The sequence below is a fragment of the Nocardioides sp. LHG3406-4 genome (genome assembly GCF_049897745.1).
In the GTDB taxonomy this organism is placed as follows: Bacteria; Actinomycetota; Actinomycetes; order Propionibacteriales; family Nocardioidaceae; genus Nocardioides.
Map to the genome: position 1 here is coordinate 1,011,154 of NZ_JAFCWV010000001.1, position 112,972 is coordinate 1,124,125.

A 112,972-nucleotide genomic window follows, 5' to 3' on the forward strand; every position below is an offset into this window, starting at 1 on the left:
GCTTCCCCATCAGCCCCGGACTGGAGCAGGTGTGGGCATACACGCCGAGCGTGGACAACATGCGCCGACTCATCGACCTCTTCGTCTACGACAAGACCCTCATCACCGACGAACTCGTGCAGCGGCGGTTCCAAGCCAGCGCGGTGCCATCCGCTCACGACCGGTACGCCGCATCCTTCCCATCCCCTCGACAGCGTTACCTCGACGAGGCCGCGTTGGATGAGGCAGCGCTGGCGACGATCGACCATCCGGTCCTCCTTATCCACGGACGTGAGGACCGCGTGATCCCGTGGAGGGAGACGAGCGGTCGGCTGGTCGAACTCCTCCCCGACGCCGAGTTCCACCTGTTTCCGCGGTGCGGCCACTGGACCCAGATCGAGCGCGATCGCGACTTCGAGTGGTCCGTCGGCCGCTTTCTCTCCTTGTGAGCGCGCCAGTGCGGGGCCTCATCGACTGGCATGCCCACATGCTGTCCTCCTCGTCCGCCAGACCGGCGGGCGCAAGCGACTATCCGCACGTCCGCCCGGCCCCCGGGCAGCCTGCTGAATTGGAGATGTGGGCTGGCGAACGCCGGTACCGAACAATCCGTCCACCGGCGGTCGACTGGCGGGCCAGGATCACCGAGATGGACCGCATGGGCGTCGCGCGGCAGGTCCTCTCGGCACCTCCCCTTCTCCAGGCTTACTCGAACGCGCCCGAGCACGTCGCCGAGTTGGCTCGCGACAGCAACGCCCACCTGATCGATGTCTGCCGGCAAGCGCCTGATCGGTTCGCCATGTTAGGCATGCTCCCTCTGGGGGACCCCCGGGCGACGGATGCGGAACTGGAGCGGCTGCACGGCGACGAGTCGTGCGTCGGCGTCTCCCTGCCTGCCTACACCTACGACCGCGTCATCGCGGACCGGGAGCGGACCCAGGCCTGGCGAGGCATTGCCGACCTCGGTGTCGTGCTCGTTCACCCGGCGGACACGGCTCTGTGCGAGGCGGACCGATCGATCGGAGCGGTGTTCGGTGCGGCGATGGTGATCACGACCGCCCGGACGGCCGTCCACATGATCACCTCGGGCCTCCTTGACCGCGTGCCGGACCTGCAGGTGCTCTTGGCGCACGCTGGAGGTTGCTTTCCGTCCCTCCTCGGGAGACTGGAGTATGGCTTCTCCGCGCTCGGCCGCAATGGCAACTTGTTGGCGTCGCCCAAGGCGCAGGTGCGGCGGTCGTTCTGGGCCGACTCGGTCGCCTACGACGACCTCACCGTGCAGCACGCTGCGGACGTCTTCGGGCACGATCGCATCGTCTATGGGAGCGATTACCCCTTCGACGCCGTCGTCACCCCTCGTGATCTCGACCTGCGCGGCGGCGAGCGCTCGGTGCCCTGGCTCGACACAGTCCGCGGCAACGGGGAAGCCCTGTGGAGCCAGGTCCGCCGGGCCCGAAAGCCGCCTACAGGGTGTCTGCCCGCGAGCGGCTGACAGCCTCGTACCGTTCAGCGGGACAGGACTCTGGTGACACGCGATGCGCCGGTGTGATGATCTGCAAAACCCAAGCGATGGGCTACCGGAACTCGAGGCCGAGCCGGCCTGTGTCAATGAGTCAGCCACAACACACGGGGCGCCGCCGACGACGCATCGAGATCCCGGGAGTGTGAGTGTCACAAGCGAATGCAGTCCAGCCGAGAGCCAGTGGCGGGCCTCCCGAGGACCTAGGCCCGGCCCGGGTGCGGCGCGCCCGGCTGCCGCGGGCGGCGCTGATGCCGCTCATCCCACCGCTCGTCCTCGTCATCGCCTGGTGGATATCCGGCACGATGTTCGGCGGACTCCGCGGGCGGATCCTTACGCCACCGGACCAGATCGCCGAAGCGTTCCGGGACCTACTAAGCGACGAGACGCTGTGGTCGAACCTCGCTGTGACCATGAAGGAGTTCTTCATAGCGTTCGTCGCGGCGTACGGCATCGGACTCGTCGCGGGACTCATCGTCGGGATGTCCCGGTTCGCGACAGCCGTGTTCGAGCCCTTCGTCTTCGGCATCTACGCGATCCCCAAGATCACCATCCTGCCCATCCTGCTGGTGATCTTGGGGCTCAACTCCACGATGGTCGTGGTCTTCGCGGCACTCCACGGTGTGCTGCCAGTCTTCTTGGCCACCGTCAACGCACTCAAGAATGTGCGGCCGCTGTATGTCGAGGTCGGTCGCTGCCTCGGGGGGTCCCGCCTGCAGATCTACCGCAAGGTCGTCCTGCGATCGATCACGCTGCCAGTCATCTCGGCCGCCCGCATCTGCTTCACCCTGTGCTTCCTTGTCGTCATCACGGCCGAGATCATCCTTGGAGGGGCCGGCATGGGCCACCTAGTGATGGCCTACTACCACGCGTTCGACTATCCCCGCATGTACGCCTCGATCCTCTTCACGGTCGTGGTCTGCGGGGTGGCGTACCTGCTCGCAGCCACAGCCGAACGTCGACTCGCTTCAGCCGAACAGCAAAGGTAGGTGTGCGTGACCAACGACATCGTCATCGACTCCGTGTCACAGCGGTACGTCAACATTGAAACCGGCAGGGAGACCGTCGCCCTCGACGCGATTTCGGTAGAGCTCCGCGCGCGGAGCTTCACATCGATCATCGGTCCAAGCGGATGCGGGAAGTCGACGCTCCTGCGGATCCTGGCCGGTCTGCTGCACCCCACCCACGGCCACGTCTCGACCGACGGTGAAGTGATCACTGGACCGAGCCCCGAAATCGGCTTCGTGTTCCAGGAGCCGTCGCTGTATCCCTGGCGCGACATCATCTCCAACGTCGCGTTCGGTCTCGAGCTCCAGGGCGTGGCTCGAAAGGAACGACTCGCGACGGCGGCGGAGTTCATCGAGCTCGTAGGACTGAAAGGGTGGGAACGTGCCTATCCGCGGGAGCTCTCGGGCGGAATGCAACAGCGCGCCGCGATCGCTCGCGCCCTGGCCATGAGGCCCCCCATTCTCCTGTTGGACGAGCCCTTCGGAGCTTTGGACGAGCAGACGCGACTCATCCTTGGCAGCGAGCTGCTCCGCATCTGGGAGGCCACTTCAGCCACCGTCGTGCTGGTCACGCACTCGATCCAGGAGGCCGTGCTCCTCTCCGACCAAGTGGTGCTTATGTCTGGCCGGCCCGGCCGGATCAAGAACATCTACGACGTTCCTCTGACACGTCCGCGCGACGACCGTACGATCGCCGATGCGGCGTTCCAGCAACTGCACTCGGAACTGTGGGGCAGCCTGCGCGACGACGCCTACGCTGCCGACCGCGCCCTGACGAAGGCCTAAGCCGAACGGTGGCCACGATAGAGTCCCCCCGGCGCCTGCACGCCTGCCGCTTGCTGGTCGCGATCGGCCTGGTCGCACTGTGGTTCTTCGGAGCACACCAGCTCGGACCCATGACGATGCCGAGTCCAACGGTCGTGCTGGGCGAGATCGTGCCGATGCTGCAGTCCGAAGTCTTCGTGAGCGACCTGCGCACGACGATGTCGCAGATTCTCATCGCGCTTGTGCTCGCCTTGGTGCTGGGCACCGGCTGCGGCGTCCTCGGGTGGCGGTTCCGCTCGTTCCGGAGCGCGGTCTTTCCTTGGTTGTCGATGCTCAACACCGTTCCGCCTGTGCTGCTGTATCCCGTGGCGATCATCTTCTTCGGGCTCGGCACCGGCAGCACCGTCCTCCTGTCCATCTTCTTGGGCGGGATGGTCATGACGGAGAGCACGTACGCGGGTCTGCGGAGCGTCGAACGCGTCCACCTCGAGGTGGCCTCGATCTTCCGCGCCTCGCGAGTCGCGACGTTCAGAAAGGTGCTGCTCCCCGGCGCGCTCGACATCATTGCCACCGGCCTCCGCGTCGGGTTCACACTGGTCTTCATCGTCGTGATCGCGACGGGCTACATCCTGTCCGGTGTGGGGCTCGGCTACCGCCTCCGCTTCTACTACGAATCGTTCGCGATGTCCCAGCTGTATGCCCTCGTGATCCTGATCATCGCCCTCTCGCTGGCCTGTCAGGTCGTCCTGATGGCAGCCCTTCGCCTTGTGCGGTCCTCCGATCGCGCTACCAGCAAGGGACTTGGCCCGGCGAGCCAAGACGTCCCGAACGGGGTACGTCAAGCGCCCGTGTAGACGCGGGTGCGAGGTCAAGACCAATACGGAGGGCAATGGATATCAACGCAGCTGCCACGCAGCTGGAGCGCGCTGAACTCTACGGCGTGGGGATCGAGCCGCTTTCCGCGCACCCGGATGGGGTCTCGCGCGAGGCCGCCTGGCAGATCGCCCGGGAGCGGGACGACCGAAGGTGGCGTGCGGGCATGTCCCTGTCCGGCTACAAGCTCGGGTGGACGTCAGAGGCGATGCGTCAAGCCTTCGGCATCCAGGAACCCAACTACGGGACGCTGTGGACTCCCATGCTGATCCGGGACATCCTGGACATCAGCCCACTGATCCACCCCAAGGTCGAAGCGGAGATCGCTTTCCGCGCCACCGTGCCGATCTCAGGGGCGAACGTTACGCCCGACGAGGTGGTCTCCTCAGGCACCTGGGCCGTAGCTCTCGAGATCGTGGACCCTCGATGGCGGACGTACCAGTTCACCTGGGAGGACAACGTCGCGGACGGTTCCTCCGCTGCGCGCTACCTCGTCGGAGAATGGAGCGCCGCCGATGACCCCAGCGAGTGCTTCGTGAGCTTTCGCTCCGGCGACCACCTCGAAACGGCGACCGGCGACGCCGCCATGGGGTCGCCTGCCCTTGCTGTGAGCTGGCTGGTGCGCCAATTGCATGTGATCGGCGCGGGGCTGCAACCCGGAATGGTCGTGCTCACCGGGGGGCTTACGGCGGCCCGCGACCTCCACCCTGACTCCGAGGTGGTCGTCGAGTCGCCCGAGCTCGGCAGCTGCCGCATCCAATGCACCAGCAGCGGTGCAGCCCGACTTCGTACGAGCCTCGCGGATGGAGCCGGAGACTTCCCAGCCTACGGTGGCGCCGATGACGAACAGCCCGGCAGGACACAGACATGAGCGCTTCCCCAGACACCTGGGTCATGGGCACGCTGGGAGACGAGAACACGTTCGCAGGCCAGGCCGCCACACGTTTTGCGGCACGACTGAGCGGCCTGGGGCCGCCGGTCTACTTCGCGTCGTTGGACGCCGTGACCGACGCAAGCCTGCGAGGACTCATCGACTTCGCGGTCGTCACCGGGGAGACGACCGCGGGTGCGACGTCGGATGCGATGCGACGGATGCTGCGCGGCGAGCGCCTGCACGTCGTGACCGAGCTGGTCGTCCCCTACGACTGTCTACTCCTAGGGAAGCCGGGCACCCGCCTCACGGAGATCTCCCGCGTCACCGGCCATGGCTCGATCAGTCAGTGCACCGATTTCCTGCAGCAGACACTCCCGCACGCCGTGGTTCAACGGCATGCCCTGAACTCGGCTGCCGCCGCAGACGACGTTATCCAGGGAGATGGCAGCACGGCGGTCGTCGGCTCTCAACGGCTCGCCGAGAGCATGGGCCTGACCGTGCTGGCCACCGACATCGACGGCGGGGCCTCGGCAGCATGGTGGCTGCTCTCAGCCACGCCGGTCACCGCGCCCGCGCCCGACCGGATCGTCGTCCGGACCGGGTCGTCTGCCGGGCTGACCGCTGTCGTCCGAACTCTCGCGCAGCTTGGCTTCGAGGTCCGCAGCGTCTTCAACCAGCCGCTCGGGCGGCTGTTCGGCTACCGCTTCGTGGCAATCTTCACCGGACCGCCCTGCCCCGAGGTCGTAGCCGCCGTCGAAAGCCTGCCTATGCAGGACGTCGATCTGCTCGGAGCGTTCCGGAGCGAGGCAGACCTTCCCGTTCGGAGCCGAGCCATTCGGCTCACAACACCCAACCGTGACCAGCGACCCAACGACGGTGCCGAAGGCCCTAGTTGATAGCTAGGCCGCCGCAGCCATCCTGGCCGGCCGCCAGCAAGATGGGTCATGCCGCCCAGCAGGACGTGGTCCGGACGCTGTGCAGCAGTTTGCTCCGCGGCTCACGTGTCGAACCCTCGCTCTCGGCTGCACGCACCGGGCGACGCACAATCCAGTCCCGGGCAGGACTGGTCCGCTCGAGTTTCGATCACGACACTGGGCAGACGTCCCCCGTCGTCCCGGCGGACCCGTCTGCCGCTTGGGCCTGGCTAACCGCCCATGCGTCCGGATATCTCGTCGGCGGCAGCCTGGCACTCTCGCACGATCCGCTGGAAGTCGATGACGCTCTTCAAACGCTCGCGGGGAAAAGAGACACCGATCGCGGCGACCACGGACCCACTGGAGTCTCGGATGGGCGCCGCCACACCCAAGACGTCGATTCGGCGTTCCCCGTCATTGGTGGCATAGCCGGCACGACGTACCTGCTCCAACTCCTCACGCAACGCGTCGACCGTCGTGATCGTGGTCTCGGTGAATCGCTCGAGCCGAACCGGCAAAAGTCCTTCCACCTCACGCTCCGACATCGACGACAAGAAGACCTTGCCGGATGATGATGCGTGGATCGGCAGGCGCTCACCCCGAGCGGTGTGGGCCCGGACGGCCCGGCGGCCGTCAACCTTCTCCACGACGATGGCAGCGTCACATTCGAGCACACTGAGGTGGATCCCCTCCTCCGTAGCCATGGACAACGCTTCCATGACCGGCCGTGCCGCACTTGCAAGGCCGAGGGAGCTCGTGGCCGCGTCGGCGAGACGTAGGCAACGCAGCGTCAGGGACCAGTGAGCACCAGCTGGGTCCTGGTAGATGTATCCCGCGGCCCGCAGGGTACGCAGAGAGCGCAAAATGGTGCTCTTCGGAGACTTGAGTTGCCTACTGAGGTCGCCCAGCGACACCGGCTGCAACTCGGCGACGGCCTCAAGCAACGTAAAGGCCAGGAGGACCGAGCGCGCGACCTCAGGCCGACTCTTGGGAGGTTGGGCCGGCTCACTCACAGTCACTAGATATCCTCCGCATGTTTCGTCCAGGGTCAGTCTGACACTCTCGCGCCCGCCCCGCACAACATTGGACTGCTGCACGCACCTGGTGACGAATTCGGGTACGGCAAGCGCAGCTCGAAGACCTCCGCCGCGGGCACCACCCGGTCGCCGCTCGGGAAGCCGCGGCCCGGCAGTTGGGCACGGTGCCCACGCTGTAGTGACAGCACTGGAGGAGCCGTGAGTAGCCACAGGCCGCCCCGTGCACGAACTCGCGGTCTTCTCGTAGATCTCGTGAACCTGGCTGATCAGGCCCGCGGTTCGCGCCCGTGCAGCATCAGTTCGGAGGTCTAGCCGCTCGGGGGTGCGCGGAGGAACGACAAGTGCCCCGACGGTCAGGCCGGTGATGTCGAGGGCTTTGGCCCGCTTGGCTGCCTGGTGCGGCCGATCCGCCCGCCGCGGCCGTGTGAGGTGACACCGCCATTCGGAGAACCCGCGCCAGATGCGCGTCGATGACCACCATCGAGGGGCTTCCCTTGCGCGGCCCATCGGTTTTGGGTCGCGCATGCTGATCCCCAGTTGGCGTAGGCACTGCGGACCACGGTCATCAGCTCGGCGTCCTGCTGGCAACGCTGGCTGGGCTTCACGGGGACAGTCTGTCGCCCAGTACCGACAGCGGTCGGCTCACGTTGGGCGCGCCGACCAACTGGGCGCTTCGGTCCGCTGTGATGGAGCTTCGCCGAGTGGCGCGCTAGCGGGGAGTCCGGTATGCACGAGCGGCGAGGTCGACTGGTGTCGCCAGGGCTGCTCTGGCGGGACGCGCCCTCAAACGTCGGCTGGTGGCGGCATCGGTAGTTGACATGACCAAGCCGGCGTGCCAGAGGCCCGGAAAACCCGCAAGGAGTAGCGATTCAGTCGCTGCTTCCCGGTCGCGGGTGGTCGGGTCTGGTCCCGTGCTGGTGATGCCTACGGATCAGAAGGTTTGGGGTTCGAATCCCTACAGGCGCGCAAGGCACGCGCATGGCAAAGGCCCCTGGCCTGCGGACACGCAGGACAGGGGCCGATCTGCTTCTCGCGCGAGGCGATGCGCCGCTGCCGGTCAGGCGGACCAGGGGGAGCCGAGGATGCTCTGGACCATGTTGCCGCGGCGGAAGTCAGGCACGAAGTGGTCCAGCACGTCGGCCATCATGTTGCCGTAGGTCGTGTCGGGGCGGTGCCTGAGACCGTCGTGGAAGGCCTCGATGAACCCGTTCTTGAAGTCGCCGCGCGGGTGTGCGCGGGTGACTTCCTCGACGAGTGCGGGGTCGAGCTCGGCCAGGCCGAAGCCGAGGACATCGGTGAGGACGCCCAGGTGCGTCGCAGCGATCTCCGGCCCCATCTGCGTCGGGATGCCCGGCGTGGTGTGCAGCGCGATCGCCTGCCACACCGTGTCGGCAGCCTGCGCGGAGAAGCCGCGCTCGAGGAGGAACCTCCGGGCGTTGTCCGCACCGTCGACCTCGAACCGCTGCTCGGGCTCCGAGAACGGCGGCACGAGGCCGGAGTCGTGGAACAGGGAGGCGAAGTAGAGCAGCTCGGGGTCGGCGTCCAGGTTCAGAGCCTGGGCCTGGAACGTGCTGAAGATGAAGACCCTGCGGGAGTGGTGGAACAGGAGCGGGGTGACCGACTCCTCGATCAGGCGAGTCGCCTCGGCTACGGCAGAGGTCTCGGGAATCGCTACCCCGGCGATGGTCTCGGTCATGGATTGCTCACTTTCGGATGGTCTTCGCGGACTCGGACGGTCTCTTGCGATATCCACGGTGCCTTCGACCGAGCCTTCCGCGCTGCGTCAATCAGGCCATCAACCCCCTGATTGCAGACATGTCGGCGGGAAGACCAGTAACCGGCGCAGGCACGCCATCGTGTCGGCGTACCCCGGCTTGACGCGGTCTGCGGCTGCGCGCTGGCACGATGAGGACCAGCGCGGACGCGTCGGGCGCGACGTCTATACGGAGGCTACGAGATGGTGGACACGGTCATGCGGTCCTGCGGCCCTCGATGGTGAACGTCCGGCAAGTCGGAGTCGAGGAGGAGCTGCTCCTGGTCGACTCCCTCGGAGCGCCCAGCCCCAGCTCCGAGCAGGTCCTGGCGCTGTGCGCCGCCGACACGGACGACCTCGTCGACGTGACGCTGGTGCGCGAGTTCTTCCAGGCCCAGGTGGAGATCGTCACCGCCCCGGCCGTGCGGCTCGAGGACATCGGGACTCGCCTGCGCTCCGCCCGCGCCGCCCTGGCACGCGCCTCGGCGACGATCGGGGTCGCGCCGGTCGCTGTGGCCGGACCCGTGGTCGACGCCCCCAACGGACCCCTCGTGCACCAGGATCGCTTCGAGCAGATCGGCGGCACCTACGGGCGGGTCGCCGCGGACTCCCTGATGTGCGCGGTGCAGGTGCACGTCGAGGTCGAGGACCGCGCCGAAGGGGTCGGCGTCATCGACCGGGTCCGGCCGTGGGTGCCGCTGCTGCTCGCGATCAGCGCCAACTCCCCCTTCTGGCACGGCCAGGACACCGGCTTCGCCAGCTGGCGCTCCCAGGTGTGGCGCCAGTGGCCGAGCAGCGGGCCGACAGAGCTCTTCGGCGACGTCACGACGTACGACGCCCTCACAGTGCGCATGCTGGAGACCGGCGCCATCCTCGACGTCGGGCTGCTCAACCTCGACGTACGCCTGTCGGCTCGGTATCCCACTGTCGAGTTCCGGGTCGCCGACGCCTGCACCTCGGTCGAGGACGCCCTCACCGTCGCCGCCCTGAGCCGGGCACTGACGGAGACGGCCGCACGCGAACACCGTCGAGGGGTTCCGCCTGTCCCGTGGCGGGTAGACCAGCTGCGGGTCGGGGCCTGGCGCGCCGCGCGCTTCGGGCTGACCGACACTCTGCTCCATCCCCTGGAAGGCGGCCCCGTGCCCGCGGCAGCCGCACTCGCCGCCCTGCTGCACCACGTCGCACCCGCGCTGGAGGATGCCGGGGACCTGACCTTCGTGACCGACGCACTGGGCCGGCTGGGCACCGCCGGGACGGGCGCCGACCGCCAGCGGCGCGCCCTCGACGAGCACGGCGACCTCGCCTCCGTGGTAGGTCGGCTCCGGCGCTGGACCGTCGCCCCGGCCGGTTGACATCGCGGCCCATCCGTGAGTGAGGTCGAGCGCGCCCTACGTCCGAACCGGTGGTTTACAGCGCCCCAGCAAGCGTGTGAAGGTTGATGGCTCGTTCCGGACGCACCCCAGAGGGCAGCGCCGGACTAGAAGGAAGAGAGATAAAACCGTGGCACTCCTCTTGTGGATTCTTGCCGTCATCCTCGTGGTCAGCGGCATCGTGTCGCTCGTTCGTGGCCAGATGCTCTGGGGGATCGTCCTCATCATCGTCGGCCTGCTCGTCGGCCCTGGAGGCGTCAGCATCTTCACCTGATGCCGCGCCCGGCTCGCACCCCCGCCCCTCGTGGGCGGGGGTGCTGCCATTTCCGGGCAGTCGACCCGGTCCCGTCCCCGGCTCTGTCGGTCACCTCTGTCGGTCGGCGCACCTAGGGTGAGGCCGATGGCCCTGCACCTCCACCGCGCCGAGCGGACCGACCTGCTGGCCGACGGGCTCGCCGACCTGCTCGCCGGCCCGCTGGCCGACCCCTTCGCGCAGGAGGTGGTGGTGGTGCCGGCCAAGGGGGTCGAGCGCTGGCTGATCCAGCGGCTGTCCCACCGGCTCGGCACCGGACCCCGCGGCGGCGACGGCGTGTGCGCCGGCGTCTCCTTCGTGAGCCCGCACTCCCTGGTCGCGATGCTGCTCGACAAGGACACCGAGGACCCGTGGGAGCCCGACCGGCTGGCCTGGCCGCTGCTCGAGGTCATCGACGCAGCGCTCGGCGAGCCGGGCTTCGAGGCCCTGTCGGCCCACCTGGGTCACGGTGACGCCGACGACCAGCGCAGCTCGCGCCGCTACTCCGTGGCCAGGCGTCTGGCCGGCCTCTTCGCGTCGTACGCCGTGCAGCGGCCGCAGCTGGTCACCGACTGGCGCGAGGGCCGGGCGACGGACGGGGCCGGCCTCGACCTCGACGGCGACCTGCGGTGGCAGGCGGAGCTCTGGCGCCGCCTCGTCGACCGGGTCGACGCGGCCCCTCCGGACGTGCGCCACACCTCGACGCTCGAGCGGCTGCGCGCCGGGGGCGCCGCCCTGGACCTGCCGTCGCGACTCTCGCTCTTCGGCCACACCCGGCTGCCGGCCACCGAGGTGCAGCTGCTTGCTGCGCTGGGTGAGCTCCGCGACGTGCACCTGTGGCTGCCGCAGCCGTCCGCCCCGCTCTGGGAGGCGCTGGCGCCGACCGCCGCGGAGGGCCCGGTCGGGCGGGCCGAGGACGACTCGGCGACGCGCGTGCACCACCCGTTGCTGGCGTCCCTGGGGCGCGACTCGCGGGAGCTGCGGCGCACCCTGGGCAGCGTCGCGGTCGAGGAGGCCGTGGTCGCGCCGTCTCCGCCCACGCCCGCGTCGCTCCTCGGCTGGCTGCAGGCCGACCTCCGCGGCAACCAGGCGGCGCCGCCCGCCCTACGCGCCGCCCGCGTGCTCGACGCCGCCGACCGGTCGGTCCAGGTGCACGCCTGCCACGGCGCGGCCCGGCAGGTCGACGTACTCCGTGAGGTGCTGGTCGGCCTGCTCCAGGACGACGAGACGCTGGAGCCGCGCGACATCCTGGTGATGTGCCCCGACATCGAGTCCTACGCGCCGCTGATCTCGGCGGGCTTCGGCCTCTCCGACGTCGCCGGCGAGGGCGTGGGCCACCCGGCCCACCGGCTGCGGGTGCGGCTGGCCGACCGCTCGCTCGGCGCCACCAACGGCCTCCTCGGGGTCGCGGCGGCGATGGTCGAGCTCGCCGGCGGCCGGTTGACCGCCACGCAGGTGCTCGACCTCGCCGGCAGCGACGAGGTGCGGCTGCGCTTCGGCTGGGGTGACGACCAGCTCGAGCGGATCGCGGCGTGGGTGGGAGAGGCCGGCATCCGCTGGGGCTACGACGCCGCGCACCGCGGCGAGTTCGGGCTGGCGATCGAAGCCAACACCTGGGTCACCGGCATGCGTCGGGTGCTCCTGGGCGCCGCCATGTCCGGCACCGGTCATCGCTTCGTCGCGGCCACCCTGCCGCTCGACGACGTCGGCGACGCCGACCTCGAGCTGGCCGGCCGGTTCGCCGAGTTCGTCGACCGGCTGCACCAGTTCCTCCTGCGCGCCGGCCGCGCCGGCACCGTGGAGGAGTGGACCGACGCCCTAGCCAGCGGTGTGCACGAGCTGACGACGGTGGCCGGCGACGACGTGTGGCAGTTGGCCCAGTTCGACCGCGAGCTGGCCCGCATCCGCGCAGGCGCGCAGGGCGACCGGACGACCCTGAGGCACGCCGACGTGCGCGCCCTGCTGCGTCACCGCCTCCGCGGCCGGCCGACGCGCTCGAACTTCCGCACGGGCACGCTCACGGTCTGCACGATGGTGCCGATGCGGTCGGTGCCGCACCGGGTGGTGTGCCTGGTCGGCCTCGACGACGGGGTCTTCCCACGCATCGCCTCCGTCGACGGCGACGACGTACTCGCCCGCCGACCCCGCACCGGCGAGCGCGACCTCCGGTCCGAGGACCGGCAGCTGCTGCTCGACGCCATCGGCGCAGCCACCGAGACGCTCGTCGTGACCTACGCTGGCCGCGGCGAGCACAACGGCGCCGAGCGGCCACCCGCCGTACCCCTCGGCGAGCTGCTCGACGCCCTCGACGTCACCACCGAGGCTCCGGTGCGCGACCGGGTGCTGGTGCGGCACCCGCTCCAGCCCTTCGACGAGGTCAACCTCGTGCCCGGCGGCCTGGTCGGCGACCACCCCTTCACGTTCGACCGCGCTGCCCTCGCCGGCGCCGAGGCGGCGCGAGGCACCCGGATCGAGGTGCGCGAGCTGGTGCCCGAGCCGCTCTCGGCCGCCGACACCTCCCCCGACGTGTCGCTGGCCGACCTGCACGACTTCTTCCGCCACCCCGTCAAGGCGTTCTTCCGCAGCAGGCTGCGGGTCTCCACGCCGTACGACGCCGACGAGGCCAAGAACGCCATCCCGATCGAGCTCGACAACCTCGAGCAGTGGGCGGTCGGCGACCGGCTCGTCACCGACGTGCTGGCGGGCGCCGACCCTCAGGCCGGCATGACCGCCGAGCAGCTGCGCGGCCTGCTGCCCCCGGGCGACCTCGGCGCCGGGGTGCTCACGGCCGTGGTGCAGAAGGTGCGCCCGCTCGTCACGCAGGCCCTCGCGCTGCGCACCGGCCCGGCCCGCTCGCTGGACGTCGACATCGACCTGGGCGACCGGCGGCTCACCGGCACCGTCGGCAACGTCTACGGCAACGACCTGGTCTCGGTCAGCTACTCCAACCTCGGCGCCAAGCAACGGCTGGCCGCCTGGCTCGACGCGCTGGCGCTGGCCGCCGGGCACCCCGACGAGAACTGGACCGCGCACACCATCGGCAAGCATCGCTCCGGAGGCCAGGTCGCGATGGTCAAGCCCCTCCCGGAGCACGAGGCGCGCGCGTGGCTGCGCGAGCTGGTCGACGTCTACGAGCGGGGCCTGCGGGAGCCGCTGCCGCTGCCGGTCAAGACGTCGCTGGCCTACGCCGCCGACCACGTCTACGCCTCGGCCGGCCGCGACGCCGACCCCGACGGGAGGGCCGAGCGCGAGTGGACCACCCCACGGTTCGACGACACCGGCTTCCCCAAGGAGGACGCCGACGCGTGGCACGTCCGCGCGTTCGGTGAGCACGCGCCGTACTCCATGCTGACGACGCCGCTGCGCGCCGACGAGACGCCGGTGGGTCCGGCGCACCGGCTGGGTCACTACGCCTGGCGGGTGTGGGGCCCGCTGCTCAGCGACCGCGAGAGCATCCGGGGGATCCAGACCTGATGGACACCTTCGACATCACCGCGCCGCTGCCGACCGGCACCACCCTGCTCGAGGCGAGCGCCGGCACCGGCAAGACCTGGACCATCGCCGCCCTCGTCACGCGGTACGTCGCCGAGGGCGAGGCCACGCTCGACGAGCTGCTGGTCGTGACGTTCACCCGCGCCGCCAGCCAGGAGCTGCGCGAGCGGGTGCGCGAGCAGCTGGTGGAGGCCCAGCGCGCCCTCGCCGACCCGACCGCCCCTCGCCGCGAGAGCGACCTCCTCGACCACCTGCTGGCCGACCCCGCGCAACGCGCGATCAAGCACGCCCGGCTCACGGCAGCGCTCACGTCGTTCGACGCGGCGACGATCGCGACCATCCACCAGTTCTGCCAGCTCGTGCTGCGCAGCCTCGGGGTCGCCGGCGACACCGACGCCGGCGCGATCCTCGTCGAGGACCTCGAGCAGCTGACCGGGGAGGTGGTCGACGACCTGTACCTCGCCCGGTTCGCGGGGACGACCACCCCGATGTGGAGCAGGCGCGAGGCTCTCGAGATCGCCCGCACTGTGGTCGACGATCCCCGCGCCAGGGTCGAGCCGCTGGCCGTGCTCACCGACGCACCCGACTCGGTGGCGGCCGCGCGCGTGCGGTTCGCCCAGGACGTCCTCGACGAGGTCGAGCGCCGCAAGCGCCGGCTGGGCGTGCTCAGCTACGACGACCTGCTGAGCCAGCTCGCCGACGCGCTGTCGGCCGAGGGCGCCCCGGCCCGGGAGCGGATGCGGCACCGCTGGAAGGTCGCGCTCATCGACGAGTTCCAGGACACCGACCCGGTGCAGTGGCAGGTGTTCCAGCGGGCCTTCGGCGGGGTGGCCACGATGGTGCTGATCGGCGACCCGAAGCAGGCGATCTACGCCTTCCGTGGTGGTGACATCGTCACCTACCTCGACGCCGCCGAGACCGCGACGACGCGGCAGACGCTGGGCGTCAACTGGCGGTCCGACAAGCCGCTGCTCGACGCCGTGCAGGTGCTGCTCGAGGGTGCCGCGCTCGGCGACGAGCGCATCGTCGTACACGCCGTCGAGGCGCACCACGAGAAGCCGCGGCTGGTCGGCGCCGGCCCGCCGTTGCGGATGCGGCTGGCGCGCCGGGCGGAGATCGGGGCCGGCCCGCGCAGCAAGCCCGCGGTGTCGCGCTGGCGGGCGCACGTCATCGACGACCTCGCCCATGACATCTCCCGGCTGCTGACCTCGGGCGCCACCTTCGACGGTGAGCCGGTGCGGCCCGGCGACGTGGCGGTGCTCGCGGCCAAGCGCACGGACCTGCAGGCGACCCAGCTCGCCCTCACGAAGCTGGGCATCCCGTCGGTGGTCAACGCCGGCGGCTCGGTCTTCCACACCCCTGCCGCGACGGAGTGGCTCAGCCTGCTCGAGGCGCTCGAGCAGCCGCACCGCGCCGACCGGGTGCGAGCGGCCGCGCTGACGTCGTTCTTCGGGCTCACCGCGGCGGACCTCGACACCGGCGGCGACGAGGGCACCGACCACCTCGCCGACTCGGTGCGCACCCTGGCGGAGGTGCTGAGTGCCCGCGGCGTCGCCGCGGTGCTCGAGTGCACCGTCGTCGACGGCCTCACGGCCCGGGTGCTCGCCCGCGTCGGCGGGGAGCGCACCCTCACCGACCTGCGCCACATCGGAGAGGCGCTGCACAAGGTGTCGGTCGAGGAGCGCCTCGGCATCGTCGGCCTGCTGAGCTGGCTTCGGGCCCAGGTCGCCGACGACAAGCTCGAGGTCGCGTCCGAGCGCACCCGTCGCCTCGACTCCGACGCGGCCGCAGTGCAGCTGGTGACGGTCCACGGGAGCAAGGGCCTGGAGTACCCCATCGTCTACCTCCCGACCCTGTGGGACCGCTACACCGGCCGTGAGCCGGGCGTGCCCCTCTTCCACGACGACGACGGGCACCGCTGCCGCGACGTCGGCGGCCCGAGCCCGCTCCGGTCGGCGCACCTCGCCCGGCACGCGTCCGAGGACGCCGGCGAGTCGCTGCGCCTGCTCTACGTCGCGCTGACCCGGGCCAAGTCGCAGGTCGTCGCGTGGTACGCCGCGGCGGAGCACAACACGCCTGCCTCCCCGCTGCACCGCGTGCTCTTCGGCCGGCGCCCCGGCATGCCCCTGGTGCCCGACGAGCAGGCGATCGTCGGTGACGACCGGGCCGTCGAGATCCTCGGCCACTGGCGGACAGCCGGGGGGCTGTGGCCCGAGCTCGCCGACAGCGACCCCGCCGACGACGGCGACCTGCCCCACGACCGCCCGCCCCTCGATGCGCGCGCCTTCACCCGGCAGGTCGACACCAGCTGGCGTCGTACGTCCTACTCCTCCCTCTCGGCTGCCGCGCAGTCGGCGGCGCACGGCGCCGACCGGCACCTCAGCGAGCCCGAGGAGGTGCCCGAGCTCGACGACGAGGTCGAGCTCGTCGTCTCCACCGCCCCCGACCAGCTCGACCTGGCGGCCGTCGCTTCCCCGATGGCCGGGCTGCCCGTCGGCGCGACCTTCGGCTCCCTCGTGCACGCCGTGCTCGAGCACGCCGACCCGGGGGCGTCCGACTTCCGCGCCGAGCTGCTCGCCCACATCGCCGACCAGCGCACCTGGTGGCCGGTCGACCTCGACGCCGACGAGCTCGCCGATGCACTCGTCGCCGTCTGCACCAGCCCGCTGGGGCCCTTGGCCGCCGAGACCACGCTGCTGCAGGTCGGCTCCGCCGACCGGCTCACCGAGCTCGACTTCGAGCTGCCGCTCGCCGGCGGTGACGACACGGCGTACTCCGGCGACGACGTGACGCTCGGCGACCTCGCCCCCCTGCTGCGGCGGCACCTGCCTGCGGGCGACCCGGTGCTGTCGTACGCCGACACGCTCGACGCCGACGCGGCGCTGTCGGGCCAGCCGCTGCGCGGCTACCTCACCGGCTCGATCGACGTCGTGATGCGGGTGCAGGTCGACGGAGCCGCGCGCTACCTCACCGTCGACTACAAGACCAACTGGCTCGGCGAGATCGGGACCGACCTGACGGCCCGCGACTACCGCCCGTCGGTGCTGGACGAGGCGATGGGGCACTCCGACTACCCCCTCCAAGCGCTGCTCTACACCGTGGTGCTGCACCGCGTCCTGCGGTGGCGGCTGCCCGGCTACGACCCCGAGCAGCACCTCGGCGGGGTGCTCTACCTCTACCTGCGCGGGATGTGCGGACCGGAGACGCCGCGGGTGGACGGAGCGCCGTGCGGCGTCTTCGCCTGGCAGCCGCCCGTCGGGCTGGTCGAGGAGCTCTCGGCCCTGCTCGACGGAGTGCTCCAGGGAGCCGGGCGATGAGCGACGTCTTCGAGGTCACCGACCCCCTCGACTCCCGACTGGCCCTGCAGGCAGGCGGTCTGCTCGGGGCCTTCAACTCGGCCGGGGTGATCACGTCGGCCGACGTGCACGTGGCGCGCACGCTGGGCGAGCTCGGCGGGGAGCACGACAACCGGGTGCTGCTCGCCATCGCCCTGACCTGCCGCGCGGTGCGTGGTGGGTCGGTCTGCCTCGACCTCGCCACGGTGGCCGACATCGAGGGCGCCGACGATAGGGCCGACACGCTGCCCTGGCCCGAGCCCGCTCCCTGGGCCGACGCGGTCGCCGGCAGTCCCTTGCTCGGCCTGGGGGTCCTCCACTGGGACGTCGGCCTGCTCTACCTCGACCGCTACCACGAGCAGGAGACCCAGGTCCTCGACGACCTGACCGCGCGCGCCGCCTCCGCCCCACCCCACGACCCCGAGCTGATGCGGGCCTCCCTCGACCGCGTCTTCCCCCTCGCCGGCTACGACGAGCAGCGTGGCGCCTGTGTGCGCGCCGCGAGCCAGTGGACGACGGTCATCACCGGCGGCCCGGGGACCGGCAAGACCACGGCCGTGGCCGGGCTGCTCGTCGCGCTCGCCGAGCAGCACGAGGTGCGCGGCGAGGTCATGCGGGTGGCGATGGCAGCTCCCACCGGGAAGGCGGCGGCCCGGCTGCAGGAGGCCGTGCACGCGGCGGCGACCCACCTGTCGCCGGCCGACCAGGCCCGCCTGGCGGGGCTGCAGGCCGGCACCCTGCACCGGCTGCTGCGTCCCCAGCCCGGCAACTCCACCCGCTTCCGCCACGACCGCCGCAACCGGCTGCCCCACGACGTGGTCGTGGTCGACGAGACCTCCATGGTGTCGCTGACGATGATGGCCCGGCTGCTCGAGGCGGTTCGCCCGGACGCCCGGCTGATCCTGGTCGGTGACCCCGACCAGCTGTCCTCGGTCGACGCCGGCGCCGTCCTGAGCGACCTGGTCCGCGGGTTCGAGGGGCGCCCCGACTCGCCGGTGGCCGCGCTGCGCACCACCCACCGCTACGGCGCCGAGATCGGCTCGCTGGCCGAGGCGCTGCGCGACGGCGATGCCGACGCGGTGGTGGAGGCGCTGTCCGCCGGGCACGACGCGGTGCAGTGGATCGTCGACGACGACCCGGCCGCCCAGATCCGGGCGACGTCCCTGGAGGTCGCCCTCGCCGTCCGTGACGCTGCCGCGGCCGGTCGTGCCGAGAAGGCGCTCGCCGCCCTCGACCGGCACCGGCTGCTGTGTGCGCACCGCGACGGGCCCTACGGCGTACGCCACTGGAACCGGCGCATCGAGCAGTGGATCACCGCCGAGACCGGCGACCCTCTCTACGAGACCGCCTACGTCGGCCGCCCGCTCCTGGTCACGGCCAACGACTACGCGCTCGGCGTCTACAACGGCGACGTCGGCGTGGTGGTCGACCGGGGCGGCAATCGGCGCGTCGCGCTCATCGGGAGCGACGGCCCCCTCGAGGTGGCCCCCTCGCGGCTGGGCGACGTCGACACGATGCACGCGATGACCATCCACAAGAGCCAGGGCAGCCAGGCCGACGTCGTCACGGTCCTGCTCCCCGACGAGGACTCTCGCCTGCTCACCCGCGAGCTCTTCTACACCGCGGTCACCCGGGCGCGCAGCCGGGTGCGGGTGATCGGCCCCGAGTCGGCGGTCCGTGCTGCGGTCGGCCATCGCGCCCAACGGGCGACCGGCCTGGCCCGGCGGTTGGCCGACTCCTGACCACCCCGCAGACGAAACGCACACGACACATCACCCGGCTAGGGTCGTGGCAACAACCCTGGGGAGGGCGTGATGGCGTTTCTGCTACGCGTGGAGCTGCTCGACGTTCCGGGATCGCTGGGCCGGGTGGCGACCGCCATCGGTGAGGCCGGCGGCGACATCGAGGCGATCGAGATCGTCGAGAAGACCTCCGACGGGACCGCGATCGACGACATCATGCTCGAGCTCGTCCCGGGCGTGATGCCCGACTCGATCGTCTCGGCGTGCAACACCATCGACAGCGTTCAGGTGCTATGGATCAGCCGGTACGCCGCGGGCACCAACCTCTTCTTGGACCTCGAAGTCGTCGAGGCCCTCACGGTCGACCCCGCCTCGGCGCTCGACCGGCTGGTCGACCTGATGCCGGTGACGTTCCGGGTCGACTGGGGTGCCCGGGTCCGGCGGACGGACCACGGCTGCGAGATCGTCCGGGCAACCGAGGCGGCGCCCGAGCGGCTCGACTGGCCCGCGCTCAACGGGGCCAGCCGCCTGGAGAGCAACGACGACAACCTGCTGCTCTGCGCGGCCTCACTCGGGAGCGAGGCGCTCGTGCTGGGCCGGCACGGCGGCCCGGAGTTCCTCGACTCCGAGCTGGCGCGGCTCGACCACCTGGCCGGGCTGGCGCTCGACATCACCGATCGCGCCCAGGTGCAGGACCGGCCGGGCTAGGACTGACGACCCCGCTGATACCGGTCCAGGGTGACCCGCCGCTCCTCGGCGTGGTCGACGATCCGGCGCGGGTAGCCGTGCGCGTAGCCCTCGGCGTGCTCCCACGGCTCGTGCGCGGCCTTGCCCGGCAGATGCGCGACCTCGGGCACCCACCGGCGTACGTAGTCGCCGTGGCCGTCGAACTTCAGGCCCTGGGTGACCGGGTTGAACACTCGGAAGTACGGCGCCGCGTCGGTGCCCGTGCCCGCCACCCACTGCCAGCCGTGGTTGTTGGACGCGAGGTCGCCGTCGACGAGGTGGTCGAGGAAGTGCCGGGCACCGAGAGGCCACCACACGTGCAGGTCCTTGGTCAGGAAGCTCGCGGTGATCATCCGGACCCGGTTGTGCATCCACCCCTCGGCGAGCAGCTGCCGCATGCCCGCGTCGACGATCGGGAAGCCGGTGGTGCCGGTCTTCCACGCCTCGACGGCGTCCTCCGGCTCGTCGTAGGTCAGCCCCGGCACCGGCCTCAGGTCGCGCCACGCCGAGTCCGGGTTGTGGTGCAGCACGTCGGCGTAGAACTCCCGCCAGGCCAGCTCCTTCTCGTAGGTCGCCGCCCCCGGCGAGCGCCGGCCGGCGAGCTCGGCGAGCAGCTGGCGCGGGTGCACCACCCCGAGCTTGAGGTACGGCGACATCCGCGAGGTGCGGTCGGCACCCGGGTCGTCGCGAACGTCGTCGTAGTCGTCGACGTCACGCTCCACGAACTCCCGGAAGCGGCGCAGCGCGGCGTCCTCACCGGGCCTCGGCATGCCCTCGGGCCCCTCCCCGGCCGCCTCGTCGAGCAGCGCGCGGGCCGGCTCGTCGCCGGGGTGCCCCACCCACGAGAGTCCGTCAGGCGCCGGCGCCGGCGGCTCCCAACCGTGCGACCGCCACGCCCTGGCGAAGGGTGTGAAGACCTTGTAGGGATCGCCCGAGCCGTTGCTCAGGCTCCCCGGCGGCACGGCGTACGGCGTGCCGGTCGCGACGCCGGTCACCGACCCGGGCAGGGCGGAGACGACGGCCCGGTCGCGGGAGCGCGCATACGGATTGGAGTCGTGGGCGACGTGCAGCGTCGTCGCCCTGACGGCGGCCACGACGTCCGGCACGACCGTGGCGGGGTCGCCCGAGCGGAGGCACAGCCTGCCGCCCATCGACTCGTCGAGGCTGCGCAGGGTGCCGGCCAGCCAGGCCCGGCGCGCGGGGCCGGCGGAGCGCCACAGGACCGGGTCGAGCACGAACAGCCCCAGCACGTCGCCGTCGGCCGCAGCGGCCCGCAGGGCGGGGTTGTCCCGCAGGCGCAGGTCGCGCCGGAACCACATGACGGACGTCATGCCGGCATCACTCAGCCGGTGCGCTCGAGCAGGAAGATCGGGATGAGCCGGTCGGTCTTCTCCTGGTACGACGCGTAGGTCTGCCAGGTGGCCACCGCCCGGTCCCACCACTCCACGCGCTCGTCGCCGGAGAGCTCGCGGGCGACGTACGTCGCCTTGTCGGAGCCGTCCTGGAGATCCACCTCGGGATGGGCGCGGAAGTTGTGCGCCCAGACCGGGTCCTCGGGGGCGCCGCCCAGAGAGGCGACGGCGAGGTACTTGCCGTCGTGCTCGACGCGCATGACGGGGTTCTTGCGCAGCTTGCCCGACGTCACCCCGACCGAGGTGATGACCACGATCGGGTCGCCGGAGGAGCGGAGGGTGTTGGCGCGCTGGCCGTCGGACGCCTCGAACTCCGCGACCTGGTCGCGCACCCACTGCTCAGCGCTGGGCACGTATTCGCCTTGAAGTGTCATGTGTCCACAACACCACGTCGACGGGGGTGATTCCAGCATCCCTACGATGACGCCATGAGTGCGATCGACGGCGTCAGCGAGACCTTCGACCCGGCGGACTGGGATCCGGTCCCGGGCTTCGAGGCCTTGACCGACCTGACCTACCACCGGGCGAAGGCGCACGGCACGGTCCGGATCGCCTTCGACCGGCCCGACGTCCTCAACGCCTTCCGGCCGCACACCGTCGACGAGCTGCTGTCGGTGCTCGAGCACGCGCGCACGTCGAGCGACGTCGGCTGCGTGCTGCTCACCGGCAACGGACCGAGCGACAAGAACGGCAAGCGGGCCTTCTGCAGCGGCGGCGACCAGCGCATCCGGGGCAAGGCTGGCTACCAGTACGCCCAGGGCGAGACCGTCGACACCGTCGACAAGGCCAAGCTCGGCCGGCTGCACATCCTGGAGTGCCAGCGGCTGATCCGCTTCATGCCCAAGATCGTGATCTGCCTCGTCAACGGCTGGGTCGCGGGCGGTGGCCACTCGCTGCACGTCGTCTGCGACCTCACCCTCGCGAGCCGCGAGCACGCGCGCTTCAAGCAGACCGACGCCGACGTCGGCAGCTTCGACGGGGGCTTCGGGTCGGCGTACCTCGCTCGCCAGGTCGGCCAGAAGTTCGCTCGCGAGATCTTCTTCCTCGGCGAGGAGTACTCCGCCGACCAGATGCACCAGATGGGCGCGGTCAACCGGGTGGTGCCGCACGCCGAGCTCGAGAAGGTCGCACTCGACTGGGGCGCGAAGATCAACGGCAAGTCGCCGACCGCTCAGCGGATGCTGAAGTACTCCTTCAACCTCATCGACGACGGGCTGGTCGGCCAGCAGCTCTTCGCCGGCGAGACGACGCGGCTGGCCTACATGACCGACGAGGCGCAGGAGGGCCGTGACCAGTTCCTCGAGAAGCGCGAGCCCGACTGGTCGCCGTACCCCTGGTACTACTGAGCCGGCCTCACAGGTCAGAGGTCGAGATCACCGCACCAGGTAGCCGCCGTCGACGGTGACGGTGGTCCCGGTGACGTAGGAGGCCTCCGCAGAAACGAGGAAGCGCACCACGCTCGCGATCTCTGCGGCAGTCCCGAGCCGGCCGAGCGGGATCCGGTCCTTGATCTTCGCCGCCCCGGCGGTGGGGTCGTCCATCGTCCGCAGCATCGGGGTGTCGATGAGGCCGGGGGCGACCCCGTTGACCCGGACCCCCGACGCGGCCCACTCGCCGGCCATCGATCGGACGAGGGAGTCGAGTGCGGCCTTGCTCGCGCAGTACGCCGCCGAAGGCTCCAGCCAGTCGGACCGGACAGCCCCGATCGACGTCACCAGCACGACTGCGGCGCCGTGACCGTCCTGACGAGCGGCCGCCACCCCGTGGCGCGCGCAGTTCATGGCGCCGGTGAGGTTGGTGGCGAGGGTCCGGTCCCAGTCGCTCGTGGGCATGTCGCTCAGCGCCGCGACCGGGTAGACACCGGCGGCGCACACGACGATGGTCGGCGCGCCACCCAGACGCTCGGTGACGCGCGCGATCGCCTCGACGACCTGCTCCTCCCGAGCCACGTCGACGGCCAGGATGTCGCCGTCCCCGTGGAGGTCCATGCCGACGACGGAGGCGCCGTCGGCCCGCAGCGCATCGACGCACGCGGCGCCGATACCGGACGCCGCGCCGGAGACGACGGCGCGCTCGCCGGCGAGCCGGGCCGCGGTCATAGGAGGGACAGCCCGCCACTGAGGTCGATCACGTGCCCGGTGATGTAGCCCGCGTCGGGCCCGGCCAGGAAGGCCACCGATCCGGCGACGTCCTCCCCGGTGCCGTAGCGGCGCAGTGGCACCGTCTCGACGTCCGCCTGGTAAAGCTCCTCGGGGGTGACTGCGTCCCGCTCGGCGCGGGACCGCAGTGCGTCCCACCTCATGGCGGTGTCGACGAAGCCCGGGGCGATCGCGTTTACCCGCACACCGTGGGGTGCGAGCTCGAGGGCAGCGGTCTTGGTCATCGCCTCGACCGCGGCCTTCGACGCGCTGTAGCCGGCCGCGCCGGCAACCGGTCGCTGGGCGTAGAGCGAGCTGATCACCACGATGGATCCCGACCCCTGGGCCAGCAGGACGCGGGCGGCCGCCCGCATGGTGAGGAAGCAGCCGGTCAGGTTCACCGCGAGTACGGCGCCGAGCTCGCCCTCGTCGAGGTCGACGAGCTGGTCGGAGCCACCGCCGGTCCCCGCGTTGACGACGACCAGGTCCAGCCGGTCGTCACGGTCATGCGCCGCGGCGATCAGGTCGGCGACCTCGGCAGCGGACCTGACGTCACAGGTCCGGGCCCGGTAGGACCCCGGCACGTTCTCGGAGGCGAGCTCCGCCGCGACCTGCTCCACGTGCGCCGTACGGTCGCTCAGCATCACCGACCAGCCGTCGGCGCCGAGCCGCCGTGTGACGGCCCGGCCGATGCCCCCGGTGGCTCCGGTGACGAGTGCGGTGCGCGTCACGGCACCAGGGCCGCGATCTCGGCGCAGGTGCCGATGTGGATGCCCTCGAGGCTTTGCACGAACTCGAGGTAGCGCTCGAGCATCACCAGGCGCGAGGGGCGGCCGATGATCTGCGGATGCAGCGCCAGCATCGTCAGCCCGCCGAGGTCGTGGATCGCCGCCGTCTCCTCGCACCAGATCTCGAAGACGTGCGACGTCGGCGCGATGGTCTTCGTCCAGCTGCTGTTGGCGAACCAGAAGTGCGGCGCGTCGTCGAGGATCCACTGCACCGGCAACTCCACGACGCCGTTGGGGTGTCGGTAGGGGTACAGGTCGTCCATCAGGCTCGAGGAGTAGACGATCCCGTGGGCCGCCATGATGTCGAGCGTCGCCGGGCTGAAGTCGAACGCCGGCGACCGGTAGCCGCTGACGGTCGCACCCACCCCTGTGAGCAGGTCGTAGGCCCTGGTGAAGTCGCGCGACTCCTCCTCGGCGGTGAGGCGGTTGGGGTGGGTGTGGGTGTACCCGTGGTGCGCGAGCTCGTGGCCCGCGGCCACGATCTGCTCGACCTGCGGCCGGTGCCGCTCCACGACCCGGCCAGGCACGAAGAACGTCGCCGTGATCCCACGCCGCTCGAGGAGCTCCAGGATCAGGCCGACGGCGACCTTGGCGCCGTACGTGCCCTGGGAGAGCACGCCGGGGCGGTCGGCGTTGGCGGGGTCCTCGCCGATCCAGACCTCCTCGGCGTCGAAGTCGAGGCTGATCGCAAACCCGCTCTTCGCCCCGTCGGGCCAGGCGAACCGTGCGCTCACAGCCGCCCCGCCTCGATGACCCGGCGCAGGAACGCCTGCGTCTCGGCCTGCTGCGGGGTTGAGAAGATCTGGTCCGGGGTGCCCTCCTCGCAGATCGTGCCCTTGTCGAGGAAGAACACCCGGTTGGCGACCTCGCGCGCGAAGCCCATCTCGTGGGTGGCGAGCAGCATCGTCATGCCGTCCTGGGCGAGCTCGCGCACCAGGGAGAGCACCTCGGAGACGAGCTCGGGGTCGAGCGCCGAGGTGATCTCGTCGAGCAGCAGCAGCGATGGCCGCATCGCCAGGGTGCGCACGATCGCCACCCGCTGCTGCTGACCGCCCGAGAGGTGGTCGGGATGGGCGTTGGCCTTGTCGGCCAGGCCGATCCGCTTGAGCAGGGTCATCGCCCGATCGTTGGCCTCCTCGGCCGACAGGCCGAGCAGCATCTGCGGAGCCACGGCGATGTTGCGGCCGACGCTCATGTTCGGGAACAGGTTGAAGCTCTGGAAGACGATCCCGATGTGGCGGCGCAGCCGGTTCACGTCGACGCCGGGGCCGGAGACGATGTCGCCGTCGAGTCGCACCTCGCCGCCGTCGATCTTCTCCAGGGCATTGATGCTGCGCAGCAGCGTCGACTTGCCGCACCCGGAGGAGCCGATCAGGCAGATGACCTCGTGCTTGTCGACCGACATGTCGATGCCGCGGAGGACCTCGACGTCGCCGTACCGCTTCTGCAGACCGGAGATCTCAAGAAATGCCATGGGTCAGCCCCTCGCTCGCTTGCGTGCCTGGCGGGCCATCAGGTGATCGAGGACGCGCGCCTGCGGAATCGTGATGACCACGAAGATGATCGCCACCACGGTGACCGAGGAGACGTTGAAGTGGTTGCCGGCGTAGATCTTCGACTGGTTGAAGGCCTCGATGGAGCCGATGATGCCCACCACCGCGGTGTCCTTCTGGAGTGAGATGAAGTTGTTGAGCAGCGGCGGGATCACCCGACGGACGCCCTGGGGCGCGACCACGACGCGCATCGACTGCAGGTAGCTGAACCCGAGCGAGCGGGCGGCGGCCACCTGACTGGGGTGGATGCTCTCCAGCCCCGAGCGGTAGACCTCGGCGACGTAGGCGCTGTAGGTCAAGGTGAGCGCGATGATCGCGTACCACATGGTGCTGAAGGTGCTGATCCACGGCAGGCCCGTCAGCGGCAGGCCGAAGCCCACCAGGTAGACGACGATGATCGCCGGCAGGCCGCGGAAGACGTCGATGTAGATGGTGGCCAGGACCCGCACCGGGCGGGCCGCCTCCGAGGTCGACATCCGCAGCATCGCGAGCAGCAGACCGAGGACGAGCACCAGGACCTGCGTGATGACGGCGATCAGGACGTTCTGCCGGAAGGCCAGCAGAGTCTCCTTGAGGCTCAGCTTCATCAGCTCGGGCTGCAGGAACGTCTTCTGGATCTCGGCGTCGTTGACCACGAGGAACAAGACGAGCACGGTGACGATCAGGAAGCCTGCCGAGAGCCCCATGCTCACCGCGGCGCGCCGCCGCGACGACTCCGCCTGTGCACGCGCCTTGCTCCGGCCCTCGGCCGTGTCGAGGGACCCGGTCGGACGGGAGAACGCCGCCGACTGAGCCAGCGGGCGCAGCACCATGATCGTGCCCAGCGCCGAGATGACGGTGAGCGCCACCTGGAATCCCGTGGTCAGCGGTGATCCGCTGGACCACATCACCACGGTCAGCCACCAGCTCGCGCCACAAGCCACCAGCGCGACGATCGCGGCGGCTGCGATCAAGCCGCCGGGCCGGGGGACCGGCAGCCTGATCGACTGCTGCTCGTCGCCTGCTGCGATGGTCGTGAGGCCTGGCGTCATCGATCGCCCGTCATCCACGCCGGTGTTCCTTTCGGTGCCTTGATCGCTTGCCCTGTCACGCGCTCGTCACGCGCCCGCTCACGTGCCCGCTCACGTGCCGTGAGGTCACGGGAGGTCGAGGTACGGGACCGTCGTCGGGTCCTTGCCGAAGGTCGAGGCAAGGTACTCCGAGGACAGCTCCTTGAGCGTGCCGTCGTCGTTCATCGCGGTGATGATCGTGTCGAGCGCGGCCTTGTTGGGCGAGCCCTTGGGGTAGACGCCGCCGTAGCTCTCGCCGGTCTTGAACTGTCCCACGACCTCCAGCCTCCCCGACGACGCGTTCGCCACGGTCAGCGCCTGCACGGTGTCGTTGAGGACCGCGTCGACCTGGCCGGACGCCAGTGCGGTCGTCATCGTGCCGGTGTCGGGGAACACCTTGAGCTGGCTGTCGGGGATGCCCAGCTTGTCCTGCGCGAAGCTCTGACCGGCGGTGCCGAGCTGGACGCCGATCTCCATGCCCTCCAGCGCGTCGGTCGTGACCGTCTCCCCCTCCTTCACCAGCACGCCGATGTCACCGCTGAAGTACGGCGGGGAGAAGTCGACGACCTCCTGGCGCTCGGGCGTGATCGAGATGGTGACCAGGGCGACGTCGAAGTCCTTCGTGCGACCGGTGACGATCGAGTCGAATGCGACGGCCTCGACCTTCAGCTTCGGCAGGCCCGCGCGGTGGGCGATCTCGGCGGCCATGCAGTACTCGAACCCGTCCTTGATGGTGTCCGGGGTGTCGCCGTTCCACCAGCCCGGCGAGGGCAGGCTGGTCTCGACGGTGAGCTGCCCGGCGACCGCGGGCTTGATCGGGTCGGACCCGTAGGTGCCGGTGGGGTGGCAGTTGCCGTAGCTGGGCGACTTCCCATCCTCCGCGGCGGAGGACGAGCCGTCCGATCCGCAGCCGGCCAGGGCGGTGAGTACGCCGACGCATCCGACGGCGGCCACAACGAGCTTTCGATTCACGGGTGGTGCTCCTTCTTCATAGATCCAAGGGTCTGGGGTGCAGTGACGGGTTGTCTCAGGAGGTCCATCGGGTCTGTCCGCCGACCACCGTGCGGTGGACCTGCAGCTTGGGGATCAGCGACGGGTCGGCGCGCAGCAGGTCGTCGGACAGGACGACGAAGTCGGCCAGCTGCCCGACCGCGAGCCGTCCCTTGACCTGCTCCTCGCCGCTGGCGTAGGCCGCGGCCGCGGTGTAGGCGTGGATCGCCTCGGTGACGGTGATCCGCTGCTCGGGCTGGAACCCGTCGGCGGGTCGACCCTCGGTGTCCTGGCGGCTCACCGCGGCATGGATGCCCTGCAACGGCTCGAGGGCACCGATCGGGGCGTCGGATCCGAAGGCCACGGTGGCGCCGGTGTCGATCAGGCTGCGCCACGGGTAGGAGAGGGAGGCGGCGGGTACGGCGTCCTCGACCATGTGCATGTCGTCGGTGCAGTGCGTCGGCTGCATGGAGGCGATCACGCCGAGCGGCGCGAACGACGTGAGGGCCGCGTGATCGAGGTGCTGCGCGTGCTCGATCCGATGGCGCAGCCTCTGGCCGCGGTCGTCGGTGGGGTGCCGGGCCAGAAGCGCGAGTACGGAGCTGTTGGCCTCGTCGCCGATCGCGTGCACCGCTGAGGCGATCCCGTGCTCGGCGGCGAGCCGGATGAGCTCGTCCATGTCGTCGACCGGGGTGCGCGTCAGTCCGTGGTTGCCCGGCTCGTCGAGGTAGCCCGCCTTCATCCACGCCGTACGGGATCCCAGGGCGCCGTCGGCGAAGATCTTGACCGGGCCCTGACGCAGCCAGTGATCGCCGCCACCGGTGCGCCAGCCGTCCGTGATCGCGGTGCGCAGGTAGGGGACCGGCACCGACTTGAACACTCGCAGCGGCAGCTGTCCGGCGTCGCGCAGGTCGCCGAAGGCCTCGATCGCGTCGACGCCGTCGAAGTCGTGGACCGACGTGAGCCCACCGGCGAGCGCGCGTTCGATCGCGAGCGGCAGGCAGGCTCGCAGGTCGACGTCGTGGTGCGTGCTCCACAACGACCGGGCGCGCTCGATCGCGGTCTCCTTCAGCACACCGGTGGGGGTGCCGTCCTCGTCGCGAACGATCTCGCCGCCGACGGGGTCGGGGGTGTCGGCGTCGATGCCGAGAAGGGCGAGCGCGGCGGTGTTGACCCAGATGCTGTGGCCGTCGAGGGTGGACAGCGCGGCCGGCCGGCCGCCGGTGGCGATGTCGAGCTCGCGACGGTGCGGCCAGTGCGGCGTCGTCCACCGGTTGTGTGCCCATCGCCCGCCGAGGATCCACTGTCCCTCGGGCCGGTCCGCGGAGAACCGACGGATCTCCGCCAGCGCCTCCTCATAGCTGCGGCTGGTGCGCAGGTCGACCATCGTGGCCTCGCGGGCGGCGTTGGCCAGGTGGGTGTGACAGTCGGTGAAGCCGGGGTAGACGAACCCGCCGTCGAGGTCGATGCGCTGGGCATCCCTGCCGGCGATCTCCCGGCAGTGCTCCTCGGATCCGACCGCGACGATGCTCTCCCCTTCGACCACCAGTGCCCGCGCCGTGCGCTGGACGCCGTCGAAGGTGGCGATGACGCCGTTGAAGTACATCGTGCGATGCGACAAAGCAGGGATCCGATCAGTCAGGGCGCCGGGTCCGGGAGGAGCCCGCGCTAGGAAAGTGTGGGGTCCGTCACGGCCCAGGGGAAGGAAGGGGCGGCTAGCATCCGCGATGTCTGAATTAAGGAGAGCTGATGCTCAACCCGATCCACCTCCAGTCACTGCGCACGGTGGTCGAGTGCGGGTCCCTCACCCGAGCAGCGAGTCGCCTCGGCTACTCGCCGTCCGCCGTGTCGCAGCAGATGACCGCCCTGGAGCGGGCCATCGGGTGTGCGCTCTTCGTCCGTACGGCGCGGACCATCCGGCCGACCGAGGCCGGCCTTCAGCTCGCTCGACGCTCGGTCCCGCTCCTGCTCGAGCTCGAGGCGCTGGTCCGCGACCTCGCCCAGAACGGCGGTCAACGGCGGCGTTTCCACATCGGGTCGAGCTCGGCGATGAACGGCTCGGTGATGCCGCACGTGATCCGGCGCTGCCGCACCGAGCTGCCCGACGTCGACCTGGTCATCGACGACGGCGAGCCGTCGTACCTGATGGCCCAGATGGTCGGCGAGGCGGCGCTCGACCTGGCGCTGCTGTACCGCTTCGAGTCGGCCGTCTACGTGTGGCCGCGGGGGTTCGTCGCCGACCACCTGACGGTCGACCCGCTCGACGTGGTCCTGCCCGTCGACCACCCCGCCGCGGCCCGCCCGTCCCTGGCCCTGGCGGATCTCGCCGACGAGGCCTGGATCTCCCACACGGTGGGCGTCACCGGCTCGGTCTCCTTCAACCGGGCGTGCGCCGTCGCCGGGTTCGTGCCGCGCGTCTCCGCTCGCAGCGACGAGTACGCCGTGATCCTCGCCCTGGTCGCCGCTGGTCAGGGCATCGCCGCGGTGCCTCGCACCGCGGCGATCAACGTCCCCGGGGTGACGCGCCGGGAGTTGACCGACACCCGCCTGAGCCGATCGATCCTCGCCCTGCGGCGCGACTCGCCGGACAACCCGCTGTTGTTCAAGGTCCTCGACATCATCACCGAGGAGCTCCTCCGGCTGATCGCCTCCACGTCCGAGGTGACGGAGACCCCCTAGCCGGAGCACCGCCCCTCACGCGGAGGCGCACCGCCATGCTGAAGCAAATCAGAAGCATGACGTCGGACCGCGACGCGTGGTCGTGGCCGGCCGACGGGTTAGCCGGGTCCTGGCGCTCGAGTCGCTCAGGCCACGAGGATCTTGGGCGGGGCTGCGCGGCAGCCGTGACACCGACCTCGACCGGGAGCAGGCCGAGCGCCAGGCGGCGGAGTACGCCGTCGCCCGCGCCGACGCGGACCTGCTCGCTGCGCACGAGGAGACCCGCCGCACCGGAGCACGCCCTGCCGAGCTCGGCGACGTGCAGGGTCGCCGCGAGCGGGCACTCGATGCGAAGGAGGAGTGGCTGCTGAGCACCGGCGGCGAGGCCGGCATCGCTCTCGGCACAGAGGCGGAGCAGCTCGCCGCGACGCGCCCGGAGCTCACGGAGGTGCGCGAGGCGCTGCCGCCGGCCTCGTCGCGGCCGAGCGGCTGCACCGCGCCCGGGAGGCCCTCGGAAAGGCCGGCGACTGGGCGACGTACGACACGTTCACCGGCGGCGGCCTGCTGAGCGACGCGATGAAGTACGACCGTTTTGGACAAGGCGGAGGCCCTGCTCCACCAGGCCCGTCAGGCCATCGCCCATCTGTCGGTGGAGCTGGCCGACGTCGACATGGAGGCCGTCGTCCACGGCCTGCGCGTCGACGGCTTTACCCAGACCTTCGACGTCTGGTTCGACAACATCTTCGGCGACTGGGCGGTGCGCTCACAGATCTCCGACGTGGCAGGCAGCGCGGCAAGACCGCCGGCGCGGTGCAGCAGGTGTGCGCGCGGCTGAGCGCCCGGGTCGACGAGTTGGTGACGCGGGAATCGAGTCTCGTGATGGAGCGACAGCGGTTGCTGACGGGGTCGTCGGCGTGATGTGGCCATGTTTTGTGTGCAGGGCCGCGACCTGACGAGGTGGGCATGAACGTGGCACGGGTCCGCCCATGTGCGGTGATTGGAGGGTGCGGGCACTCCGCCCACTATGACGCAGCGAACTAGTCAAGGATTCCAGCGCCTGGAGACGTCACAGCCGACGAGGGCCCATTGGCACCAGCGCGGGAGGCCAAACAATCAGAGCTGCGCAGCCCGAGATCAGGAGCTACCTCGGCACGAAGACTATCGACATCAGGAGCTTCGGAATGGCTCGACCAGAGGCGTACTAAGTCACGACACGCCGCGCCCCCCGCGGACCCACGGACAGCTCGGGCCGCTCGGGCCGCTGGGGCCGCTGTGACCGCACCATTCCTGCACCGAAAGTCCCGACAGGCTTAGGTGCCGAGAGCGCCGGATCGACCCCTGCCCGGCCGCCGTCAAGCGCGCCTACCGTTTGCGCCGTTTGCCTCTCAGACGCCGGGTGGATCGTTGGGCTGAAGGAGGAATAGGTCGCGGAGACTTGTCGCCGGTGGGCTGGAGTTGCATCGCCTCGACCAGTGCATCCAGTTCTGGGCTGTCCGCGTGAGGCGCGTTCAGGTAGATGACTTGTTCGATGTTGCAGCGGCCGTCGAAGACGAGCCCGAGGGCACGATCCGAACTGAGTTGGTATCGCTTGGCGCGCATGTAGGTTTGGAGCCGCCACTGGACCACCTCTGGCTCCGCTGCGCTGGGCCTGGTTGCAGCGAACAGGGTCGGATGTCCCCACAGGCCCGCGAATGACAGCATCACCTCGTGGTACTGGCCGTCCTTACGGGTCATGCGCGCGCACTCTGCGATTGCCTTGTGAATCCTTCTCTGAGTCTCACCCGAGAGGCCAAGGAGGTCGGCGGTGCTCCGGAGCCATCCCGGAGCGCGCTGCTCATAGAGCGCATCGATCAGAGGCGCTAGCTCGCTGGCTGTGTTGAACGCGGGTTTGGTCGGCTGTTCGTTGTGCTCTTCGATTTGGTGGCGCTGCATCCACGCGTTGAGTTCCGCGCAGTGGTCGACGACCAGGGTTCCGACGGCGTCGTCTGCATGCTGGCGCTGGTCTCGCTTCTTGACCGGAGGCACGGCCGGGTGTTCGGCCTTGATCTGTTCGGGGTCTGGTTCGACGTAGAGGCCGCCTTCGAGGAACAGCATGTATAGGTCGAGTTCGTCGGCTGCTCGGTAGTGGGTAGTGACGCCGCTGTCGGTGCGTCGCCGCAGGTAGAGGAGAAACTCGCCCGGCCGGTCGCAGACCTCCGCGATCGTTGCGAGATCATGCAGTGAGGTGATCCAGGGAGGTCGCTGCTCAGGAACGATCCCGACACGCTGAAGCTCGCCGATCGCGGTCCCGAGAGGACCGATGTCGTCGAGGAGCGCGACCACGGAGCGCACTTCGCGGATATGGCTGAGGTCGAGCCAGGTTCGGTTACCGAGCCAGAGTCCACCGTTGGTTTCGATGAGGCTCTGCAGCCTCGCTGCTTGCCCGGCGGCGTCGCCGATGGTCGCTTTGAGGTCTCTCGAAAGGCGTCGGACGTCGCCTCGTCGCGCTTGTGCGGCCATCGACTTGCCCTTGACTTCCACGCAGATAGCGACGTCCTCGATTAGGAACAGGCCGTCGCCCTCGACCTGCTTCGCGACGCGGTTCAGCTCCGCGCAGTCGGCGCCGAGCGCGGTGTGGTCGCTGTCCACCAAGGGGGCGAAGTACTCGAATCCCTCGCGCGCCGGAGGTGTGCCGAGGATGGTTTCGAGGTGTTGTAGCGCGAGCCGTTCGGTGACTACCTGGCGGACCTTCTTGTCGTAGCGCCGGACCTCGTCAGAGTTCTGGGGAAGGCCGGCTTCGAAGATCCGGCGAAGCGAATCCAGGCCAACGTCGTTGGTCGTCGCTACGAAGTTGCCAGATCCGTCGGAGATCAGCGGAGTGAGAAGAAACGGGTTCTCGCCCACCAACACGTCGTACACCCGTTTGCCGGCCGGCTGCGAGTCGTCGAAGGTCTGGGAGTAGGAGTCCAGGACAGCTTGCGCAGTCTCTACGTCCAGATTCGCCTCGGCCGCGACCTCGGTCGCGGTGATGACGGCACGGTCGGCCGGCAGGAAAATGAACGGGATCATCAAGTTCATGAACGCCTGCACCTCGGTGGCCGGGACGTCCTTCGGTGCGGTGTTTGGGTATCGCATGAGAATCGCGCCGCTGTCGTCGCGCAGTTTGGTCATCCGGTCACCCGAGATCTGGTGCATCGCGTCGCGAACTCCGAGAACGTCGGCGTAGGTATAGCCGAGGTGGGTGCGCATCATCTCGGTGACCGTGGGGTGATCGAGTAGCTGCGTTTCGTGGTCGTCGCGGACGGTGTCGTACTGCATATTGCGGATGTTCAATACCGCGGAGCGGTACTCGGCAGCGATCCTGGCCAACGGGTCTTGGCTGAGACGCGCTTCGAGCTGGTGGCCGTATGTCGCGAGTCGCGAGAGGCGCTGCGCTCGCTCGTGGAGTTCCCCCACCCTCTCGTGTGGTCGGGTGTCCAGGCGCGGGGTCGAACCTGGTTTACGCGACTCCCTGGACAGTAGGACGGCGCTGACCAGTTCGACGGCCAGAGCCGTCCCGTCAGCCACCACGACGCGTGGATCCGGTACCGGCGGAAACTCTCGCATCCGCATCAGCTCGATGACGTCAAAGGCGTCATCGTCCGCAACTAGCCCCAGCATGGCAGCGACCTCAGCCTCGACCTGTTCACGCATCACGTCACGGACATCGTTGACTGTCCTGCAGTTTCGGAACAGACCAAGTTCGCGGAGGGGTCGACGGAAAGAAGCAGGATTCAGCGGCCCGAGAACGCGTCGAAGCGGATCACGCATCTGAGTCATCCTCAACCCCCTGGTATGGACTGAGCCTGAGGGTACGAGCGGCCACCGACAGCCATAGACCAGTACGTGTGGTGTCGGTGGTCCTGACTACGTTGACGCCGTGGATCCGAACCAAGTCCTGACGGCTGTTGCCAGTCTTCTGGCTGCCTCCATCGGCGCCGCGGCCGTCCTCGCCGCCCAGCGCTCCAAGGCCTGGCGGGTCGGGGGACTACCTCACCTAGGGCTTGACCATGTAGTGGCGATCCGCAACCGGTAAGCCATCTATTCCTCTACGAAGGCGCGATCCGCATCCAGCGGCCCCGGTGGATGCAGTCTCTGGCACGTGCCTGCGACACTTGACCCGTGCCCCGAACGGAGTTCCGCTTCCCGAGCGCCAACCGCGACTGGCCGTCGATCCAAGAACGGCTCGACGAGCTAGGCATCCCCGCGGCGCTGCAGGTTGAACTCCGCACCAAGCTCGCCGGGTCGATGGAAGGTCTCTTGTTGTATGGCAGCTGGGCTCGTGGGGACGCCAACGACTATTCAGACCTAGACGTCCTGGCGGTCGGCTATCGCGGCCTTGTTCCGGCGTCGGAGGGCCGGGTCAGCTTCTCTAGCTATTCAGCAGACGAGCTTCGAGCCGCAACGGGCACATTGTTTGGGCACCACCTAGCTCGCGATGGCGTCATCCTATTGGACCGCGATGGCGTGCTTAGCTCCGTGCTGTCAGAGATTAGGCCGCCGACCGCTGGGAGCGTTGCGACGCGAATCCGGGACCTCTCTCCCGTATTAGACGTTAGCGAGACTGACGAACTGAAGTACATCGAGGGCCTCACAAAGGTCGCTCGATATCTGCTTAGGTCTGCCCTCTACGCCGAGGCGCTCGATGCGGGCCAACCGTGCTACTCGGTGCGCGAGATTGCGCAGAGACGAGAGGAACCTGAACTGGCAATGCTTCTCTCATCGCATGAGGGCATACGACCGGTCGCGAGTCTAGAAGTGCTGAACGACCTAGGGAGCCGGCTGGCGGCCGTCGTCGGCCCCTTGCAGGCCAACCCCTTTAGAACGCTACACGGACTCATCGAGGGTAGTTGGGACACGAATCGAGAGCTCTCGAACTTTGCGACCCTCTGCTTAGCCGTCGATGATGAGGAGCTTCCCTATGACGAGCTTCCGAAGGTGGTCCTTTGACGACGGTTGCATTTGTCGGTGACATTCACGGCGAGCTAGTACCGCTCGAGAGGCTGCTTGAAGAGGTGGCGAGTCGGACCAGTCGTTTCGTGTTCCTCGGCGACTACGTGAACAGGGGCCCGCAGTCAAAGCAGGTGATCGACTACCTTTTGGAGTTCGAGAAGTCCGGTGCACGGTGCGACTTCTTGCTTGGGAATCACGACCTCGCGTTCCTGCGGGCCATCGATGAAGGCCGCCTTGATGCCTTTCTGCGGATGGGCGGCGCCGCGACCCTGCGATCCTACGGAGCCGCCGAACCAGAGAAGTCGATTGCGGACCGGGTGCCGGGTGCGCATGTGGACTTCCTTCGGCGCCTTGCGCACTCGGCTGAAGGTGCCGACTTCTTTGCCGCTCACGACGCTAAGGCGTGGACAGGGATGATGCAGAAATTCGGCGTCTTTGGTCATCAACCTCAGGCAGGCCTGCTCCCCACAGTGACTGAGACCTACGCGCTCATTGACACCGGTTGCGGGACGCTCGCGGACGGCAGGCTTACTGCATTCTTCTGGCCAAGTCGCGATTGGGTTCAGGCGTTCTGAAGGGCGCTTTTCGTGCGCGCGATGTCGGACTCAAGCACTGGGTCGGGGTACTCCGCACACACCTCTTGAGCCTCAGCCAGTAGCGCTGCGGCCATCTTGGGCTCGCTCTTGGCACGAGCCAGCTCCGCTCGGAGCCAAAGAGTGACGCACCGACCCTGAGGGTTGCCGGTTCTCGAAACCAGATCAACTGCCTGCGAAATGTGCACCTCGGCCTCCTCGATTCGGGCCTGCTTCAATCGCAGCCGTGCAAACAGTCCATGAGCGATGCTCAGCCCATCGAGATTCATGAGGAGGTCATTAAGAGCTAGAGCCTCGCGGAGGTTCTCCTCTGCTTCGTCCTCCCGCTCTAGCCGGATGAACGCTTCCGCTAGCCCAGCGTAGGCATTCGCAAGCAGGTGCCGGTCTTCGCTTCCGTCAAGTGTTTGCAGCGCCGACTCGAAGTAGTCGCGAGCCTCGGCGAACTGTTCGAGGGAGAGATGACGCCGCCCGAGGTTGATCGCGGATTGACCTCGCTCATCCGATGTGCCGAACTCCTTTCGCAGCGAGTCAGCCAACGTGAACTGCTGCAGCGCGCGCTCGGTATCGCCAGTCCTCAGGAGGGTGAACCCGTAGTTGTCCAACGCGTAGCAGTGCTCGGCGTGTACCGGTTCGGGTGAGATCTCAGCCGTACGTACGGCTTCCCGAAGGGACAGGGTTGATTGGCTGAGCAGACCTTGCTTCCGCTGGATAACACCGATGTTCGCGAGTGCGCTCACGCGCGCCGCGGCCGTCGGCCCGCTGTTCGGCTCCCCGGCGAGGTTGTCAATCACCTGGGCGTTCAGTTCTCGAGCCCGCTCCAGTCTGCCTGTGCGTCGCATGAACTGGGCGAACTCAAGCAAAGCCTCCGCCGCGCCATCTTCCGTCGCGCGAGCAAACGCAGCCTCTGCCTGTACCAGCATCCCGGAAGCAGCGTGCGCCCTGGCCGCGGCAAGCAGCTCCTCTTTCCCCGACTGTCGGTTCCCCGACGCCTCCACCTCGACCTCGGGGATCTCGACCACTCGCGCCTCCTTCGGCTCGAGCGGCTCAGCCCACTCCCGGAGCTTCCGTGCAACGACCAGCGACAGACTCTCGAGCGAGTCGAAGCTCTCGTACATCAAGCTCTTCGACGCCTCAAGCCGGGCACGGAAGTGCAGAACCTTCTTCAGGCTTTCGCCGGGATCTCGCAACCTCTCGGACGACACGGTCTTGAACAGCACCAGGATGTCGCGCATCGGCCGATCCGGATCAGCAAGGTGCTCGAGCGCCCGGAAGAATTCTTCTTCGGTGCCGGAGCTGTACTCCCCCTCATGCGCAGGGGGGGTGCCCCACCATTCACCGAACAGCAGAAGGACAAAGTCGCACTCGTCCAGGTTCGGGTTGATGAGGTCCTGCGGCCTTCCGACACCGCCTGGCACGTCCTCCCAGGCGTGGACGTGAAACGTCACTCGATCCAGCACCGTGCGGCTCTCGTTGTACTCGCGTACGACTTCGCGACAACGTTCCCGCTCAGCAGTTAGGCCGCCGGGCGACGCCAAGAAGAGCAAACGACAGGAGACCTCCAGCGGCATGGCCGCATGCTAGCCGGATCATCGCTCCAGGCGGTGCTCGCACAGCGATCGGCACGGGAGGCGCCCCATCTCGGTGCTCGAAGTCGCGCACTTCTCGTAGGCTGTTTCCTCCTAGCATCCTAGGCGCGGGAAGAGATGCGTGACGGGGCATCAAAGTCTCAGGGCTGACCGCACCTGGACCGACGGCCTCCCGTTTGGCCCGCTCGCTCGGGGTGTCGTCCACGCTCAGTTGGGTGTTTTCGCCGCGTCTGCCTGGCCAAAGCGACCGGACCGGTGAAGCCACTTGGCGTCCCGGCCGACCCAGCCGGAGTAACTGTTGGTGGGACGGGTGACGGGTTAGCGTGCATCAGAATCGCCGTTCGTCAGGAGGGGCGTCATGGTCATCAATCGCACGACCGGCTCGTCGAGCGTTGTGCCAGAACTGGTGTACGCCGACGTGGAAAGAGCTATCGAGTGGCTCTGTGCGACCTTCGGCTTCATCGAGATATGGCGTGCGGGTGGGCATCGCGCCCGACTCCCGCTCGGCAAAGGGGTGGTCATCCTGGCGGACGCCGATCCCCGATACGGACGGACAGCGCCGCCGCGCGAAGGACCTCACAGCCACGCAGTCATGGTGAAGGTAGACGACGTAGACGCCCATCACGAGCGCGCGCAGCAGCACGGGGCAGCCATTCTCAATCCGCCGACGGACTACCCATACGGGGAGCGTCAGTACTCGGTGGCGGATTTTGCGGGCCACCGCTGGACGTTCACGCAGGCCATCGCCGATCTGGCCCCCGAGGACTGGGGTGGAACGTCGGCGGCATCGTCGACCGATGGCGGCGGCGTCGGGGCCACAACGACGACGAGTCCCTGAATGGCAGCACGACCGCAGCTAGCGCTTCCTCACTCATAGCCGCGACGGGCGTCGCCGACAGGTGAGTCATACCGCCGCCTATGGGCGCCGGCGCATACGCGCACTATGACTGACGTCGTCCGAGCTGAGGCCGGCTCCACGTGGGCAGCTGACCGTATTGACGCACCCTCAAGGTGCTGAGCGTTGCCTAGAGGTTGGAGCGCGACGGTTCCCTATGAGATGAGGAGCGACGTCCAGGTACGCAAGCGTCGAGTTGATGAAGAGGTAGCTGAGAGCCTCGATGTCCGATTTGCCCCAGCCCTCCCGGAGGACGCTCAAAGCGGGTCTCACGCAGCATGCCTCTCCGTGCGTTCGGTGTCCCTGGCGTCCGGACCGCGGAGGAGCGCTGCGTCCGACCCTGCGGTAGTCGCGACCATGCCCCTCCGAGCCTCGACTCGATGGGACGCGCCTGCCGTTGGACGTGCCTAGTCGACCGCTGGCCGATTCCGAGCGGCCGGCGTCTGGTGACCGCCGTCACGTGCTCGCTACCGTCGCGCCGTCGGGGGCGACGAGGTGACGATGCGCGGCCGGCAACCTGCCCTCTGCGCTCACGAGTGGACTGGAGAGGCGCAATGGTGCAGGAACTGAGGCATACAACTCGACGCAGGTTGGTCACGGTGGGCGCGAGCCTGACGCTCGCGGTGGGCACCATGCTCTTCGGTGTCGGCGGCGCAGGGAGCGCGGCGCCCGGGGCGTCGGTGCATGAGGTCGGCACGTGGGGGGCCAGCGCGGACCGCACGATCGCAGCGCTCGACACGCAGACGGTGCGCGATGTCGTGCACACGAGCATCGGCGGGAGCGGTCTGCGGATCAGGTTGTCGAACGCCTTCGGCAGCGCCCCGGTGACGTTCGGCCATGCGTACGTCGGCGTGCAGGCCTCGGGCGCCGCGCTGGTGGCCGGGTCCAACCGCCAGGTCACGTTCGGTGGCAGCCCGTCGGTCACGATCCCGGTCGGCGCCCAGGTGCTCAGCGATCCGCTGCCGGGCACCTTCCCCGCGCAGACGAACCTTGCCGTCAGCCTCCACCTCCAGGGTGCCGGCGGGACGGTGACCGGGCACAACGCCGCACACCAGACGTCGTACGTGTCGTCGACGGGCGATCACGCCGCCGAGGAGAGCGCCGCCGCGTTCACGACGACGATGACGAGCTGGTACTGGCTCGACGGCGTGGTCGTGACGGCGCCGCACACCGTGGACGCCGTGGCTGCGCTGGGCGACTCGATCACGGACGGCACCGACTCCACCACGAACGCGAACAACCGCTGGACCGACGTCCTGGCGCGTCGACTGCTGCAGCGCCCCGCGGCGCAACAGATGGGTGTGCTCAACGAGGGCATAGCCGGCAACATGGTGACGGGCGAGCGGAAGGGCGTGAGCGCCCAGACTCGCTTCGATCGCGACGTGCTCTCCCAGCCCGGGCTGGAGACCGTGATCCTGCTCGAGGGCATCAACGACATCAACCTGGGCGGCCCCGACGGCCAGGGCACGTCGGCCGATGCGCTCATCGCGGGCTACGGGCAACTGATCGCGCGTGCCCACGCCCGAGGAAAGTGCATCGCCGGCGGCACGCTCACCCCGTTCGAGGGATCGGACCGGTTCACCGAGCCGCGCGAGGCGGTGCGCCAGGCAGTCAACTCGTTCATTCGCACGAGCGGCGAGTTCGACGCTGTCATCGACTTCGACCGCGCCGTGCGCGACCCAGCCCACCCCAGTCGATACCTCCCGCGCTATGACAGCGCAGACCACCTGCACCCCAGCGACGCCGGCCACCAGGCCATGGGAGACGCGGTGAACCTCAGCGACCTCGTGTGCAAGCGCCGATAGCGCGCAGACGTATGGCCCGCGGGATGGACACGCCGGCCAGTCCCGTACGGCGGTCGAACTCGGGTCACCGCCGCCGCGCCGCTAACCTCAGGCATGCCCTTGTCTCCGGAGGAGTTCTACGCCCACGCCCTCGCGGCCGCCGACGAGGAGCAGCGGCTGCCGCTCTCGCGGATGACCGAGTGGGACATCAGCCCCTTCGAGGCCGAGGGGTTGCGGGTCTCCCGGCTGCGCCCGCCGGTCGTGCCCGACCCGCCCCGGCACGGGGAGGACCCGGCCGACTGCCGCTCCTGCGAGCGCCGCGACGAGGGCATCTGGCTCGACGACCACTGGCGGCTGACGCGGGTGGGCGGGGTCGGCGTACCGCTTGCGCTGATGCTGCACCCCCGCGAGCACCACGACATGGGCGACCTCGACGACGACCTGGCGGCCGAGCTCGGCGTGCTGACCACTCACCTCACCCGGCACGTCGAGGCGCTGCCGCACATCAGCCGTTGTCACGTCTTCCGGATCGGCGACGGCAGCGCGCACTTGCACGTGTGGCTCTTCGCGCGGCCGGAGGGGCAGGCGCAGCTGTTCGGGTCGTGGCTGGTCGTCTGGGACGACCTGCTGCCGGAGTACCCCGCCGACCTGGCCGAGGCCGACGCTGCCGCGGTGGTGGACGCCCTGGTCGCGTCGTACGGCGGGCGGCGCGGGCCGCGGGCCGACTGAGGCGCTGCCATGAAGGTCGTCGTCCTCACCGGCGCCGGCATCTCCGCCGAGAGCGGGCTGCCGACGTTTCGTGACGCGGACGGGCTCTGGGAGGGCCACGACCCGATGCAGGTGGCGACCCCGGAGGCGTTCGCGGCTGATCCCGACCTCGTGCAGCGGTTCTACGACGAGCGCCGGGCGGCGCTCGGCCGGGTCCGACCCAACGCCGCGCACGTGGCGCTGGCACGCCTCGAGGAACGCCTCGGTGACGACCTCCTCCTCGTCACGCAGAACGTCGACGACCTGCACGAGCGGGCCGGGTCGCGCCGCGTGCACCACATGCACGGCCGGCTGCGGGCCGCCTGGTGCCTGGCCTGCGACGCGCGCCACGACTGGTCCGGTGACCTGCGTGACTTCCCCCGCCTGTCCCGGCTGCGGCCGGCACACCCTGCGCCCCGACGTCGTGTGGTTCGGCGAGGTCCCCTACGGCATGGACGACATCCACGAGGCGCTGTGGGAGTGCGACCTCTTCGTGTCCATCGGCACCTCGGGCGCGGTCTACCCGGCCGCCGCCTTCGTGCAGTACGCCGTCGCGTCGTGCGCCGACACCCTGGAGCTCAACCTGGTGCCGAGTGACGGAGCAGGCGACTTCCGGCGCTCACGCCACGGTCCGGCGACCCAGCTGGTGCCGGCCTGGGTGGACGAGCTGCTCTAGGTGCGAGCGGTCAGGACGACCGGGCCGTCGCTGGTGACGGCGACGGTGTGCTCACTGTGCGCCGTACGACCTCCGGTGGCGCTGCGCAGCGTCCAGCCGTCGGCGTCGACGACGAGCTCGTTGGTGTCGGCCATCACCCAGGGCTCGATGGCGAGGAGCATCCCGGGACGGAGGACGAAGCCTCGGCCGGGCCGGCCGTCGTTGGCGATGTGCGGGTCCTGGTGCATGGTCCGGCCCACGCCGTGGCCGCCAAACTCCAGGTTGACGGCGTAGCCGGCGCCGGTGAGGACGGTGCCGACGGCGTGCGAGATGTCGCCGACCTTGGCGCCCGGCCGGGCCGCCGCGATCCCGGCGTCCAGCGCGGCCCGCGTCGTGTCGATGAGGTGCTGGTCCTCCGGTCGGGCGACTCCTCCGACGGTGAAGCTGACGGCCGAGTCGGCGACCCAGCCGTCGACGGAGACGGCGAAGTCGAGGCTCAGCAGGTCGCCGCGCCGCAGCCGGTAGTCGTGCGGCAGCCCGTGGAGCACCGCGTCGTTGACCGATGTGCAGATCACGTGACCGAAGGGCCCGCGCCCGAAGGACGGCGCGTAGTCCAGGTAGCACGACGTCGCGCCGGCGTCGGCGATCATCTCCGCCGCCCAGGCGTCGATCTCGAGCAGGTTGGTGCCGGTCTGAACGCGTTCCTGCAGCGCGGTCAGCACCTCGGCCACGAAGCGGCCGGCGCTTCGCGCCTCGTCCACCTGTCGCCCGTTCAGCAGCTCGATCATGTCGCCTCCGGTATGACGCCTCGACGTCTCGTAGCCTCGCCCGCCCAACACCCGCGAGCAGCGGTGAAAGAGCCACCTTCTCACCCCTGCAGACGGTGGCTCAGCCACCGCTGGGGGGAGGCCGGGATCTCGCAGCGCCAGTCGGGCTATCCGCTCGCCGGACGCAGCAGTGCACCAGCATGGGGCGGCAGTGCCACCGCGGCTCCGTCGACGGTCGCCCCCGAGGGCGTGGCGAACACGACCTCGAGCCGCGAGGGCAGCCGGACGGTCGCCTTCGTGTCGGAGAAGTTGACCACGACGACGACCGCTCCCCGGCGCATGACCAGCACCCGGCGCTCCTCGTCGACGTCGCACTCGACGGCGCCGAGATCGGGGTCGGTGAGCTCCGGCAGCTCGCGGCGCAGCGCCCCCAGCCGGCGGTAGCCCTCGAGCACCACCGCGTGCCGGCCGCCCTCGATCTGCGACCAGTCGAGCTTCGAACGACGGAAGGTCTCGGGGTCCTGCGGGTCGGGCACGACCGCCGGGTCCCAGCCCATCCGCTCGAACTCCGCCAACCGGCCCTCGGCCGTCGCCCGGCCCAGGTCCGGCTCGGGGTGCGAGGTGAAGAACTGGAAGGGCGTCGAGGCGGCCCACTCCTCCCCCTGGAAGAGCATCGGCGTGAACGGCGAGGTCAGCGTCAGCAGCCCAGCGCACACGAGCTGGTCGTCGTCGAGCGACTCGGAGAGCCGGTCGCCACGGGCACGGTTGCCGATCTGGTCGTGGTTCTGGTTGCCGACCACGAGCCGCCAGCCCGGCATGTGCTCGACGTCGACGGGCCGCCCGTGCGGGCGGTTGCGGAAGGAGCTGAAGGTGCCGTCGTGGAAGAACCCGCGGGTGAGCACCTTGCCGAGCGCCGAGAGGGGCTCGAAGTCGGCGTAGTAGCCCTCGGTCTCGCCGGTGAGCGCGACGTGCACGGCGTGGTGGAAGTCGTCGCTCCACTGGGCGTCGAGGCCGTAGCCCCCGCCCTCGCGGGGCGTGACCATCCGGGTGTCGTTGAGATCGGACTCGGCGATGAGCGTGAGCGGGCGCCGCTGGTGGGCCGACAGCGCGGCGACCTCGATCGCCATCTCCTCCAGCAGGTGCGCCTCGGAGTCGTCGGAGAGCGCGTGCACGGCGTCGAGCCGGAGCCCGTCGACATGGTGGTCCGACAGCCACATCCGGACGTTGTCGAGGATGTAGCGGCGCACCTCCTGGCTGCCCTCGCCGTCGAGGTTGACCAGGTCACCCCACGTGTTGGCGCCGGACTTGAGGTAGGGGCCGAAGACCGGCAGGTAGTTGCCCGACGGACCGAGGTGGTTGTAGACGACGTCCTGGATCACGCCGAGGCCGGCGGCATGGCAGCCGTCGACGAAGCGCTGGTACGCCGCGGGGCCGCCGTACTCCTCGGAGACCGCGGACCACAGCACCCCGTCGTAGCCCCAGTTGTGCGTGCCGTTGACCGCGTTGACCGGCAGCAGCTCCACGAAGTCGACGCCGAGAGAGCGCAGGTGGTCGAGCCGGCCCAGCGCAGCATCGAGGGTGCCCTCGGGCGTGAAGGTGCCGATGTGCAGCTCGTAGATCACCGACCCGGCGAGCTGGCGCCCGGTCCACGAGCCGTCCTGCCACTCATGGGCGGAGCCGTCGAACGTCCGCGACAGCTCGTGTACGCCGTGCGGCTGGCGACGCGAGCGAGGGTCGGGCAGGGCCCGGTCACCGTCGTCGACGACGTACCCGTAGTCGACCTCTCCCTCGGGCACCGCCTCGGCCGGGGTCCACCAGCCGTCGTCGCCACGGGTCATCGGGACCTGGCGGTCGCCCACCTGGAGCTCGACCCGCTGAGGCCGGGGGGCCCAGACGTCGAAGCGGCCGCGCGGCGGCTCGGCTACCGGCACGTGGGTGCGCAGGAGCAGGGCGACGGGGTGGCCGGCGAGCAGCTCGGCGAGCAGGACCGAGCCCGACAGCGCGCGTCCGGAGAGCTGCTCGACCCACTCGCCGGCAGGCAGGATGAGGGCGGTGTCCCGCCATCCGCCGCCGGCGGCGAGACCCAGCGGCAGCCGGGTCACCACGGTGACGGCTCCCCCGCGGTCGAACGCCAGCGCGTGCTCCGCGGCGGCACCGGTGACCTCGACGGGTGCGTAGCCGGTGAACAGGTCGGAGTGCTCACGTCGAGCCTGCAGGCCGGCCCGGACGACCGCGAGCTTGGCCGCGCCCGGGTCGTCGACGCCGCCCGTCAGGCTCGGGCCCTCTCCTGCCTTCAGGGACTCGAGCAGCGCAACGCGGGCATCGAAGTCGACAGGTCGGCGGTTGTCGGGGTCGACCAGGCTCTGCTCCCACAGCTCGCTGCCCTGGTAGACGTCGGGGACGCCTGGCACGGTGAGCGCGAGCAGCTTGGCGGCCAGGGCGTTGCTCCAGCCCGCGTCGGCGACGGCGTCGAGCACCTCACCGAGCACCGCGGCCACCCGAGGGTCGACGAAGGCGGCGTCGACGGCGGCGTGCACCTCCGCCTCGTAGGCCTCGTCGGGTGCGGTCCAGGTGGTGCGGTCGCCGGCCTCCCGCATCGCCTTCTCGGCGTACCCGTGCAGGCGGTCACGGAGGTCGGCGTCGTCGCACCAGGCCCCGACGACCGCCTGCCACAGCAGGTTGCCGAACCCGGAGTCGGGCAGCGGGGCCAGCGCCAGCAGCCGGTCCAGGGCCGACTCCCACACCTCGGGCACCTCGGCGAGGGCGGTGATGCGGGCGCGGACGTCCTCCCCGCGCTTGGTGTCGTGAGTGGACGAGGCGGTCATCGCGTGCGGCCAGTCTCGCTGGCGATCCGCCATGGCCGCGTGGAAGTCGTCGAGCGCCACAGAGAAGACCGACGGGTCGCCACCGACCTCGTTGAGCGAGGTCAGCCGAGACCAGCGGTAGAACGAGCAGTCCTCGACCCCCTTGGCCATCACCATCCCGCTGGTCTGCTGGAAGCGCAGGGCCGGCGGCTGGCTGGGGTCGGAGAGGACGGGCAGGAGTACGTCGAGGGTCGGACCCAGGTCGGGGCGGTGCTTTCGCGCCAGGGCGAACGCCTCGTCGAGGTGATCGCGTCCGCCGGGGAGGTAGGAGCGGTAGACCGGGAAGCAGGCGATCAGCTCGGCGACCGCGTCCTCGGTGTCGGCGGGGGCGTCCGGGATCGCCACGCGCAGCTCGCGCCCGATGCGCAGCACCTCCGAGCGCAGGATGCCGTCGGCCACTGCCCGCTTGTTGTCGTGCACCATCCGGTGCCAGTCGATGCTCCCGCCGCGGAGGCGGTCGTCGAGCGCGCCCAGCGGCTGCGCGCCGGCGGGGTCGGTGAGCACCCGGTCGAGGAGGCCCAGCACGTCGTAGCCCGTCGTACCTGCCGTCGCCCAGTCGCTCGGCAGCTCCTCACCGGGCTCGAGGATCTTCTCGACCAGCACGTAGGCGTGGTCGGTCAGCTGGGCGAGGTCGTCGAGGTAGCCGGCCGGGTCGCGGAGGCCGTCGGGGTGGTCGACCCGCAGCCCGTCGACCTGACCCTCCTCGAACCACTCGCGGATCAGCCCGTGCGAGCGGTGGAACCACTCGGGCTCCTCCACCCTGACGGCCGCCAGCGTGTTGACCGCGAAGAAGCGGCGGTAGTTGAGCCCGGTGTCGGCCAGCCGCCACGACACCAGCTCGTAGTGCTGGCGCCCGTGGACGGTGTCGGCGTCCAGCCCGTGCCCCTCAGCGCTGCCGGGACCCAGCGGGAAGGCGTGGTCGTGGTAGCGCAGCTGCCCCGCCTCAACCCGGAGGTTGCCGATGCCGCCGTGCTCCAACAGGTCGTCGTCGCCGACGACGGGGATCCTGAGCCGGCCGCCGCCTGCCGCCCAGTCGATGTCGAAGGCTCCGGCGTACGCCGAGTCCTGGCCGTGCGTGAGCACGTGCCACCACCACCTGTTGCCGGCGGGGTCGGCCACGCCCACGTGGTTGGGCACGATGTCGACGAGCACGCCCATGCCGAGGCGGTGCGCCTCGGCCGACACGGCGGCGAGGCCGGGCGCTCCGCCGCGGGCGGGGTCGATGTGGTCGTGGTCCGCCACGTCGTAGCCGTGCTGGGAGCCGACCTCCGCCGCGAGCAGCGGCGAGAGGTAGACCCAGTCGACCCCCAGGTCGTGGAGGTAGGGAAGCAGCCGGGCCACGGCGAAGAGGTCGAACTCCTCGGTGACCTGGAGGCGGTAGGTGCTGACGGGCGTGCGCATGATCCCCCTCGGTTCGTGGGCTCAGCCCTGGTCGTCGTGCCGATGCCGGTGGTCAGCCGCCGGGGTCGTGTCCACGGCGCCGGCGTCGGCGAGCGAGGCGAGCGAGGCGACGACCGAGTGGTCGGGCTCCAGCTCCGGCTCGGCGTGCTCGCGGAGGACGACCGTGCTGTGGGTCGCCAGGTGCAGGGTCGACCCGGCGGCGTACGGCTGGGCCGTGTCGGCGGACCCGCCGGTGTCGATGACGACGTCCCAGGCCGCGGCGTACTCGTCGGTCGGCAGGGTCACCTCCGCCGGGCCGTCGGCGTTGAAGTACAGCAGGAAGTGGTCGTCGGTGATGGTCTCGCCCCGGGCGTCCTTGCCGGCGATGCCGTCACCGTTGAGGTACATCCCGATCGCCTTGGACCCGTTGTCCCAGTCGCCGTCCTCCATGGGCTGGCCGCCCAGGGCGAGCCACACGATGTCGTTGAGGCGCTCACCGTCGCCGGTGCGCACCGTGCGGCCGGTGAAGAAGCGCTTGCGGTGGAAGGTCGGGTGGCTGGCGCGCAGCTTGGCGACGGCGGCGGTGAACTCGATGAGGGGCCTGTCGGCACGGTCCCAGTGGACCCAGCTGGCCTCGGAGTCCTGGGCATAGGTGTTGTTGTTGCCGCCCTGGGTCCGGCTCATCTCGTCGCCGTGCAGCAGCATCGGCACGCCCTGGCTGAGCAGCAGCGTGGCGAGGAAGTTGCGCTGCTCGCGAGCGCGGGCCTCCAGGACCTCCGGGTCGTCGGTCGGCCCCTCGACACCGTGGTTCCAGGAGCGGTTGTGGCTCTCGCCGTCGTTGTTGTCCTCGCCGTTGGCCTCGTTGTGCTTCTCGTTGTAGGACACGAGGTCGCGCAGGGTGAAGCCGTCGTGGGCGGTGACGAAGTTGATGCTGGCGAAGGGCCGCCGGCCGGAGTGCTCGTAGAGGTCCGCCGAGCCCGACAGCCGCGACGCGAACTCGCCAAGCGAGGGCTCGCCGCGCCAGAAGTCGCGGACGGTGTCGCGGTAGGCGCCGTTCCACTCGGTCCACTGGGGCGGGAAGTTGCCGACCTGGTAGCCACCGGGACCGACGTCCCAGGGCTCGGCGATCAGCTTGACCTGGCTGACGACCGGGTCCTGCTGCACGAGCTCGAAGAAGGTGGCGAGCCGGTCGACGTCGTAGAACTCACGGGCGAGTGCGGACGCCAGGTCGAAGCGGAACCCGTCGACGTGCATCTCGGTGACCCAGTAGCGCAGCGAGTCCATGATCAGCTGCAGCGAGTGCGGGTTCCGGACGTTGAGGGTGTTGCCGGTGCCGGTGTAGTCCATGTAGTACTGCTCGTCGTCCTCGACGAGGCGGTAGTAGGCCTGGTTGTCGATGCCCTTGAAGCTGAGTGTCGGGCCGAGGTGGTTGCCCTCGGCGGTGTGGTTGTAGACCACGTCGAGGATCACCTCGATGCCCTCGGCGTGCAGGGCCTTGACCATGGCCTTGAACTCCTGCACCTGCTGGCCGTGGTCGCCGTTGGCGGCGTAGTCGGTGTGCGGCGCGAAGAAGCCGAGGGAGTTGTAGCCCCAGTAGTTCCGCAGGCCCTTGTCGAGCAGGGTGCTGTCCTGGACGAACTGGTGCACGGGCATCAACTCGATGGCCGTCACGCCGAGCTTGGTGAGGTGCTCGATCACGCTCGGGTGGGCGAGGCCGGCGTACGTCCCGCGCTGCTCCTCGGGGATGTCGGGGTGCAGCTGGGTCAGGCCCTTGACGTGGGCCTCGTAGATGAAGGACTCGTTGTAGGGGATGTTCAGCCTGCGGTCGCCCTCCCAGTCGAAGAAGGGCGTGATCACGACGCTCTTCATCATGTGGGCGGCCGAGTCGTCGTCGTTGCGCGAGTCGGGGTCCCCGAAGTCGTAGCCGAAGAGCGACTGGTCCCAGTCGATCTCGCCGCTGGTGGCCTTGGCGTACGGGTCGAGCAGCAGCTTGTTCGGGTTGCAGCGCAGGCCCCGCTTGGGGTCCCAGGGTCCGTGCACGCGGTAGCCGTAGCGCTGGCCGGGCTGCACCGTAGGCAGGTAGCAGTGCCAGACGTAGGCGTCGATCTCCCTCACCTCGACCCGCGTCTCGGTGCCGTCGGCGTCGAACAGGCAGAGCTCGACGCGCTCGGCCACCTCGCTGAAGAGCGCGAAGTTGGTGCCGCTGCCGTCGAACGTGGCACCCAGGGGGTAGGGGTTGCCGGGCCAGATCTGCACGCGTCTCCTCGGGATTGGATCGTTCAAAGCCTATCCGTCGTGACGCGGTACCCCGTCATCGTCCGTTCAAGCTGAAGTGCTGCAGGTCCTTGAGGGTGCGCCAGGTGCCGCCCCACTCCCAGCCGATCTTCGCGAACGCCCGGATCACCGGTCCGGCGGGCACGATCATCCCCGGCCGCACCCGGTCGCGGCGCAGGTAGGCCGACGCCAGCTCGGGGATCACCACGTCCCCCTTGACGTAGGGGTTCTGGAACGTGTTGACGTCGATCGCCAGCCCGTAGGCGTGCTGCGAGTACGACGTCCCGCCGGTGACCGCCCGGCACACGAACGCGCCGGTGCCGTTGCCGTCCCCGGTGGGCGGCGCGGCCGGGTCGATCGAGGCGACGATCGCCATCTGCTCCATGGGGAAGCGCTGGCGGTAGAGCGTGTGGAAGACGCTGACGAGGTCGGCGGCGACCGTGCGGTTCACCAGCAGCTCGCCGGTGTGCCGCCGGTCGTCGAAGCCCCAGAACGTCAGCCGCAGCCAGGCCAGGTCGCTCCGCGCGACCGGGCAGCCCCGCGTCCAGGTCGACCGCTCGATCACCTCCCGGGGTGCGGGCGAGGCCACCCGCGCCGCGAAGCCGTGTCCGGGGAGCATCGGCACCACGTCGGGCAGGGTCCAGCGCCGGTTGCGGAGCACCCGCGGCGTCGGCCGCACCTCGCCGAATCCGGTGCTGGTGCGCGGCAGCGGCCGGGTGCCCAGCCAGGCCGGGGGCACGCTGCCCAGGCCGGTCGCCGGCCGGTCGACCGTGCCGTCGGTCGGCTCGGGCTCCGGGGGCACCGCCGGGGCCGGGTCGTCACCCGGGGAGCGGGTCGAGGCCTGCTGATGGGTGGTCGCGGCCTCGGGCCGAAGGGTCGGCTGCGCAGCCGAGCAGCCGGCCAGCAGCCCGGCGACCAGCATCAGGAGCACCGCACGTCGCACGCCCCCGACCGTACAGCCGGCCCAGGACGCCGATCGCCTGCTTGGCTACTGGCCGGTAGGATCGGGCCATGCAGCGCGACATCTACGACGACGACCACGAGGCCTTCCGAGCCTCCGTCAAGGAGTTCCTCGACCGCCAGGTCGTCCCGAACCTCGAGTCCCACGCCGACAGCCACGCGCTGCCGCGCGAGTTCTGGATCGAGGCCGGCAAGCAGGGCTTCCTCGGCCTCGAGGTGCCCGAGGAGTACGGCGGCCAGCTCGAAGAAGGGGCGGGCGACTACCGCTTCAACGCGGTGCTCACCGAGGAGCTCGCCAAGGTCAACATGACGCTGCCCTCCTGCGTCGGCATCCACGCCGACATCGTCGCGCCGTACCTCGTGCACCTCACCACCGACGAGCAGAAACGGCGCTGGCTGCCGAGGTTCTGCACCGGCGAGCTGCTGACGGCCATCGCGATGACCGAGCCCGGCGGGGGGTCCGACCTCGCCAACCTCAAGACGACGGCCGTCCGCAACGGCGACGACTGGGTCGTCAACGGCTCCAAGACCTTCATCACCAACGGCGGCAGCGCCGACCTGGTCGTGGTCGCGGCCCGCACCGCGCCCGAGAAGAAGGCCAAGGGCATCTCGCTCTTCGGCGTTGACACCAGCCTGGCGGGCTTCTCGGTCGGCCGGGTGCTCGACAAGGTCGGCCAGGACGAGTCCGACACCGCCGAGCTCGCCTTCGAGGACGTCCGCGTCAGCAACGACGACCTCATCGGCGAGCTCGACACCGGCTTCATCTCGATGATGCGGTTTCTGCCGCAGGAGCGCCTCGGCTCGGCGATCACCAACCTGGCCCACGCCGCGCAGATCCTCGAGGAGACGATCCAGTACGCCAAGGACCGCAAGGCCTTCGGCCAGCCGATCGGGTCGTTCCAGGCCAACCAGTTCCTCATCGCCGAGCTCGTCACCCGGGTCGAGGTCACCCAGGCCTACGTCGACCAGTGCGTCATGAAGCACACCCGCGGCCGGCTGACGGCGGTCGACGCCGCGAAGGCCAAGTGGTGGACCTCCCAGGTGCAGAACGACGTGCTCGACCACTGCGTGCAGCTGTACGGCGGCTACGGCTACATGAACGAGTACCGGGTCGCCCGGGCCTGGCGCGACGCCCGGGTCACCAAGATCTGGGCCGGGTCCAACGAGATCATGAAGATGCTGATCGGGCGCGATCTCGGGCTGTGACGTCCCGCTGACTGAGGTGCGACGAGCGCAGCGAGGAGCCTCGAAGCCGAGGAGGCTGATCACATGACCCGCATGTTCGCCGCGGCCGTGCCGCCCGACGACGTGGTCGAGGACCTCGACGACTTCCTGTCCGCGCGTCGCGCGGCAGCCCCCTTCCGATGGACCCTCCCGGAGCACTGGCACGTCACGCTCGCCTTCATGGCGCAGGTGCCCGACCGCTCGCTCGACGACCTCTCTGACCGGCTGACCCGGGCCACGGCGAAGCGCACCGCGATGACCGTCAGAGTCGCGGGGGGCGGCGCCTTCCCCCACCCCGACCGGGGCCGGGTGCTGGTCGCCGGACTCGAGCTCGACGGCGGGCCCGACGATGTCGAGGAGCTGCGCCGGCTCGCCGTCGGCGCCCGGGCGGCGGCCGGCAAGGCCGGCGCGACGGTCGACGGGCAGCGGTTCCATCCGCACCTGACGCTCGCCCGGCTGGGCCACCCCGACAACCTGACCCGTTGGGTGCGGCTGCTGGACGGCTACCGCGGCCCCGCCTGGTCGCTCGACGAGATCGCGCTCGTGGCGTCGTACCTCGGGGAGGGTCCGCGCAAACTGCCTCGCTACGAGGTCGTCGAGACGTTCCGGCTGGCCCCCGGGGCCGTGCAAGGCTGAGGGGATGGTCCGAGGTCTGCTGCGCCGTCACCTGTGGGACGTGACGCCGCGCGAGCACTGGCAGACCGACGCGGCCTTCCGCCGGCGGCGGCTGGTCAGCGTCGCCACCATCCTGGTCGGCGGTGCCGTCCTCGGCGTGACCCTGCGCATCGAGCAGGGCAGTGCGTGGTTCTATCTCGCCACGCTCGGGCTCGCGACGGTCTGGGCAGTCGGCGCGCTCGCCTCCGGCCCCCTCCACCTCGGCCGCGTCGGCACCGACGAGCACGCAGCTCGACCGGTCGTCCAGCCCGTGCTCATCGGGCTCGCCCTGGCCGGCGTCTTCGTGGCCGGCGCGCTCGTCGTGCGGGAGGTCCCGATGCTGGCTGACCAGGTGCGCAGCGTGACCGGGTACGCCGACCAGGGGCTGGTGCCCCTCCTGCTGCTGATCACGGTGCTCAACGGCGTCGCGGAGGAGCTCTTCTTCCGCGGCGCCCTCTACGCCGCGATCCGCCGCCACCAGGTCGCTGTCACGTCGGTCGTCTACGCGCTCACGACGGCCGCGGCCGGCAACGTGATGCTGACGTTCGCGGCGCTGCTGCTCGGGGTCGTGGTGGGGCTCGAGCGCCGCGCGTCCGGCGGCATCCTGGCTCCGGTGCTGACGCACGCGGCCTGGGGGGTCGCGATGCTCTGCGTGCTACCCGTCGTCCTCTGAGGCCTGCGAGTCCTCCAGCGCGCGGCGGACGGACTCGGCGTACGTCAGCGGCTCGCCGGGCACGACCTCGCGGATCGACTGCTCGCTCACGACGACCTCGGTGCCCATGGAGTCGATGAGGTTGCGGCCGGTGGTCGCGTCGACGTCGGTGACCAGTGCCAGCCAGTACGACGACAGCCGGGGGGTCAGCACCGGCACCGTGACGATCGGCACCCGTGAGCCGCTGTCGACCTCGGCGGCGACCTGCAGCATCTCGACGTAGCTCAGCCGGTCGGGGCCGCCGATCTCGAAGACCCGGCCCATCGCGTCGTCGTGACCGGCCACCCCGACCAGGTAGCGGACCACGTCGTCCAGGGCGATCGGCTGGGTCTTCGTCGTCGCCCACCGCGGCACGACCATGGCCGGCAGGTTCTTGACGAGCTGCCGGGTGATCTCCCACGAGATGCCACCCGCGCCGACCACGATCGCCGCGCGCAGCACGGTGACCGGCACCCCCGCCTCGCCGAGCAGGCCCTCGACCTCCCGCCGCGACCGCAGGTGGGCCGACAGGTCCTGGTCGTCGCCACCGAGGCCGCCCAGGTAGATGATCTGCCGCACGCCCGCGTCGGCCGCGGCCGTCCCGAAGGCGCGCGCGGCGTCGGCGTCCTTGCGCTCGAAGTCCTGGTCGTCGAGCGAGTGCACGAGGTAGTAGGCGATCTCCACACCCTGCATCGGCTCAGTCAGCGAGCCTGGGTCGTGCACGTCTCCCTGGACGGCCTCGCCCTCTCCGGCGTACGACGATGCACGGCGCGTCATGGCGCGCACCTCGTGACCTTCGCCCACGAGGGCGGGGACCAGCCGGCGACCGACGAAGCCGGTCGCGCCGGTGACCAGCACGCGCGCCATGTGACGACCATAGGCGACGGCGGCGCGGGCCAGCCCTGCCTTGCCTTGGTTGCGGCCCGTGCGTCCACCTTGAACGATGACGCCATGAGCACCGAGTCCGCCGACGTGCAGGTCGGCCCCCACGACGACGAGCCGCACGATGGCGGCTTCGCCTCGCGGCTGAACTGGCTGCGAGCCGCCGTGCTGGGCGCCAACGACGGCATCGTGTCGACCGCCGGCATCGTGGTCGGCGTGTCCGGAGCGACCAGCGATCGCACCCAGATCCTGGTGGCCGGCGTCGCGGGCCTGGTGGCCGGCGCGATGAGCATGGCCACCGGTGAGTACGTCTCGGTCAGCACCCAGCGCGACTCCGAGCGCGCACTCCTGCGCAAGGAGACGCGCGAGCTGGCCGAGATGCCGGAGGAGGAGCTCGTGGAGCTGGCGGAGATCTACGCCGCCAAGGGACTCGAACCCGATCTCGCCCTCGAGGTCGCCCGGCAGCTGACGGCCCACGACGCGCTCGGCGCGCACGCCGAGGCGGAGCTCGGCATCGACCCCGACGCGCTCACCGACCCGTGGCAGGCCGCGTGGGCATCGATGGTCTCGTTCACGCTCGGCGCCCTGCTGCCGCTGCTCACCATCGTGCTCGCGCCGCCCGGCGCCCGGCTCGGCGTCACCGTCGGCGCCGTACTCGTCGCCCTCGCGCTCACCGGCTGGGCCAGCGCCACCCTGGGCCGCAGCCCCGCAGGACGCGCCGTCGTCCGCAACGTCGCGGGGGGTCTGCTCGCGATGGCGGTGACCTACGGCATCGGGTCGGTCGTCGGCGTCCACCTCTGAGTCGCGCCGTCGTACCCGTCGAGTCGCGCCGTCGTACCCGTCGAGTCGCGCCGTCGTATCCGTCGAGTCGCGCCGTCGTACCCGTCGAGTCGCGCCGTCGTATCCGTCGAGTCGCGTCCCTGTCCCCCGCGGGCGGTACGGAGGCGCAACTCGCGGGGCACGGGGGCGCAACTCAACGAGCTCGCCGGAGGTGGTCCGCGGCAGTCTTTCGGCGACACCGGGTGAGACGGGTGCACGCGGGAGGCAAAGTCCCCTAGGTTGCGACCGTGAAGATCGCAGTGGCAAGGGAGACCCGTGACGGTGAGGCTCGTGTCGCGATGGTGCCGGAGCTGGTCGGCAAGCTGACCGGACTCGGGTACGCCGTCGCTGTGGAGCCAGGGGCGGGCGAGCACACGCTCATCGACGATGCGGAGTACGCCGAGGCGGGCGCCACCCTCGAGGAGGACGCCCTCTCCGACGCGGACGTGGTCGTGTCGGTGCAGCCGCTGGCCACCGACGCCGTACGCCGCCTCAAGCGTGGCGCGGCCACGATCTCCTTCCTCCCGGTCAGCACCGAGCACCACGTGGTCACCGACCTGCGCGACTGCGGCGTCACGTCGTTCGCCATGGAGCTCGTGCCGCGCATCTCCCGTGCTCAGTCGATGGACGCGCTGTCCTCGCAGGCCCTCGTCGCCGGCTACCGCAGCGCGATCGTGGCCGCCGGGATGCTGCGGCGCTTCTTCCCGCTCAACATGACCGCGGCCGGCACCGTGCAGCCCGCGGAGGTCGTCGTACTCGGTGCCGGGGTCGCCGGCCTGCAGGCGATCGCCACGGCCAAGCGCCTCGGCGCGGTCGTCAGGGCCTACGACGTCCGAGCCGCCGCCGCCGAGGAGATCGCGTCGATGGGCGCGAAGCCGATCCACCTCGAGCTGGAGACGCTCGAGGGCGCCGGTGGCTACGCGCGGGAGATGACCGAGGACCGCGCGGCCCGTCAGCGGGAGCTGCTCACCCCCTACATCGCCGCCGCGGACGCCCTGATCACCACCGCCGCCGTGCCGGGGCGCCAGGCGCCGATGCTGGTGACCGCGGCCATGATCGAGGAGATGAGGCCCGGGTCGGTCGTGGTCGACCTGGCCGCCGAGACCGGCGGCAACGTCGAGGGGTCCGTGGCCGGCGAGGTCGTGCGCATCGGCCACGCCCAGGTCTGGGGCGGGCGCAACGTGCCGTCGCAGATGCCGGGACCCGCCTCGCGGCTCTACGCGCAGAACATCGTCAACCTGCTGACCCTGATGACCAGCACGGAGGCCGCGGACGGCACCTTCGCCCCCGACTTCGACGACGAGATCGTGGCCGGTGCCTGCGTCACCCACGGCGGCGCGATCCGGCACGAGCCGACGCGGGAGGCGATCGAGGGCCCGGCGCCGGTGCCACCGGACGACCCGCCGCCGGCCGACCCCCCCGAGGACCAGCTTTTCGACCAGGAGGCCCAGCAGTGAGCGAAGCGAGAGAGCGCGTCGGTCTGACACCCGACGGCGGACCGCGCGGTTGCGCTCGCACTGCGAGCGAAGGAGTCGAGCAGTGAGCATCGCCATCGTCTGGCTGACGATCTTCATCCTCAGCGTGTTCGTCGGCATCGAGGTGATCTCCAAGGTCTCCTCGACGCTGCACACGCCGCTGATGTCCGGGGCAAACGCCATCCACGGCGTCATCCTGCTCGGCGCGATCCTGGTGACCGTGCACATGGACGGCGTCGGCGTCGTGGTGGGCCTGGTGGCGATCGTGCTGGCCACGGTCAACATGGTGGGCGGCTTCGTCGTGACCGACCGGATGCTGCAGATGTTCACCCGCAAGAAGGCCCCGGCCGCCCCGACCGCGGGAGGCACGAAGTGATCCCGGTCTGGGCACAGTTCGTCTACCTGCTCTGCGCTGTCGGCTTCATCCTCGCGCTCAAGGGCCTGTCCGGCCCGAAGACCGCCCGCACCGGCAACCTCATCGGCGCCGCCGCCGCGGTGGTGGCGTGCGCGCTGCCGTTCTTCTACCTCGAGGACATGAAGAACGTCCCGCTCATCCTGGTGGCGATCGCGGTCGGCACCGTCGGCGGCGTGTACGGCGCCCGCACGGTGCAGATGACCCAGATGCCGCAGATGGTGGCCCTGTTCAACGGCGTCGGCGGCGGCGCTGCCGCCCTCGTAGCCCTGCTCGAGCTCGACGAGATCCTTCCCTTCGGTGAGTCGATCGGCTGGTTCGTCCTCGCGGCGACGGCGTTCACGATCGTCGTCGGCTCCGTGTCGTTCGCCGGCTCGGTGGTCACGTTCGCCAAGCTGCAGGACCTCATGACGTCACGACCGGTGGTGTTCCCCGGCCTGCCGATCGCCTTCGCAGGCGTGGCCATCGCGTCGATCGCGCTCTCGGTCGTGCTGGTGGAGGGCCCCGCGATGTGGGTCGGCATCGTGCTCGCGCTGCTCGGCCTGGCCTTCGGCCTGCTGCTGGTGCTGCCGGTGGGCGGCGCCGACGTGCCGATCGTCATCTCGCTGCTCAACGCCTTCACCGGCCTCACCGTCGCGGCGGGCGGCTACGTGCTGTCCAACACCGTGCTGCTGGTCGCCGGCACCCTGGTCGGCGCCTCGGGCACGTTCCTCACCCTCCTGATGGCCAAGGCGATGGGGCGCTCGGTCCCCAACATCCTCTTCGGCGCCCTCAAGGGCGGCTCGACGCTGGGCGGCGGCGAGGCCTCCGACCGGCCCGTGCGCTCGGTTGGCCCCGAGGACGCCGCGATCTCGCTGGCGTACGCCGATCGCGTGATCATCGTGCCCGGCTACGGCCTCGCCGTGGCCCAGGCACAGCACACGCTGCGCGAGCTGGTCGACGTGCTCGTCGAGCGCGGCGCGCAGGTCGACTACGCGATCCACCCGGTCGCGGGGCGCATGCCCGGCCACATGAATGTGCTGCTGGCCGAGGCGCAGGTGCCCTACGAGCAGCTGCGCGAGATGGACGAGATCAACGGCGACTTCAAGGAGACCGACGTCGTGCTCGTCGTCGGGGCCAACGACGTCGTCAACCCGGCGGCCAAGACGTCACCCGGAGCGCCCATCTACGGCATGCCGATCCTCAACGTCGACGAGGCCAGGCAGGTCATCTTCATGAAGCGCTCGATGCGTCCCGGCTTCGCCGGGATCGAGAACGAGCTGCTCTTCGACGAGAGGACCTCACTGCTCTTCGGCGACGCCAAGGACACGATGGGCAAGCTGCTCAGCGCCGTCAAGGCCCTCTGAGCGGCCGGCTCGGGTCAGGGCGTCAGCCCACCACGCCGTACAGCCGGTCGCCGGCGTCGCCGAGGCCGGGCACGATGTAGCCCTTGTCGTTGAGCCTCTCGTCCATGGCGCCGGTGACGACGGTGACCGGCACGGCGATGTCGGAGATCGCCTGCTCCAGCCGGGCGCAGCCCTCGGGCGCGGCCAGCAGGCAGATGGCGGTGATGTCGTCGGCGCCGCGGTTGGTCAGGAAGCGGATCGCGGCCGCGAGCGTCCCGCCGGTGGCCAGCATCGGGTCGAGCACGTAGCACTGGCGGCCGGAGAGGTCGTCGGGCAGCCGCTCGGCGTAGGTCGAGGCCTCCAGGGTGGTCTCGTTGCGCACCATGCCCAGGAAGCCCACCTCGGCGGTGGGCAGCAGCCGCATCATCCCGTCGAGCATCCCGAGACCCGCGCGCAGGATGGGTACGACGAGCGGTTTGGGCGCGGCGAGCTTCACTCCCGTGGCGGGGGCGACCGGGGTGGTGATGTCGACCGTGGTGACGCGCACGTCGCGGGTGGCCTCGTAGGCGAGGAGGGTCACCAGCTCGTCGGCGAGCCGGCGGAAGGTCGGAGAGTCGGTCGACTCGTCGCGGAGAGTGGTGAGCTTGTGGGCCACGAGGGGGTGGTCGACGACGTGGGTGCGCATGGCCGGAACCCTAGTGCAGCCAGGCGTCCCGGCATCGGTCGCAATCGGGGTTGGCCGCGGGGCGCACATCTGCCACTCTGGAACCGACGGTTCTGGCGCGCACGGAGAGGGGATCGACATGCCTGACATGGCCGACGGGGTCGACTTCGCTGTGGCCGCGTATCGCGAGGAGGGGCACTGGCAGGTCCAGGAGATCGCCCACCCGGTGCTCGAGTCGGTGGAGACGCTCGCGCACGCCCTGCGCCGCTTCCCGGGTGACGGCGGTGCCGTGGGCATGGTCGCCGTGGACGAGGACTTCTTCGTCCTCGTCCGCGTGGCCGGGGCGAGCACCCGCGTGCTGCTCTCCGACGTGACGGCCGCTGACGAGTGGGAGCTGGCCAGCTCCGCCGCCGAGTTCCTCGGGCTGCCCGGTCTCGACGACGACGACGAGCAGGTGCCGGCCGGAGACCTCGACCTCCTCGGCGACCTGGGCATGCACGCCATGGACATGGCCGTGCTCCTCGACGACTTCGAGCTCTACCCCGACGAGATGCTGTCCGACATCGCTCGGAGGATCGGGTGCGGCGAGCAGTTCGACGACGTCGTCGGGCTCACCTCTGCATGACCCCCACCGATGAGTGGGCGCCGGCCATGCGGCTGGCCCTGGCCGAGGCCCGCGGCGCCCTGGACACCGAGGACGTGCCCATCGGAGCCGTCGTACTCTCCGGCGACGGCGAGGTCATCGGGCGCGGCCGCAACGTCCGGGAGGCCGCACACGACCCGACCGGGCACGCCGAGGTCGTGGCGCTGCGGGAAGCCGCTCTCGTCCGGGGCGAGTGGCGACTGGAGGGCTGCTCGCTCGTGGTCACCCTCGAGCCCTGCACGATGTGCGCCGGCGCCGCCGTGCTCGCCCGCGTCGCCCGCGTCGTCTTCGGCGCCCACGACGTCAAGGCCGGCGCCGTCGGCAGCCTCTGGGACGTCGTGCGCGACCGGCGGCTCAACCACCGCCCCGAGGTCGTCTCCGGCGTCCTGGCCACCGAGAGCACGGCGCTGCTCGACGCGTTCTTCGCGACGCACCGAGCCGGCCCCGGCGACCGGTCAGGGCTTCACGCCTGAGCAGCCGCCTCGGTGAGTGCCTCGTCGAGGATGTCGAGGCCCGCACGGGCGTCCTCTCCTGAGATCGTCAGCGGGGGGACGACGTGGATGCGGTTGAAGTTCGCGAAGGGCAGCAGGCCCCGACGGGTGCAGGCCGCCAGGATCGCGCCCATCTCCGGGCTGGACCCGCCGTAGGGAGCCAGTGGCTCCCGGGTCTGCTCATCCCGGACTAGCTCCAGCGCCCAGAAGGCACCGGTGCCCCGGACCTCGCCGATCCAGTCGTGCTTCTCCGCCAGCCGGCTGAGGCCCGGCCCGAACACCTCGTCACCGAGTCGGGCGGCGTGCTCGACGACGCCCTCGTCCTCCATCGTCTCGATGGTCGCGACGGCAGCCGCGCACGCGAGGGGGTGGCCCGAGTAGGTGAGCCCGCCCGGGTAGGCCCGCTCGGCGAAGGTCGCATAGATCGCGTCGCTGATGGCGACACCCCCCAGCGGGACGTAGCCGGAGTTCACGCCCTTCGCGAAGGTGAGCAGGTCCGGTACGACGTCGCCGGCGTGCTCGACCGCGAACCACTTGCCGGACCGGCCGAAGCCCGACATCACCTCGTCGGTGATGAGGATGATCCCGTGCCGGTCGCAGAGCTCGCGGACGCCCTGCAGGTAGCCCGGCGGCGGGATCATGATGCCCGCGGTCCCCGGGATGGACTCCAGCAGGATCGCCGCGATCGTGGATGGGCCTTCGAAGGCGATGAGCTGCTCGAGGTGCTCGAGCGCGCGCTGGCACTCCTCCGCCTCGTTGCTGGAGTGGAAGGGGCTGCGGTAGAGGAACGGCCCGAAGAAGTGCACTGTCCCCTGGGTCCCGTTGTCGTTGGCCCAGCGGCGCGGGTCGCCGGTGACGTTGACGGCCAGCTGGGTGCCGCCGTGGTAGGACCGGTAGGTCGACAGGACCTTGTGCCGGCCGGTGTGGAGGCGGGCCATCCGGATGGCGTGCTCGTTGGCATCGGCCCCACCGTTGGTGAAGAACACGTGGTCGAGGTCGCCGGGGGTGTGCTCGGTGATGAGCCGCGCAGCCTCGGAGCGGGCACCGTTGACGTAGCCCGGCGCCACCGTGCACAGGTCGGCCGCCTGCTGCTGGATGGCCTGGATGATCCGCGGGTGCTGGTGGCCGAGGTTGGTGAAGACGAGCTGCGAGGTGAAGTCGAGCAGCTTGTTGCCCTCGCGGTCCCAGACGTAGGAGCCCTCGGCCCTGCTCACCACCATCGGGTCCATGAGGGCCTGGGCCGACCACGAGTGGAACACGTGCCGGCGGTCGAGCTCATAGGCCCGGTCGGGGTCGGCGTAGGCGCGCGCGAGGGTCTCATTGCGGCCCGTGGTCGACGTGGTCTGCGGCCTCAGCGTCGTGTCAGTCATTGCGCGGGAACCCCAGCTCGAGGCCGCCCTCGGGACGGGCAGCCGGGTTGATCCAGCGCGAGGTCACGACCTTGCCCCGGGTGAAGAAGTGGACGCCCTCGACGCCGTGGGCGTGGGTGTCGCCGAACAGCGAGCGCTTCCAGCCGCCGAAGGAGTAGTAGGACACCGGGACCGGGATGGGCACGTTGATGCCGATCATGCCGACCTCGACGTCCTGCTCGAAGCGCCTGGCGGCGCCCCCGTCGTTGGTGAAGATCGCCGTGCCGTTGCCGTACTCGTTGCTGTTGATGAGCTCCACGGCCTCGTCGTAGGTCTTGACCCGGACGACGCTGAGGACGGGGCCGAAGATCTCCTCCTGGTAGATCTCCATCTCGGGCGTGACGTGGTCGAAGAGCGTGGGGCCGAGCCAGAAGCCACTCTCGTCGCCGTTGACGGCGATCCCTCGACCGTCCACGACCAGCTTCGCTCCAGCGGCCTCGCCGGAGTCGATGAACCCCGCGACGCGGTCGCGGTGCGCCAGGGTCACCAGGGGACCCATGTCCGCCTCGGCGGTGGCCTCCTTGCTTCCGTCGCCGATCCGCAGGGTGCCCGTGCGCTCGGCGATCCTGGCGACCAGGTCGTCGGCAATCGGCTCGACCGCGACGAGGACGCTGATGGCCATGCACCGCTCGCCGGCGCTGCCGTAGCCGGCGTTGACGGCGGCGTCGGCAGCGAGGTCGAGGTCGGCGTCGGGAAGGACGACCATGTGGTTCTTGGCGCCGCCCAGGGCCTGGACGCGCTTGCCGTTGCGGCTGGCCTGCTCGTAGACGTACTCAGCGATGGGCGTCGAGCCGACGAAGCTGATGGCGGCGACGTCGGGGCTCTCCAGGAGCGCGTCGACTGCGCCCTTGTCGCCCTGCAGCACGTTGAAGACGCCGTCCGGGAGACCGGCCTCCTTCCACAGGTCCGCCATCCACAGGGCTGCGGAGGGGTCCTTCTCGCTGGGCTTGAGGACGACCGCGTTGCCCGCCGCGATGGCGACGGGGAAGAACCACATCGGGACCATGGCCGGGAAGTTGAAGGGGCTGATGATGCCCACGACACCCAGCGGGTCCCGCTTGGAGTGCACGTCGACGCCGGTCGAGGCGGACTCGGAGTGCCCGCCCTTGAGGAGGTGGGAGATGCCGCACGCGAACTCCACGACCTCCTGGCCGCGAGAGATCTCGCCCAGCGCGTCGGAGTGGACCTTGCCGTGCTCGGCGGTGATCAGGACGGCGAGCTCCTCCTTGCGGCTGTTGAGCAGCTCGCGGAAGGAGAAGAGGACCTGCGTACGGCGCGCCAGCGACGTGGTCCCCCAGCCGGCTGCGGCGCGCTTGGCCGAGGCGATGACGTGGTTGGCGTCGGCACGGCTGGCCAGGGCCACGCGGCCGGAGACCCGCCCGGTGGCGGGGTTGGTGACGTCAGCCCACTGCCCTGAGTCGCCGCTGAAGGCGGCTCCGTCGGCCCAGTGCGTGATCGAGTTGGTCATTGATGGCTCCCTCGGGTTCGAGTGACCATCGTGAGGGCCGACCTGCCCGATCGGGGCCCGGCGATGTGTAGGATTCGGTGCATATCCCCGACATATTGTCGCTGCCGAGCAGCCCATACCCGCACAGAGGCGGTGCCGCGTTGGCCGAGGTGACCGTCGCAGAGGTCCTGGCCATGGCCCCGGTGCGCGCGGCCGACGCCGTCGTCGTGGCCGGCCGCCGCGGACTGCACCGCAACGTCCGGTGGGTCCACTCGACGGAGCTCGTCGACATCGCCCCGCTGCTCCGGGGCGGCGACCTGGTGCTCAGCACGGGGATCGCCCTGCCGGACACCGAGGAGGGACTGCGCGGCTTCGCCGCGTCGCTGGACGACAGCGGCGCCGCGGGAGTGATGATCGAGCTCGGTCGCCGGTGGGCGAAGCTGCCCGCGCCGTTGGTCGAGGCCTGCGAGGACCTCGGGCTGCCGCTGGTGGCACTGGGCCGCGAGGTCCGGTTCGCCTCTGTGGCCCAGGCCGTCGGCGAGCGGGTCGTCGACGAGCAGCTCGAGGAGCTGCGCGAGGCCCAGCGCGTGCACGACACCTTCACCGAGCTGAGCATCGCCGAGGCCGGCCCTCGTGAGGTCCTCGAGGCGGTGCAGCGGCTCTCCGGGGTCGCTGTCGTGCTCGAGAGCGAGGACAACCAGGTGGTCGACTACCTGGCCGGCCCCTCTGACATCGACGTGTTCCTCGCCGACTGGCGAGCCCGCTCCCAGCGGGTGCGCGTCGACGGACGGACGGCTTGGGACGCCGGGCAGGGCTGGCTGGTCACGCGGCTCGGCAAGCGGGGTCGCGACTGGGGGCGCCTGATCGTGCAGTCCCCCGCTGAGCCGACGCAGCGGCTGGTGGCCGTGGCGGAACGCGCCGCCGCCGCACTGGCGCTGCACCGGCTGCACGACCGGCATCGCGACAGCGTGGTGAGACGGATGCACCACGAGCTGATCGTGGGCCTGCTGAACGATCCGACCGACAGCGACGTGCTGCGCCGCTGCGAGATCGCCGGGCTGCCCGTCACCGGTCGTCAGTTCGTCGGGATCACGATGCGTCCGCGGCCGGCGACCGGCGAGGCGGGATCGCCGCCGGGCACGCAGGTGGAGGCGGTGATCGCGGCCACGGTCCAGGCCGCGCACAAGCTCAAGGCGCCGGCGCTGGTCTGCTACGTCGACCGCGACGTACGCGTGCTCCTGTCGCTGGCGACGTCGACGAGGTCGTCGCGCGTCGTGGACGAGCTCGGCGCGAAGGTCCGACGCGGCCACGCGGTGACCATCGGATCTGGCCGGCCCACCACCGCTGTCGCCGAGATCGACCGCACCCTCCGCGAGGCCAGTCACGTGCTCTCCTCGGTGCGCGAGCATGACTCCGGGCCGCCCGTCCACCGCCTCGAGGACGTGCACCTGCGCGGGCTGCTGGCCCTGCTGGGCACCGACGAGCGACTGGTGATGTTCGTCGACCGCGAGCTGGAGGTCATCCGGCGCCACGACGCCCAGTGGGGCACCGACCTGCTGGCAGCGGTGCAGGCCCTGGTGGAGCACCCGGCCAGCAAGTCCCGGGCGGCCGCCAGCCTGCACGTGTCCCGGCCCGTCTTCTACGACCGGCTGGCCAAGGTGGAGCGTCTCATCGACGCCGACCTGGACGACCCGGACATCCGGGTGTCCCTGCACGTCGCGCTGCTGGCCGCCGACCTGCTCGAGCCCTGACGGTGAGGTTGCGTCCTCGGGTCAGGACCGCGTGAGCCAGAGCCCTACGGCGGTCGGGACGAGGCCGAGGAGGAGCCACCAGCTGAGGAGGTGCCGGCCGTGGATGGCGAGCCCGGCGCCGATCGCGATGGCTGCGAATGCCCCGGCGATGAGGCTGAGGACCACCTCGGCGCCGCGCGTGGGGTGCGGCAGGAAGACGGCAGCCAGGATCAGTCCAGCCGAGAGATGGAGGATGGTGGTCACGGCCAGGGTGGACATCACCCACTGCTGCACCCGGGTCAGGCTCCGGTCCGCGTCGGGGTCGCGGGTGGGGCGTGGTGCGTTGGGGTCCATCAGGTGCCGGCGCCGCCGGGCGGCCCGCGCCTCGTCGTAGGAAGTCATGAGGTCTCAGAGCTCGATCGGAGCGCCGATGAGGGAGCCGTACTCGACCCAGGAGCCGTCGTAGTTGCGGACGGACGGCTGGTCGAGGAGCTCGCTGAGGACGAACCAGGTGTGCGCGCTGCGCTCGCCGATGCGGCAGTAGACGATCGTCTCACCGCCGTCGAGCGCGGCTCCGGCTCGCTGGTACAGGGCGCGGAGCTCGTCGTCGCTCTTGAAGGTGCCGTCGTCGTTGGCGGACGTGGACCACGGCACGTTGACCGCACCGGGCACCCGGCCGCGGCGCTGGGGCTGCTCCTGGGTCATGTGCGCCGGAGCGAGGATCTCGCCGGAGAACTCCTGCGGGGAGCGCACGTCGATGATGGTGACCTCGGTGCCGAGGGCGGCCAGCACGTCGTCACGGTAGGCGCGCAGCGCGGGGTCGGCGTCCTGGGCGACGTACGCCGATTCCGGGCGGGTGACCTGGTCGCTGACCAGGGTGCGCCCTTCGAGCTCCCAGAGCTTGCGGCCGCCGTCGAGGAGCCGGACGTCGCGATGTCCGTAGAGCTTGAAGTACCAGTACGCGTACGCGGCGAACCAGTTGTTGTTGCCGCCGTACAGCACGACCGTGTCGTCGCGAGCGACACCCTTGGCGCCGAGGAGCTGCTCGAAGCCGGCGCGGTCGATCACGTCGCGGCTGCCGGGGTGCTGCAGGTCGTCTCGCCAGTGCAGGGCGATGGCGCCGGGGATGTGGTTGACGCCGTAGGCGTCGGCGTCCTCATCGACCTCGATGACGACGAGTCCGGACTGACCCAGCCTGGGCTCGAGCCAGTCGGCGGTGACGAGAGCGGTGTCGCGGCTCATGGGACCCTCTTTTCCTTGTTAGGACAACCCTTGCTGTAGCAATGATTGCTAGGATAGGCATATGACAGCTCCCACCGGTAATCCATCTCGGATCGAGGACCCGCTTGCCCTGGAGCGGCAGGTCTGCTTCGCCCTAGCCGTGGCGTCACGGACGGTGATCTCGGTCTACCGGCCGGTGCTGGAGCCGATGGGGCTGACCCACCCGCAGTACCTGGTCATGCTGGCCCTGTGGGGCTCCGAGCCGCTGTCCGTCATAGACCTCAGCCGGATGCTGGACCTCGATCCCGGGACGCTGTCGCGTCTGCTGAAGCGCCTGGAGTCCGCCGATCTCCTCCGACGCGACCGGGACCCCGCCGACGAGCGGTCCCTGGCAGTGGTGCTGACCGAGAAGGGTCGCGCCCTGCGGGAGAAGGCCCTGGAGGTGCCCGGCACGATCCTCGAACGGCTCGACATGGACCTCGACGAGCTCATCGACCTGCACGCCCGGCTCACCGGCGTCATCGCCGCGGCGAAGCAGGCCGCCGCCGAGGCCTGAGCGCTCCGCTGCCGCCGCCCTCGCACGGGTCGAGCGTCCACCAGAGCATCGACCGGTGAAGGCTCCTGCGTCGAGCCGGTGACTGCGCCATCCCCCGACCCGCTGAATCACTCACGCTGCTTTGGTGGTCCGCAGGGCCCCGCCCCTGCTACAGGGGCGGGGCCAGACGTTTCAACGGCTTCGGTTCAGCGAAGGACCCCGCATAGTGCCGGGTCGGTGGCCTCGGCAGGCAGGTTCGGGTCGAGTTCGCTGACCCCGGCACCTTCGAAGTCATAGGTGCCGTTGCCGTTGTGGTCGACGCCGTGGATGACGACGACACCCTTGCCGTGCTTGATCGCGCGGGTCACCGCGCCAGGGGAGAAGTTGATGGACCGCTCGTAGCGCTCGACCCCGTTCGGAGTGATCGGGAAGCGGTCGACCGCAAGGCCGCTCTCCGGGCTGGTGTCACCCTTGGTCGTCAGTGACCTCAGGATGGGACCGTAGGCCGGCACGCCCTCGGCAACGTTCAACCGGTGGTCGACATTGGAGTCGTCGAAGACGCTGGGGCACTCGTGGCGCGCGTCAGCACCGAAGTGCAGGTGCTGTGCGTGCGGAAGACCCTTCGCGAGGCGGCGGGCGTCGATGCGGACGTGGGCCTTCTTTCCCTTGAACTCGACGTGCGCGTGGCCGGTGGCACCCGAGTCGTTCAGCGCGTGGAGCCGGGCGTCGAGCGCGACGGTGGGCGTCGCCGCCGGGGAAGAGGCGGACTCGGAGGCGTTGCTGGCCTGGATGCCGGCAACCGCAACGGTGCCAGCCATGAGGATTCCGCCGAGACCGGCGTAGAGCTTTCGGTGCTGCATGGGGTCCTCCATCGTGAAAGGTGGTGGCCGGTCGACCGGCCCTTGTGGTGTCTTCGTCACCGTCGGGACTCCGGATGGCCTCACTCACGCTGAAAGCCCAGATGCGCGACCACACCCGTACCTCGTCAGGGCGGCAGCCGCTGTGGCGCTGCTTGGTCACAACCACACTCGTTGGCTATGCGTGCACGTATCTGGCACGGGCGAGAACCCACAGTGGCCCCTGCTCCGCGTTTCCGCAGGTCAGGGGCCACTTTGCTGGCGGTGGCGGAGGGATTTGAACCCTCGGTCGGCTTGCACCGACAAACGCTTTCGAGGCGTTCTCCTTAGGCCGCTCGGACACGCCACCGCCGGAGAGGTTACCGGACGTCAGCGGGGCGGCTAAATCGGCCGTCAGGCCAGGACGAGCAGCACATCGCCCTCTTGTACGACGTCCCCGGTGGCGACCTTGACGGCCGCGACCGTGCCGGAGCGCTCGGCGATCACCGGGATCTCCATCTTCATCGACTCCAGGAGGACGACGGTGTCGCCCACGGCGACGCTCTCGCCCACCTCGAACGCCACGCTCAGCACGTTGGCGACCATCTCGGCGAGGATCTCGGTACTCGTGTCGCGGGCCATGGACAGGACGCTAGCGGCTACTCGCACGTAAGCGTGATCGCCGTGCTCGGGCCGCGCCGTCAGAGCGAACGGAAGCGCGACGGCTCGGGACGGTGGGCCGCAGCCGCCTCCTCGGCCCGGGCCCGGCTGCCGCGGGAGCCGGTCAGCGCGAGATCGGTGCGGATCACCAGGTAGCCGACGACCAGGCCCAGCAGGATGCCGTACACCGTCTGCAGCGCGGCCTCGACGAACGAGCCCTGTGGGTTGACCAGCGACTGCGCCACCGGCAGGGTCGCGGCCACGCCGAACGCGCACACCCACCAGCCCTGGCGTCGGCGGGCGCGCATGTGGATCCCCCACACCAGCGCCGGAATGCCGAGCAGGACCACGATCGGGCGAGGGAACGCACGCAGGTTCTCGCGGCTCCACCGGACGACGTCGAGCGCCGGCTCGACCACCGAGGCGATGCCGTAGCGCCGCAACAGCTCGGCGTACGCGATGGTCAGGGCGAGCACGAGCGAGCCGACGACCACGACGAGCAGTCCGCGCCGGCCGAGCCCGTGGAGGCCGGCCCCGAGGCGGAAGACGAGCACGAGGACGAGCACGAAGCCGACGGCGAGGGTGAGGTACTCGAACCGCTCGCGGTCGGCGTTGGGCTCGAAGCCGACGGTGGCGAAGGCGCCCACGGCGGCGATGCAGCACGCGATCAGGGTCTCCCGCACCGCCAGGAGGTAGGACGCCGCGGGCACGGTCATCATCACGGCCAGCACGCCGCTCACGACACAGGTCAGCACCGCCGCTCCACCGGAGAGGACCTCGAGGTCGGTGACGACGGTGACCACCCCCATCAATGCGGCCAGCCCGGCGAAGACCAGCGGGCGGCCGCCGGTGCGCGCCGCGAGAGCCCACGTGTAGGCGGAGCTGACCGCGGTCCCGCCCGCGCCGTCGAGCCAGGCCGGCCCGATGTCGGCGACCGCGCAGCCCAGCGCAACGACCCCTGCCAGCAGGACCACGAGCCACAGGACTCGCGGGGTCCGGCCGCCCCAGCGACGCTCCCGCGGGGGCCGTGGGGGCGGCGGCGCGTCGGTGAGCGGCTGCTCCGACCTCCGGGCCCGCGTCCGCCCGCGGCGCGACGACGGACGCGCGGCGGCACGACGGCCGCCTCGGGGTGTGGACACGAGCAGAGAGGCTACCGTCGGCGGTTGGCCAGCGAGGGGTTGGTACGCCGGGCCTCGACGATCGCGGAGGCCTCCAGCACCCCCCGCACGACCTCGGCGTCCGGGCCGGCCTCCGCCACCACGTCGCCGAGGGGACCCACGATCGTGGAGTGCCCGCTGTAGCGCGGCGCCGGCTGCCCGCAGGCGACGACGTAGACGGTGTTCTCGATCGCGCGGGCGCGGGCGAGGGTGCGCCAGTGGTCGACCTTGCGGTCGCCGGCCACCCACGCCGCCGGCACGACCAGCACGTCGGCGCCGGCGTCGACGAGAGCCCGCGCGAGCTCCGGGAAGCGCAGGTCGTAGCAGGTCATCAGGCCGATGGTGAACCCGCCGAGCTCGAACGTCACCGGCTCGAGTGGCCCCGCCGACAGCCGATCGGACTCGCGGTAGCCGAACGAGTCGTAGAGATGGATCTTCCGGTACGACGCCTCGGCGCCGCCGCGCACCACCAGGGTGTTGAACGGTCGGGCGCGGTCGGGCCCGGGCTCGAACATGCCGGCGACGATCGTGGTCGCGCGTTCGCCCGCCACCGCCGCCACCTCGGTGGCGAAGGCGCCGTCGAGGGTCTCGGCGTACGGCGCGAGGTCGCCACCGGGCTCACCGAAGTCGCGCTGGAACGCCTCGGGGAAGACCACGAGGTCGGCGTCGGGCGGGGTCAGCTCGCTGATCCGTCCGCGGTTGTGGTCGGGGTCGAGCGTCGACGCCTCCTGCACGAGCGCTACCCGCAGCTGTCCGGTCACGCACCCAGCCTGCCACCCTGATCCCGTGGACAACGAACCCCAGCACCCGACCGGCGCCGGGCCGGCCTTCTCGGCGGTCGTGCTCGCCGGGGGCACCGCCGCCCGGATGGGCGGGGTCGACAAGGCGGGACTCGAGGTCGCCGGCCGGACCCTCCTGGCGCTGGCCCTCGAGGCCCTCGTCGACGCCGACGAGGTCGTGGTGGTCGGGCCCACGGTGCCCACCGAGCGCCCGGTGACGTTCGTCCGCGAGGACCCGCCCCTGGGCGGCCCGGTCGACGGGCTGCTCACCGGTCGTGACGCGCTGGCGCAGCCGCCGGCCTGGCTCGGCGTGCTGGCGGTCGACATGCCGCGGGTGACGGCGTACACGTTCCGGCGGCTGCGTGAGGCCGCCACCGGGTACGACGCGGCGCTGCTCGTCGACGGGTCCGGCCGCCGCCAGCTCGCCGGAGTGGTCCGCACCGCGCGGCTCGACGCGGTGCGCCCCGACCGCGAGGGTCAGCACGGCATGGCCCTGCACCGGCTGCTCGCTCCCCTCACGGTCGCCGAGGTGGAGGCCGAGGGCGACGAGGGTCGCGACGTCGACACCTGGGCCGACCTCCGCGACCTGCACGGATAGCGAGACGGCGCGAGTCGGACTTGCCAGTGGGGCGCGGATTGGGAACTGTGGTGGCTGTGAACCTGCACGACTGGATCGACGAGCTCTGCGACGTCCTCGACATCGAGGCCGAGGTGGACGAGGCCCTGATCCTCGACCTGGCCCGCACCTCCGCGCACAACGTGGAGAGGAAGTCGGCGCCGATCACCACCTTCCTCCTCGGCTTCGCCTCGGCCTCTCACGGCGCCAACCCCGAGCGCGTCGAGCAGCTGGCGGCCGCCGCCCAGGTGCTCGCGGAGGGCTGGGACCGGCCGGCGGACGCCAGGGACCCGGTCGCCGACATCGACGACGACGTCCCCGACGACGTCGAGGTCGACCACTCCAGCGACGAGTTCCCGGACTGAGCCCTCCGCGGCTCCGCCGGGAGGGCTCCTAGGCTGTCGGCATGCGTGCCGTGATCGCCTCCGCCGCCGGAGGCCCCGAAGTCCTGTCGCTCGGTGAGGTCGCCGACCCTGTCCCGGCCCCGGGTGAGGTGCTCGTCGAGGTCGTCGCGACGGCGGTCAACAAGGCCGACACCCTGCAGCGGCAGGGCCACTACGCGCCGCCGCCCGGGACGTCGGAGGTCATCGGCCTCGAGTGCAGCGGCCGGATCGTCGGCCTCGGCGCGGGAGTCGAGGGGTGGTCCGTCGGCGACGAGGTGTGCGCGCTGCTCACCGGCGGCGGGTACGCCGAGCTGGTGGCCGTGCCGGCCGGCCAGCTGCTGCCAGTGCCGGCGGGCATCGACCTCGTCACCGCCGCGGCACTGCCCGAGGTCGCCTGCACCGTGTGGTCGAACGTCTTCATGGTCGCCGGGCTGCAGCCTGGCGAGACCCTCCTGGTGCACGGCGGCGCCGGCGGCATCGGCACCTTCGCGATCCAGCTGGCCTCGGCCCTCTCCGCCAGGGTCCTGACGACCGCGGGCTCGGCCGAGAAGCTCGCGGTCTGCGCCGAGCTGGGCGCCGACGTGACGATCAACTACCGCGACGACGACTTCGTGGCGGTCGTGAAGGACGTCACCGACGGCCACGGCGCGGACGTGGTCCTCGACAACATGGGCGCCGCATATCTCGACCGCAACCTCGACGCCCTTGCCACCGAGGGCCGGCTGGTCATCATCGGCATGCAGGGCGGGACGAAGGGAGAGCTCGACATCGGCAAGCTGCTGCGCAAGCGCGGCGCAGTGATCGCCACGACGCTGCGCGCCCGGCCCCCCGTGGAGAAGGAGGCGATCTGCGCAGCCGTCGCCGAGCACGTGTGGCCCCTGGTGGCGCAGGGCGCGGTGCGCCCCGTCGTACACACGACGCTGCCGCTGGCCGAGGTCGCCGAGGCGCACCGGCTGATGGACCAGAGCGAGCACGTGGGCAAGATCGTGCTCACGGTCGCGGACTAGGCTGACGCCATGAGCGAGCAGATCCCCGAAGGGCACGTGCTGGTCATCGGACCCGACGGCCAGCCCCTCGGCACCGTCCCGGCGTCGTCCATCGAGCAGGCCGTGGACCAGGCCTCCCAGGACCCCCAGGCAGACGGGCAGGCGGCCGAGGAGGACGGCAACGGCGAGCGACACGTCGCCGAGCTCGTCGAGCAGCCGGCCAAGGTGATGCGGATCGGCAGCATGATCCGCCAGCTGCTCGAGGAGGTGAAGGCGGCGCCGCTCGACGAGGCCAGCCGCCACCGGCTCAAGGAGATCCACGCCGCCTCGATCAAGGAGCTGGAGTCCGGGCTGGCGCCCGAGCTCGTCGAGGAGCTGGAGCGGCTGTCGCTGCCGTTCACCGAGGAAGGTACGCCGAGCGAGGGCGAGCTGCGGATCGCGCAGGCCCAGCTGGTCGGCTGGCTCGAGGGCCTCTTCCACGGCATCCAGACCGCGATCTATGCCCAGCAGATGGTCTCCCGGGCCCAGCTGGAGCAGATGCGTCGCGCTCTGCCCGGTGCGCCCGGGCAGCAGCCGGGGCAGCCTGGTGCGCCGGGGCAGCAGCCCAGCCCTCAGGCCGCCGAGCACACGGAGGGCGGCTCCGGGGGCATGTACCTCTAGCCGGGGAGACCGGCGACCCGCCGGACCGTCAGGTGGGGCAGGTACCTCCAGCCGGGGAGCCCTGGGCCGTTGTTGGAACGTTCGCACAACCAGCGTTGCGCGAACGTTCCAACAAAAGCCACGGGGCCTTGAGACCGGCGACCCGCCGGACCGTCAGGTGGGGCAGGTACCTCCAGCCGGGGAGCCCTGTGCCGTTGTTGGAACGTTCGCACAACCAGCGTTGCGCGAACGTTCCAACAAAAGCCACGGGCCCCCTGAGACCGGCGACCCGGCCGACCGTCAGGTACGGCGGCCGAGCCGCCGGACCACCGCCAGCCCCAGCAGGCCGACGATCACCAGCGCCGCGCCGGGCGCGGCCAGCCTGGCCAGGTCGGTGGGCGCCGCCGTCTCGACCTGGGTGTACGTCGCGCTCTCGGGCGCCGCGACCGCGGTCACGGGCTCGCCCGGACCGAGCAGCCGACCGACCCGCTCGTTGACGTCGGTCGACACCGGCGCCGTACCTCCGCACGACTCGGCGGTGTAGGCCGTGCCGGAGCGGGCCACCAGGAAGACGTAGGGCCGGTCGCTGGACAGCTCCCCCAGCCCGCAGGCACTGGTCTGGGCAGGGCTCGTGACCGCCACCGCGGCACCGCCGAGCCCGCCCTTGAAGACCCGGTCGGCAGTGACCGAGTAGGTCACGGAACCGGCGCTCGGCGCCGAGACCGAGTCGATGACACCGGTGAAGACGACGTCGGCGGCGGTGGCCTGGTCCTTGAACGTCTGCTGGATGCAGGTGCACGCGTGTGCCGGCAGCTGGGTGAGCACCACCCCGCTCAGGGCCAGCAGCAGCACGACGAGGGCCTGCCGTCCCAGGCGTACGGGGGCGAGGCTGATCACGGACATGCCGGACACTCTACGGGCCGCACCCGCCCCGCCTCAGAGCTCGAAGAGGTCGGTGAGCACGCTCGCGACGCCGTCGTCGTCGTTGGTCGGTGCGACGTGGTCGGCGATCTCGAGCACGAGCGGGTGCGCGTTGGCCATGGCGTAGGACGTGCCCGCCCACTTCAGCAGGGCCAGGTCGTTCGGCATGTCACCGAAGGCCACCACGTCCTCCGCCGCGACCCCGAGCTCCTCGCAGACGAGCGCCAGCGTCGATGCCTTCGTCACGTCGAAGGCGCTCAGCTCGACCAGGGCCCACGTGCTCGACCAGGTGACGGTGAGCCGGTCGCCGACCAGCGCCTCCACCTGACGCCAGTACTTCTCAGGGTCGACGTCCTCCGCCTGCGCCAGCAGCTTCACGACGGTGCCGTCGAGCAGGTCCTCGAGCGGAGCCACCGGCACCTCGAGCACGGTGCGGTCCTGCCGACGCCGGTAGGTCGGCTCGAGCCCGAACCCGTCGGTCTTCTCCAGCGCGTACGACGTCCCCGGCAGCTCGCGGCGCAGCTCCCGGGCCACCTCGAGCACCGTCTCATGGGGGATCGCCCGCACGTCGCGGATGCGGTGCGCGGCGACGTCGTAGACGACCGCGCCGTTGGAGCAGATGGCCAGGCCGTGGTCTCCCACGGTCTCCCAGAGCGTCTCCATCCAGCGCACCGGCCGCCCGGTGACATAGACGACGGGCACCCCGCGCTCCTCGAGCTCTGCGAGCACGGCGCGGGTGCGCGGCGCGACGGTGCCGTCGGAGTGCAGGAGCGTGCCGTCGAGATCGGTGGCGACCAGGCGTGGGGTCACCCGGAGCTCTCGAGGCGCTCTGGGAACCATCGCGACAGCTCCACGACCGCCCCGTCCTCGAAGACCGTCCCGGTCACCGCATCGGCGGCGGCGCGGACCTCCTCGACCGCCTGCCCCATGGCGACGCCCCGGCCCGCCCAGCGCAGCATCTCGATGTCGTTGCGGCCGTCGCCGATGGCCAGCACGTCGGCCTGCGCGACCCCCAGCTCGTCGGCCACCCTGGCCAGGCCGGACGCCTTCGACACTCCCACCGGCGACAGGTCGAGCCAGGCGGTCCAGCCGACGACGTAGTCGGTGCCGTGCAGGCCGAGGCGGGCGGCGAGGGCCACGAAGTCGTCGGCCGTCGCCTGCGGGTCACGGATGATCACGCGGCTCACTGGTCCGGCGATGATCTCGTCGACCGCGGTCTCGATCATCTCGCCCGACAGCTCGCCCGGGGGGAACGGCCGGTTGACGCGGTAGCCGACCCCCCGCTCCTCGACGGCGACCAGCGCGTCCGGGTGCTCGCGCAGCACCGCCTCGACGGCGGGCCGGGCGTCGAACGTCTCCTCGTGCACCACCTCGAGCGGCCGGTAGCGGAACAGCACGGCGCCGTTGGAGGCCACGACCCAGAGCCGGTCTGCTCCCTCGCGCGGGATGTCGAGCGAGTCCGCGATCCGGGTCATGCCGTGCGGTGAGCGCCCCGAGCTGAGTACGACGTGGGCACCGGCGTCGATGACGCGCTGCACCGCGGCGTACACCGCCGGCGGGATCTCCTCGTAGGTCTGACCGGCGCCCTCGACCCACTTGAGCAGCGTGCCGTCGATGTCGAGGGCGACGAGCCGGGGTTGCCAGCCGGTCACGCGTGGACCGGCTTGAGAACCTCGAGGCCGCCGAGGTAGGGCTGCAGCGCCTTGGGCACCCTGACCGAGCCGTCCGCCTGCTGGTGCGTCTCGAGCAGCGCGATGATCGGCCGGTTGGTCGAGGAGAGCGTGCCGTTGAGCGTCGCCACCGGACCGACCGAGCCGTCAGCCAGCCGGCCACGGGTGTCGAGGCGCCGGGTCTGGAAGTCGGTGCAGTTGGACGTCGAGGTGAGCTCGCGGTAGCGGCCCTGCGACGCGATCCACGCCTCGCAGTCGAACTTGCGCTGCGCGGACGTGCCGAGGTCGCCTGCCGCCACGTCGATGACGCGGTAGACGAGCTCGAGCTTGTTCATGAACTCCTTCTCCCACTCCAGCAGCCGCAGGTGCTCGGCGTAGGACTCCTCGATCGTGGTGTAGACGAACATCTCCACCTTGTCGAACCAGTGCACCCGGAAGATCCCGCGGGTGTCCTTGCCGTGCGAGCCTGCCTCCTTGCGGAAGCAGGGGCTGAACGCCGCGTAACGCAGCGGCAACGCGGACATGTCGAGGATCTCGTCGGAGTGGTAGGCCGCCATGGCGACCTCCGACGTACCGACGAGGTAGAGGTCCTGGCCCTCGATCCGGTAGACGTCGTCGGCGGCCTGGCCGAGGAACCCGGTGCCCTCCATGGCTCGCGGCTTGACCAGGGACGGCGCCACCATCTGGGTGAAGCCGGCGGCGCGGGCCTGGTCCATCGCCATGTTGACGAGAGCGAACTCCAGCTGCGCACCGATGCCGGTGAGGAAGTAGAACCGGCTGCCCGAGACCTTGGCGCCGCGCTCGATGTCGATGGCGCCGAGCATCCGGCCGAGCTCGACGTGGTCGCGGGGCTCGAAGTCGAACACCGGCGGCGTGCCGACGGTCTCCAGCACGACGAAGTCGTCCTCGCCACCGGCCGGAGCCTCGTCGGCGGCGAGGTTGGGGATCTCCAGGATCGCGGTCCGCCACAGCTCCTCGGCGGCGTTCTGGGCCGCCTCGGCGGCCTTCACCTCGGCTGCCAGGGTCTTGGTCTGCGCGAGCAGCGCCTGCTTCTCCTCGCCCTGTGCCTGCGGGATCAGCTTGCCGAGCTGCTTCTGCTCCGCCCGCTTGGCCTCGAACGTGCCGATCGCCTCGCGCCGGGCCACATCCGCGGAGAGCGCCCGGTCGACGACCTCGTCGGACAGGCCGCGCTTCGCCAGGGAGGCGCGCACGCGGTCGGGTTCGTCTCTGAGCAGCCGGGGATCGATCATGGCGACAGGCTATCCGCCGGCTCCGGGACGGAAGGTGGCCGCGGCACCCTCGACCTTCTGGTGGTACGCCGCCCAGTCGACGTCGCCGGGCAGGTTGCTGTTGTCGGCGCGCACCCCGGCCGCGCCGTCGACGAGCTCGCGCACGATGTCGGCGTGCCCGGCATGGCGCTGGGTCTCGGCCACCATGTGCACGAGGATCTGCTGGAGGGTGACCTCGGGTGTGCCCCACCACGGGACGCGGCCGGGAGCGTCGAGCTCCAGAGCCTCGATCGTCTCGTCGGAGTGCGCCCAGCTGCGGTGGTAGAGCGCGACGATGTCCTCGCGCGACTCCTCGGGGGTGGCCCACATGTCGGCGTTGGCCTCGGGGTCGTCGGTGAGCCAGGGCAGCGGCTCCCCGGAGGGGCGGTCGAAGATGTCGCCGAAGTACTCGATCTCGATGCTCGCCACGTGCTTGACGAGTCCGAGCAGGTTGGTGCCGGTGGGGGTCAGCGGACGGCGGGCGTCGTACTCGCTCACGCCGTCGAGCTTCCACAGGAGAGCCTCGCGCGCGGTCTGGAGGTAGCGATGGAGGATGGCCTTCTGGTCCTGGGAGCTCATGTCGCGCATCCTGCCAGCCCGCGCCGACGGCGCGCGCGGGGTTCGGGCGCCCGCGGCGTTGCGGGCCGCTGACGGCCGGGCGGCATACTTGCGCCTCGTGACCGAACGTTCGCGCGCCCGCCTGCTTGCCTGGGCCGCCCTCGCGCTGGTGCTGTTCGGCGTGCTGGCGTTCCTCGTCACCCAGGACCGCTCGCCGCTCGACTCCCTCGACCAGCTCGGCCGCGACGCCGAGGACTGGGCCGACGACCACGACACGGTGGTGGGGGTGCTGCGCGTCGTGGAGCACGCGTTCGGCACGATCGGCATGATCGTGCTGACGGTGCTGCTGGCCGGCGCGCTGATGCTGCGCAAGCACCCGCGAGCCGCGTTCTACGCCGTCGTCGTCATGGTGGCCACGTCCCTCACCACGACCCTGTGCAAGATGTGGCTGGGACGCGGACGACCCGACTGGCAGGACGCCACCGGCCTGCTCGCGACCAAGTCGTTCCCCTCGGGGCACGCCTCCTCGATCACCGCCTTCGTCGCCATCCTGCTGCTGCTGACCTGGATGTTCGTACGACGCTCCAACCTGCGCCGGCTCGCGCTGGCCGGCGGCCTCCTGCTGTGGGCCGTGGTCTGCCTCGACCGGGTCCTGCTCGGCCGGCACTACCCGACCGACGTGGTCGCGGGCTCCCTGCTCGGCATCGCGATCGTCCTGGTCGCGCAGGTGTTCCTCGACCCCCGGCCGCGACCGATGGCGGTGGTGTCCGAGCCGCTGGCCGAGGTCTACACGTCCGAGCGCCGGCTCGCGGTGGTGCTCAACCCGATCAAGGTCGAGGACGTCGGTCAGTTCCGGGCGATCGTCGACGGGATGGCCCAGGAGTCGGGCTGGAACGAGCCCTCGTGGCACTACACCACCATCGAGGACCCGGGCACCGGCATGGCGCACGCGGCGTCGGTCGCGGGCGCGGACCTCGTGCTCGTGTGCGGTGGGGACGGCACGGTGCGCGAGGTGTGCGCCGAGCTCGCTGGCACCGGCATCCCGGTCGGGATCATCCCGGCCGGTACCGGCAACCTGCTGGCACGCAACCTCGACATCCCGCTCTACCTGCGCTCCGCGATCGACGTGGGGCTCAACGGCCAGGACCGCGCGATCGACCTGGTCGAGGTGGGCGGCGACGGAATCGACGACACCCACTTCATGGTGATGGCCGGCATGGGCTTCGACGCGGCCGTGATGGAAGGGGTCAGCGAGCAGATCAAGCGGAAGGTCGGCTGGATGGCCTACGTCATCTCGGGCCTGAAGTCGCTGATGTTCCCGGCCGTCCGGATCGAGATCTCCGTCGACGGCGGCGACTTCACCCGGCACCGCGCCCGCACCGTCGTGGTCGGCAACGTCGGCTACCTCCAGGCCGGCATGCCGCTGCTGCCCGACGCGGCCATCGACGACGGCGTCCTGGACGTGGTGATCCTGCACCCGAAGCGGTTCCTGTCGTGGATCCCGCTGGCGGCCCGGGTGCTCTCGAAGAGCTCGATGACCGACGAGACGATCATGCGGCTGACCGGGCAGACCGTCGTGGTGCGCGCGGCCACCGACACGCCACGCCAGCTCGACGGCGACTCCATCGGGCCGGGACGCGAGCTCCGCATGGAGTGCATCCACGGCCGGCTGCTCGTGCGCGTCCCCCGCTGACGCTCGCGTCGGTCCGCGAGCGTCAGCGCGGCTGCATCGTCAGAGGACGAGGAAGAGCACCAGGATGATGGCGATGATCAGGGCGACGATGGCAATGGTGCGTGTGTTCATGTGGATCTCCTTCGATGATGAACGGATCAACGCTCACGCGCTGGGGTGAACGTACCCTCCCGACGCCCCGGACGGCTCGCACCGACACTCGCTTCCGGGCCGGCCGCGCTAGGGGCGCGCGTGCGTGATCGCCTCCACCTCCTCGGGGGAGAGCTGGTGCTCGCACGTCCACCCGGTGACGCTCTTGGCATAGGTGCGGGCGTCGCTGCGCCCGTGGATCGAGCTGAGTACGACGCCGTCCCCGGCGTCGTCGAGCAGTGCGACGGACCACGAGAGGTGCCCGCCCATGTCGCCGAAGGCGTCGTACCGCACGACCGCGAGATGGCGCAGTGCCGTACGGGTCTCGGCCTGCAGTGCGGCGACCTCCTGGCGCAGGCCCACGACGTCCTCGGGCAACGCGTCGACGCCGGCCCCGCGGCGGGCCGACGATCCGCGCCGCAGCGCCAGCACGGAGAAGGCGAACGCGACGAGCGCCACGAGCAGCGCGGCGGAGGCGAGGAGCGTGGGCACGCCCCGAACCCTATGACCGCACGACGGTCGGGGCCGGCCGCACGCTCCGGGGCGTGGGAAAATGACCGCGTGGACAACGACGGCGCCCAGAAGCACGGCCCAGGCACGCCCGGCGTGACCCCACGGCGCATCGCCTACCAGGGGGAGCCGGGCGCGAACTCCCACATCGTGTGCCGCCGGCACTACCCCGACTGGGAGGCGGTCGCGTGCGCGTCCTTCGAGGACGCCTTCGCGGCCGTGGAGAGCGGCGACGCGGAGCTGGCGATGATCCCCATCGACAACTCGCTCGCCGGCCGGGTGGCCGACATCCACCACCTCCTGCCCGACTCCGGTCTCCACATCATCGGCGAGCACTTCCTGCGCATCCAGTTCCACCTGATGGCGATCGAGGGCGCCTCCGAGCAGACGATCAAGACCGTGCACAGCCACCTGCACGCGCTGGGCCAGTGCCGCAAGGTGATCCGCGAGCTGCACCTCACGCCCGTGGTCGCCGGCGACACCGCCGGGGCGGCCCGAGAGATCGCCGAGGCGCACGACGTCACGCAGGCCGCGCTCGCCCCGGCGCTCGCGGCGGAGATCTACGGGCTGCAGGTGCTGCGCGAGGACGTCGAGGACGAGGAGCACAACACCACTCGGTTCGTGGTGCTCTCGCGTGAGTACGTCGAGGCGCCGCGTGACGCAGGCGCGATCGTCACCAGCTTCATCTTCAACGTCCGCAACCTGCCGGCGGCGCTCTACAAGGCCCTCGGTGGCTTCGCCACGAACGGCGTGAACATGACCAAGCTCGAGAGCTACATGGTCGACGGGCGCTTCACCGCCACCCAGTTCCTCGCCGAGGTGGACGGGCACCCCGACGACACCTCGGTGCGCAACGCGCTCGAGGAGCTGGCGTTCTTCACCACCGACGTGAAGATCCTCGGGGTCTACCCCTCCTCTCCCGACCGCTTGGCCGGCGGATCGATCTAGCCGGCCTCGGGTGGGTTCTGCATCACGCTGAACATCGCACCCTGGGGGTCGGTCAGCCCGGCGATCCGGCCGATGCCGGGCACGTCGAACGGCGCGACGACCTGCTTCGCACCCAGCTCGGTGGCCCGGGCGGCGATCCGGTCGGCGTCGTCGACGTTGAAGCAGACGTTCCAGTGAGGCGGGACGCCCTCGTCCTGAGGGGGCGTCACGCCGGCCACGGAGCGGCCCTGGACGTTGAGCGTCGTGTAGGGGTCCCCGCCGTCACCCATCGGCATCTCCTCGGCCGTGATGCCGAGGACCTTGTCGTAGAACGGCGTCGCGCGGCCGACGTCGGCGGTGACCAGCTCGTTCCAGACGTTGGTGCCGTGCTCGTTGGCGCGCAGCGCGCCGGCGAACGAGCCGGCCTGCCACAGGCCCACGGCAGCGCCGACGGGATCCTGCACCCAGGCGATGCGTCCCTGGTCCTCGCCGACGTCCGTCGGCTCGGCCAGCACCTGGGCGCCGGCGTCCCGGGCCCTGTCCACCGCGGCGTCGACGTCGTCGGCCGCCAGGTAGACGCCCCAGCTGGCGGGCTGGCCCTGGGCGTCCCCGAACTGTGATCCCAGCCCGGCCACCGGGTCTCCCTGGATCCGGGCGATCGCGTAGGCGCCGACCTGGGTGTCGCCGTCCATCATCGGCTGGTCGTCGTAGTCCCAGCCGAACAGGTCGCCGTAGAACTGTTTCGACGCCTCGGGATCGGGACTGCTGTGCTCGATCCAGCTGGGCGTGCCCTGAAGGTATGAGTCGAACCTGGCCATGGTGAGCTCCTCAGCGGTGTGTGGACGACCCCCTCGCTCAGCCAACACCCGACCACCGGCGCTGGCAACGGGGTCCCGGTAGGTTTCGGTGCGTGACCGAGCCCGATCCCCGCACCGCAGACCTGGGCTTCGCCCGCGTCGACCTCGATCGGGCGGAGCGCACCGGCGACCCCGAGGTGGTGTACGGCGCGGGCAAGACCCCGGAGCAGGTGACCGCGATCCTCGGCACCCTCGCCGGCCGGCACCCCGGCCGGGCGGTCCTCGCCACCCGGCTCTCCACCGAGGCACTCGCGGCCTGTGCCGAGCTCGGCGCCACCGTCGACGCCGAGGCGCGCTGCGCCGTGCTCGGCGAGCTGCCCGCACCACGCGGCCTCGTGATCGTCGTCGCGGCCGGCACCTCCGACGGCCCGGTCGCCCGCGAGGCCGCGCTCACCGCCCAGGTGCACGGCCCGGGCGTCGAGGTCATCACCGATGTCGGCGTCGCCGGGCTGCACCGGCTGCTGGCGGTGCGTGACGACCTCGAGCGCGCCGACTGCCTGATCGTCGTGGCCGGCATGGAGGGCGCGCTGCCCTCGGTGGTCGGCGGCCTGTCCGGCGTGCCGCTCGTCGCGGTGCCGACCAGCGTCGGCTACGGCGCCAGCCTCGGCGGCGTCGCCGCCCTGCTCGCCATGCTCAACTCCTGTGCGCCTGGCGTCACCGTGGTCAACATCGACAACGGCTACGGCGCCGGCGTCTTCGCCGCCCGCGTCGCCCGGAGGGCGCACGCATGACCATCTGGTTGGACGCCTCCTCGGGGGCCAGCGGCGACATGCTGCTCGGGGCGCTGCTGGGCGCCGGAGTGCCGGTCGACGTCGTGCAGCGAGCCGTCGACGCGGTCGCGCCGGAGCCGGTCACCCTCCGGGTCGAGCAGGTCCTGCGCCACAGCTTCGCCGCGACCCGCTGCCACGTCGAGATCGCCGACTCCGAGCACCATCGCAGCTGGCGCGACATCCGCCGCCTGCTCACCGCAGCCGAGCTCGAGGACGACGTACGCCGCCTCGCGCTGGCCGTCTTCGAGCGCCTCGCGGTCGCCGAGGCCACCGCCCACGGGAGCGACCCGATGGACGTGTCCTTCCACGAGGTCGGCGCGCTCGACGCGATCGCCGACGTGGTGGGGGTGAGCGCGGGATTCACCTGGTTGGAGGACGGAGACGTCACCGTCTCCCCGGTCGCCGTCGGGTCGGGCACCGTCCGCGGCGCGCACGGCACCCTGCCCGTGCCGCCACCCGCGGTGGCCGAGCTGCTGCGCGGAGTGCCGTCGTACGCCGGACCCGAGGGCGCCCCGGCCACCGAGCTGTGCACCCCCACCGGCGCCGCGCTGCTCACCACGGTCGCCACCGCCTGGGGCCCGCAGCCGACGATGACCACCAGCCGGATCGGCGTCGGCGCGGGAGGTCGCGACCCCGAGGGGCACGCCAACGTGCTGAGGCTCTTCGTCGGCGAGACCGCGGCGCAGCCGTCGGCCCCCCTGCTGATCGAGACCAACATCGACGACCTCGACCCGCGGCTGTGGCCGCGGATCATCGCGGTGCTGCTCACAGCCGGCGCCTCCGACGCGTGGCTGACGCCGATCCTGATGAAGAAGGGCCGACCCGCCCACACCCTGAGCGTGCTGGTCGACAGTGCCGCCGCCGAGGCCGTCCGGGCCGCGATCTTCCGCCACACCTCCACGATCGGCGTCCGCGAGATCGTGTTGGACAAGCACGCGCTCGACCGTGAGATGATCTCGGTCGCGGTCGGCGGCCGCACGATCGCGGTCAAGCTGGCCCGCCACCACGGGGAGCTGGTCAACGCCCAGCCCGAGTACGACGACGTCGAGCGCGCCGCCGAGGCCCTGGGCCGCCCGGTCAGCGAGGTGCTCGCCGACGCCATCGCGGCCACCCGGGTCGCCATCGAGGAAGGCTGACGTTGGACATCGTCGTTGCCGCGCTGACGTTCGGCGCGATCTTTGTGGTCGAGCTGCCCGACAAGACGTTCCTCGCGACCCTCGTGCTCAGCACGAAGTACCGCCCCTTCTTCGTGTGGATCGGCGTCGGCCTCGCCTTCGCCGTCCAGACCGGCGTGGCGGTCGGGCTCGGCCATGCCGCGTCGTACCTCCCGAAGGAGGCGGTGCAGAGCGTCGCCGCGGTGATGTTCCTCGTGGGAGCAGTGATCCTCATCCGCGAGGGCCGCTCGCACGCGGCCGCCGACGACGGCGACGAGTACGCTGCCAAGGCCGGCGACGTACACGGCGCGAAGGTGATCCTGGCCAGCTTCCTGGTGCTGTTCGCCGCCGAGTGGGGCGACCTCTCGCAGCTGCTGACCCTGTCGCTGGTCGCGAAGTACGAGGACCCGCTCAGCGTCTTCATCGGCGCCCTGCTGGCCCTGCTGGCCGTGAGCGGCCTCGCGGTCGTCGCCGGGCGCACGCTGCTGCGCTGGATCCCGATCCACGTGCTCCACTTCGTGGGGGCAGGTGTCTGCCTGCTGCTCTTCGTGTTCACCGCATGGGAGCTGCTGGGATGAGCGAGGCCGTGCGCCGCCGCTACCTCGAGGTCAACGGCGAGCACCCGATGACGGCTGCCGACGACGCCTACGTCCGGGAGCACTTCGTGCCCGCCGACGCCGAGGTCCTGGCCCTGATCGAGGCAGGGTCGCTGCCGCTGCCGTCGTACTACCTCTCCGACGGCACGCCGATGGTGCCCCGCGACCTGCGCGACCCGGTCGAGTGGGCAGGAGGGCTCGACCGCCTGCACGACTGGTTCGTGAGCCACTGGGACGACGACCAGCAGGCCACCGCCGAGGAGGAATGGGGGGAGTACCTCGACGGCATCTACGTCTGCCTGAAGTCCGTCACCCCGGTGCGCATGCAGCAGAAGACGGCGTTGATCGAGCAGATCAAGGCTGCGGTGGCGCGGCTCGAGCAGGACCCGCGCGACTCGACCGCCCGCGGCTCCCTGGGCGAGGCGGTGGCCCGGCTCGAGGGCATCGAGCTGCCGATGTCCGCCTACGACCGGCTCCGCTTCGGCGGCCCGCTCTCGCCCGACGTCTGGATCCACGACGTCCGCCGCGACCACCTGACCCCGCGGCCACCGGAGCTCCCGATCCGCACGTCGCGCCTCGTGCTGCGGCGTACCCAGCCTGGAGACGCCGAGGCGATGTGGGGCTACCACCGTGACCCGGACGTAGCGGCGTACCTCCTCGAGGAGCCGTGGACCCGCCGGGTCGCCGAGCACAAGGTGCGCGAGCGCACGCCCGAGCCCGACAAGCTGGGGCTGGTCATCGAGCTCGACGGCGAGGTCGTCGGTGACGTGGTGCTGATGCTGCAGGCTCCGTCGTACTCCGTGGCGGAGATCGGCTGGGTCCTCCACCCGGACGCCGCCGGGCGCGGCATCGCCACCGAGGCGGCGACCGCGCTGCTCGACCTCGCCTTCGGCCACTACGGCGCGCACCGGGTCTACGCCCAGCTCGATGCTCGCAACGAGCGCTCGGCAGCGCTGTGCGAGCGGCTCGGCATGCAGCGCGAGGGGACGCGGCGTCGCGACTACTGGTCGAAGGGCGAGTGGACCGACTCCTTCGAGTACGCCATCCTGCGCGAGGACTGGCGCCCCGCCGCAGACTGAGCCGCAGACTGAGTGGGTCCGCCGGTCCCGGCCAGCGATTAGAGTCGCCGCATGGTTGTTCAGCCGATGCACCCGCACGGCGCTGACAGTGAGGTCGGCGTCCTCCAGACGGTCATGCTCCACCGCCCCGGGCCGGAGCTGAAGCGGCTGACCCCCCGCAACAACGACAAGCTGCTCTTCGACGGGATCCCGTGGGTGAGCCGGGCCCAGGACGAGCACGACGCCTTCGCCCAGGCGCTGCGCGACCGAGGCGTCGAGGTCCTCTACCTCACCGAGCTGCTCATCGAGACCCTGGGCGGCGAGCACGCCCGCGAGCTGGCCATCGAGGGCGTCACCAACACGCTGCACCTCGGCGATACGATGGCCGGCTACCTGCTGGGCTTCCTGCACGAGCTGTCGCCCGAGGAGCTCGCGCTCTTCCTCACCGCCGGCGTCCGCAACGACGAGGTCCGCGGGGGTCACGGCCTGGTCACCAGCCTGCTGGCCGACGACGACTTCCTGATCGACCCGCTGCCCAACCTGCTGTTCACCCGCGACTCGAGCGTGTGGATCGGCGACCGCGTCGCCATCACCAGCCTGGCCATGCCGGCGCGCCGCCGCGAGACCCAGCTGACCGAGCTGATCTACACCGAGCACCCCCGCTTCGCCGGCACCCCCTCGATCCACGGTTGGCACCACGAGAACGTCGAGGGTGGCGACGTGCTCCTGCTGGGGCCCGGCGTCATCGCCGTCGGCGTCGGGGAGCGTACGACGCCGGCCGGCGCCGAGCGTCTCGCGCGCGGGGTCTTCGAGGCCGGCCTGGCGCACACCGTGCTGGCGGTGCCGATCGCGCAGGAGCGCGCGACCATGCACCTGGACACGGTCTGCACGATGGTCGACAGCGACAAGATCGTGATGTACCCCAACGTCGCCGACTCCCTCCAGGCCTACTCCGTCACCCAGTCCGAGCCCGGCACGCTGGCCGTGGCCGGTGCCGAGCCCTTCCTCGTGGCCGCGGCGAAGGCCATGGAGATCGACACGCTGCACCAGATCGACACCGGCCTCGACCCGGTCACCGCCGAGCGCGAGCAGTGGGACGACGGCAACAACACCCTGGCTCTCGCGCCGCGGGTGGCCGTGGCCTACGAGCGCAACGACGAGACCAACGACCGGCTCGAGGAGGCCGGCATCGAGGTGGTCCGGATCGCCGGGTCCGAGCTGGGGTCGGGTCGTGGTGGCCCGCGGTGCATGAGCTGCCCGGTCTCGCGCGCCCCGCTGCCCGAGTCCTGACCGGCGGCCACGCACTACGATCGGGCAGGGGAGGGAAACCTGCGGAAGGGGACCCACATGGCTGACTCGTTCTTCGACGGCTTCACCGACCGGGAGGTCGCGCGCATCAAGGCGGCCGGCCGGGCCGTGACGGTGCCCGCCGGCTGGTCGCCGATCTCCGAGCGGACCGGCGCCGACAAGGCCTACATCCTGCTCAGCGGGGAGGCGTCCGTACGCCGCGGCGGCCGCGAGATCGCCGTACTCGGCCCCGGCGAGATCATGGGCGAGGCCGCCATCATCAACCATTCCCTGCGCACCGCCTCGATCGTGGCGCTGACGCCCCTGCAGCTGATCCACTTCACCAGCGAGACCGTCCAGGAGCTGGCCGAGGAGATCCCGGCGTTCGGTGCCCGGCTGCGCGAGGCGGCGGACGCGCGACTCGGGACCAGCAGCACCGACGGCGCCTGACTTGGCCGACGCGGAGACCGGCCGGGTCGAGGCGAGCGACGACCTGGCCGGCGCGCTGGACGTCGTCGAGGCGTTCCTGCTCGGCGAGCGACCGCACCTGACGCGCCAGGAGGTCGCCGACCGGGCCGGCGTGGGGCTGGAGGTCGCCATGCAGCTGTGGCGGCTGCTCGGCTTCCCGCACGCCGCCGACGACGACCCGGCGTTCACCGAGAGCGACGTGACCGCGCTGCGGACGACCGACGAGCTGATGCGGCTGGGCGTCATCGACGAGGAGTCGCAGGCGGCGCTGGTGCGCACGTGGGGCCGCAGCTTCGCCCGGCTCGCCGAGTGGCAGACCGCCCTGCTGGCCGGGATCGCCGTCGAGGGCGACGACCCCGGCGAGCGGCTCGCGGAGCTGACCACCGGGGTGCTCCCCCGGGTCGAGACCCTGCAGACCTACGTCTGGCGGCGGCACCTGGCGAGTGCCACCCACCGCATGCTCGAGACCAGCAGCGGCACCGAGACGACGATGGCCGTCGGGTTCGTCGACATCGTCGGCTACACCGCCCGCAGCAGGAGCCTCGACGAGCGCGAGCTGATCACCTGGATCGAGCACTTCGAGCAGGAGGCCACGGTCGCCGTCGTCGACCACGGGGGCCGGGTGATCAAGACGATCGGCGACGAGATCCTCTACGTCGCCGACGATCCCGATGCCGCCGTCGAGATCGCCCTCACCCTCACCGCGCGCGGTGACGACGAGGCCGACGCCTTCCCCGTCGTACGCGCGGGCGTCGCCCACGGCGAGGTCCTGAGCCGGCTCGGCGACGTCTACGGCCCGACCGTCAACATCGCCTCCCGGCTGACCTCGGTGGCCCGCCCCGGCAGCGTCGTCGTCGACCGAGGCGTCTACGCGGCGCTGTCCGGCCAGGAGGACGACCCGGAGACCGACCACGCCGAGTCGGCGGCGTACCGCTTCAGGAGGCTCGGGCGGGCCTCGGTGAAGGGCTACTCGCGACTGCAGCCCTGGCGGGTGCGCCGCGCCTGAGGCGGATTCCGCAGCCCGGAGAAAACCGCCCAGGAAATAAGGAACCCGGCCGCTGTTGACGGGGGAAACAACAACGGCCGGGCCTCCAACAAAACCTACGCGGCGCCATCACTCGGCACAACCACCACGCCGGGATTCAGACAGATTCCGCTCAACCGCTCAGCGGATGGTGACCTGGCGGTTGGCCAGGCCCGCGCGGGCGGAGCGCTGCGCCGTGGTCAGGTCTGAGGTGTCGGCCAGGGCTTCGGCCAGCGCCGCGTCGAAAGCCGCCGCAGGCTCCTCCAGCGCCTCGGCGCCGGTGCCGAGCGGGAGGTCCCAGACCGGGGTCAGCAGGCCGTGGGCACGGAACATGCCGACCAGGCGGGAGTCGCCGACCAGGGAGTCCTGCCCGGCGGCGTGCAGCCGCGCCAAGGCGTCGAGCAGGGCGTCCTCGGGCTGCGGCATCACCCAGCGCAGGTGCTCCTTGGTGCCGACGTCGGTCCAGTACGCCGCCTCCACGGTCGTCAGCCGCACCGTCGGCGAGGCCGCGCCGTTGGCCTGCTCCAGGGCGGCCTGCATCGATGCGTCGGGGTCCTCGACGTCGTCGATCCAGTAGCCGAAGCCGTCGTGCACGGTGATGTCCAGCGACGTGTCGGCGATCAGGTCCTGCAGCCGCGGACCCTCGCCCGGCGGGTCCAGGAGCCCGACGATGCCGGGCTCATCGGTCGCCAGCGCCCTCTCGAGCACGGCGGCGAGGTCGCGCGCCGGGTCGCCGTACTGGTGCTGCACCTGCAGGCCCAGCCACACGTCGCCCGTCGAGCGGATCATGGCGGGCGCAGCCATCGGCAGCAGGCTGGCCAGCCGGACGGTGCGGTCGCCGTCCCGGAGGGTCAGCGGGGCGGTCGCGGCGGGCACCAGCTCGCGCAGCGCGATCACGTCGCACTCGCTCGGCATCCCCTCGAACGGACGCCTCACGTACGCCGCTGCGGCACCGTCGGCCGAGCCGTGGCACGCCTTGTAGCGCTTGCCGGAGCCGCACGGGCACGGCTGGCGAGGACCCACCTCACCGGGGGCGGTCGCGGTGGGCTGGTTCCTGGTGCGGGACTTCTTCGCCATGCGGGCGAACCTATCTGTCGAGCAGCTCCAGCATGTAGGCCGGGCGGTCGCTGATGACGGCCTGCACGCCGAGGTCCAGGCAGACCTGGAGCTCGTCGGCGGTGTTGACGGTCCAGACATGGATGTCGCGCCCGCTGCGGACCAGCTTGCGGGCGAAGGACGGCGACTCGCGCAGCTGCAGGACGCCCGGGCCGAGGACCCAGTCGTCGCCGATCACCGGCTTGAGGGCCGGCCAGTGGTGGCTCTCCTTGATGAGGATCACCACCTCGATGCCGGGGGCCAGCTTCCTCGTGCGCTGCAGGGCGCGGTAGGAGAAGCTCATCACCCGCGCCGGCGAGCCGGCGCGGTCCCAGCCGAAGTCGCGCAGCATCTCGACCAGCCGCCGCTCGACGAGTCCGCCGAACCGCACCGGGTGCTTGGTCTCGATGGCCACCTCGATGCGCCGGTCGTAGTCCGCGACCGTCTCCAGCAGCTTGCGCAGGGTCAGCACCTTGCCGAGCTCCTCGTCGCGCTCGGGTGCCTCGTCGTCGAGGTCCGCCCACGGGTTCTTCCACGAGGCGAAGTCGAGCTCGTCGAGCTCGGCCAGGCGCATGGTGGAGACGACGCCGTTCGTCGACGCCGTGCGCCGCAGGTCGCGGTCGTGCACGCAGATGAGGTGCCCGTCGGCGGTGAGCCGGACGTCGCACTCGAGGGCGTCCGCGCCGACGTCGAGGGCGCGCAGGTAGGCGCCCAGGGTGTGCTCGGCATTCTCTTCGCTGGCGCCGCGGTGGGCGACGACCTGGGGCCTCATGTGTGGCGCGGCCTCTGCTCCACCAGTCCGACGAGGTTTCCCTCGGAGTCGGTGAGGAACGCCTGCCACTCGTCGGTGCCGGCCGGGCCGAGGGTGTCGTCATCGTGGCCGAAGATGACGTGCGGCTCCGTCACGATCTGCGCCCCGCCGTCGCGCAGTCGGCGCACCGTCGCCTCGATGTCGTCCACGGCGAGGTAGAGAGTGGCTGGTGACGCTCCCTGCTCGATCAGCAGACGCACGCCGTCCAGGTCGAAGAACACCAGGCCGGGTGGGTCGTACGTCGCCGTCGGGCCGGTGCCGAGGAGCATCGTGTAGAACTCCGTGGCCCGACGCAGGTCGTCGGCCCGCTGAGCGATCTGGACGATCCGCATGCCTCAGCATGGCATGCGCGGCCCCCGGCGTCGTGCGGGTCGCACCTGGCGGTTGGCCGACCCCTGTGCGTCACGCTCGAACCGCTCCGCGAGACGGCGAGCGTGACCTGCGGGGCGTTGCCTCGTTTCACATCTCGCGCCCGGACAATTGCTATAGGCTGCCGGGCGCACCGGCCAGCGAACCTCGCGTCCCGCGAGGGTCCGGCCAGCGGACAGTTCGGGGATGGCATGACTCTCGCTTGCCTGGTCGCCTATGGCGGCAGGTCGGTACCGCTAGGTACTGCGTCGGGGCCATCAATCTATGCGGTTGCCGCCTGGCAGCCGTACGACGAGTCCACCGCCGCAGCATTCGGCTGACGTGGGCACTCACTAGGGGAAGCACGGGGAATGACAACTCAACACCACTCGCCCAGCGCGCGCGCTGGACGCAGGCACCGGTTGCTAGGCCGGCGCACGACACTGGCACCGACCATGGCCCTCGCCCTGATGGCCGGCGGCTCACTGGTCCTCACGGTCGGGGCCCTGAGCCCGGCTACGGCCGATCCGGCCACCGTGCCGGCCGCCTTCACCAAGACGAACACCGGGCCCTTCTCACAGATCGTTCCGGACGGCGTCTGCGCCGTCGACGCCACCGTGCGCGGCGGAGCCGGTGGTAGCGCCATCAACGCGGCCGACCTGAACGGCTCCGGTGCGGACATCTCGGCCACCTACCGCGTGGTGCCGGGCCAGAACCTCAACGGCACCGTCGGCGGCGGCGGCGGACAGGGCAGCAACGCTGCGAACGACGCGGGAGCGGCCGGGTTCAACGGCGGCGGACGCGGCGGCCTGACCATCCCCGACTCGGGCACTACGTACCACCACGGCGCCGGCGGAGGCGGGTACAGCCTGCTCCGCGTCGACACCCAGGACCTCATCCTCGCCGGTGGTGGCGGAGGTGCCGGTGGCGGACATGCCACCGACGCCGGCCTCGGCGGTGACGCCGGTCTGCCCACCACCGCAGGGGCGCCGGTTGCCGGCGACAACGGCCTCGACGGACGCGAGGACCCGACCGAGACCGGCACGGTCGGCGGCGGTCAGGGCGGCCAGCTCGCCGCGCCGGGCGTGGGTGGAGTGCACTCCACCGACTCCACCAGGAACGGCTTCGCCGGCGCCGGCCGCACCGGCGGCAACGGCGGAGACGACACGACTCCGGACGCCGGCGGTGGCGGCGGTGGCGGCTACTTCGGCGGCGGCGGCGGCGCCTCGACCATCGGCAACGGCGGCGGCACCCCGGCCCCCGGCGGAGTCGGTGGCGCCGGGGGTGGCGGTGGCGCCAGCTTCATCGACCTGGGCAACCCCTCGGGAGGCTCGGGCGGTCCTATTGACATCTCCTCGACCCTCGGCCCGAAGCTTTCCGGCCAGGGAGACGGCGCCGACGGCGCCGTGACCCTGGCGTGGATCCCCTGCGACTACGACCTGGCGGTCACCAAGACGTCGCCAGACCCGAACGTGCCCCAGGGTGGGACGATCACCTGGACCGTCACGGTCACCAACAACGGCCCCGAGCCGATGACCTCCGGCGACCTGGTCACCCTCGTCGACTCCCGTGCGGGCGCCAACACCACGATCACCGCGATCAGCACCGCCGGCCCCGGAGCCACCGCACCCAGCGGACTCGGCGACGGACCCGTGACCTGCGACGCAGCGATCGGCGACCCCCTCACAGCGTCCCTGGTGTGCGGCCGGCCCTACGCGCCACTCGGCGCCGTCGGCTCACCGACCGGCGGGCCGCGCGGGCTCAACGTCGACGAGACGCTGACCGTGACCTACGACGAGGTCGTGGCCAACCCCGGTCCCGCCAGCAACACGGCGACCGTGGTCGACCGCAAGACCGGCGACACGAACGACTCCGCGACCGCGAGCGTCACCGTGTACGCGGTGACGCCGAACGCGACCAACGACACCAGCAGTGGCCCGCAGGGCACCCCGCAGACCGAGGACGTGCTCGCTGACGACACCCCCGGCGACCCGGCCGTGCCCCTGGTGGCTGGCTCTCTCACCCTGCTCGACGGCAACGGCAACCCCGTCTCGTCGGTGACGGTTCCCAACCAGGGCACCTACACGATCGTGAGCGCGAAGATCGTCTTCACTCCGATCCCGGCCTTCACCGGTCAGGCGACGCCGGTGACCTACCGGATCGCGGACACGAACGGCACGACCGACACGGCGACGTACACCCCGACGGTCACGCCGGTCGCTGTCCCTGACACCTCGACCGGTCCGCAGGGCGTGAAGCAGACGAAGGACGTGCTCGCCAACGACACGCCCGCCAACGGGGTCACCCTCGACCCGACCACGCTCACCCTCATCGACCCCGGAACGGGCAACCCCGTCACCACGGTCACGGTCCCCAACCAGGGCACCTACACCGTCGTGAACGGGAAGGTCGACTTCCAGCCGGTGCCGACCTTCACCGGTGTGGCCACCACGGTGCGCTACCAGGTGGACGACAGCAACGGCAACACGGTCGAGTCCACCTACACGCCCACGGTCACCCCGGTCGCCCCGGGGCTCAACGACGACGTCACCAGTGGACCGCAGGGACGGCCGCAGTCGGTCGACCCCCTGGTCAACGACACCCCCGGTGACCCCGGAGTGCCGCTGGTGCCCGGGTCGCTGACCCTGCTCGACGGTGCGGGTGACCCGGCCACGACGGTCACGGTTCCCGAGGGGACCTACAAGATCGTCGACGGGAAGATCGTCTTCACTCCCCTGCCCACGTTCACGGGCGAGGCGACGCCGGTCACCTACCGGGTCGAGGACCAGAACGGGACGAGCGACACGGCGACGTACACCCCGACCGTGACCCCGGTGGCGCCGACCGCGCACGACGACGCCACGTCGGGGCCCCAGGGCCTGCCGCAGAGCGTCGCCCCGCTGGCCAACGACACCGCCGGTGACCCGGGAGTGCCGCTCGACCCGAGCACGCTCACGCTGCTCGACGGCAGCGGCACGCCGGTGAGCTCGCTGACCATCGCCGGCCAGGGCACCTACACGGTGAAGGACGGAGCCATCGTCTTCACGCCGGTTCCGGCGTTCACCGGCACCGCCACCCCGGCGGACTACCGGGTGGCCGACGTCAACGGCACGCGGACGCGGGCCACGTACACGCCGAGGTTCAGCCCCGTGGCGCCGGTGGCCGATCCGGACACCAGCTCCGGGCCGATCGGCAAGGCGCAGTCGGTCGACCCCTTCGCCAACGACAAGCCGGGCGTGCCCGGGGTGCCGCTGGTCCGCGAGTCGCTGACGCTCCTCGACCGCGACGGCAACCCCGTCAACCGGGTCGAGGTGCCCGACGAGGGCGTCTACACGGTGGCGGACGGGCGGCTGGTGTTCACGCCGGCGACCGGCTTCACCGGGATCGCCACGCCGGTGACGTACCGCATCGCCGACGCCAACGGCACGACCACCACCTCGACCTACACGCCGACGGTGCTCAAGCCCAAGGTCAAGAAGGTCGGGACGATCTCCAACCACAAGGAGGGCAAGGTCGGCGAGACGCTCACCGTGAGCACCGTCTCGCAGATCAAGGGCCTGGTGCCGGGATCGGTGATGCTCGTCGGCCCGCACGGCAAGCACGTCCGTCGCCTGGTCGTTCCCGGTGAGGGCGTCTGGACGGTCAACTCCCACACCGGTGCGGTGTCGTTCCGGCCGAAGCCCGGCTTCAAGGGTGACCCGACGCCGGTCAAGCTGGTCGGAAACCTCAACGACGGTACGCCGATTACCGGCCGCGTCGTGATGCGGTACTCCGAGTCCGCCCCGGCTCCGGGAGGCCTCCCGCGCACCGGTGCCGACACCCTGCTGCTGCCGGTCGGTCTGGGTGGAGCCGCGTTGCTGTTCGCCGGTGTCCTGCTTCTGCGCAGGCGTCGGGTCGTGGCCTGACCCTCTCACGGAGGCTCTGCGCCTAGGCGTCTCCGGGCCGGCAATCGCCGGCCCGGAGGCGCCGCTTGCATCTACGCTCACGCGCATGCGGAACCCGACTTCCGGTCAGCACCACTTCTGCAGCGTTCCGGGCTCACCATGAAGGAAACCCCGGTCGGCGTCACCGACGCAGACGTCCTGGCCGCCGTGCGGGAGCACTGGCTCGTCGATGCAGTCGGCGTGACCCACCTCCCCCTCGGCTTCGGGGCGCACCACTGGCGGGCGGACGCGGAGGCTGGTCCGGCGTTGTTCGTCACGCTCGACGGGCTCGGCCCGCGACACTCGCTGTCGTCCCTGCACTCGGCGTACGCCGGGGCCGCCGCGCTCGCCGCGGCCGGACTGGAGTTCGTCGTCGCCACCCTGCCGCCGTACGTCGTGGCCTTCGGCGACGGCGCGCTGAGCGTGACCCCGTGGCTGTCCGGTCCCGCGGTCGGCGCCGGTGCCGTGCTCGACCCGGAGGGCGACGCCGCGAGGCTCCGGCGGCTGCACGCTTCGGTGCCTGGGCCGATCCCCGTGTGGGCGCCGCTGGTGGCCCCGGACTTCGCCACGTCGCTGCGGCCCCGGCTGGCCTCCCCGTGGGAGACCGGGCCGTACGGGCCGGCCGCCCGCGCCGCGCTGATCGGGCGACTCGACGAACTCGAGCGCTGGACCGCGGCCTACCACCGACTGGCCGCCGAGGCCCGGCGCCGGCCGTGGGTGCCGACGCACGGCGAGCCACACACCCGCAACCAGGTGCGGCTCCCCGACGGCCGTGTGGTGCTCGTCGACTGGGAGTCGCTCAAGCTCGCGCCCCGCGAGCGCGACCTGCGCGGCATCGTCGACGCGGGGCGCGCAGACCTGGTGGACCCCGACGGCGCGATGCTCGAGCTGTTCGACCTGGAATGGCGGTTGGACGAGATCAGTCAGTACGCCGTGTGGTTCGCCTCGCCGCACACCGGCACCGACAGCGACGAGGTGGCGTTCGGCGGGCTGATCGAGGAGCTGGACCGTCCGTAAGTCGATGGCGTCCGCCCGGCAGCGGGGACAGGCTGGTCCCATGACTCTCACCATCCAGTGCCTCAACGTCGATGCCCACGACCCCGACCGGCTGGCCGCCTTCTGGCAGGAGGCCCTGGGCTGGCGGCGTACCTACGACACCCCCGACGAGGTCGTCCTCGAGCCGCCCGCAGGCAGCCCGCAGGACGGGGTCGCGCCGGACCTGCTGTTCTACCGGGTCCCCGACGAGAAGGTCGGCAAGAACCGGCTGCACCTCGACCTGCGCCCCGGCGACCGCGACGCCGAGGTCGCCCGGTTGGAGTCCCTGGGCGCGACCCGGGCCGACGTCGGTCAGGATCCGAGCGTGACGTGGGTGGTGCTGGCCGACCCCGAGGGCAACGAGTTCTGCGTGCTGCGGCCCTACACCGCCGAGGAGCTGGCGACCCTCTGACGCGCGCTCAGCTCTGGACCAGGTCGGCGTAGTCGGGGTGCTTCTCGATCCATCCCCTGATGAACGGGCACAGCGGCCGCACCGTGCGGGTGCCGTCGGCGCGTACGTCGTCGAGGGCGCCGCGGGCCAGCGCGCCGCCCACGCCCTGGCCCTCGAAGGCGCCGTCGACCTCGGTGTGGGTGAACGTGATCCGCGCGTCGGAGAGCCGGTAGGCGGCGAAGCCGGCCAGCTCGCCGCCGACCAGGGCCTCGTAGCGCTGCTGATCGGGGTTGTTGCGCACCGTGACATCTGCCATACCGCAACCGTAGCGCCCGGGTCGGCGGGCCAGAGGACGCATCCCCCCGTCGACAGACGGCGGTGGACGCACCTCGACGGCTCACCCCTGCTCGCGCAGGTACCTCCCGAAGTGCGGCACCGTGAAGGCGATCCGGCCGCGCTCTGCGGAGTAGATCAGCCCCTTCTTCAGCAGGCTGTCCCGGGCGGGACTGAGCGACTGCGGCTTCTTCCCGAGCACGGCGGCCACGGCGGCTGTCGGCACCGAGTCGGCGTCGTCGAGCGGCTCGTCGAGGCCGGAGGCGACCGAGGCCATGGCCCGGAGGTAGTCCCGCTCCCCCGGCGTCGCGCGCTCGAACCGGCTGCCGAAGAACCCGACCGCGAGCTCGGCCTCGGCCTCGGGCGCGGCCACCGAGACGTCAGCGGCGGTGATGGGTGAGCGTGGGGCGAGGTCCCAGACCGCCTTGCCGTAGGCCTGGATGAAGTACGGGTAGCCGCCGGTCACGGCGTACATCGCGGCCAGCGCGTCGTCCTCGAACGATGCATCCTCGCCGGCAGCCGGCGCGGTGAGGGCGAGGTCGGCGGCGTCGCGGCCGAGCCGGTCGATGCGCTGGTAGGTGAAGAGCCGCTCGGAGTAGGACTTGCTCGCCGACAGCACCGCCGGCAGGTGCGGCAGCCCCGCACCGACGACGATGACGGGCAGGCCGCTCTGGCTGACCTCGTGGCAGGCCGCGCACAGGGCCGACACGTCGTCGGGTCCGAGGTCCTGCATCTCGTCGATGCAGACGGCGATGCCGAGGCCCCGGTCGGCGGCCAGCCCGCCCACGTCGGTGAACAGCTCGACCAGGTCGATCTCGATGTCGCCGGAGTCGGCGCGGCCGCGAGCGGCCGGCACGTCGATCCCCGGGTTCCACTGGTCCTTCAGCCTGGCGCCGGGGCCGGCCTCGCGGTGCGCGAAGGCCTTGATGACGCCCAGCACCTGGTCGACCTCGTCCTGCTGCGGGTGGCCCAGCTCGCGGACCGCCTGGTGCAGCGCGCTCGACAGCGGTCGCCGCAGCGGCTGGTCGGGCCGCGCCTCGAGCTTGCCGGTCCCCCAGCCCTTGCGGACCGCGGCGGACCGCAGCGCGTTGAGCAGCACCGTCTTGCCCACGCCCCGCAGCCCGGTGAGCACGAGGCTGCGCTCGGGGCGGCTGCGCGCCACCCGTTCGAGTACGACGTCGAAGGCGCGCAGCTGCTCGTCGCGCCCGGCGAGCTCGGGCGGGCGCTGACCGGCACCGGGCGCGTACGGGTTACGGATGGGGTCCACGATCAGACCGTATCGGTCGATCTAGCGGATTCCCTAGATTGACGGCGTACGCCGCGGCTCGAGGATGGCGGCGGCGATCGCCTGTTCCAGCCACTTCTCGTAGGCGCGACGCGACCAGCCGCTCGTGTCGCGGAGCATCAGGTGCACTTCGGGTGACGTCAGCGTCCACACGACCTGCCCGGCGCGAGCCGCGCTCTGTCCGTCGCGCAGCGGGCCGTTCGCCGCGATCCAGCCCGCGAACGTCCGCATCGCCGTACCCCGCTGGCGGACCTGGATGTCCTCGCGCAGCGCCGCGGCCTCGGCGTCGACGGCCGCCGCGCCGCGGAGGATGTCGTCGAGCGGCCGGATCCGTTCGAGCTGACCGGCCACACCCTTGGCCAGCATTCGGACCTGGACCCGCTGGTCGGTCTCGGTGCGCACGGCCTGCGGCCCGGGCCGCTCGAGCATCGGCAGGGGATCGTCGTCACCGCCGATGACGACGTCCAGCACCTCCTTGAGCAGCGCGATCTTGGACCCGAACGTCTTGTAGACAGTGTCGACCGAGACCCCTGCTCGGGCCGCGATCGCGCTCAGGGTGGTGGCCGCGTAGCCGGCTTCGAGGAAGCTCTCACTCGCAGCCTCGACGACGCGCCGCCGGGTCTCGGTCGCCCGAGCGGAGCGCACCGAGGAGGTGTAGGGCCGTCGACCCCTTGACGAAGCGCTCTCCGCAGGCACATATTGACTCTAGTTCCACTAGAACCAACAACACCGCGGACACGCGGGGGACAGGAGATCCGTCATGCTCGAGGTCCAGAGTCCGCTCGAGGTCATGCGGCGCGTGTTCGAGGAAGGGTTCGCCACGGGAGACGACGGGATCGTCGACCAGCTGTGCTCGCCCGACCTGGTGGAGCACCAGTTCGGCCTGTCCGGCACGGGGTCCGACGCCATCGCCCACGTCAAGGCGGCGATCCGCGACTTGCACGGCGCGTTCCCCGACATGAGCTTCACCCTCGAGGACTCCGTGGTGGACGGTGATCGCGTGTGGGTCCGCGCGCGGGGGCGGGGGACGAACTCCGGGCCGTTCTTCGGTCCACCGTCGAACCAGCCGGTCGACATCACGATCTTCGACCAGGCGAGGGTCGTCGACGGCCGGATCGTCGAGCACTGGGGAGTGCCCGACCGGTTCGCGCTGCTCGCGCAGACCGGTGTGCTCAGCCGGGTCGGCTGACGCCGTCAGGCCCCGGTGGCGTGCCGGTCGCCGCGGGTCACGCGCCGGCGGGCCCGCGCGTCGTCGTACGCCTGGTCGAGACCAGCGCGCAGCATCTCGATCAGGTCGGGCACCTCGTCGACCGCGAGCCGGAAGGACCCGGTGCAGACGTTGTCGCGCCACAGGCTCAGCACGACCAGGCCGGCCTCGTGGTGCCACGAGACCCGCAGCGCGCGGTCGCCCCCACGGGCGTCGAGGTGGATCGAGCCCGTCGCCGGCAGCGGGCGAGCGGTGGCCATGACTCATTGTGGCTCGCCTGCGGTGACGTGTCACGACCTAGGATGTGACCCGTGCCCGAGCTGCCCGAGGTGGAGGCGCTGGCCCAGGACCTCACCGGCCGGCTCCACGAGCGTGCCATCACCCGCATCGACCTGGCCGCGTTCAGCGCGCTCAAGACCTTCGACCCGCCGCTGCACGCCCTGAACGGCACGATGGTCGACGGCGTCACCCGGCACGGCAAGTTCCTCGACATCGAGGCCAGCGGACTCCACCTCGTGCTCCACCTGGCCCGCATGGGCTGGGTGCGCTGGCGCGACGAGGTGCCCAAGCTGCCGGCCAAGCCGAACAGCAAGAGCCCTCTCGCGGCGCGCGTCGTGCTCGACGACGACACCGGCCTCGACATCACGGAGTACGGCACCAAGAAGAGCCTCGCGATCTACGTGACCCGCGACCCCGCGACCATCACCGGCATCGCCCGGCTGGGGCCCGACCCGCTGGCCGACGACTTCACCGTCGAGCTGCTGCGCGACATCCTCGAGCGCGAGGGCCGCAAGCAGATCAAGGGCGTGCTGCGCCACCAGGGCACCGTCGCGGGCATCGGCAACGCCTACTCCGACGAGCTGCTCCACGCCGCCCGGATGTCGCCCTTCAAGCCCGCGAACAGCCTCACCGACGACGAGCTGCACACCCTGTACGACGCCATCAAGGGCACGCTCGGCGCCGCCGTCGAGCGGTCGCGCGGGCTGGCGGCCAGCGAGCTCAAGGGCGAGAAGAAGTCCCACCTCGCCGTGCACGGCCGCACGGGTGAGGCCTGTCCCGTGTGCGGGGACACCGTGCGCGAGGTGAGCTTCGCCGACTCCAGCCTGCAGTACTGCCCGACGTGTCAGACCGGCGGCAAGCCGCTGGCCGACCGGCGGATGTCCAAGCTGCTCAAGTAGCCCCTCAGCTGGCGGGCTCCGACGGCATGATCTCGTCGAGCGGGTTGCCGCAGCTGTCGGTGACGTAGGTCGTGAACGCCTGGGCCTGCTTCTGCTCGTCCTCGGAGAGGTCGGTGGTGAGGTCCTCGAGGTTGGCCTCCTTGAGGTCGTCGGCCTCCAGGTCCTTGGCCTGGCCCACCGTCAGCTCGAAGCCGCTGCGCACGTCGTCGGAGATCCCCTCGGGCGTGCCGACCTTCTCCATGTCGGCGGCCCAGTCCTGGATGGCGTTCAGCATGGCATTCTCGTCGGGCGCCTCGCCGGTGTCACCGGCCAGGCCGGCCAGGTCGGTGAACAGCCCCTGGTAGGCGTCGCAGAACTCGGTCTTCGACGCGCTGGTGGGAGCATCCCCGCCGTCGCTGTCACCGCCCCCGCCACAGGCGACGGCGCTGCCGCCGATCAGGACGAGCGATGCGACGAGCAGTGCGTGCTTCATGTGGTTCCCCTCGATCGAGACAAGCTGTCGCCGCAACCCTGCCCTATCTGCCGGATCTCACACATTTGGCGTGCGCTCGAAGCGGGCCGGCAGGTCCGTCTGGAGCACGGCGTGCAGCCGCGCCGCGTAGTCGGCCCGGCTCGTCTCCGTGACGCCGAGCGACGCGAGGTGGTCGGTGCGCCACTGCACGTCGACCAGCCGGTCGCCCGGCGACTCCCGGAGCAGGTCGACCAGCGCGACCAGCGCGACCTTGGACGCGTCCCGCTCGCGGTGGAACATCGACTCCCCGGCGAACAGGCCGCCGATCGCCACGCCGTACAGGCCGCCTGCGAGCCGCCCGTCGCGCCACGCCTCGACGGAGTGCACCCAGCCCAGCTCGTGCAGCCGCAGGTACGCCGTGCGGACGTCGGCGTCGATCCAGCCGTCGGGCCGGCGCGGGTCGGCGCAGGCGTCGATGACCTCGGCGCACGCGGTGTCCACCCGGATCTCGAAGTCGCGGCAGGCCTTCCGCAGCGACCGCGGTACGCGCAGGTCGGCGAGCTCGAGCACGCCGCGGCGTACCGGACAGAACCAGTACGGCGGATCGCTCGGTCGTCCCACGGGCATCGGGAAGAGGCCCTGGCGGTAGGCATCGAGCAGGGTGCCCGGCTCGAGGTCGGCGCCGACCGCGACGAGGTCGTCGTCGGGGTCCATGTCCCGGGGCCCGGGCAGGAGCCAGGGGGTCCTCGGGGGTTCGGTCGCCACGACGCCACGGTAGTGCCCCGTAGGCTGGTCACATGGGTCTCAAGGAGAACGTCGGCAGGAGCGTGGCCCCGCGGATCAGCCAGCTGGCGCCCGGGCTGACGACCAGCTTCGTCCGGGAGGCGCTGTCCCGCGCGATCGACGGTGTCGGGCCGCTCGGCCCGGCCGCCAGTGCCGCGGACAAGCAGCTCGCCGAGCAGAACGGCAACGTCGACCGGGCGATCCACGAGGTCATCGAGAACCACGTGCGGTTCGCCGGCGCCCAGGGCTTCCTGACCAACATCGGTGGCCTGGTGACCGCGGCCGTGGCGATCCCGGCCAACATCAGCGGTCTCGCCCTGCTGCAGTGCCGGATGATCGCCGGGATCGCGCACCTGCGCGGCTACGACCTCGACGACCCGAAGGTCCGCAACGCGATCCTGGCCTGCATCCTGGGCGAGGACCAGATCGCCCAGCTGGTCCGCAAGAAGAAGCTGCCGGCACCACCGATGGCCATCGCCACCGCGCCGACCCACGACCCGCTGCTCGACACCATCATCGCCACCGAGGTCGCCTCCGACCTGATCACCCGAGTGGCCGGCAAGAGGCTGGCGACCACGGTCGGCCGTCGCGTGCCGATCGTCGGTGGCCTGGTCGGCGCGAGCGCCGACGGCTTCGCCACCTGGCGGATCGGCCGCTACGCCGAGCGCGAGCTCCTGCCGCGCAGCCGGCGGTAGACCGCCAGCCCCACGCGCCCGACCCGCCCGGCCTCCAGGCGTCGTACGGCCTTCTCGCGCAGCCGGTACGTCGGCCGCAGGTGTGCGCGCTCGAGCGCCGACCGGGTGTCGGACAGCTCGCGACGGAGGTCCTCCTCGACCCGGCGCAGGCGCGTGGTCTCGACCAGCAGCGCCTTCACGGCGTCCAGCGCGGCGGATGCCACCTCCCCCTCGTCGGGGTGGTCGGGGTCGGACCAGGTCTCCGGCGGGGGCGGGCCGAGCAGGTCGGCGAGGTCGCCGATGACGTCGTACCCCTGCTTCTCGATCTCGTCGACCCAGGTCTGCGAGACCTCCTGCGCCCAGGTGTAGAGGTGTGGCGGCAGCGCCAGTCGGGGCGAACGACGCCGGGTCGAGAGGGTCTGGTGGGCGAGCAGCTCGCGCACGAGAGGGCGGTAGTCGCCGGGATCCACGACCTTGGTGACGCGCCGGTTGATGCGGCGCACGAGCGCCGTCTCGGGCACACCGAGGGACGGGTTGGCGCGTGCGGGGGTGAGGTCGAGGTCGAGACCGTCCAGGCCGAACGCCAGGCTGAACCGCCGCCACAGCTCGTCGCGCGGCGCACCCGGCGCGGGCACGGTGACGAGGTGGATGCGATCGGGCGGGATGGCTGCGCCCCAGCGGTTGATGATGTCGGGGATCTCCTGGACCCCCCAGAACCAGGTGCCGATGCGGCTGTCGCGCTCGGGGTCGGTGATCACCTCGAGGAAGCGCTCGTAGGTGATCACGCTGCGGTGCTTGACGTTCTCCTGCCACTCGGCCGGGATCTGCCGCACCAGGTCGCGCACCGACAGCACCAGGTGGATCTCAGGCCCTCCGGACGACCCGTCGGCGCCGAGCGAGGTGAGGGCGCGGTCGACCTGGGTGCGCGAGGCGGTCGCGAGGATCTCGTGGCTCACGATCGAGGTGCCGGGCCAGGCCCGCACGTCGGCGGCGAGCCGGTCCCACGCGCCGACGGCCTGGAGCTCCAGCCCGCCCCAGGTGAGCTTCATCAGGTCCAGGGCGGCCAGGAAGTGCTCGTCGAAGCGCTCGGCCGGGTAGAGGATGCCATGCGTGGCGAGGCGCTCGCGGTTGCGGTGCAGCACGTCCTGCAGGTGGGAGGTGCCGGTCTTGGGGGTGCCGACGTGCACCAGCACGCGTCTGCTCACCGCGACTCCCCTTCCGTCTCGACTCCTGCACCCAGCAACGTCCGCACCGCCAGCTCCAGGGCGCCTCCGGTGGACGGCAGCGACGGTCGAGTCGACGGCGGGGACACGAGTGCCTCCAGGTCGCCGTGCACAGGGTAACCAGCGCGACGCAGCTCGTCGGCCATCGCGGCGGCGCGGACGGCCAGCCATCGCCGGTGCTCCGGGGGTACGTCGACCGGTCGACCAGGGGCGTCGGCGAGCCGCGGCCAGAACGCGCGCATCATCAGCTCGCCGCGCACCGGCGGGGTGACCATCAGCCCGAGCATGGCGGCGACCCTGCGGGCCAGCTCCGCGGCGTCGGCCGAGCGCCGCTCGGGCGCCGCGAGGCGGCGTACCCCCACCCGGGCGGGCAGGGCGGCCGGGTCGAGCACCACGTGCACGCGCTCGGCGCCGGTGCGCTCCGCCCAGGCGGCGGCGATGCGGGGCAAGTCGATGCGCGGCGGGAGCCGGCGCCGCTGGCGCCACGTCTCGAGCCAGTCGGGCCACGGCACGGCGCCCTGGCCGAAGCAGCGAGCGGTCCACGCGTCGGAGAGCATCTGGCCGAGGTCGGCGCCGACCACGACGACGTCGCCGCGGGGACGGGGCCCCCGGCCGCGCGCGACCAGGTCGCGGCGTACGGGATCGCTCAGCAGCGGGTCGCCGACGAGGCGGTAGCGGCGACGCCACGGTCGCGGCAGCGACGGCTCGCGATCCGGGGGTACGCCCGCGGCCGCGACGTCCTCGGCGATCAGGTGGGCGGCGACCCGGAGCAGCTCGTGGTCCCCCAGCTCACCGGGGTCGACCGGTCGCGCCCCGAACGGCGACTCCTCGGCGGCCCCGACGAGCTCGAGGTCGGGGCGTCCTCGTCCGGGGGCGCTCGCGGCGAGGATGCGGCCGGCCAGTGCGGGGGTCGGGCGCGCCACCTCGTTGACCCGGCGGAGCAGCTCGAGCTGCTGGGCGCCGGGCACGGCGCGGCCGGGGCCAGGACTCGGCGTCGTCGTCGTACCGGTCCAGTCACGCCAGCCGGTGGTGCCGCCGGCGCGCAGGTGCTCGACCCACCCCCAGGCCCGGTCGAGTCCGGGGGTGGGGACCCCCGGGACGTGTCCGGGGCTCATCGGCGGCGCAGGCGCTTGGCGTTCGTGCGGACCCGCTGGCCCAGGGCCCGCTCGGGATCGGGCCGCGCCGCGGCCTCGCGGGTCATCACGCTGAGCGCGTCGAGCGCGGCGTCCAGCTGCAGCTTGGCGCCCACCCGGTCGGGGTCCCGCCACTCGACGCCCTCGGCCGGGCGACGCGGCCGCAGGTCGTCGACGTCGCCGACGACGTGCACCCCGCTGCCCTTCACCCAGTCGATCCACAGGTCGGCCTGCTGCTCGGCCCACTCGAAGCGGGCCGGTGGCAGCCGCACCGGGATCGACTCGCGGCTCACCAGCTCGCGCTGGGCGAGCAGCTCGCGGATCAGGGCGTCGTAGGTCTGCTCGCGCCGCACCGTCAGCTCCAGCCGGCGGTTGAGGCGCCGGATCAGCTGGGTCTCCGCGATGCCGAGCGAGCGGTTGGCGCGCTCGCTGTCCTTGGGCGCCCAGGCGGGGTCGATCGAGAACGCCTCCGCGAACCGGTGCCACAGCTCGTCCTGGCCTCGGTCGTGCGGCACGGTGACGACGTGCACCCGCTCGGGCGGCAGCTTGGCGCTCCAGTTGTTGAGCACCGTCGGCAGGTCGAGGGCCTTCTGGAACCACGTCTCGCCGCGCTCGACCTTGTTGAGGAAGCGGCGGAAGGTCCACTTGCGGCCCTGCTTGACCGACTCCTGCCACGCGGCCGGCAGCTGCCGGCCGAGGTCGCGCGCGGAGTAGACGACATGGACCTCGCACCCGGCGAGGTCGTTCATCGCCTTGGCGATCTTGTCGGGCTTCGCCGCGGCCAGGATCTCGTGGCTGATGATCGCGGAGCTCGGTGCTCGGCGTACCCGCCGGACCATGGCGTCCCAGTTGCCGTCGGCATGCCCGGGGTCGCCGCCCCAGTCCTGGCCGAGCAGGTCGAGCGCCGCCCGGAAGTGGAAGAGGTCGGCGTCGACGAAGCGGTTGCGCGTCGGGATCGTCACGCCGTGGGAGGCCAGCGATTCGGAGTTCAGCATCAGCCGGTCCTGGAGGTACGTCGTGCCGGTCTTCGGCGCTCCGACGTGCAGGTAGACGACCCGGCTCATGGCCGTGAGTCTAGGGCTGAGGGTGCGCGCGTATGACAGCCGCTGGTTGAGGTGCGAGGAGCCTCAGCGACGACCTCGAAACCAAGGCTCAACCGGCGGGCGGGGTGAGCGCGCGTACGACGGCCGACGGGCTGGGCCGCCCGAGGTGTCCCGCCATCCAGGCACTGGTGGCGACGACGGCGTCGAGGTCGACGCCGTGCTCGATGCCGAGCCCGGTGAGCATCCAGACGAGGTCCTCGGTGGCGAGGTTGCCGGTGGCGCTCTTGGCGTAGGGACAGCCACCGAGCCCGCCGGCGCTGGCGTCGAACGTGGTGATGCCCTCCTGGAGCGCGGAGAACGTGTTGGCGAGCGCCTGCCCGTAGGTGTCGTGGAAGTGCATGGCGAGGTGGTCGGTGACCATGCCGGCGTCGACGAACGCCCCGATGAGCCGCTTGACGTGGCCGGCCGTGCCGACGCCGATGGTGTCGCCCAGGCTGAGCTGGCTGGCGCCGAGGTCGAAGAGCCGCTTGCCGACCGACACGACCTGCTCGACGGGTACGGCGCCCTCCCACGGGTCGCCGAAGCACATCGAGACGTAGGCGCGCACGTCGAGACCGGCCTCCCGCGCGCGTCGTACGGTCGGCTCGAACATGGCGAACTGCTCGTCGAGGCCGCGGTTGAGGTTCTTCCGGGCGAAGGTCTCGGTGGCGGAGCCGAAGATGGCGATGTGCTTGAGGCCGAGCTCGAGGGCCCGGTCGAGGCCGCGCTCGTTGGGCACCAGCACCGGCAGGTCGCGGCCGGCGTCGCCGAGAGCGGTCATCACCTCGGCGGCGTCGGCGAGCTGCGGCACCCACGTGGGGTGCACGAAGCTGGTCGCCTCGACGATCGGCAGGCCGGCGGCGGCGAGCCGGCGGATGAACTCCACCTTCACCTCGGCCGGGACGATCGTCTTCTCGTTCTGCAGCCCGTCACGTGGGCCGACCTCGTAGATCGTGACCTTCTCCGGGAGCTTCACTCGGCCGCCTCCACGACGAACAGCGTCGCACCGATGGCCACCTGCTGGCCCACGGCCGCGTCGACCTCGGTGACGGTGCCGGCGAACGGCGCCTTCAAGGACAGCTCCATCTTCATCGCCTCCATCGCACCGAGCACGTCGCCCTCGGCGACCTCCTGGCCGACCGTCACCCGGACGTCGAGCAGCGTGCCGGGCATCGGGGCGGAGATCGTCCCGTCGCCGACGGCGACCGTGTCGGCGAGGCGGTCGGGCCGGGTGAAGACGTGCCGCTGGCCCTGCCAGGCCACCTCCATCACGTGCGGCTGCACGTTGACGACGGCGCGCACGCGGCGTCCGTCCACCACGGCGTCGAGGACGTGGTCGGCGGCCGAGAGCTGTCGCACGGGCACCCCGTCGACGGTACCCGCGACCCCGTCGGCGGCCCTGGCGACCATCACGGGCCGGTCGAGCTCGACGACCGTCGGCGCAGGCGGGGCACCCAGCCGGAAACCGTCGGCCGCGAAGGCGTGGCCGGTGTCCATCGAGGTGATCATGGCCGAGACCCAGGAGACCAGCAGCCGGGGCAGCTCGTCGTCGGGCGCGGGCACGTCGGTCCCGATCTCGACCCGGTCGAGCCAGGCGGTGTCGATCGTCGCGTCGCGGAACTCGTCGCTCGCGACCAGCGTCCGCAGGAAGCCGGCGTTGGTGGTGAGCCCGAGGATCGAGGTGTCGTCGAGGGCAGCCACCAGCGCCAGCCGGGCGCTCTCGCGGTCGGGGCCGTGGGCGATGACCTTGCCCAGCATCGGGTCGTACGCCGTGCTCACGACCTGGTTGGACTCCAGCGCGTGGTCGACGCGCACTCCCGTGCCCGAAGCCCACCTCACGATGCTGGTGGCGCCGGCCTGCGGCAGGAACCCGCCGAAGGAGTCCTCGGCGTAGACGCGAGCCTCGATGGCGTGCCCCGTCAGCTGCACGTCGTCCTGGCCGATCGGCAGCGGCTCGCCGTCGGCCACCAGCAGCTGCAGCTCGACGAGGTCGAGCCCGGTCACCATCTCGGTGACGGGGTGCTCGACCTGGAGGCGGGTGTTCATCTCCAGGAAGTAGGTCTCGCCCGTGTCGCTGTCGAGGAGGAACTCCACGGTCCCGGCGTTCTCGTAGCCGACCTCGCGGGCCAGCGCGACCGCCGACGCGGTCACCTGCTGGCGCTGGGCGTCGGTGATCGTCGGGGCCGGCGCCTCCTCGAGCACCTTCTGGTGCCGGCGCTGGGTGGAGCAGTCGCGCTCGAAGAGGTGGATGACGTGGCCGTGCGCGTCGGCCATGACCTGCACCTCGATGTGGCGGCCGCTCTCGACGTACTTCTCCACCAGGATCGTGTCGTCGCCGAACGCCGAGCTCGCCTCACGCTTCGCCGAGGCCATCGCCTCGGCGAAGCCGGAGGCGGCGCGCACGATGCGCATGCCCTTGCCACCGCCGCCGGCCGCGGCCTTGACCAGCACCGGGTAGGCGAACGTCGACGGGTCGTCGTCGAGGGAGTACGCCGGCACGACCGGCACGCCGGCGGCCACCGCGATCTCGCGGGCGGCGTCCTTGCGGCCCATCTTGTCCATCACGTCCGACGACGGGCCGACGAGCTTGATGCCGACCCCCTCGAGGGCACGCGCGAAGGCCGCCCGCTCGGAGAGGAACCCGTAGCCCGGGTGCACCGCGTCGGCGCCGGCCGCACGGGCGGCGCCGACCACGGCGTCGATGTCGAGGTAGCTCTCGACCCGGACCGCGTCGTCGGCGGCCCGCACGTGCGGCGCGCCCGCGTCGAGATCGGTGTGGATGGCGATCGTGCGGATGCCCAGGCGGTGGGCGGTGCGGAAGACGCGGAGGGCGATCTCCCCGCGGTTGGCGACGAGCAGTGTCTTCATGAGCTCACATCCGGAAGACGCCGTAGGAGGGCGCCGGGATCGGGGAGTTGGCGGCGACCGCCAGCCCCATGCCGACGACGCGGCGGGTGTCGGCCGGGTCGATGATGCCGTCGTCCCAGAGCCGGGCGGTGGAGTAGTAGGGCGAGCCCTGGTGCTCGTAGGTGTCCCGGATCGGCGTCTTGAAGGCCTCCTCCTCGTCGGCGGACCACTCGCCGCCCTTGGCCTCGATGCCGTCCCGCCGCACCGTGGCCAGCACGGAGGCAGCCTGCTCGCCGCCCATCACCGAGATGCGCGCGTTGGGCCACATCCACAGGAAGCGGGGGTCGTAGGCCCGCCCGCACATGCCGTAGTTGCCGGCGCCGAACGAGCCGCCGATGACGACGGTGAATTTCGGGACCACGCTGCACGCGACGGCCGTGACCAGCTTGGCGCCGTCGCGGGCGATGCCGCGGTTCTCGTATTCGCGGCCGACCATGAAGCCGGTGATGTTCTGCAGGAACAGCAGCGGGATGCCGCGCTGGTTGCAGAGCTCGATGAAGTGCGCGCCCTTGAGCGCCGACTCGCTGAAGAGGATGCCGTTGTTGGCGATGATGCCGACCTGGTGACCCAGGATGCGGGCGAACCCGCACACCAGCGTCTCGCCGTACAGCTTCTTGAACTCGTGCAGCCGGCTGCCGTCGACGATGCGGCGGATCACCTCGCGCACGTCGTACGGCGTGCGGGTGTCGGCGGGCACGACGTCGTAGAGGGTGGCGGGATCCTCGTGCGGCTCCTCGACGTCGGCCAGGTCGGGCGCCGGGTGGGCCTCGTAGCGAGAGCCGTGCCGCGGCAGCGTGTCGACGATGCCCCGCACGATGTCGAGGGCGTGTGCGTCGTCGTCGGCGAGGTGGTCGACGACTCCCGACGTCCGCGCGTGGACGTCGCCGCCGCCGAGCTCCTCCGCGGTGACGACCTCCCCGGTCGCGGCCTTCACCAGCGGCGGGCCGCCGAGGAAGATCGTGCCCTGGTTCCGGACGATGACCGTCTCGTCGGACATCGCCGGCACGTAGGCACCGCCGGCGGTGCACGAGCCCATCACGCTGGCGATCTGCGGGATGCCGCGCGCCGAGAGGTTGGCCTGGTTGTAGAAGATCCGGCCGAAGTGCTCGCGGTCGGGGAAGACCTCGTCCTGCATGGGCAGGAACGCACCGCCGGAGTCGACGAGCGCGATGCAGGGCAGCTGGTTGTCGGCCGCGACGGTCTGCGCGCGCAGGTGCTTCTTGACCGTGATCGGGTAGTAGGTGCCGCCCTTCACAGTCGCGTCGTTGGCGATCACCATGCACTCGCGGCCGCTCACCCGCCCGATGCCGGTGACGATGCTGGCACTGGGCACGGCGTTGACGTCACTCTCGTCGCGGCCGTACATGCCGTACGCCGCGAGCGGGCTCAGCTCGAGGAACGGGCTGCCGGGGTCGAGCAGCCGGTCCACCCGGTCACGCACCAGCAGCTTGCCGCGATCGGTGTGCTTGGTGCGTGCGCTCTCGGAGCCGCCGAGCCGAGCGACCGCCAGCTTCTCGCGCAGCTCGTCGACGAGCTCCTTCAGACCATCCGCCATGCCGGCAAGGTTAGCGTTCGTTAACCTGTCGCGCCATCCACCCGGGTAGTCCGGTGCATTTCGGGGCTCGCGGCGCCTCCAGAGCCCGATTACGCACCGGACTACCACGGCCGCGGCGGTTAGCGACCGCTAACGTGAGCCGGTGAGCACCCGCCGGGACCAGATCCTCGCCACCGCGGCAGAGCTGTTCGCTGCGCGCGGGTTCCACGGCGTCTCCATCGCCGACCTGGGCGCCGCGTGCGGGATCTCGGGGCCGGCGATCTACAAGCACTTCGCCTCCAAGGACGCCGTGCTGGCCGAGATGCTCGTCTCGATCTCGCAGCAGCTGCTGCGGGTGGGCCGCGAACGGGTCGGCGGCCGCGAGCCCGCCGACGCACTCCGCGCGCTGGTCGAGTGGCACACCGACTTCGCGCTGCGGGACAAGCCGCTGATCGTCGTGCAGGACCGGGACTGGGAGTCGCTGCCCGACGACGCCCGCGAGGAGGTGCGGTCCCTCCAGCGTGAGTACGTCGACGTGTGGGCCGCGCAGCTGCGCCGGCTGCATCGGGGCATGCCTCTCGACCAGGCCCGCGCGATGGCGCACGCCGCCTTCGGCCTGCTCAACTCCACCCCGCACAGCGGGCTGCTCCCCGAGGACGCGATGCGCGAGCTGCTGGTGACCATGGCGCTCGCGGCGCTGGACGTGGCGCCTCAGACCAGGTGATCGATGGCCCGGTCGGGGTCGGCGGCGACCTCGAGGATCCGGGCGGCGCGCAGCGCGGCGTCCAGGCCGGTGTCGAGGTCGTCGACGCCCGCACTCGCTGACTGGTCCTCGACGGTCCCCAGCGCCTGCAGCCGGGCCAGCAGCTCGTCGCGGCCCAGCCCGCGCATGAGGATCAGCGCGAACGGATCGGCCGCCACCAGCCAGCCGACCTGGGTGCCGACCGCGAGCGCGTGCCGGCACGGGTCCATCCACGCCGAGCACGAGCATGACCACGACAGCTCGCCCGCGAAGGGCAGCAGCTCGACACCCGACTCCTCGACCGCCTCGACGAACGGGTGCGGCAGGTCGCCCGCGAGCAGGCTGGCGATCCGGCCCGCACCTGCCGCCACCACGTCGACCAACATCGCCATGGCCTCGTCGTCGAGCCGCTCGAGGGCTCCCTCGACCGTGAACGTGTCGTCGCCCTCGTCGACCGGGGCGACGAACCGGCCCTCGGACACCACGATGTGCCCCACCGCCCCGCGTCTCGCGAGTGCCTTGCCGGCACGCAGGTCCTCGCCGGCGTACGCCGCCTCCTCGACGGTGCGCGCCCACGCCTTGCTCCACCAGGTGCTGCCGCGCCCTCCGGACCTCGGGCGGAACCGCGGGTGCGTGACGGCGCTCATGGGTCGACCTGGGGTCGCAGCTCGACCAGGTCGCGCAGCTCGGCGTTGGACAGCTCGGTGAGCCCGGCCTCGCCGCGGGCCAGCACGGAGTCTGCGAGCGCGCGCTTGCGGGTGAGCAGCTCGGCGATCTTCTCCTCGATCGTGCCCTGCATGACGAGCCGGTGGACCTGCACGGGCTTGGTCTGGCCGATCCGGTAGGCGCGGTCGGTGGCCTGGTCCTCGACGGCGGGGTTCCACCACCGGTCGATGTGGACGACGTGGTCGGCCCGGGTGAGGTTCAGGCCGGTGCCGCCGGCCTTGAGGGACAGCAGGAACACCGGCACCTCACCCGCCTGGAACCCGGCGACCATGCGCTCGCGCTCGCGGATGGTGGTGCCGCCGTGCAGGAACTGATGGGGTACGCCGGCCGTGACGAGGTGGCGCTCGAGCAGCCTCGCCATGGCGACGTACTGGGTGAAGACGAGCACCGCGCCGTCCTCGGCGAGGACGGTGCCGAGCACCTCGTCGAGCAGGTCGAGCTTCTCCGACCGGCCGGCCAGCCGGGGGTTGACCTGCTTGAGGAAGTGGGCCGGGTGGTTGCAGATCTGCTTGAGGCCGGTGAGCAGCTTGAGCACCAGGCCCCGGCGGACGTCCTCGTCGGCGCGCTCGATGCGCTCCATGGTGTCGCGGACGAACGACTCGTAGAGCACCACCTGCTCGCGGGTCAGCCCGAGCAGGTGGTCGGTCTCGGTCTTGGCAGGCAGCTCGGGCGCGATGCCGGGGTCGGACTTGCGCCGACGGAGCAGGAACGGGCCGATCAGGTCGGCGAACTGCCGGGCCTTGTCGGGGTCGACGCCGCCCTCGATCGGGGCGGCCCACACCTTGCGGAAGGCGTTGCGGCTGCCGAGCAGGCCGGGCGTCGCCCAGTCGAGGATCGCCCACAGCTCGGTGAGGTTGTTCTCCACCGGGGTGCCGGTCAGCGCAACGCGGGCGCGGCTGCCGATGGTGCGCAGCGCCCGGGCGGTCGACGACTGGGGGTTCTTGACGTGCTGCGCCTCGTCGGCGACGACGAGGTCGAAGCCCGCCCGGTCGAGGGCGACGGCGTCGTTGCGCATGGTGCCGTAGGTGGTGAGCACGAAGCCGTCGGTCAGGTCGTCGAGGTCTCGGCCCGCGCCGTGGTGCCGGCGTACGGCGACTCCGGGGGCGAACCGCCGGATCTCCGCTTCCCAGTTGCCGAGCAGGGAGGCCGGGCAGACGACCAGCGTCGGCCCGGACCCGCGGTGGAGGTGCAGCGCGATCAGCGTGACGGTCTTGCCCAGGCCCATGTCGTCGGCGAGGCACGCACCGAGGCCGAGCGAGGTCAGCTCGGCGAGCCAGGTCAGCCCGTGCTTCTGGTAGTCGCGCAGCTCGGCCCGCAGCGCGGGCGGCACCGGCACGGGCTCGCGGGTAGCCGCGGTGACGAGCCGCTCGCGCACCTTGAGCAGCGAGGCGCCGACGATCACCTGCTCCGGCATGTCCTCGATCTCGGCGACGCCGGTCAGCGCCGCCGCCAGGGCCTGCACCGGCTTGACCGAGCGGACCATCCGCTTCTTGGCCTTGCGCGCGATGCGGGGGTCGACGATCACCCAGTTGTCGCGCAGCTTGAGCATCGGGCCGGCGGCCTGCGCGAGCCGGGCCATCTCGTCCTCGCTGAGCGGCTCACCGTGCAGCGCGACCTGCCAGTCGAAGGAGAAGAGCGCGTCGGCCCCGAACACTCCCGTCTGCAAGGGCTCCTCACGGGTGCCGGGCGCCCGCTTGTGATCGAGTACGGCGGTCGCGGTGAGGTCGCGGCCGAGGCTGCGCGGCCACAGCACGCTCACACCACGCTGCTCGAGCTCCGCGACTCCCTCGTCGAGCAGGCTGACCAGCTCGTCGGTGTCGAGGGTGAGCTGGTCGGGCACGCGCAGCTCCAGGAACCGCTCTAGCACTGGCCAGGCGTCGGCCGCGGCCCGCAGCGCCACGCTCGCGTGGGTGCGGGCGCGGTCGCCGAACCCGTGGCTGGCGTCGGGGCCGGACTCGGTGAAGAGCACGCCCGCGTCGCAGGCGTGGAGCGGGTTGCGCTCGTCGTGCACCTGCAGGACCAGCCGCACCGCGCCGGCCACCAGCTCCTCCTCGTCGGCCTCCACGCGCAACGAGAGGCTGACCAGCTGCGGACGGTTGTCGGGCACCGCCGCCCGGTGCTTGGCGAGCCTGGCCTGCAGGCGGGCGGCGTAGTCGCCGTGGGAGGGTTCCCGCTCGACCGGGCGGAGGGCGTGCGGGGCGCTGCGGGGCATGGCGTCGACCACCGCGTCGATCATCCGGCGCGCGATGCCCTCCGCGCCGGCGGCGTCGAGCTCGCCGTACGCCAGGGAGAGGCCAAGCCGCGAGATGCGCTCCTCGTCGTCGGGGCCGAGTCCCGCCGGCCGCCAGCGGCCAGCGGCCGGATCGGGCTGGAACTTGCCCGCCGCCACGAGCCGCATCGCGAGCAGCGCCGCACCCGCGAGCAGCCGCACACTGGCGTGCGAGTCGCCGTCGGCGTGGGCCCGGGTCAGCACCGGCAGCGCGGCCCGCACCGGGAGGCTGACGGTGCGCCGGTCGTCGCGGAACTCCACCACTCCGTCACGCGGCGGCTCGCCGGACATGAAGGTCGCGGTGCCGGTGACGGGGACGAAGCTCACGCAGCGGGCCTCCAACTCGGTCGTGGGGTCGGTCGTGGGGCGGGTAGGGCAGACCTGACGCTAACGCCCGGCGCCGACACATCGTTCCCGTGGCGGGCGGCGCCAGGCGGTGTCCGGCCGCACCGAATAAGGATTCGCTCGTTGTCGGCGGCGTTCAATACGCTCCGCAGGTGACCATCAAGTCTTCCCACGAGCCGGACGCCACCGCGCCGGCGCAGAACGATCGCCTCGACAAGGGCGTCCTCATGGTGGCTGGCGTCGTCGTCCTCGGCGCCATCATGTCCATTCTCGACATCACCGTCGTCTCCGTCGCCCTCGAGACGTTCCAGCGCGAGTTCGATGCCACAGCGGCCGACGTCGCCTGGACCATGACCGGCTACACGCTGGCGCTGGCCACCGTCATCCCGCTGACCGGCTGGGCCGCCGACCGCTTCGGCACCAAGCGCCTCTACCTGCTCGCCGTACTCCTGTTCACCGCCGGGTCGGTGCTGTGCGCGACGGCCGATGGCCTCGGGCAGCTCGTCGTCTACCGCGTCCTGCAGGGCCTCGGCGGCGGCATGCTGATGCCGCTGGGCATGACGATCCTGACGCGCGCCGCCGGCCCCGAGCGCGTCGGCCGGGTGATGGCCGTGCTCGGCATCCCGATGCTGCTCGGCCCGATCTTCGGCCCGATCATCGGCGGTTGGCTCATCGACGCCGCGTCGTGGCACTGGATCTTCCTCATCAACCTGCCCATCGGCATCGGCGCCATCGTCTACGCCTGGATCGTGCTCCCGTCCGACAGCGTCGAGCCGTCCGAGACCTTCGACTGGCTGGGCATGCTGCTCCTCTCGCCCGGGCTCGCCGCGTTCCTCTACGGCGTCAGCTCGATCCCCGAGCACGGCACCGCCACGGCCCGCGAGGTGTGGATCCCCGCCGTCGTCGGCATCGCGCTGATCGTGGCGTTCGTGCCGTGGGCGCTCAACCGCCGCAACGTCCACCCGCTGATCGAGCTGCGCCTGTTCGCCAACCGCAACATGACGGTCGCAGTCCTCGCGATGATGCTCTTCGCGATCGCGTTCTTCGGCGCCAGCCTGCTCTTCCCGCTCTACTTCATCCAGGTCCGCGGCGAGGACGCCCTGGGCGCGGGCCTGCTGCTCGCCCCGCAGGGCATCGGCGCCATGATCACCATGCCGATCGCCGGCATCCTGGCCGACAAGATCGGCCCC

General features: G+C 71.0%; 105 protein-coding genes, 1 tRNA gene and 1 pseudogene (2 of these 107 running past the window's edge). 55 read left to right on the forward strand and 52 right to left on the reverse strand.

Annotated features, from left to right (window positions below; all coding sequences use genetic code 11):
- From ACP7BP_RS04930 to ACP7BP_RS04960, 7 genes are all read left to right on the forward strand, one after another.
- Positions 1–428, forward strand: the 3' portion of a protein-coding gene (locus tag ACP7BP_RS04930) for an alpha/beta fold hydrolase (RefSeq protein WP_426243031.1). 406 nt of this gene lie to the left of the window's left edge; the window shows 428 of its 834 coding nt (coding positions 407–834); its start codon lies off the left edge, out of view; its stop codon occupies positions 426–428.
- 8 nt (positions 429–436) lie between these two features.
- Positions 437–1,468: an amidohydrolase family protein gene (locus ACP7BP_RS04935; protein WP_426243033.1), complete on the forward strand. Its 1,032-nt coding sequence runs from the start codon at positions 437–439 to the stop codon at positions 1,466–1,468.
- Between the two features lie 278 nt (positions 1,469–1,746).
- Positions 1,747–2,484: an ABC transporter permease gene (locus ACP7BP_RS04940; RefSeq protein ID WP_426243035.1), complete on the forward strand. Its 738-nt coding sequence runs from the start codon at positions 1,747–1,749 to the stop codon at positions 2,482–2,484.
- A gap of 6 nt (positions 2,485–2,490) precedes the next feature.
- Positions 2,491–3,288 (forward strand): ABC transporter ATP-binding protein, encoded by a 798-nt coding sequence (locus ACP7BP_RS04945; protein ID WP_426243037.1) that lies wholly within the window; start codon positions 2,491–2,493, stop codon positions 3,286–3,288.
- Positions 3,289–3,338: 50 nt separating this feature from the next.
- Positions 3,339–4,121, forward strand: a complete 783-nt coding sequence (locus ACP7BP_RS04950) for an ABC transporter permease (RefSeq protein ID WP_426243039.1) — start codon at positions 3,339–3,341, stop codon at positions 4,119–4,121.
- 35 nt (positions 4,122–4,156) lie between these two features.
- Complete coding sequence (locus ACP7BP_RS04955) at positions 4,157–5,011, forward strand: 2-keto-4-pentenoate hydratase (protein WP_426243041.1); 855 nt, start codon at positions 4,157–4,159, stop codon at positions 5,009–5,011.
- Positions 5,008–5,910 carry a prephenate dehydratase domain-containing protein gene (locus ACP7BP_RS04960; protein WP_426243043.1) on the forward strand — a complete coding sequence of 301 codons (903 nt, stop codon included), beginning with the start codon at positions 5,008–5,010 and terminating at the stop codon, positions 5,908–5,910. The genes ACP7BP_RS04955 and ACP7BP_RS04960 overlap by 4 nt, the downstream gene beginning before the upstream one ends.
- 248 nt (positions 5,911–6,158) lie before the next feature.
- On the opposite strand, the gene ACP7BP_RS04965 is transcribed toward ACP7BP_RS04960, so the two are convergent.
- Positions 6,159–6,941, reverse strand: a complete 783-nt coding sequence (locus ACP7BP_RS04965; RefSeq protein WP_426243045.1) for an IclR family transcriptional regulator — start codon at positions 6,939–6,941, stop codon at positions 6,159–6,161.
- Positions 6,942–8,022: 1,081 nt separating this feature from the next.
- Positions 8,023–8,661, reverse strand: coding sequence for an HD domain-containing protein (locus ACP7BP_RS04970; RefSeq protein WP_426243047.1), 639 nt, complete (start codon positions 8,659–8,661; stop codon positions 8,023–8,025).
- Positions 8,662–8,957: 296 nt separating this feature from the next.
- On the opposite strand from ACP7BP_RS04970, the gene ACP7BP_RS04975 reads away from it, so the two are divergent.
- From ACP7BP_RS04975 to ACP7BP_RS05000, 6 genes are all read left to right on the forward strand, one after another.
- Positions 8,958–10,070: a carboxylate-amine ligase gene (locus ACP7BP_RS04975; protein WP_426243049.1), complete on the forward strand. Its 1,113-nt coding sequence runs from the start codon at positions 8,958–8,960 to the stop codon at positions 10,068–10,070.
- Positions 10,071–10,218: 148 nt separating this feature from the next.
- On the forward strand, positions 10,219–10,362 hold the full coding sequence (locus ACP7BP_RS04980; protein WP_426243050.1) for a GPGG-motif small membrane protein: 144 nt from the start codon (positions 10,219–10,221) through the stop codon (positions 10,360–10,362).
- Positions 10,363–10,488: 126 nt separating this feature from the next.
- Positions 10,489–13,854 (forward strand): exodeoxyribonuclease V subunit gamma, encoded by a 3,366-nt coding sequence (gene recC, locus ACP7BP_RS04985; protein ID WP_426243052.1) that lies wholly within the window; start codon positions 10,489–10,491, stop codon positions 13,852–13,854.
- Positions 13,854–17,189: a UvrD-helicase domain-containing protein gene (locus ACP7BP_RS04990; protein ID WP_426243054.1), complete on the forward strand. Its 3,336-nt coding sequence runs from the start codon at positions 13,854–13,856 to the stop codon at positions 17,187–17,189. The genes recC and ACP7BP_RS04990 overlap by 1 nt, the downstream gene beginning before the upstream one ends.
- Positions 17,186–18,949: an exodeoxyribonuclease V subunit alpha gene (gene recD, locus ACP7BP_RS04995; RefSeq protein ID WP_426243056.1), complete on the forward strand. Its 1,764-nt coding sequence runs from the start codon at positions 17,186–17,188 to the stop codon at positions 18,947–18,949. Before ACP7BP_RS04990 ends, recD begins: the two co-directional genes overlap by 4 nt.
- A gap of 72 nt (positions 18,950–19,021) precedes the next feature.
- Positions 19,022–19,657, forward strand: coding sequence for an amino acid-binding protein (locus tag ACP7BP_RS05000; RefSeq protein WP_426243058.1), 636 nt, complete (start codon positions 19,022–19,024; stop codon positions 19,655–19,657).
- Here the strand turns inward: ACP7BP_RS05000 and ACP7BP_RS05005 are convergent.
- Positions 19,654–21,006: a cryptochrome/photolyase family protein gene (locus tag ACP7BP_RS05005; RefSeq protein WP_426243060.1), complete on the reverse strand. Its 1,353-nt coding sequence runs from the start codon at positions 21,004–21,006 to the stop codon at positions 19,654–19,656. The genes ACP7BP_RS05000 and ACP7BP_RS05005 overlap by 4 nt on opposite strands.
- A gap of 11 nt (positions 21,007–21,017) precedes the next feature.
- Positions 21,018–21,440 carry a nitroreductase family deazaflavin-dependent oxidoreductase gene (locus ACP7BP_RS05010; protein WP_426243062.1) on the reverse strand — a complete coding sequence of 141 codons (423 nt, stop codon included), beginning with the start codon at positions 21,438–21,440 and terminating at the stop codon, positions 21,018–21,020.
- Between the two features lie 75 nt (positions 21,441–21,515).
- Here ACP7BP_RS05010 and ACP7BP_RS05015 point away from each other — a divergent pair, with 75 nt between their 5' ends.
- Positions 21,516–22,433, forward strand: a complete 918-nt coding sequence (locus tag ACP7BP_RS05015) for a 1,4-dihydroxy-2-naphthoyl-CoA synthase (protein WP_426243063.1) — start codon at positions 21,516–21,518, stop codon at positions 22,431–22,433.
- 27 nt (positions 22,434–22,460) lie between these two features.
- Here ACP7BP_RS05015 and ACP7BP_RS05020 read toward each other — a convergent pair whose 3' ends face one another.
- The 7 genes from ACP7BP_RS05020 to ACP7BP_RS05050 all read right to left on the reverse strand — a co-directional run bounded on the left by ACP7BP_RS05020 (position 22,461) and on the right by ACP7BP_RS05050 (position 29,211).
- On the reverse strand, positions 22,461–23,186 hold the full coding sequence (locus ACP7BP_RS05020; RefSeq protein ID WP_426243064.1) for an SDR family NAD(P)-dependent oxidoreductase: 726 nt from the start codon (positions 23,184–23,186) through the stop codon (positions 22,461–22,463).
- Positions 23,183–23,956 carry an SDR family NAD(P)-dependent oxidoreductase gene (locus ACP7BP_RS05025; protein ID WP_426243066.1) on the reverse strand — a complete coding sequence of 258 codons (774 nt, stop codon included), beginning with the start codon at positions 23,954–23,956 and terminating at the stop codon, positions 23,183–23,185. Before ACP7BP_RS05025 ends, ACP7BP_RS05020 begins: the two co-directional genes overlap by 4 nt.
- Positions 23,953–24,747: a polysaccharide deacetylase family protein gene (locus tag ACP7BP_RS05030; protein ID WP_426243068.1), complete on the reverse strand. Its 795-nt coding sequence runs from the start codon at positions 24,745–24,747 to the stop codon at positions 23,953–23,955. Before ACP7BP_RS05030 ends, ACP7BP_RS05025 begins: the two co-directional genes overlap by 4 nt.
- Positions 24,744–25,487, reverse strand: coding sequence for an amino acid ABC transporter ATP-binding protein (locus ACP7BP_RS05035; protein WP_426243070.1), 744 nt, complete (start codon positions 25,485–25,487; stop codon positions 24,744–24,746). The genes ACP7BP_RS05030 and ACP7BP_RS05035 overlap by 4 nt, the downstream gene beginning before the upstream one ends.
- 3 nt (positions 25,488–25,490) lie before the next feature.
- On the reverse strand, positions 25,491–26,615 hold the full coding sequence (locus ACP7BP_RS05040) for an amino acid ABC transporter permease (RefSeq protein ID WP_426243072.1): 1,125 nt from the start codon (positions 26,613–26,615) through the stop codon (positions 25,491–25,493).
- An 87-nt stretch (positions 26,616–26,702) separates the two neighbouring features.
- A complete protein-coding gene (locus ACP7BP_RS05045) occupies positions 26,703–27,587 on the reverse strand; it encodes an ABC transporter substrate-binding protein (RefSeq protein ID WP_426243074.1) in 885 nt (294 codons plus the stop codon).
- 55 nt (positions 27,588–27,642) lie between these two features.
- The gene (locus tag ACP7BP_RS05050) at positions 27,643–29,211 is read right to left on the reverse strand and encodes an amidohydrolase (protein ID WP_426243076.1); all 1,569 of its coding nucleotides are present in this window, start codon (positions 29,209–29,211) and stop codon (positions 27,643–27,645) included.
- A 143-nt stretch (positions 29,212–29,354) separates the two neighbouring features.
- Here ACP7BP_RS05050 and ACP7BP_RS05055 point away from each other — a divergent pair, with 143 nt between their 5' ends.
- The 3 genes from ACP7BP_RS05055 (at position 29,355) to ACP7BP_RS05065 (ending at position 31,098) form a co-directional block, all read left to right on the forward strand.
- A complete protein-coding gene (locus tag ACP7BP_RS05055; RefSeq protein WP_426243078.1) occupies positions 29,355–30,284 on the forward strand; it encodes a LysR family transcriptional regulator in 930 nt (309 codons plus the stop codon).
- Positions 30,285–30,366: 82 nt separating this feature from the next.
- Positions 30,367–30,831, forward strand: coding sequence for a hypothetical protein (locus ACP7BP_RS05060; RefSeq protein ID WP_426243080.1), 465 nt, complete (start codon positions 30,367–30,369; stop codon positions 30,829–30,831).
- Between the two features lie 24 nt (positions 30,832–30,855).
- Positions 30,856–31,098, forward strand: coding sequence for a hypothetical protein (locus ACP7BP_RS05065; protein ID WP_426243082.1), 243 nt, complete (start codon positions 30,856–30,858; stop codon positions 31,096–31,098).
- A 527-nt stretch (positions 31,099–31,625) separates the two neighbouring features.
- On the opposite strand, the gene ACP7BP_RS05070 is transcribed toward ACP7BP_RS05065, so the two are convergent.
- A complete protein-coding gene (locus ACP7BP_RS05070) occupies positions 31,626–34,052 on the reverse strand; it encodes a hypothetical protein (RefSeq protein WP_426243084.1) in 2,427 nt (808 codons plus the stop codon).
- A 351-nt stretch (positions 34,053–34,403) separates the two neighbouring features.
- Here ACP7BP_RS05070 and ACP7BP_RS05075 point away from each other — a divergent pair, with 351 nt between their 5' ends.
- A complete protein-coding gene (locus ACP7BP_RS05075) occupies positions 34,404–35,231 on the forward strand; it encodes a hypothetical protein (RefSeq protein WP_426243086.1) in 828 nt (275 codons plus the stop codon).
- Entirely contained in the window at positions 35,228–35,809 is a 582-nt protein-coding gene (locus ACP7BP_RS05080; RefSeq protein ID WP_426243088.1) for a metallophosphoesterase, read from the forward strand. The genes ACP7BP_RS05075 and ACP7BP_RS05080 overlap by 4 nt, the downstream gene beginning before the upstream one ends.
- Here ACP7BP_RS05080 and ACP7BP_RS05085 read toward each other — a convergent pair.
- Positions 35,797–37,395 carry a tetratricopeptide repeat protein gene (locus ACP7BP_RS05085; RefSeq protein ID WP_426243091.1) on the reverse strand — a complete coding sequence of 533 codons (1,599 nt, stop codon included), beginning with the start codon at positions 37,393–37,395 and terminating at the stop codon, positions 35,797–35,799. The two genes, ACP7BP_RS05080 and ACP7BP_RS05085, sit on opposite strands and share 13 nt — an antisense overlap.
- Before the next feature lie 376 nt (positions 37,396–37,771).
- Between ACP7BP_RS05085 and ACP7BP_RS05090 the strand changes: the two genes are divergently transcribed.
- The 4 genes and pseudogenes from ACP7BP_RS05090 to ACP7BP_RS05105 all read left to right on the forward strand — a co-directional run bounded on the left by ACP7BP_RS05090 (position 37,772) and on the right by ACP7BP_RS05105 (position 41,515).
- Positions 37,772–38,251 (forward strand): VOC family protein, encoded by a 480-nt coding sequence (locus ACP7BP_RS05090; RefSeq protein WP_426243093.1) that lies wholly within the window; start codon positions 37,772–37,774, stop codon positions 38,249–38,251.
- A 656-nt stretch (positions 38,252–38,907) separates the two neighbouring features.
- Entirely contained in the window at positions 38,908–40,113 is a 1,206-nt protein-coding gene (locus ACP7BP_RS05095) for an SGNH/GDSL hydrolase family protein (protein WP_426243095.1), read from the forward strand.
- 93 nt (positions 40,114–40,206) lie between these two features.
- The gene (locus ACP7BP_RS05100; RefSeq protein ID WP_426243097.1) at positions 40,207–40,821 is read left to right on the forward strand and encodes a hypothetical protein; all 615 of its coding nucleotides are present in this window, start codon (positions 40,207–40,209) and stop codon (positions 40,819–40,821) included.
- A gap of 9 nt (positions 40,822–40,830) precedes the next feature.
- A pseudogene (locus ACP7BP_RS05105) lies at positions 40,831–41,515 on the forward strand (NAD-dependent deacylase).
- On the opposite strand, the gene map reads toward ACP7BP_RS05105, so the two are convergent.
- The 4 genes from map to ACP7BP_RS05125 form a co-directional block, all read right to left on the reverse strand.
- Entirely contained in the window at positions 41,512–42,282 is a 771-nt protein-coding gene (gene map, locus ACP7BP_RS05110; RefSeq protein ID WP_426243099.1) for a type I methionyl aminopeptidase, read from the reverse strand. The pseudogene ACP7BP_RS05105 and the gene map sit on opposite strands and share 4 nt — an antisense overlap.
- A 146-nt stretch (positions 42,283–42,428) precedes the next feature.
- Positions 42,429–46,526, reverse strand: a complete 4,098-nt coding sequence (gene treY / locus ACP7BP_RS05115) for a malto-oligosyltrehalose synthase (RefSeq protein ID WP_426243101.1) — start codon at positions 46,524–46,526, stop codon at positions 42,429–42,431.
- A 21-nt stretch (positions 46,527–46,547) separates the two neighbouring features.
- Entirely contained in the window at positions 46,548–48,761 is a 2,214-nt protein-coding gene (gene glgX / locus ACP7BP_RS05120) for a glycogen debranching protein GlgX (protein WP_426243103.1), read from the reverse strand.
- Positions 48,762–48,816: 55 nt separating this feature from the next.
- On the reverse strand, positions 48,817–49,722 hold the full coding sequence (locus ACP7BP_RS05125) for a M15 family metallopeptidase (RefSeq protein WP_426243105.1): 906 nt from the start codon (positions 49,720–49,722) through the stop codon (positions 48,817–48,819).
- 68 nt (positions 49,723–49,790) lie between these two features.
- On the opposite strand from ACP7BP_RS05125, the gene ACP7BP_RS05130 reads away from it, so the two are divergent.
- From ACP7BP_RS05130 to ACP7BP_RS05140, 3 genes are all read left to right on the forward strand, one after another.
- Positions 49,791–50,945 carry an acyl-CoA dehydrogenase family protein gene (locus ACP7BP_RS05130; RefSeq protein ID WP_426243107.1) on the forward strand — a complete coding sequence of 385 codons (1,155 nt, stop codon included), beginning with the start codon at positions 49,791–49,793 and terminating at the stop codon, positions 50,943–50,945.
- A 63-nt stretch (positions 50,946–51,008) separates the two neighbouring features.
- Positions 51,009–51,599 (forward strand): RNA 2',3'-cyclic phosphodiesterase, encoded by a 591-nt coding sequence (gene thpR / locus ACP7BP_RS05135; protein WP_426243109.1) that lies wholly within the window; start codon positions 51,009–51,011, stop codon positions 51,597–51,599.
- A gap of 4 nt (positions 51,600–51,603) precedes the next feature.
- Positions 51,604–52,290 (forward strand): CPBP family intramembrane glutamic endopeptidase, encoded by a 687-nt coding sequence (locus ACP7BP_RS05140; protein WP_426243111.1) that lies wholly within the window; start codon positions 51,604–51,606, stop codon positions 52,288–52,290.
- Here ACP7BP_RS05140 and ACP7BP_RS05145 read toward each other — a convergent pair.
- Entirely contained in the window at positions 52,273–53,175 is a 903-nt protein-coding gene (locus ACP7BP_RS05145) for an NAD(P)H-binding protein (RefSeq protein ID WP_426243113.1), read from the reverse strand. The two genes, ACP7BP_RS05140 and ACP7BP_RS05145, sit on opposite strands and share 18 nt — an antisense overlap.
- Positions 53,176–53,259: 84 nt before the next feature.
- Here ACP7BP_RS05145 and ACP7BP_RS05150 point away from each other — a divergent pair, with 84 nt between their 5' ends.
- The 4 genes from ACP7BP_RS05150 to ACP7BP_RS05165 all read left to right on the forward strand — a co-directional run bounded on the left by ACP7BP_RS05150 (position 53,260) and on the right by ACP7BP_RS05165 (position 57,242).
- Complete coding sequence (locus ACP7BP_RS05150; RefSeq protein ID WP_426243115.1) at positions 53,260–53,991, forward strand: VIT1/CCC1 transporter family protein; 732 nt, start codon at positions 53,260–53,262, stop codon at positions 53,989–53,991.
- A 266-nt stretch (positions 53,992–54,257) separates the two neighbouring features.
- Entirely contained in the window at positions 54,258–55,466 is a 1,209-nt protein-coding gene (locus tag ACP7BP_RS05155; protein ID WP_426243117.1) for a Re/Si-specific NAD(P)(+) transhydrogenase subunit alpha, read from the forward strand.
- A gap of 82 nt (positions 55,467–55,548) precedes the next feature.
- The gene (locus tag ACP7BP_RS05160) at positions 55,549–55,860 is read left to right on the forward strand and encodes an NAD(P) transhydrogenase subunit alpha (protein ID WP_426243119.1); all 312 of its coding nucleotides are present in this window, start codon (positions 55,549–55,551) and stop codon (positions 55,858–55,860) included.
- Positions 55,857–57,242 carry an NAD(P)(+) transhydrogenase (Re/Si-specific) subunit beta gene (locus tag ACP7BP_RS05165; RefSeq protein ID WP_426243121.1) on the forward strand — a complete coding sequence of 462 codons (1,386 nt, stop codon included), beginning with the start codon at positions 55,857–55,859 and terminating at the stop codon, positions 57,240–57,242. The genes ACP7BP_RS05160 and ACP7BP_RS05165 overlap by 4 nt, the downstream gene beginning before the upstream one ends.
- A gap of 22 nt (positions 57,243–57,264) precedes the next feature.
- Here ACP7BP_RS05165 and upp read toward each other — a convergent pair whose 3' ends face one another.
- The gene (gene upp, locus ACP7BP_RS05170; RefSeq protein WP_426243123.1) at positions 57,265–57,906 is read right to left on the reverse strand and encodes a uracil phosphoribosyltransferase; all 642 of its coding nucleotides are present in this window, start codon (positions 57,904–57,906) and stop codon (positions 57,265–57,267) included.
- A 118-nt stretch (positions 57,907–58,024) separates the two neighbouring features.
- On the opposite strand from upp, the gene ACP7BP_RS05175 reads away from it, so the two are divergent.
- Positions 58,025–58,510, forward strand: coding sequence for a tRNA adenosine deaminase-associated protein (locus tag ACP7BP_RS05175; RefSeq protein ID WP_426243125.1), 486 nt, complete (start codon positions 58,025–58,027; stop codon positions 58,508–58,510).
- On the forward strand, positions 58,507–59,001 hold the full coding sequence (gene tadA / locus ACP7BP_RS05180; RefSeq protein WP_426243127.1) for a tRNA adenosine(34) deaminase TadA: 495 nt from the start codon (positions 58,507–58,509) through the stop codon (positions 58,999–59,001). The genes ACP7BP_RS05175 and tadA overlap by 4 nt, the downstream gene beginning before the upstream one ends.
- Here the strand turns inward: tadA and ACP7BP_RS05185 are convergent.
- Together ACP7BP_RS05185 and ACP7BP_RS05190 are read right to left on the reverse strand one after the other, a co-directional pair.
- Positions 58,992–60,389, reverse strand: coding sequence for an aspartate aminotransferase family protein (locus ACP7BP_RS05185; RefSeq protein WP_426243129.1), 1,398 nt, complete (start codon positions 60,387–60,389; stop codon positions 58,992–58,994). The two genes, tadA and ACP7BP_RS05185, sit on opposite strands and share 10 nt — an antisense overlap.
- Positions 60,382–61,896, reverse strand: coding sequence for a CoA-acylating methylmalonate-semialdehyde dehydrogenase (locus ACP7BP_RS05190; protein ID WP_426243131.1), 1,515 nt, complete (start codon positions 61,894–61,896; stop codon positions 60,382–60,384). Before ACP7BP_RS05190 ends, ACP7BP_RS05185 begins: the two co-directional genes overlap by 8 nt.
- A gap of 149 nt (positions 61,897–62,045) precedes the next feature.
- Between ACP7BP_RS05190 and ACP7BP_RS05195 the strand changes: the two genes are divergently transcribed.
- Positions 62,046–63,626, forward strand: coding sequence for a PucR family transcriptional regulator (locus ACP7BP_RS05195; protein ID WP_426243390.1), 1,581 nt, complete (start codon positions 62,046–62,048; stop codon positions 63,624–63,626).
- Positions 63,627–63,647: 21 nt separating this feature from the next.
- Here the strand turns inward: ACP7BP_RS05195 and ACP7BP_RS05200 are convergent, their stop codons facing one another.
- Positions 63,648–64,007, reverse strand: a complete 360-nt coding sequence (locus tag ACP7BP_RS05200; protein ID WP_426243133.1) for a hypothetical protein — start codon at positions 64,005–64,007, stop codon at positions 63,648–63,650.
- A gap of 6 nt (positions 64,008–64,013) precedes the next feature.
- A complete protein-coding gene (locus ACP7BP_RS05205) occupies positions 64,014–64,847 on the reverse strand; it encodes a sulfurtransferase (RefSeq protein ID WP_426243135.1) in 834 nt (277 codons plus the stop codon).
- Positions 64,848–64,908: 61 nt separating this feature from the next.
- Here ACP7BP_RS05205 and ACP7BP_RS05210 point away from each other — a divergent pair, with 61 nt between their 5' ends.
- Positions 64,909–65,382 (forward strand): MarR family winged helix-turn-helix transcriptional regulator, encoded by a 474-nt coding sequence (locus tag ACP7BP_RS05210; protein ID WP_426243137.1) that lies wholly within the window; start codon positions 64,909–64,911, stop codon positions 65,380–65,382.
- A gap of 185 nt (positions 65,383–65,567) precedes the next feature.
- Here ACP7BP_RS05210 and ACP7BP_RS05215 read toward each other — a convergent pair whose 3' ends face one another.
- The 5 genes from ACP7BP_RS05215 to ACP7BP_RS05235 all read right to left on the reverse strand — a co-directional run bounded on the left by ACP7BP_RS05215 (position 65,568) and on the right by ACP7BP_RS05235 (position 68,775).
- Positions 65,568–66,221 carry a hypothetical protein gene (locus ACP7BP_RS05215; protein WP_426243139.1) on the reverse strand — a complete coding sequence of 218 codons (654 nt, stop codon included), beginning with the start codon at positions 66,219–66,221 and terminating at the stop codon, positions 65,568–65,570.
- A gap of 256 nt (positions 66,222–66,477) precedes the next feature.
- A tRNA-Ser gene (locus ACP7BP_RS05220) sits at positions 66,478–66,567 on the reverse strand.
- Between the two features lie 44 nt (positions 66,568–66,611).
- Positions 66,612–66,839: a biotin/lipoyl-binding carrier protein gene (locus tag ACP7BP_RS05225; RefSeq protein ID WP_426243141.1), complete on the reverse strand. Its 228-nt coding sequence runs from the start codon at positions 66,837–66,839 to the stop codon at positions 66,612–66,614.
- Positions 66,840–66,898: 59 nt separating this feature from the next.
- Positions 66,899–67,996 (reverse strand): hypothetical protein, encoded by a 1,098-nt coding sequence (locus ACP7BP_RS05230; protein WP_426243143.1) that lies wholly within the window; start codon positions 67,994–67,996, stop codon positions 66,899–66,901.
- 11 nt (positions 67,997–68,007) lie between these two features.
- Entirely contained in the window at positions 68,008–68,775 is a 768-nt protein-coding gene (locus ACP7BP_RS05235) for a carbon-nitrogen hydrolase family protein (RefSeq protein WP_426243145.1), read from the reverse strand.
- Positions 68,776–68,800: 25 nt separating this feature from the next.
- On the opposite strand from ACP7BP_RS05235, the gene mobA reads away from it, so the two are divergent.
- The 4 genes from mobA to ACP7BP_RS05255 are packed head-to-tail and all read left to right on the forward strand — an operon-like array spanning position 68,801 to position 71,438.
- Entirely contained in the window at positions 68,801–69,391 is a 591-nt protein-coding gene (gene mobA / locus ACP7BP_RS05240; protein WP_426243147.1) for a molybdenum cofactor guanylyltransferase, read from the forward strand.
- A 56-nt stretch (positions 69,392–69,447) separates the two neighbouring features.
- The gene (locus tag ACP7BP_RS05245) at positions 69,448–69,774 is read left to right on the forward strand and encodes a DUF6457 domain-containing protein (protein WP_426243149.1); all 327 of its coding nucleotides are present in this window, start codon (positions 69,448–69,450) and stop codon (positions 69,772–69,774) included.
- Between the two features lie 41 nt (positions 69,775–69,815).
- Complete coding sequence (locus ACP7BP_RS05250; RefSeq protein ID WP_426243150.1) at positions 69,816–70,799, forward strand: NAD(P)H-quinone oxidoreductase; 984 nt, start codon at positions 69,816–69,818, stop codon at positions 70,797–70,799.
- A 9-nt stretch (positions 70,800–70,808) separates the two neighbouring features.
- Entirely contained in the window at positions 70,809–71,438 is a 630-nt protein-coding gene (locus ACP7BP_RS05255) for a bacterial proteasome activator family protein (RefSeq protein WP_426243152.1), read from the forward strand.
- A gap of 279 nt (positions 71,439–71,717) precedes the next feature.
- Here ACP7BP_RS05255 and ACP7BP_RS05260 read toward each other — a convergent pair whose 3' ends face one another.
- The 5 genes from ACP7BP_RS05260 to ACP7BP_RS05280 are packed head-to-tail and all read right to left on the reverse strand — an operon-like array spanning position 71,718 to position 75,855.
- A complete protein-coding gene (locus ACP7BP_RS05260) occupies positions 71,718–72,320 on the reverse strand; it encodes a hypothetical protein (RefSeq protein WP_426243154.1) in 603 nt (200 codons plus the stop codon).
- Between the two features lie 33 nt (positions 72,321–72,353).
- Positions 72,354–73,148, reverse strand: coding sequence for a Cof-type HAD-IIB family hydrolase (locus tag ACP7BP_RS05265; protein WP_426243155.1), 795 nt, complete (start codon positions 73,146–73,148; stop codon positions 72,354–72,356).
- Entirely contained in the window at positions 73,145–73,990 is an 846-nt protein-coding gene (locus tag ACP7BP_RS05270; protein WP_426243157.1) for an HAD family hydrolase, read from the reverse strand. Before ACP7BP_RS05270 ends, ACP7BP_RS05265 begins: the two co-directional genes overlap by 4 nt.
- Positions 73,987–75,258: a serine--tRNA ligase gene (serS, locus tag ACP7BP_RS05275; protein WP_426243159.1), complete on the reverse strand. Its 1,272-nt coding sequence runs from the start codon at positions 75,256–75,258 to the stop codon at positions 73,987–73,989. Before serS ends, ACP7BP_RS05270 begins: the two co-directional genes overlap by 4 nt.
- Before the next feature lie 9 nt (positions 75,259–75,267).
- The gene (locus tag ACP7BP_RS05280) at positions 75,268–75,855 is read right to left on the reverse strand and encodes a DinB family protein (protein ID WP_426243161.1); all 588 of its coding nucleotides are present in this window, start codon (positions 75,853–75,855) and stop codon (positions 75,268–75,270) included.
- Positions 75,856–75,952: 97 nt separating this feature from the next.
- Here ACP7BP_RS05280 and ACP7BP_RS05285 point away from each other — a divergent pair, with 97 nt between their 5' ends.
- On the forward strand, positions 75,953–77,527 hold the full coding sequence (locus ACP7BP_RS05285; protein ID WP_426243163.1) for a diacylglycerol kinase family protein: 1,575 nt from the start codon (positions 75,953–75,955) through the stop codon (positions 77,525–77,527).
- A gap of 219 nt (positions 77,528–77,746) precedes the next feature.
- On the opposite strand, the gene ACP7BP_RS05290 is transcribed toward ACP7BP_RS05285, so the two are convergent.
- Positions 77,747–78,148 carry a DUF4446 family protein gene (locus ACP7BP_RS05290; RefSeq protein ID WP_426243165.1) on the reverse strand — a complete coding sequence of 134 codons (402 nt, stop codon included), beginning with the start codon at positions 78,146–78,148 and terminating at the stop codon, positions 77,747–77,749.
- A gap of 69 nt (positions 78,149–78,217) precedes the next feature.
- Between ACP7BP_RS05290 and ACP7BP_RS05295 the strand changes: the two genes are divergently transcribed.
- On the forward strand, positions 78,218–79,114 hold the full coding sequence (locus ACP7BP_RS05295) for a prephenate dehydratase (protein ID WP_426243167.1): 897 nt from the start codon (positions 78,218–78,220) through the stop codon (positions 79,112–79,114).
- On the opposite strand, the gene ACP7BP_RS05300 is transcribed toward ACP7BP_RS05295, so the two are convergent.
- Positions 79,111–79,911: a VOC family protein gene (locus ACP7BP_RS05300; RefSeq protein WP_426243169.1), complete on the reverse strand. Its 801-nt coding sequence runs from the start codon at positions 79,909–79,911 to the stop codon at positions 79,111–79,113. The two genes, ACP7BP_RS05295 and ACP7BP_RS05300, sit on opposite strands and share 4 nt — an antisense overlap.
- Positions 79,912–80,003: 92 nt before the next feature.
- Between ACP7BP_RS05300 and larB the strand changes: the two genes are divergently transcribed.
- The 7 genes from larB to ACP7BP_RS05335 are packed head-to-tail and all read left to right on the forward strand — an operon-like array spanning position 80,004 to position 86,289.
- Complete coding sequence (larB, locus tag ACP7BP_RS05305; protein ID WP_426243171.1) at positions 80,004–80,681, forward strand: nickel pincer cofactor biosynthesis protein LarB; 678 nt, start codon at positions 80,004–80,006, stop codon at positions 80,679–80,681.
- Entirely contained in the window at positions 80,678–81,856 is a 1,179-nt protein-coding gene (larC, locus tag ACP7BP_RS05310; RefSeq protein ID WP_426243173.1) for a nickel pincer cofactor biosynthesis protein LarC, read from the forward strand. Before larB ends, larC begins: the two co-directional genes overlap by 4 nt.
- Before the next feature lie 2 nt (positions 81,857–81,858).
- Entirely contained in the window at positions 81,859–82,452 is a 594-nt protein-coding gene (locus ACP7BP_RS05315; protein ID WP_426243175.1) for a TMEM165/GDT1 family protein, read from the forward strand.
- Positions 82,449–83,549 carry a GNAT family N-acetyltransferase gene (locus ACP7BP_RS05320; protein ID WP_426243177.1) on the forward strand — a complete coding sequence of 367 codons (1,101 nt, stop codon included), beginning with the start codon at positions 82,449–82,451 and terminating at the stop codon, positions 83,547–83,549. The genes ACP7BP_RS05315 and ACP7BP_RS05320 overlap by 4 nt, the downstream gene beginning before the upstream one ends.
- Positions 83,550–83,600: 51 nt before the next feature.
- A complete protein-coding gene (locus ACP7BP_RS05325) occupies positions 83,601–84,818 on the forward strand; it encodes an arginine deiminase (protein ID WP_426243179.1) in 1,218 nt (405 codons plus the stop codon).
- Between the two features lie 57 nt (positions 84,819–84,875).
- Entirely contained in the window at positions 84,876–85,265 is a 390-nt protein-coding gene (locus ACP7BP_RS05330) for a Crp/Fnr family transcriptional regulator (protein WP_426243181.1), read from the forward strand.
- Position 85,266: 1 nt separating this feature from the next.
- Positions 85,267–86,289 (forward strand): adenylate/guanylate cyclase domain-containing protein, encoded by a 1,023-nt coding sequence (locus ACP7BP_RS05335; RefSeq protein WP_426243183.1) that lies wholly within the window; start codon positions 85,267–85,269, stop codon positions 86,287–86,289.
- Positions 86,290–86,448: 159 nt separating this feature from the next.
- On the opposite strand, the gene ACP7BP_RS05340 is transcribed toward ACP7BP_RS05335, so the two are convergent.
- From ACP7BP_RS05340 to ACP7BP_RS05350, 3 genes are read right to left on the reverse strand one after another with little or no spacing between them, the layout of a single operon-like run.
- Positions 86,449–87,384 (reverse strand): DUF5926 family protein, encoded by a 936-nt coding sequence (locus tag ACP7BP_RS05340; RefSeq protein ID WP_426243185.1) that lies wholly within the window; start codon positions 87,382–87,384, stop codon positions 86,449–86,451.
- 10 nt (positions 87,385–87,394) lie between these two features.
- Positions 87,395–88,174 (reverse strand): glycerophosphodiester phosphodiesterase family protein, encoded by a 780-nt coding sequence (locus ACP7BP_RS05345; protein WP_426243187.1) that lies wholly within the window; start codon positions 88,172–88,174, stop codon positions 87,395–87,397.
- Positions 88,171–88,545: a VOC family protein gene (locus ACP7BP_RS05350; RefSeq protein ID WP_426243189.1), complete on the reverse strand. Its 375-nt coding sequence runs from the start codon at positions 88,543–88,545 to the stop codon at positions 88,171–88,173. Before ACP7BP_RS05350 ends, ACP7BP_RS05345 begins: the two co-directional genes overlap by 4 nt.
- 471 nt (positions 88,546–89,016) lie before the next feature.
- Here ACP7BP_RS05350 and ACP7BP_RS05355 point away from each other — a divergent pair, with 471 nt between their 5' ends.
- From ACP7BP_RS05355 to ACP7BP_RS05365, 3 genes are all read left to right on the forward strand, one after another.
- Positions 89,017–92,466 (forward strand): Ig-like domain-containing protein, encoded by a 3,450-nt coding sequence (locus ACP7BP_RS05355; RefSeq protein ID WP_426243191.1) that lies wholly within the window; start codon positions 89,017–89,019, stop codon positions 92,464–92,466.
- A gap of 138 nt (positions 92,467–92,604) precedes the next feature.
- On the forward strand, positions 92,605–93,501 hold the full coding sequence (locus tag ACP7BP_RS05360; protein ID WP_426243193.1) for a phosphotransferase family protein: 897 nt from the start codon (positions 92,605–92,607) through the stop codon (positions 93,499–93,501).
- 40 nt (positions 93,502–93,541) lie between these two features.
- Complete coding sequence (locus ACP7BP_RS05365) at positions 93,542–93,931, forward strand: VOC family protein (protein ID WP_426243195.1); 390 nt, start codon at positions 93,542–93,544, stop codon at positions 93,929–93,931.
- A gap of 7 nt (positions 93,932–93,938) precedes the next feature.
- Here ACP7BP_RS05365 and ACP7BP_RS05370 read toward each other — a convergent pair whose 3' ends face one another.
- From ACP7BP_RS05370 to ACP7BP_RS05380, 3 genes are all read right to left on the reverse strand, one after another.
- On the reverse strand, positions 93,939–94,226 hold the full coding sequence (locus ACP7BP_RS05370) for a GNAT family N-acetyltransferase (protein WP_426243197.1): 288 nt from the start codon (positions 94,224–94,226) through the stop codon (positions 93,939–93,941).
- 81 nt (positions 94,227–94,307) lie between these two features.
- Positions 94,308–95,510, reverse strand: a complete 1,203-nt coding sequence (locus ACP7BP_RS05375) for an AAA family ATPase (protein WP_426243199.1) — start codon at positions 95,508–95,510, stop codon at positions 94,308–94,310.
- A gap of 33 nt (positions 95,511–95,543) precedes the next feature.
- Positions 95,544–96,173, reverse strand: coding sequence for a TetR/AcrR family transcriptional regulator (locus tag ACP7BP_RS05380; RefSeq protein ID WP_426243201.1), 630 nt, complete (start codon positions 96,171–96,173; stop codon positions 95,544–95,546).
- Between the two features lie 115 nt (positions 96,174–96,288).
- Between ACP7BP_RS05380 and ACP7BP_RS05385 the strand changes: the two genes are divergently transcribed.
- On the forward strand, positions 96,289–96,717 hold the full coding sequence (locus ACP7BP_RS05385; protein WP_426243203.1) for an ester cyclase: 429 nt from the start codon (positions 96,289–96,291) through the stop codon (positions 96,715–96,717).
- A 5-nt stretch (positions 96,718–96,722) separates the two neighbouring features.
- Here ACP7BP_RS05385 and ACP7BP_RS05390 read toward each other — a convergent pair whose 3' ends face one another.
- Positions 96,723–96,995, reverse strand: a complete 273-nt coding sequence (locus ACP7BP_RS05390; RefSeq protein WP_426243205.1) for a hypothetical protein — start codon at positions 96,993–96,995, stop codon at positions 96,723–96,725.
- Between the two features lie 51 nt (positions 96,996–97,046).
- On the opposite strand from ACP7BP_RS05390, the gene ACP7BP_RS05395 reads away from it, so the two are divergent.
- Positions 97,047–97,913 carry an Fpg/Nei family DNA glycosylase gene (locus tag ACP7BP_RS05395; RefSeq protein ID WP_426243207.1) on the forward strand — a complete coding sequence of 289 codons (867 nt, stop codon included), beginning with the start codon at positions 97,047–97,049 and terminating at the stop codon, positions 97,911–97,913.
- Between the two features lie 4 nt (positions 97,914–97,917).
- Here ACP7BP_RS05395 and ACP7BP_RS05400 read toward each other — a convergent pair whose 3' ends face one another.
- Together ACP7BP_RS05400 and aat are read right to left on the reverse strand one after the other, a co-directional pair.
- The gene (locus tag ACP7BP_RS05400; RefSeq protein ID WP_426243208.1) at positions 97,918–98,385 is read right to left on the reverse strand and encodes a hypothetical protein; all 468 of its coding nucleotides are present in this window, start codon (positions 98,383–98,385) and stop codon (positions 97,918–97,920) included.
- Between the two features lie 57 nt (positions 98,386–98,442).
- Positions 98,443–99,129: a leucyl/phenylalanyl-tRNA--protein transferase gene (gene aat, locus ACP7BP_RS05405; protein ID WP_426243210.1), complete on the reverse strand. Its 687-nt coding sequence runs from the start codon at positions 99,127–99,129 to the stop codon at positions 98,443–98,445.
- 32 nt (positions 99,130–99,161) lie between these two features.
- Between aat and ACP7BP_RS05410 the strand changes: the two genes are divergently transcribed.
- Entirely contained in the window at positions 99,162–99,842 is a 681-nt protein-coding gene (locus ACP7BP_RS05410) for an EcsC family protein (protein WP_426243212.1), read from the forward strand.
- Here ACP7BP_RS05410 and ACP7BP_RS05415 read toward each other — a convergent pair.
- The 6 genes from ACP7BP_RS05415 to ACP7BP_RS05440 all read right to left on the reverse strand — a co-directional run bounded on the left by ACP7BP_RS05415 (position 99,803) and on the right by ACP7BP_RS05440 (position 107,721).
- On the reverse strand, positions 99,803–101,026 hold the full coding sequence (locus ACP7BP_RS05415) for a hypothetical protein (protein WP_426243213.1): 1,224 nt from the start codon (positions 101,024–101,026) through the stop codon (positions 99,803–99,805). The genes ACP7BP_RS05410 and ACP7BP_RS05415 overlap by 40 nt on opposite strands.
- Positions 101,023–102,159 carry a hypothetical protein gene (locus ACP7BP_RS05420; protein WP_426243215.1) on the reverse strand — a complete coding sequence of 379 codons (1,137 nt, stop codon included), beginning with the start codon at positions 102,157–102,159 and terminating at the stop codon, positions 101,023–101,025. The genes ACP7BP_RS05415 and ACP7BP_RS05420 overlap by 4 nt, the downstream gene beginning before the upstream one ends.
- A complete protein-coding gene (locus ACP7BP_RS05425) occupies positions 102,156–103,241 on the reverse strand; it encodes a hypothetical protein (RefSeq protein ID WP_426243217.1) in 1,086 nt (361 codons plus the stop codon). Before ACP7BP_RS05425 ends, ACP7BP_RS05420 begins: the two co-directional genes overlap by 4 nt.
- 88 nt (positions 103,242–103,329) lie before the next feature.
- The gene (locus ACP7BP_RS05430) at positions 103,330–104,235 is read right to left on the reverse strand and encodes a hydroxymethylglutaryl-CoA lyase (protein WP_426243218.1); all 906 of its coding nucleotides are present in this window, start codon (positions 104,233–104,235) and stop codon (positions 103,330–103,332) included.
- Positions 104,232–106,127: an acetyl/propionyl/methylcrotonyl-CoA carboxylase subunit alpha gene (locus ACP7BP_RS05435; protein ID WP_426243220.1), complete on the reverse strand. Its 1,896-nt coding sequence runs from the start codon at positions 106,125–106,127 to the stop codon at positions 104,232–104,234. The genes ACP7BP_RS05430 and ACP7BP_RS05435 overlap by 4 nt, the downstream gene beginning before the upstream one ends.
- 4 nt (positions 106,128–106,131) lie before the next feature.
- Entirely contained in the window at positions 106,132–107,721 is a 1,590-nt protein-coding gene (locus tag ACP7BP_RS05440; protein WP_426243222.1) for a carboxyl transferase domain-containing protein, read from the reverse strand.
- Between the two features lie 142 nt (positions 107,722–107,863).
- Between ACP7BP_RS05440 and ACP7BP_RS05445 the strand changes: the two genes are divergently transcribed.
- Positions 107,864–108,424 carry a TetR/AcrR family transcriptional regulator gene (locus ACP7BP_RS05445; protein ID WP_426243224.1) on the forward strand — a complete coding sequence of 187 codons (561 nt, stop codon included), beginning with the start codon at positions 107,864–107,866 and terminating at the stop codon, positions 108,422–108,424.
- On the opposite strand, the gene ACP7BP_RS05450 is transcribed toward ACP7BP_RS05445, so the two are convergent.
- Complete coding sequence (locus ACP7BP_RS05450; protein WP_426243225.1) at positions 108,412–109,089, reverse strand: SWIM zinc finger family protein; 678 nt, start codon at positions 109,087–109,089, stop codon at positions 108,412–108,414. The two genes, ACP7BP_RS05445 and ACP7BP_RS05450, sit on opposite strands and share 13 nt — an antisense overlap.
- Positions 109,086–111,728: a DEAD/DEAH box helicase gene (locus tag ACP7BP_RS05455; protein ID WP_426243392.1), complete on the reverse strand. Its 2,643-nt coding sequence runs from the start codon at positions 111,726–111,728 to the stop codon at positions 109,086–109,088. Before ACP7BP_RS05455 ends, ACP7BP_RS05450 begins: the two co-directional genes overlap by 4 nt.
- A 206-nt stretch (positions 111,729–111,934) precedes the next feature.
- Between ACP7BP_RS05455 and ACP7BP_RS05460 the strand changes: the two genes are divergently transcribed.
- Positions 111,935–112,972: the 5' portion of a DHA2 family efflux MFS transporter permease subunit gene (locus ACP7BP_RS05460; protein ID WP_426243227.1), read on the forward strand. Its footprint extends 540 nt past the window's final position; 1,038 of the gene's 1,578 nt are visible here — the first part of the coding sequence; it begins with the start codon at positions 111,935–111,937; its stop codon lies beyond the right edge, outside the window.

Bases quoted from the DNA above. Each gene is read 5' to 3' on its own strand.
- ACP7BP_RS04940 (WP_426243035.1), top strand. From the start codon at position 1,747: ATGCCGCTCATCCCACCGCTCGTCCTCGTCATCGCCTGGTGGATATCC.
- ACP7BP_RS04955 (WP_426243041.1), top strand. From the start codon at position 4,157: ATGGATATCAACGCAGCTGCCACGCAGCTGGAGCGCGCTGAACTCTAC.
- ACP7BP_RS04960 (WP_426243043.1), top strand. From the start codon at position 5,008: ATGAGCGCTTCCCCAGACACCTGGGTCATGGGCACGCTGGGAGACGAG.
- ACP7BP_RS04970 (WP_426243047.1), bottom strand. From the start codon at position 8,661: ATGACCGAGACCATCGCCGGGGTAGCGATTCCCGAGACCTCTGCCGTA.
- ACP7BP_RS04975 (WP_426243049.1), top strand. From the start codon at position 8,958: ATGGTGAACGTCCGGCAAGTCGGAGTCGAGGAGGAGCTGCTCCTGGTC.
- recC (WP_426243052.1), top strand. From the start codon at position 10,489: ATGGCCCTGCACCTCCACCGCGCCGAGCGGACCGACCTGCTGGCCGAC.
- ACP7BP_RS04990 (WP_426243054.1), top strand. From the start codon at position 13,854: ATGGACACCTTCGACATCACCGCGCCGCTGCCGACCGGCACCACCCTG.
- recD (WP_426243056.1), top strand. From the start codon at position 17,186: ATGAGCGACGTCTTCGAGGTCACCGACCCCCTCGACTCCCGACTGGCC.
- ACP7BP_RS05000 (WP_426243058.1), top strand. From the start codon at position 19,022: ATGGCGTTTCTGCTACGCGTGGAGCTGCTCGACGTTCCGGGATCGCTG.
- ACP7BP_RS05005 (WP_426243060.1), bottom strand. From the start codon at position 21,006: ATGACGTCCGTCATGTGGTTCCGGCGCGACCTGCGCCTGCGGGACAAC.
- ACP7BP_RS05015 (WP_426243063.1), top strand. From the start codon at position 21,516: ATGAGTGCGATCGACGGCGTCAGCGAGACCTTCGACCCGGCGGACTGG.
- ACP7BP_RS05020 (WP_426243064.1), bottom strand. From the start codon at position 23,186: ATGACCGCGGCCCGGCTCGCCGGCGAGCGCGCCGTCGTCTCCGGCGCG.
- ACP7BP_RS05035 (WP_426243070.1), bottom strand. From the start codon at position 25,487: ATGGCATTTCTTGAGATCTCCGGTCTGCAGAAGCGGTACGGCGACGTC.
- ACP7BP_RS05050 (WP_426243076.1), bottom strand. From the start codon at position 29,211: ATGTACTTCAACGGCGTCATCGCCACCTTCGACGGCGTCCAGCGCACG.
- ACP7BP_RS05055 (WP_426243078.1), top strand. From the start codon at position 29,355: ATGCTCAACCCGATCCACCTCCAGTCACTGCGCACGGTGGTCGAGTGC.
- ACP7BP_RS05070 (WP_426243084.1), bottom strand. From the start codon at position 34,052: ATGCGTGATCCGCTTCGACGCGTTCTCGGGCCGCTGAATCCTGCTTCT.
- ACP7BP_RS05085 (WP_426243091.1), bottom strand. From the start codon at position 37,395: ATGCCGCTGGAGGTCTCCTGTCGTTTGCTCTTCTTGGCGTCGCCCGGC.
- ACP7BP_RS05090 (WP_426243093.1), top strand. From the start codon at position 37,772: ATGGTCATCAATCGCACGACCGGCTCGTCGAGCGTTGTGCCAGAACTG.
- ACP7BP_RS05100 (WP_426243097.1), top strand. From the start codon at position 40,207: ATGCCCTTGTCTCCGGAGGAGTTCTACGCCCACGCCCTCGCGGCCGCC.
- map (WP_426243099.1), bottom strand. From the start codon at position 42,282: ATGATCGAGCTGCTGAACGGGCGACAGGTGGACGAGGCGCGAAGCGCC.
- treY (WP_426243101.1), bottom strand. From the start codon at position 46,526: ATGCGCACGCCCGTCAGCACCTACCGCCTCCAGGTCACCGAGGAGTTC.
- ACP7BP_RS05130 (WP_426243107.1), top strand. From the start codon at position 49,791: ATGCAGCGCGACATCTACGACGACGACCACGAGGCCTTCCGAGCCTCC.
- thpR (WP_426243109.1), top strand. From the start codon at position 51,009: ATGACCCGCATGTTCGCCGCGGCCGTGCCGCCCGACGACGTGGTCGAG.
- ACP7BP_RS05140 (WP_426243111.1), top strand. From the start codon at position 51,604: ATGGTCCGAGGTCTGCTGCGCCGTCACCTGTGGGACGTGACGCCGCGC.
- ACP7BP_RS05145 (WP_426243113.1), bottom strand. From the start codon at position 53,175: ATGGCGCGCGTGCTGGTCACCGGCGCGACCGGCTTCGTCGGTCGCCGG.
- ACP7BP_RS05150 (WP_426243115.1), top strand. From the start codon at position 53,260: ATGAGCACCGAGTCCGCCGACGTGCAGGTCGGCCCCCACGACGACGAG.
- upp (WP_426243123.1), bottom strand. From the start codon at position 57,906: ATGCGCACCCACGTCGTCGACCACCCCCTCGTGGCCCACAAGCTCACC.
- ACP7BP_RS05175 (WP_426243125.1), top strand. From the start codon at position 58,025: ATGCCTGACATGGCCGACGGGGTCGACTTCGCTGTGGCCGCGTATCGC.
- tadA (WP_426243127.1), top strand. From the start codon at position 58,507: ATGACCCCCACCGATGAGTGGGCGCCGGCCATGCGGCTGGCCCTGGCC.
- ACP7BP_RS05185 (WP_426243129.1), bottom strand. From the start codon at position 60,389: ATGACTGACACGACGCTGAGGCCGCAGACCACGTCGACCACGGGCCGC.
- ACP7BP_RS05190 (WP_426243131.1), bottom strand. From the start codon at position 61,896: ATGACCAACTCGATCACGCACTGGGCCGACGGAGCCGCCTTCAGCGGC.
- ACP7BP_RS05200 (WP_426243133.1), bottom strand. From the start codon at position 64,007: ATGACTTCCTACGACGAGGCGCGGGCCGCCCGGCGGCGCCGGCACCTG.
- ACP7BP_RS05205 (WP_426243135.1), bottom strand. From the start codon at position 64,847: ATGAGCCGCGACACCGCTCTCGTCACCGCCGACTGGCTCGAGCCCAGG.
- ACP7BP_RS05210 (WP_426243137.1), top strand. From the start codon at position 64,909: ATGACAGCTCCCACCGGTAATCCATCTCGGATCGAGGACCCGCTTGCC.
- ACP7BP_RS05215 (WP_426243139.1), bottom strand. From the start codon at position 66,221: ATGCAGCACCGAAAGCTCTACGCCGGTCTCGGCGGAATCCTCATGGCT.
- ACP7BP_RS05225 (WP_426243141.1), bottom strand. From the start codon at position 66,839: ATGGCCCGCGACACGAGTACCGAGATCCTCGCCGAGATGGTCGCCAAC.
- ACP7BP_RS05250 (WP_426243150.1), top strand. From the start codon at position 69,816: ATGCGTGCCGTGATCGCCTCCGCCGCCGGAGGCCCCGAAGTCCTGTCG.
- ACP7BP_RS05255 (WP_426243152.1), top strand. From the start codon at position 70,809: ATGAGCGAGCAGATCCCCGAAGGGCACGTGCTGGTCATCGGACCCGAC.
- ACP7BP_RS05260 (WP_426243154.1), bottom strand. From the start codon at position 72,320: ATGTCCGTGATCAGCCTCGCCCCCGTACGCCTGGGACGGCAGGCCCTC.
- serS (WP_426243159.1), bottom strand. From the start codon at position 75,258: ATGATCGATCCCCGGCTGCTCAGAGACGAACCCGACCGCGTGCGCGCC.
- ACP7BP_RS05280 (WP_426243161.1), bottom strand. From the start codon at position 75,855: ATGAGCTCCCAGGACCAGAAGGCCATCCTCCATCGCTACCTCCAGACC.
- ACP7BP_RS05300 (WP_426243169.1), bottom strand. From the start codon at position 79,911: ATGGCCAGGTTCGACTCATACCTTCAGGGCACGCCCAGCTGGATCGAG.
- larC (WP_426243173.1), top strand. From the start codon at position 80,678: ATGACCATCTGGTTGGACGCCTCCTCGGGGGCCAGCGGCGACATGCTG.
- ACP7BP_RS05320 (WP_426243177.1), top strand. From the start codon at position 82,449: ATGAGCGAGGCCGTGCGCCGCCGCTACCTCGAGGTCAACGGCGAGCAC.
- ACP7BP_RS05325 (WP_426243179.1), top strand. From the start codon at position 83,601: ATGGTTGTTCAGCCGATGCACCCGCACGGCGCTGACAGTGAGGTCGGC.
- ACP7BP_RS05330 (WP_426243181.1), top strand. From the start codon at position 84,876: ATGGCTGACTCGTTCTTCGACGGCTTCACCGACCGGGAGGTCGCGCGC.
- ACP7BP_RS05340 (WP_426243185.1), bottom strand. From the start codon at position 87,384: ATGGCGAAGAAGTCCCGCACCAGGAACCAGCCCACCGCGACCGCCCCC.
- ACP7BP_RS05345 (WP_426243187.1), bottom strand. From the start codon at position 88,174: ATGAGGCCCCAGGTCGTCGCCCACCGCGGCGCCAGCGAAGAGAATGCC.
- ACP7BP_RS05350 (WP_426243189.1), bottom strand. From the start codon at position 88,545: ATGCGGATCGTCCAGATCGCTCAGCGGGCCGACGACCTGCGTCGGGCC.
- ACP7BP_RS05355 (WP_426243191.1), top strand. From the start codon at position 89,017: ATGGCCCTCGCCCTGATGGCCGGCGGCTCACTGGTCCTCACGGTCGGG.
- ACP7BP_RS05360 (WP_426243193.1), top strand. From the start codon at position 92,605: ATGAAGGAAACCCCGGTCGGCGTCACCGACGCAGACGTCCTGGCCGCC.
- ACP7BP_RS05365 (WP_426243195.1), top strand. From the start codon at position 93,542: ATGACTCTCACCATCCAGTGCCTCAACGTCGATGCCCACGACCCCGAC.
- ACP7BP_RS05370 (WP_426243197.1), bottom strand. From the start codon at position 94,226: ATGGCAGATGTCACGGTGCGCAACAACCCCGATCAGCAGCGCTACGAG.
- ACP7BP_RS05385 (WP_426243203.1), top strand. From the start codon at position 96,289: ATGCTCGAGGTCCAGAGTCCGCTCGAGGTCATGCGGCGCGTGTTCGAG.
- ACP7BP_RS05390 (WP_426243205.1), bottom strand. From the start codon at position 96,995: ATGGCCACCGCTCGCCCGCTGCCGGCGACGGGCTCGATCCACCTCGAC.
- ACP7BP_RS05400 (WP_426243208.1), bottom strand. From the start codon at position 98,385: ATGAAGCACGCACTGCTCGTCGCATCGCTCGTCCTGATCGGCGGCAGC.
- ACP7BP_RS05410 (WP_426243212.1), top strand. From the start codon at position 99,162: ATGGGTCTCAAGGAGAACGTCGGCAGGAGCGTGGCCCCGCGGATCAGC.
- ACP7BP_RS05420 (WP_426243215.1), bottom strand. From the start codon at position 102,159: ATGAGCCCCGGACACGTCCCGGGGGTCCCCACCCCCGGACTCGACCGG.
- ACP7BP_RS05425 (WP_426243217.1), bottom strand. From the start codon at position 103,241: ATGAGCCGGGTCGTCTACCTGCACGTCGGAGCGCCGAAGACCGGCACG.
- ACP7BP_RS05435 (WP_426243220.1), bottom strand. From the start codon at position 106,127: ATGAAGACACTGCTCGTCGCCAACCGCGGGGAGATCGCCCTCCGCGTC.
- ACP7BP_RS05440 (WP_426243222.1), bottom strand. From the start codon at position 107,721: ATGGCGGATGGTCTGAAGGAGCTCGTCGACGAGCTGCGCGAGAAGCTG.
- ACP7BP_RS05450 (WP_426243225.1), bottom strand. From the start codon at position 109,089: ATGAGCGCCGTCACGCACCCGCGGTTCCGCCCGAGGTCCGGAGGGCGC.
- ACP7BP_RS05455 (WP_426243392.1), bottom strand. From the start codon at position 111,728: ATGTCCGGCGAGCCGCCGCGTGACGGAGTGGTGGAGTTCCGCGACGAC.